Genomic DNA, 98,673 nt, shown 5'->3' with positions numbered 1-98,673 from the left:
CGAGAGCCCCGTACCGGGATTGATTCCTGGTGCGGGGCTCTCACGCATTTCCGGACCTTTTTCACCCGGACTTCATGGACTTCCCGGGAGGCCGGGAATTAGCGTTGACCGGGACCCTCGGGAGCGCACAGGATCGGGAGGATGAGGTACATCATCCGCCCCGTGCGCGCCGGTGAATGGCGTAAGGCTCGTGAGCTGAGGCTCGACGCGCTTCAGGACCCGGCCGCGTCCATCGCCTTTCTGGACACGTACGAAGCCGCCGTGCAGCGGTCGGCGGCCCACTGGAAGGACTGGGTCGGCCGGGTGGCGGACGAGCACGGGCCCGACGGCCGGCAGTTCGTCGCGGAGGCATCGGACGGGACCTGGGCCGGTTCGGTCACCGTACTGGTGGAGCCGGCGGACGGCACCGAGCGGTTCGGCGGCGTCAACGAGCTGGACCAGACCCACCTCGTCGGGGTGTATGCCCGGCCGGAGGCGCGGGGCAACGGGGTGATGGACGCCCTCTTCCGAGTCGGGGTCGGCTGGTCCTGGGAGCTGGCCGAGCCGAAGGTCCAGCGGGTGCGGCTCTGGGTCCATGAGCGCAACGACCGGGCCGTGGGGTTCTACCGGCGGGCCGGCTTCGAGCCGTCCGGGGCCACCGTGGCCGCGCAGGGGGAGCCGGACGCCCAGGAGCTGGAGTACGAGCTCCGGCGGCCGGCCGCCACCGGCTGAGGGGCCGGCGGCGTCAGGGGGCGAGGGGTGACAGCGGCCGGTCCGGCCAGCGGGCCCGGCCCTGCTCCTGGGAGCGCAGCAACGCGAGGGTGGGCAGGCCCTGGTGGTGACCGGCGGTCAGCAGCTCGGGGAGCAGGGGGAGCGGGGCCACGGCGGCGATGTCGTCGAGCACCAGGCTCATGGGTGGGTCGAGCCGACCGTCGGGCGACCCCGCGGCCGTGCGGCGGCCGTGCTCGACCACGTCGGAGACCAGCGCGGTGAGCAGCGGCATCGCGCCGGGGCGGGTCCGGGGGTCCTCGATCGGTTCACCCACCACGTAGAGGGTGCCCGTCTCCCGGGCGAAGGATGCCAGGGCGAGGGCGTCGGACCGGTTGGCGGCGCAGGCCTCGCGGATGTGCACCGAGGAGAGGGCGGAGAGGGCACGTACCGTCAGCTCGGCGGCCTGCTCCCGGCGTTCGGGATGGGCGGTGAGCGCGGACTCCAGCAGCCCGCCGAGGCTGTTGGTGGCGCGGGGGTGGGTGCGGAGGATCCGTACCGGTTCATGGGCGCCATGGTGCTGGGCCCAGCGGTGGACCTGCTTGACCGGCCGGCCGTCCACCGCGGCGGCGTGCAGCCAGCAGCGCAGCAGGGTCTCGGCGGTGTCGGCCACGGCCGCGTCGGCGCGGGCCCGGGGGCGTACCGGGGTGAGCAACGCGGCCGCTCGGTCGGCGGCCACCCGGGCGTCCTCGCAGCCGCTGGTGGGCGACCAGTGGAGGCGGTCCGGGGTGTCGCAGAGGTGCCCGGGGTCATAGACGAGAACGGGGCCCAGTTTGGCGCGGGGGCCTCTGGTCTCCGCCCAGACGGTGGGGTCGGAGGTGACCACCAGGACGGGGCCCTCGGCGTCGAGCACGGCCCGTACGGCGGTGGGGCGGCGGACCGGGCCTGTGCCGTACAGAAGGCGGGTGGTGATGGCCTCGCGGGGACCGGGGAGAGCCGGTCCCGGCGCCGGGAGGGGCGGTGGCGCGGTGGCCGGCGCGGCGGGCGCGTGGACGTCGGCCGGAGGTGGGGCGGCCGCCTGGACCGGGAGGGGGGCGGTCTCGGCGACCGCTGCCGGAGCCGGGGCCGAGCCGGCGGCCAGGGGCGGGGCCTGCCCGACGGGGGCGGTGCCGGTGACCGGCTCCCCGCTCTTCGGTGCCGGGGCGGCCGGGCGGTGGCGGCCGGTGCGTACGGCCCGCCAGCGGGCGAGCGTACCGAGGACGAAGACAGCCAGCACCACCAGGACCATCAGCTGTCCGATGAGCAGGCCCCAGAAGAGGCCGTAGCCGGAGAGCTGGGCGGGCGGGGTGGCCGGCCAGGCGGCGGCCAGGTCGTGCGGGCGGGCGACGAGGTGCCGTATGGCGACGGGGGTGTGGGTGAAGGCCACCCCGTCCGGCCAGGCGCCGTGGGTGAGGAGGCCGGCCAGTCCGGTGGCCGTCCACACCAGCAGCGTCAGGCCCAGCAGGAATCCCAGCAGCCCCACCAGGAGGCCGTCGGGGATGCCGCCCCGTTGCTCGGTCGTACGCTCCATGGGCTCCTCTGGCGTTCGTACTTCTGGTGATCCCGGTGGCTCAGGCGGATGGTCAGGCCACGGTCGACTGGGAGGACTCGTTGAGCTGCTGGATGAGGGCGGCGCGCTGTTCCGCCTCCCACTCGGCGGCCTTGAGTTCGTCCGGCAGGTCGTCGCGGGCGGAGGGGCCGGAGCCGGCCGGGGCGGCCGCGGGGGCCGAGGCCTCGGTCATGGCGCGGTCGGTGTAGACCAGGGGGCGTTCGGCCTCGGTGATCAGGTGTTTGACGACCTGGACATTGCCGTTGACGTCCCAGACGGCGATGCCGGGGGTCAGGGTCGGGATGATCTCCACCGCCCAGCGGGGCAGGCCCAGGACCCGGCCGGTGGCGCGGGCCTCGTCGGCCTTCTGGGCGTAGATGGTGCGGGTGGAGGCCATCTTGAGGATGGCGGCGGCCTCCCGGGCCGCGGCGCCGTCGACCACGTCGCTGAGGTGGTGGACGACGGCGACGAAGGAGAGGCCGAGCCGGCGGCCGAACTTCAGCAGCCGCTGGAACAGCTGGGCGACGAAGGGGCTGTTGATGATGTGCCAGGCCTCCTCGACCAGGAAGATGCGCTTCTTCCGGTCGGGGCGGATCCAGGTGTGCTCCAGCCAGACGCCGACGATCGCCATCAGGATGGGCATGGCGATGCTGTTGCGGTCGATGTGGGAGAGGTCGAAGACGATCAGCGGGGCGTCGAGGTCGATGCCGACGGTGGTCGGGCCGTCGAACATGCCGCGCAGGTCGCCGTCGACCAGCCGGTCCAGGACGAGGGCGACGTCCAGGCCCCAGGCCCGTACATCGTCTATGTCCACGTTCATCGCCTCGGCGGACTCGGCCTCGGGGTGGCGGAGCTGCTCCACGATGTCGGTGAGGACGGGCTGTCGGTCGGTGATGGTCTCATTGACGTAGGCGTGGGCGACCTTGAGGGCGAAGCCGGAGCGCTCGTCCAGGCCGCGGCCCATGGCCACCTCGATGATGGTGCGCAGCAGGGCGAGCTGGCCGGTGGTGGTGATGGCCGGGTCGAGCGGGTTGAGCCGGATGCCGTCGTCCAGGGCGGCCGCCGGGTCGAGCCGGATGGGCGTTATTCCCAGCTCCTCGGCGATGAGGTTCCACTCGCCGACGCCGTCCTCGCCCTGGGCGTCGAGGACGACGACCTGGCGGTCGCGGAAGCGGAGCTGGCGGAGGACGTACGTCTTCTCCAGCGCCGACTTGCCGTTGCCGGACTCCCCGAGCACCAGCCAGTGCGGGGCGGGGAGCTGCTGGCCGTACAGCTGGAAGGGGTCGTAGATGTAGCCCTTGCCGCTGTAGACCTCGCGGCCGATGATCACACCGGAGTCCCCGAGGCCGGGGGCGGCGGTGGGGAGGTAGACGGCCTGGGCCTGGCCGGTGGAGGTGCGGACCGGGAGCCGGGTGGTCTCCACCTTCCCGAAGAGGAAGGAGGTGAAGGCATCGGTGAGGAGGGAGAGCGGGTCTCGCATCGGTCGGGCCCCTTAGCGGCGGATGCCGGTCGCGAACGGCAGGGTGTTCACAAAGGCCCGGTGGTGCTCGCGGTCGCACCACTCCAGCTTCAGGTACGACTTGCCGGCCGAGGCCCTGATCGTCCGCTTGTCCCTGGCCAGGGCCTCGGGCGAGCGGGATGACACAGTGATGTACCCGACGAGGTTGACCCCTGCCGCGCCGCTGGCGAGATCTTCACCCCGCTGGTCGAGCCGGCCGTGGGCGGCGATGTCACGGGGGTCGACGGTGCGGTTCATCTTGGCGGCGCGGCTGGCCTCGGCCTCGTCGTTGGTCTTCTCGGTCAGCATGCGTTCGATGGCGATCTCGGTGGGTTCGAGGTCCATGCAGACGGCGACGGTCCGGATGACGTCGGGGGTGTGGACGAGGAGCGGGGCGAGGAAGTTGACGCCGACCGGGGTCATCGGCCACTCCTTGACCCAGGCGGTGGCGTGGCACCAGGGGGCGCGGGTGGCGGACTCGCGGGTCTTGGCCTGGAGGAAGGTCGGTTCGACGGCGTCGAGTTCGGCGGGCCAGGCGTTGCGCTTGGTCATGGCCTGGATGTGGTCGATGGGGTGGTCCGGGTCGTACATGGAATGGACCAGGGAGGCGAGCCGGGCCTGGCCGAGCGGCTGGCGGACCCGGATGTCGGCCTCGGCGAGCCGGGCGCAGATGTCGGTGAGCTCGCGGGCCATGACGACGGCGAGTCCGGCGTCCCGGTCGAGCTTGCGGGTGCCGGCGGTGTGCCGGGCGGCGCGGGCCATGGCGTTGGCCTCGGCGGCGAGGTCGCGGGTGTAGTGCATGCAGGCGACCAGGTAGGCGCGGTGCTGCTCGCTGGAGGTGGACACCATGGACTGGAGCTGGTCGTAGGAGTCCCGCAGCCAGCCGGGGCTGGCGGAGTCGCCGCGCTGGGCGACGTCCTTGGCGTGGGCGTCGGGGTCGGCGGGGAGGGTGCGGGCGAGCATCTGGAGGCGGGTGACGAAGCCGTCGCCGTTGGCCACGTGCTTGAGCAGGGTGCCGAACCGGTCGACCAGGGCCTCCTGGTCCTCGCTGTCGCGCAGGCCGACGCCGGGGCCCTCGATCTCGATGGCGGCGGTGACGGTGCGGCGGTCGGCGTGCAGCAGGACGGCGATCTCGTCGGGGCCGAAGGGGGCGGCGAGCCAGCTGATCCGGCCGATGCCGGGCGGCGGGCCGACCTCGATCTCCCGGCCGTCGAGCCGGGTGCCGGCCTCGGCGGCGCCGGAGCGGTAGGTGGTGCCCTGGCGGAGGGCGCGCTTGTAGCTGCGGCTGATCTCGAACCAGCGGTAGAAGGTGCGGCCCTTGTAGGGGACGTACACGGCGGCGAGGGCGAGCATCGGGAAGCCGGTGAGGGACACGATGCGCAGGGACAGCACGGGGACGAGCAGTCCGCTCATCATGCCGAGGAACGCACCGGCGATGATCAGGGCGATCTCGCCGGTTTCGCGGTTCTTGCCGATGATCGCGTTCGGCCGGGCGCGGCCGATGAGATACGTGCGGCGGGGCGTGATGGGTGGGGACTGGGTCGTCAACGCCCTGCACCTCCTGTGGTTCCTGGGGATCCGGTGGTTCCGCCGGACCTGCGGTGGCTGTGCGGGGACTGGGTGGTGCCGGGGCTGCGGGGCGCGGGCGTGGCGGACGGTACGCCTCCGCCGGTGCCGCCGCCCGTTCCGGTGCCGCCGCCGGGTGCGGTGCGGGAGCTGTGCGCGGCGACGCCGCCGGCGGCCGGGTTGGCGGGCCGCGGGTCGCTGCCGCCGCCCGCGCCGCGCTGGTGGTTGCGGCTGCTGTGGGTCTTGATGCCCTGGGAGACGAGGGCGGCGGGGGACGAGATGACGGCGGCGGCCTGGGAGCCGTCGGTGGCCTGCTTGCGGTTGGTGCGGGCGGTGGCGATCTCGTCGCCGAAGCCGGGGACGAAGCGGTAGATCATCGCGGAGGCGAAGATGGCCAGCAGGATGATGGCGAGGCCGGAGACGACGGCGGAGAAGGCGTTGGGGCCGTCGTCGGAGGAGAGCGCTCCGGCGAGGCCGAGGACGATGACGATGACCGGCTTGACCAGGATGACCGCGATCATGATGCCGGCCCAGCGGCGGACGTGGCCCCACATGTTCTTGTCGACCAGCCCGGCGTAGACGGCGGTGCCGAGGAGGGCGCCGACGTAGAGCAGGGCGGCGCGGATGACGAGCTCCAGCCAGAGGACGCCGGCGGCGAGGATCGAGACCAGGGAGACGACGATCAGCATGATCGGGCCGCCTCCTATGTCGTCGCCCTTCTTGAGCGCCTGGGAGAAGGAGCCGAAGAAGACGTCGGTCTGGCCGCCGGTGCCGCCCGCGATGACCTCGGTGACGCTGTCGGTGGCGGTGACGACGGTGTAGAGGATGAGCGGGGTGAAGGCCGACGCCAGGACGGTGAGCCAGAGGAAGCCGACGGCCTCGGAGAGCGCGGTGGCCAGCGGTACGCCCCGGATGGCCCGCTTGGCGACGGCGAGCAGCCAGAGGACCAGGGTGAGGACGGTGGAGGCGGCGAAGACGACGGCGTACTGCTGGAGGAAGCGGGGGTTGGTGAAGTCGACCTCGGCGGTGTTCTTGACGGCGGCGCTGAGCTTGTCGACGATCCAGGCGGCCGCGTCGGCGCAGCCCTTGGAGAGGGAGGCGAGGGGGTCCAGGGCGGTGGTGGGGTCGGTGAGATCGGTGCGGGTGGTGGGGTTGCCGTCGTCGCAGAGGTCGCGGGACGGGCCTCGGATGAACTCGCAGCTGGGATTCCCGCTGGGGGACGGTGACGGCGCCGGCGCCGTTGGGGTGGGGGACGGGCTGGGGGCCGGCGCGGCGGTCGCGCGGGCGGCGAGAAGGACGATCGTCGTCTGGGCGGCGAGCAGCAGCCCTCCGACTGATGTGGTGCGGGACAGCCCCTTACCGGGCATAGGTGAACCCTCCGAACCCATCGACGGCGGCGGCGATCTCGTCGGCCCCGGCCACGCGGGTGTCGTTGCCCACGGGGGAGGGCCCGTCCTTCTGTGTGTAGTCGGTGACCTTCCAGTCGTTTCCTGCCCACTGCAGCTGCATGGTGATGGTGAACCAGCTGCTGGTGACCGGTTTGGTCGAACCTTCTCCGGCCAGGCCGACGATTCCGACGCACCAGGCTTCGACGGTCGCCTTGTCACCCGCGTGCGATGTGGTCTTCGTACCGATGGGCGTGGTACGCGAGACGAAGGACAGGCCCGCGGGCGCGGTCCCGTCGTCGTTCAGACCGGCCTTCCGGAAGAACTCCGCCGTGTAGGCCCGGTCCAGCCCGGCCCGGAACTGGCCGGTCTTCGCGGGCGCGATGACGGTGTCGACGACGGCGTCCCGCTTGTCCTTGTCGAACATCTCCGCCGACCCCAGCGCCACCGCGTAGTTGGCCGCCGCGCTCTGGGCGCCCTGGGGGGTGTGGGCGTAGCCGGTCGGGAGGGTGCCGGTGCGGCCGGTGACGGGGCGGGTGCCGGTGGCGGCGGTCGGGGCGGCGCCGGCGTCCTTGGCGGAGCCGGACGGGGCGTCGCGGTCGCCGTCTCCCCGGTTGGCGAAGGCGATCGCGGCGACGAGCAGCACCACGACGCCCACCACCATGATCAGCGACCGGGAGCCGCGGGCCGGGCGGCGGGGGGTGCCGTGGGCGTCGCCGGGGGTGCTGTCGGGCATCCGGGTACGGGTGCGTCCGCCGCCGTGCTCGTCTCCGGGGCTCATGACGGGTACGCCCTCTCACGCGTGCGCGGTTCGGTGGGGTGACTGGACATCAGGTGTCGCGACCTCGGGGAGAGCGGGGCCGGAAGGCGCCGTCGGGGCTATACGGCCATTCCGTAGACGATGGTGAACAGGGTGCCGAGGGAGCCGATGATGAAGACGCCGGTGAGGCCGGCGACGATCAGGCCCTTGCCCTGTTCCGCGCTGAAGGTGTCGCGGAGCGCCGTGGCGCCGATGCGCTGTTTGGCCGCGCCCCAGATCGCGATGCCGAGGCAGAGCAGGATGGCCACGGCCATCACGACCTCGATCATCACGCGGGCCTCGTTGCCCAGGCTCCCGAAGGGCCCCCAGTTGGGGGCGATTCCGCCGATGATGGTGGTGATGTCGCCCTTTTCGGCCGCCAGGTACATGTAAGTCACCGCCCCTGTTGGGTAGTTCGACGCCCCTGCCGTGCGGCATGGGTCACCGGACTATCTTCGCTGATGGATCCGCCCTTGCGAGCCGACTTGACTGGTCTCTTTACCCGATCCCCGCACATTTGACCGATCCGGTCGCGCTGACCTGCGCGGAGGCCGGGGCGGTGGTATGCGGGAACGCGTATGATCACTCTGTGTATCACGGAGGGTGACTCCGGGCAATGACTGTCGTTGAAGCACTCTTGGGCAGAGTGAGGCAGGGTGAGCACGGCTGACGCACGCCGGACGGGAGTGACCCCGGGGTGGCGTCGGGGCGGCCCGGGGCGGCCCGCAGTGCTCCGGTGCGACCCGCGGCGACTCCACCGTGCCCCGGGAGTCTTCGGCGGTGCCCGGGCGTTCGAAGGGCGCGGGGCCGCGCACGCGGGGGAGCACGGGTGCGCGAAGCGGCGTACGGGGGAGAAGCGGGATGGCTACGGTGTCGGGATGACCGACACGGAGCGGCACCTGACGGGTACTCACCGGCACGGCATCGACAGCAGCAGGCCCCACACGGCCCGGATCTGGAACTACTGGACCGGCGGCAAGGACCACTACCCCGTCGACCGCGAGGCCGGCGACCGGATACGCGAGCTGCACCCCGGGATCGGTGAGTACGCCTTGGCGGACCGGCGGTTCCTGGGCCGGGCGGTCCGGTACCTGGCCGAGGAGGCGGGCGTCCGGCAGTTCCTGGACATCGGCACCGGGCTGCCGAGCGCCGACAACACCCACCAGGTCGCCCAGCGGGTCGCGCCCGGCGCCCGGGTGGTCTACGTCGACAACGACCCGCTGGTGCTCGCCCACGCCCGGGCCCTGCTGGTGGGGACGCCCGAGGGCCGGACCGACTACCTGGACGCCAACCTCCGGGACGTGGACGCCATTCTGTCGGCGGCCTCCGGCATCCTGGACCTGGACCGGCCGGTGGCGCTGATGCTGCTGGGCGTCGTCATCTTCGTGCCGGACGACGAGGAGTCGTACGAGATCGTCCGCCGGCTGCTGGACGCCCTGGCGCCCGGCAGCCATCTGGTGCTCTCGCACACCGTGCGCCGCCCGGACCTGCCGGACGTGGACGCCGCCGTGGCGTTCTGGAACCGGAACGGCACCCCCTGGCTCACCCAGCGCACCCCGGAGGCGATCACCCGCTACTTCGACGGGCTCACGCTGCTGGAGCCCGGGGTGGTGCCCTGCTCCCGCTGGCGGCCGGAGGGGCCGGCGGCGGACGTGGCGATGTACGCGGGGGTGGGGCGCAAGGAGTGAGGCACGGACCGGACACCCGTGCGCCCTTGGAATGACGCTCCGGGCACCTACACTGACGCTCGGTGGACTGCCGTGTCAGGAGGGGTGGTTGACGGTGCGTAGGGTCTGGCTGGCCATCGGCGTGTCCGCCGGCCTGTGCCTGAGCTTCGTCGCCCTGCTGGTCATCGGTACGTACACGGCCGCCGCCGGCCTGCTCGGCGGGGCGGCCGGAGCCGCCGGCGGGGCGGTGGCGCTGGCCAAGGGCGCGGTGCCGGCGGCGTACCAGCCGCTGGTCCAGAAGTGGGGCAACCTCTGCCCGGCCATCAACCCCGCGCTGCTCGCCGCCCAGCTCTACCAGGAGAGCGGCTGGAACCCCAGGGCGACCAGTCCCGCCAACGCCCTGGGCATCGCGCAGTTCATCCCCGGCACCTGGGCGAGCCACGGCGTCGACGGCGACCGGGACGGCGACCGGGACATCTGGGACCCGGCCGACGCCATCCCCTCGGCCGCCTCGTACGACTGCGAACTGGCCACGTACGTCAGGAAGGTGCCCGGCGACCCCACCGACAACATGCTCGCCGCGTACAACGCGGGCGCCTACCGGGTGATCAAGTCCTCCGGGGTGCCGGGGATCAGCGAGACCAAGAACTACGTACGGATCATCAGGTCGCTGGAGAAGAGTTTCGCCCGGCCGGTCGGCCGGGTGGAGCCGTCCCGGCAGGCCGCCACCGCGATCCACTTCGCGCAGAGCAAGCTCGGCACCCCCTACCTCTGGGGCGGCAACGGCACGCCGGACCAGGGCGGGCGGTTCGACTGCTCGGGCCTCACCCAGGCGGCGTACCGCACCGTCGGCATCGAGCTGCCCCGGGTGGCCAACGACCAGTACAACGCGGGACCGCACCCGGGGCGGGACGAACTGCTCCCCGGGGACCTGGTGTTCTTCTCCGACGACCTGACCGATTCGCGGGCGATCCACCATGTGGGGATCTACGTCGGCGGCGGGTACATGATCAACGCTCCGTACACGGGCGCCGTGATCCGGTTCGACAAAATCGACACTCCGGACTACTTCGGCGCGACCCGGGTAACCGAGGACGGCGCCAAGGCGCTTCCGACCGCTCCGGCAGCGGAGTCGAACGCCGGGTGACCGGTGTTCGGCCATGGCCGGAAATCTTCTTCAAGGGCCTCGAAGGACCGGTCCTGAGCTGCGACGACGCATCACTCTTCGGTAACGTCATGGTGATCGTTCGGTGGAGAGTGGAACGGACCTTCCGCGAAGGGCGTTCCCTGGACTGGGACAGCGGCATTCGACCAATGCGAGTGACCAGCACGGGCCACGGGGGGTTGGTAACGAGGGCGCACCGCCAGGTGTGCCGGGCAGGCGACAAGGCAAGGGGCCGCAGCAGATGGCTGGACTCGCATCGGACGGTTCGAACCCCGACGTCGGCCTGCTCTACGACATCAACGGACTCGCCAAGGACACCCCGTCGTGGTTCGACCGGGTGATGGAGTTCACCGGCGAGTACGGGATCCTGCTGGCGATGGTGCTGGTGGTCCTCTGGTGCTGGTGGAGCGTCCGCCGCCGGGGCACCGCCGAGGACTCGGCGGCCGCCGTCGCCGCGCTGGTCTGGGCTCCGCTCGCCGCCGGTGTCGCCCTGCTGGTCAACATCCCGATCCGCGGCTTCGTGGAACGCCCCCGTCCCTTCCTGGACCACCAGGGCCTGGAGGTCCTGGTCGCCGGCAAGACCGACTACTCCTTCGTCAGCGACCACGCCACCCTGACGATGGCGCTCGGCGCGGGACTCTTCATCGCCCATCGGAAGTCCGGTTTCGTCGCCATCGGACTGGCCGCCGCCGAGGCCTTCTGCCGGGTGTATCTGGGGGTGCACTACCCGACCGACGTGGTGGGCGGCCTCGCCCTCGGTACGGCGGTGGCGCTGCTGCTCGCCCCGCCCGCGCTGGCGCTGCTCACCCCGCTGGTCACCGCCGTGGCCCGGTCCAAGCGGCTGGGCCGGCTGGTCCGCTCGCGGCGGGTCACCGGGCACGAGCGCCACGAGACGCTGGGCATCCCGGAGCCCCGCCTCGGCGCGGGCCCGGCCGGTCCGGGCGACCCGGACGAGAACGACCTGGCGGCATAAACGACCTGGCGGCATAGGCGCGGCGCGCGGGCGCCCGCGGCTCAGCCCCGGCCGGGGGCGCCGGACCCGGCCGGCCGGGACGGCTCGGGCCCGGCCGGATGGGCCTCGGCGTCGGCGCGCGCCCGGTCGCGGGAGCGGCGGGCCGGTCCGGTCCAGCCGCAGGCGCAGCGGGCGAGGCAGAAGGAGCCGCGCTCGGTGGTGGTGACGCGGTGTCCGCCGGCGGAGCCGGCGGCCGGGAGAGAGCCGGTGCCCGGGGCGGAGCGGGTGTCGTGGCTCGCGGGGGCGGGGGCGGGGGCGGGGGCGGTGTCGGGGTCCGGGACGGGGCGGGCGTGCGGGACGGCCGGGGCCGGATCATGCGAAGGCACGGCGCCACGGTACCGGGCCGCGCGTGACGGGGAGGGCGGGTCGTCGTTATCCGGGGCGGGTACGGCCTCGGTCAGTCGGCGGCTACGCGTTGGGGGTTGGCAGGCGATGGTGGTGCAGCGGCACGGGCGCGGCAGTGGGGCGGTCGTGGCCGCCGTGGTGGTCGGCGCGGTGCTCACCGGATGTTCCGGACCGGCCGGCGCCGCCCCGGGCACCGACCCCGGCGAGGTGGTCCGCCGGGCGCCCGAGGCACTGAAGCGGGCCGGCTCGGCGAAGGCCCGTACGTCCCTGGAGACGGCGACCGGCGGCACCCGGGTGACCATCCGGGGCGAGGGCGGGTACGACTTCCGCCGCTGGCTCGGCCGGCTCAAGGTGGTGCTGCCCAAGGGTGCCACCGGTACCGACGAGCACCGGCCGATCACCGAGCTGCTCACCCCCGGCGCGCTCTACATGAAGAACCGGGGCGCCGGAGTGCCGGCCGACAAATGGGTGCGGGTGGACACCACCGCGCTGACCGACGGCAACCTGGTCACCGGCGGCGCCACCGATCCGGCCGCCGCCGCCGAACTGCTGCGCGGCGCCCGGGAGGTCACCTACGTGGGCGCGGAGGAGCTGGCGGGCGTGCCGGTCTGGCACTACCGGGGCGTCACCGACCTGGGCCGGGCGGCCGGCGCCGCGTCGCCGCAGCTGCGCGGGGCGTTCGCGGCGGCGGCGAAAGGGTTCGCCAGGGACACGGTGCCCTTCGACGCCTATCTGGACGGCGACGGCCGGCTGCGGAAGGTCCGGCACCGCTTCGACTTCGTCAACGAGGGGCGCGCGGTGGCGGTCGCCTCGACGACCCTGCTGTACGAGTTCGGCGCGCCGGTCGAGGTGACGCTGCCGCCCGGCCGGGACATCTTCGCCGGCAAGATCCAGGGCTGAGCCGCTACGGGGCAAGGGGGCGGCGCCGCTACGGGGTACGGGGGCGATGAGTGGCCGGATCCGGGTCCGGGGTGGCGCGGTGAGTGGCCGGAATCCGCCCCTGCCGACGGCGGCCACCGGGCCGGGGCGGGGCCGGACATGGCGCCCGAGGGCCATGTCCCGGTCCGGAAGAATGGTCCGGACGTGCCATGCGCCCGGCCGGGCGCACTGCCTACGCTGGAGGGCGCGAATGGCCCGGCACTGGCAGAAAAGCGGCAGGAAGAGGTGAACGCGCGTGGCTCCCCCCACTTCGGCCCTGGTCCAGGACACCGTGCAGCTCGCCGAGATAGAACTGTGCGGCGAGCTGATGATCGCGGCCTCCGCCGCGGACGGTGAGCGGCTGAGCGCCGACCGCATCGACGAGGTGCTGAAGGTGATCCGGGAGCGACCGCCCCGCCGCTCCTGACCAGCCCGTACTCCGGTGCCCCGACCCCGGTGACCATGGGTCCGCGGGTCCCGGGCGGCTCACGGGCCGGGCCCCGTCCGATGTCCGGACGGGGCGGGAACGGAGACCCGGACGGATGCCGGGGCGACTGTCGGGACGGATGCCGGAACAGGGCCGGAACGTACGGTTCTCCGGCCCCGATCCCTTGCTCCTCCGGCCTCTGGCTCCTCCGGACTCCGCCGGGCTCCGGCGGCTCAGGTGCGGAGCATCCGGGCGATGGCCCTGGTGGCCTCGTCGACCTTGGCGTCGATCTCGTCGCCGCCCCGCAGCGCCGCGTCCGCCACACAGTGCCGGAGGTGCTCCTCCAGCAATTGCAGGGCGAAGGACTGCAGCGCCTTGGTGGAGGCGGAGACCTGGGTGAGTATGTCGATGCAGTAGACGTCCTCCTCCACCATCCGCTGCAGCCCGCGGATCTGTCCCTCGATCCGGCGCAGCCGCTTCAGGTGCTCACCCTTCTGCTGGTGATAGCCGTGCACCGGGTGCCCCAGGTGCCCGGACTCCGTGCCGGGGGTGCCGTGCGCGCCGGCGGTGCCGGGGGCGGTGGGCTCGCCGGCCGTGCCGTCCTGCCGGCCGTCGGTGGGTTCCGTGACCGGAAGGCCGGCCGCCTCGGTGGTCGTCATCGCGTCCTCCCGCTGTCCGGATGGGGTGGATATACCCCTCATGGGTATAGGTTACCGGCCGCTCGGGCCGAGTCCTGGGGGCCGGTTCTGCTCACCGTGCCCGATGGGCGACACTGAAGACCGCCGGTTAGCCGTGGCCGGATGATGCGCCTAGCATCACCCTGACCGAAACCCATGCACCCCGAGGACCCCACGTGCGCTTTCGTCTGACCCCCAGGGAGACGAGCTTCTACGACATGTTCTCCGCGTCCGCGGACAACATCGTCACGGGCTCCAAGCTCCTGATGGAACTGCTCGGCGCGGAGTCCTCCGCCCGGGCCGAGATCGCGGAGCGGATGCGGGCGGCGGAGCACGCGGGCGACGACGCGACCCACGCCATCTTCCACCAGCTGAACTCCTCCTTCATCACGCCCTTCGACCGCGAGGACATCTACGCCCTCGCCTCGTCGCTGGACGACATCATGGACTTCATGGAGGAGGCGGTCGACCTGGTCGTCCTCTACAACGTCGAGGAACTGCCGAAGGGCGTCGAGCAGCAGATCGAGGTGCTGGCGCGGGCGGCGGAGCTGACCGCCGAGGCGATGCCGCATCTGCGCACGATGGAGAACCTCACCGAGTACTGGATCGAGGTCAACCGGCTGGAGAACCAGGCCGACCAGATCCACCGCAAGTTGCTGGCCCACCTCTTCAATGGCAAGTACGACGCCATCGAGGTGCTGAAGCTCAAGCAGATCGTGGATGTGCTGGAGGAGGCGGCCGACGCCTTCGAGCACGTGGCCAACACGGTGGAGACCATCGCGGTCAAGGAGTCCTGAGGCTTCGTGGACACCTTCGCCCTGATCGTGACCATCGGAGTCGCGCTCGGCTTCACCTATACCAACGGCTTCCACGACTCGGCCAACGCCATCGCCACCTCGGTCTCGACCCGTGCGCTCACCCCGCGCGCGGCGCTCGCGATGGCCGCCGTGATGAACCTCGCCGGTGCCTTCCTGGGCAGCGGGGTCGCCAAGACCGTCAGCGAGGGCCTGATCCAGACGCCCGAGGGCTCCCGGGGCATGGGCATCCTCTTCGCGGCGCTGGTCGGCGCGATCTTCTGGAACCTGATCACCTGGTACTTCGGTCTTCCGTCGTCCTCCTCGCACGCGCTCTTCGGCGGCATGGTCGGCGCCGCGCTGGCGGGCGGCACGACCGTCTACTGGTCGGGTGTGATCGACAAGATCGTCATTCCGATGTTCCTGTCGCCGGTGATCGGCCTGGTCGTCGGTTATCTGGTGATGTGCGTGATCCTGTGGATGTTCCGCAAGGCCAACCCGCACAAGGCGAAGCGCGGCTTCCGGATCGCCCAGACCGTCTCGGCGGCCGGCATGGCGCTCGGCCATGGCCTCCAGGACGCCCAGAAGACCATGGGCATCGTGGTGATGGCCCTGGTCATCGCCGATGTCAGCGACGCCGGTGACCCGATCCCGGTGTGGGTGAAGATCGCCTGTGCCGTGATGCTGTCGCTGGGTACGTACGCGGGCGGCTGGCGGATCATGCGTACGCTCGGCCGCAAGATCATCGAGCTGGACCCGCCGCAGGGGTTCGCGGCGGAGACGACCGGCGCGTCGATCATGTTCGGCTCGGCGTTCCTGTTCCACGCCCCGATCTCGACCACCCATGTCATCACCTCGGCGATCATGGGCGTCGGCGCGACCAAGCGGGTCAACGCGGTCCGCTGGGGTGTCGCCAAGAACATCATTCTCGGCTGGTTCATCACCATGCCCGCCGCCGCGGTGGTGGCCGCCCTGAGCTTCTTCGTGGTGCGGCTGCTCTTCGGCTGAGCCCGCCGGCACCCGGGCGTATCGGCTGTGTGAAGGGGCCCGCCTCCTGTGATCAGGGAGGCGGGCCCCTTCGGCGTGCGGTGGCACCGCCATGCAGCACCGCAGGCCACCCGACCGGGAGCGCCCGGCCGGGAACTCAAGGCCCCCCGGAGACCTGCTGGCCCCGCCCGGGACGCGACCCCCGTACGCCCCCGAGCCCACGCGGCCCGTACGCCACCGAGTCCTGGCCCGTCCCCCCACCCGGCCCGCCGGAAGGCTCCGCACGCCCCCGAGCTCCCGGCCCGTACGGATTTCCGGCCCCGGCCCCGTCCGCCCTGCCCCTGCCCCGCCGGGAGGCCCCCCGGCACCTGGCGCAGGTCGCGGCCCTCGGACTCGGTGGTCCCCGACCACCCACCCCGGCCCAGCGTGACCCGACCGGGCGGCACCCGGCCCCGGCCGCCCACGACGGGCGGTGCCTGGTCCCGGATGCCCACGATCCCACCCCCCACCGACAGCAACCCCCACGCCCTCTGGCCCAGGGTGCCCACGACGGGGGGTGCCTTACGCCCCCGGCCCGGGTGATGACGACGGGCGGTGCCCGCTCCCGGCCGCCCACGATCCCACCCCCCACCGGGCAGCAACCCCCACGCCCCCGGCCCGGGGTGACCACGACGGGGGGTGCCTACCCGAAGCGGCCCGAGATGTAGTCCTCCGTGGCCTGCACCGACGGGTTGGCGAAGATCCGCTCCGTCTCGTCGATCTCGATCAGCTTGCCCGGCTGACCCACCGCCGCCAGGTTGAAGAAGGCGGTGCGGTCCGAGACGCGGGCCGCCTGCTGCATGTTGTGGGTCACGATGACGATGGTGAACCGCTCCTTCAGCTCGCTGATCAGGTCCTCGATCGCCAGCGTGGAGATCGGGTCCAGCGCCGAGCAGGGCTCGTCCATCAGCAGCACGTCCGGCTCGACCGCGATGGCGCGGGCGATGCAGAGGCGCTGCTGCTGGCCGCCGGAGAGGCCGGAGCCCGGCTTGTTGAGGCGGTCCTTCACCTCGTTCCAGAGGTTGGCGCCGCGCAGCGACCGCTCCACGATCTCGGCCAGCTGGTTCTTGCGGTAGGAGCCGTTCAGCCGCAGGCCGGCCGCCACATTGTCGAAGATCGACATGGTGGGGAACGGGTTGGGCCGCTGGAAGACCATGCCGACCGTGCGGCGGACGGCGACCGGGTCGACGGAGGAGCCGTACAGGTTCTCGTCGTCCAGCATCACCTTCCCCTCCACCCGGCCGCCCGGGGTGACCTCGTGCATCCGGTTGAGGGTGCGCAGGAAGGTGGACTTGCCGCAGCCGGACGGCCCGATGAAGGCGGTCACGGAGCGGGGCTCGACGGTCATGGAGATGTCGTCGATCGCCTTGTGGGAGCCGTAGTAGGCGGAGAGCCCGCTGACATCGATGCGCTTGGCCATATCAATCACTGCTTCCAGGGCCTCAGCGGCCGGTCTTCGGGGCCTTCCAGCGGGCGATGCCGCGGGCCACCAGGTTGAGGATCATGACGAAGGCGATCAGTACGAGGGCGGCGGCCCAGGCGCGGTCGTAGGACGCCTCGCTGCCGACCCGGTACTGCTCCCAGATGTAGAAGGGGAGCGAGGACTGGGCGCCGTCGAAGGGGTTGCTGTTGATCAGCTGGCTGCCGAAGACCAGCAGCAGGATGGGCGCGGTCTCGCCGGCGATCCGGGCGACGGCCAGCATCACACCGGTGGTGATGCCGCCGATCGCGGTCGGGATGACCACCTTGAGGATCACCCGCCACTTCGGCACGCCGAGGGCGAGGGCCGCCTCGCGGAGCTCGTTGGGAACCAGCTTCAGCATTTCCTCGGTGGAGCGGACCACGACCGGGACCATCAGGATCGCCAGTGCCAGGGCGCCCATCAGACCGGACGGCTGGAGGCCCGCGATCAGCATGATCGACAGGATGAAGAGGCCGGCGACGATCGACGGGATGCCGGTCATCACGTCCACGAAGAAGGTGACCGCGCGGGCCAGCGCGCCCCTGCCGTACTCGACCAGGTAGACGGCGGTGAGCAGGCCGATGGGCGCGGAGACCAGGGTGGCGAGGCCGACCTGCTCCAGGGTGCCGATCAGCGCGTGGTAGACGCCGCCACCCGTCTCGAAGCCGGGGACACCGGCCATGGAGTGGGTGAGGAAGTAGCCGTCCAGCACCTTCACACCCCGACTGAGCGTCACCCAGATCAGTGAAAGCAGCGGGACCACGGCGAGCAGGAAGCAGACCCAGACCACGCTGGTGGCCAGCCGGTCCTTGGCCTGGCGCCGGTTCTCGACGGCCGAGGTCACGCCGTACGAGATGGCCAGGAAGAGCAGCGCGGCGATCAGGCCCCACTGGACCCGGCTCTCCAGCCCGGCGGCGAGGCCGATGCCGATGCCGAGCGCCACCGAGACGGCGGCGGTGGCGGCCGGGGCCCAGCGGGGGAGCCGGCGCTGGTTGAGGCCGGGGCGGCCGCCCGGGGCGGGCGGGGCCGGGCGGGTGGCCCGCAGGGTGTGGCTCGTCATGCGTTGGCCCCCGAGTACTCCTTGCGGCGCGCGATGATGAGCCGGGCGGCGCCGTTGACCAGCAGGGTGAGGACGAAGAGCACCAGGCCCGAGGCGATCAGGGCGTCCCGGCCCAGTTCATTGGCCTCGTCGAACTTGGCGGCGATGTTCTGGGCGAAGGTGCCGCCGCCCGGGTTCAGCAGATGCAGCGAGATGACGAAGCTGGGGGAGAGCACGGTGGCGACCGCCATCGTCTCGCCGAGCGCGCGGCCGAGGCCCAGCATCGAGGCGGAGATGACGCCGGAGCGGCCGAACGGCAGCACCGAGAGCCGGATGACCTCCCAGCGGGTGGCGCCGAGCGCCAGGGCCGCCTCCTCGTTCATCCGGGGCACCTGGCGGAACACCTCACGGCTGACGCTGGTCACGACCGGCAGGATCATGATCGCCAGCAGCACGCCCACCGTGAAGAGCGAGCGGGCCACCCCGACCTGGGTCTTCTCGAAGACGTAGGTCCAGCCGAGGAAGTCGTCCAGCCAGAGGTTGAGCCCCTCCAGATACGGGACGAGGAACAGCGCTCCCCAGATGCCGTAGATGATCGACGGCACGGCGGCGAGCAGGTCCACCACATAGGCGAGCGGCGCGGCCAGCCTGCGGGGCGCGTAGTGCGAGATGAAGAGCGCGATGCCGACGGCGACCGGGACGGCGATCACCATGGCGATGATCGAGCTGACCACCGTGCCGAAGAGCAGGACCGCGATGCCGAAGACGGGCGGGTCCCCGGCCGGGTTCCAGTCGAAGGTGGTGAGGAAGTTGCCCTCGTTGCGGGAGAGCGCCAGCGACGCCCGGTAGGTGAGGAAGACGGCGATCGACGCCATGATCACCAGGAGCAGGATGCCGGAGCCCCGGGACAGGCCGAGGAAGACCTTGTCGCCGGCGCGGCCGGTGGATCCGGGCCGCTTCCCGGTGACCGGCGGAGCCGGTGCGTTGTCAGTGGTGGTTGCCATGCTCTTTCCGGTCTGTGTGCGGGGAGTCTGTGGCGGGACTCCCCTGGCGGCGGTGCACCGGATGGAAGGGGTGGGCGGGGGAGGTACGAGTGGGCCGGGCGGGGCCGGAGGCGGCCGGACGGCCCGGGCCGGGCGGTGGCGCCGGCCCGGAGGGGTGCGCCGGGCCGGCGGGGAGGCCGTCGGTGGCCCGGCGCACCGCCGCGGGACGGCGGGCGGGCCGCCGGGCGGGCGGTCGGATCACCGGGCCGCCCGCCCGGTCCGGCCGGTCCACCCGGCCCGGGTCGGTCCGGCCGGACGGGCCGGACCGACCGTTTCGGCCGTCGGTCAGGAGAGGCCCTTGACCGTCTCGCGGACCTTGGCGTTGATCTCGGCCGGGATCGGCGCGTAACCGGCCTCGGAGAGCACCTTCTGGCCCTCCTCCGAGGAGGTGTAGGTGAGGAAGGACTTGACCGTCGGCAGGGTCTCGGCCTTGTTGCCGGAGTCGCAGACGACCTCGTACGTCACCAGGACGATCGGGTAGGCGCCCGCGGCCTTGGTGGCGTAGTCCAGGTCGAGCGCCAGGTCCTTGCCGGTGCCCTTGATCTTGGCGGCGGCGATGGCCTTGGAGGCGCTCTCCGGGCTGGCCGCCACCGGGGCGGCGGCGCCGGTGTTGATCGCCACGGTCGGGATCGACTGCGAGGAGGCGTAGGAGAGCTCGAAGTAGCCGATGGCGCCCTCGTTCTGCTTCACCTGGGCGGCGACACCGGAGGAGCCGGAGGCCGCCTGGCCGCCGGGGGCGGGCCACTTCTTCTCGGCCTCGTACGCCCAGTCGGCCTTGGCGGCCTTGCCGAGGTACTTGCCGAGGTTCTGGGTGGTGCCGGAGTCCTCGGAGCGGTGGAACGCCTGGATCGGCTTGTCGGGCAGCGTGGCCTTCGGGTTGAGCTTGGCGATCGCCGGGTCGTTCCAGTTCTTGATCTTGTCGTTGAAGATCTTGGCGATGGTGGGCGCGTCCAGGACGAGGTCCTTCACGCCGGGGAGGTTGTAGCCGATCGCGATCGGGCCGCCGACCATCGGCAGGTTGATGCCGCTGCCGGACTTGCAGACCTTCTTCGACTCGGCCACCTCGTCGGGCTTGAGCGCCGAGTCGGAGCCGGCGAAGCCGACCGTGCCCTGGTTGAAGGCGACGATGCCCTCACCGGAGGAGGACGCCTTGTAGTTGATCTCCACACCGGTGCAGGCGGCCATGTAGTTCTTGACCCAGAGGTCCATGGCGTTCTTCTGCGCGCTCGACCCCGAGGCCAGCAGCTGGCCCTTGGCGCCCTCGCAGCTGACGTTCGAGGCCGCGCCGGTCTTCTTGCCGTTGGCGGCGTCGGTGCCCGTGTTGTTGTCCGAACCACACGCCGTGAGGACCAGGGCTCCGGAGACGGCGAGGGCACCGAGCGCGGTGGCGCGAAGCCCGTTCTTGCGCTGAAGCTTCACTTTCGGGTGTTCCTTCCAGGAGCCGCCGGGCCCGTTCTGTTCTGCGGCGGCGTGCGTCGGGATGGTGGTGGTGCGGCGGCGTGCCGCTCCCCCTGATGAGGCCGAAATTAGGCAGAACAGGTGAAGCGGCCGACGGAGGAGGGTGAACGGCGAGTGAACCGTGCCGGAAGCCGCGGTGTGCACCTTTTTCGATTGTGTGTTCTCAGGATGAAGGCTGCGCGTCCTGACCCGGGGACGGCCCGTCAGCGCCCCGCCAGGGCGGCGAGCAGGGCGCTGACGAGCGGCGCGTCGTGCGGATACGTCAGCCGGCGGCGAGCCTCGGCGGGCGGCAGCCACTCCACCCGGTCCACTTCCGCGTTCGGCGCGAAGGCGCCGCCGGTCGCCTCGGCCGCCCAGTAGGCGACCTCCTTGGGTCTGCCCTTGGCCGGGTACGACACGGTGGGCAGCCGGGCGCCCGGCGCGCAGTGGTGGCCGGTCTCCTCCAGCACCTCCCGCACGGCGGCGGTCAGCCGGTCCTCGCCGTCCTTGAGCTTTCCCTTGGGCCAGGACCAGTCGTCGTACTTCGGCCGGTGGACCAGGCACACCTCGATCCCGCCGCCGGGCGCCCGGCGCCAGAGGGCACAGCCGGCGGCCCGCACCACGGCCGGGCCCGGGGCCGGGCGCGGGTTCGGGTTCGGGTTCGGGTTCGGGCCATGGTTCGGCCGGGTCGTCCCGCTCGGCCGGGTCATCCGGTCGTCACCACCGTGCGTTCCCAGGCGTGGCGGAAGGCGGTGCGGGCGGCGGCGACCTCGTGCCGCTGGTCCGCGTGGAGCACCCCCAGGGCGTACGCGGTCGCCGGCGCGATGCGCGGGGTACGCGCGGCCCCCGCCGCGGTGGCCGCCGCCTCGGCCGCGTCCCGGTGCCGGTCCAGGGCGCCGCCTGCCTCGTATCGCACCGGCCCGGCGCCGAGCAGTTCCTCGGCGTACCGGTGCAGCCGCAGCAGCAGCCGTACCTGGTGCCAGGGCGCGTCCTGCTGCTCGCCACCCACCGCCGGGGCCGTCGGCAGCGCGGCCACCGCGTCCAGCAGGCGTCGTTCGGCGAGCCGCGCCGGGTCGCCGAGCGCGGTGGCGGCGGAGGCGCTCGCGGCGGGGGAGAGCGGCGCCTCGGAGGCGAGCAGCGCCACCGTGTCGGCCAGCGCGTGGAACCGGGCGGAGCCCAGGGCCTGGAGCGCGGCCGAGTGCGCCCGGCTCCGGGCCTGGGTGAGCTTCCGGTCCAGCAGCGCCCCGGCCCGGGCGGCGCCCATCGCCAGCGCCTCGCCGCCGGACCGGGGCGGGGGCAGGGCCGGAGGCCGGCCGCCGGAGAGCCGGGCCAGTGCCTCGGCCAGCCGGACCAGCTGCGCGGTGCAGGCGTACTCCTGGCCCAGGGTGCCGGAGAGCCAGGTCAGCTCGGCCCGGAGCCGGTCGGCCCAGGCGGTGTCCAGCAGCGCCCGGAAGGTGGCGAGGGCGGCGCCGATCCGGCGGGCGGCGGCCCGCAGCGCCCGGGCGGCCTCCTCGGCTCCGGCGCCGTCCGGGCCGCTCACCGCGTGCAGCCGCAACCCGCGCAGGAAGTCCGCGGCGTGCGCGTGCAGATGGGGGGCGAGGACGTCCCCGCCGGTCAGCCGGTCGAGATCGGCGGCACCGCGTCTCTCGGCCCCGGCTGCGGAGCCCGGGGGCCGGATCCCGGCAGCCGGGTCCGGGGTCCGGGTGGTGCGGGCGGCGAGACCCGGAGGTCCGGCCCCGGGCCCGGCATCGGCACCGGCACGGAAGTCCGGGGCCCCGGTGCCGAGCGCCGGAGCGTCGGCCCCGGCACCGGGTCGGAAATCCGGGACCCCGGCGCCGAGACCCGGAGCGTCGGCCCCGAGGCCCTGAGCGTCGGCCCCGGCGCCGGCACGGGCACCCGGGGCCCCGGCACCGAAGTCAGAGGTCCCGGAGCCGAAGTCAGAGGTCCGGGCAGCGGCGGCGCCGGAGCCCGGGGCCCCGGCGGTGAGGTCGGCGGACCCGGCGCCGGCGCCCGTGCGGGCCGGGACGGCGGGGCGGCGGTCAGGGCTTGCCACGCTTGCGCCTCCGCGCCTCGATGAGCATCTCCTGGACGTGCCGCAGCGGCTGGCCGTCCGCGTCGGTGGCGTGCCGGGTCCAGTCGCCGTCCGGGCCCAGGTGCCAGGAGGAGGTGGTGTCGGCCATGCCGGTCTCCAGGAACTGGGTGAGGGAGGCCCGGTGCCCGGGGTCGGAGACCCGTACCAGCGCCTCGATCCGCCGGTCCAGATTGCGGTGCATCATGTCGGCGCTGCCGATCCACACCTCCGGCTCTCCGGCGTTCCCGAACGCGAAGATACGCGAATGCTCCAGGAACCGGCCGAGCACCGAGCGCACCCGGATGTTCTCCGAGAGCCCGGGCACCCCGGGCCGCAGGGCGCAGATGCCGCGCACCCAGATGTCCACCGGCACACCCGCCCGGGAAGCCCGGTAGCAGGCGTCCACGACGCCCTCGTCCACCATCGAGTTGACCTTGATCCGGACGAAGGCCGGGCGCCCGGCCCGGTGGTGGGTGATCTCCTTCTCGATCCGCTGGACCAGTCCGTCCCGCAGCGACTTCGGCGCGACCAGCAGCCGCCGGTAGGTCTCCCGGCGGGAGTAGCCGGAGAGCCGGTTGAACAGGTCGGAGAGGTCCGCGCCGACCTGCGGGTCGGTGGTGAGCAGGCCCAGATCCTCGTAGAGCCGGGCGGTCTTGGGATGGTAGTTGCCGGTACCGACATGGCTGTACCGGCGCAGGATCTCGCCCTCCTGGCGGACCACCAGCGACAGCTTGCAGTGGGTCTTCAGGCCGACCAGGCCGTAGACCACATGGCAGCCGGCCTCCTCCAGTTTGCGGGCCCATTTGATGTTGGCCTGCTCGTCGAACCGGGCCTTGATCTCGACCAGGACCAGCACCTGCTTGCCGGACTCGGCCGCGTCGATCAGGGCGTCGACTATGGGGGAGTCGCCCGAGGTGCGGTAGAGCGTCTGCTTGATCGCCAGCACGTCCGGGTCGGCCGCCGCCTGCTCCAGGAAGAGCTGGACGGAGGTGGAGAAGGAGTCGTACGGGTGGTGCAGCAGCACGTCCCGCTCGCGCAGCGCGGCGAAGACGTCGGGCGCCGACGCGGACTCCACCTCGGCGAGGTCCCGGTGGGTGCCGGCCACGAACTTGGGGTACTTCAGCTCCGGCCGGTCCTGCCCGGCGATCCCGAACAGCCCGGTGAGGTCGAGCGGGCCGGGCAGCGGATAGACCTCGGCGTCGGAGACCTTCAGCTCCCGGACCAGCAGGTCGAGCACGTACGGGTCGATCGACTCCTCGACCTCCAGCCGGACCGGCGGCCCGAAGCGGCGCCGCATCAGCTCCTTCTCCAGCGCCTTCAGCAGGTTCTCGGCGTCGTCCTCCTCGACCTCCAGGTCCTCGTTCCTGGTCACCCGGAACATGTGGTGGGCGAGCACCTCCATGCCGGGGAAGAGCTCCTCCAGATGCGCGGCGATCACGTCCTCGATCGGCACGAACCGGTGTGGGGACGCCTCCAGGAACCGGGAGAGCAGCGGCGGAACCTTCACACGCGCGAAGTGGCGGTGGCCGCTGACCGGGTTGCGGACGACCACGGCGAGGTTGAGGGAGAGGCCGGAGATGTACGGGAAGGGGTGTGCCGGGTCCACGGCGAGCGGGGTGAGCACCGGGAAGATCCGCTGCCGGAAGAGCGTGAAGAGCCGGGCCTGCTCCTTCTCGGTCAGCTCCGGCCAGCGGATGAGGTGGATGCCCTCGTCGGCCAGGGCGGGCGCCACGTCCTGCTGGCAGCAGGCGGCGTGCCGGGCCATGAGCTCGCGGGAGCGGGTCCAGATGAGGTCCAGCACCTCCCGGGGCTGGAGGCCCGAGGCGGACCGGGTGGCCACCCCGGTGGCGATCCGGCGCTTCAGCCCGGCCACCCGGACCATGAAGAACTCGTCCAGGTTGGAGGCGAAGATCGCCAGGAAGTTGGCGCGCTCCAGCAGCGGGGTCGCCGGATCCTCGGCCAGTTCCAGCACCCGCTCGTTGAACGCCAGCCAGCTGCGCTCCCGGTCCAGGAACCGCCCCTCCGGCAGCTCGGCGCCGGTGCCGTCGTCCTCGTACGTGTCGGGGCCGGCGTCCATGTCGGGCATGCCGGGCGCGAGCCCCGGGGCCCGGTCGGCCGCCACGGTGCGCGGCCGGTGCGCGGCGAGGGCCCCCCTGGAGGGAGCGGAGGGCGCCGACGGCGCGGACGGCTGGCTGTGCTGGACCGGAACCTCGGCGGGCTGCTGGCTCATAGGGCCATTGTTCCGCGCGAGCGGCTGGTCAAGCGCGGCGGAGCCGACGGCCGGGGGCGTGGGGCTCCGCTCCGGGGACGGCCCCGGGGGGTCCTCAGGGGCGGCTGCGGGCACGGCGGGCGTCATTCACCGAGCGTCGCAAGCGTGTCTGAACGTCCGGTGACGACCGTATGACGCCCCGGGTGCGGTCCCGTGCCCCGCGACGTCCGCGCCCGTCGTACGTTCGTACGATCAGCGCGCCGCTCCCGTACGGCTTCCGTACGCCTCCCGCGCCGCCCCCCCCGTGCCAGTCCGCCGCGTCCCAGGCGGCCTCCGCGCCGGTCCCGTACGGCTGCCGGGACGGTTCTGTGCCTGGTCGCGCCGCGTCCCGTGCCGCTCCGGTGCCGCCCCGCCCGGCCGCCCGGTTCCGGACGCTCCCGTGCCGCCCCGCCCGAGGCCGGGAGCGTCCGCGCGGCCCCGGGCGCCCCGGTCAGCTCTCCGAGCGGTACATCAGGTCCACCTCGTGGGTGGTGAAGCCCAGCCGCTCGTAGACCGTGACCGCCGCCGTGTTGTCGGCGTCCACATAGAGCATCGCGGTCGGCAGTCCCTGTCCGGCCAGGTGGCGGAGGCCGATGGCGGTGAGCGCCTTGCCGAGTCCGCCGCCCTGGGCGTCCGGGAGGACCCCGACGACATAGACCTCGCCCAGCTGCTCAGCGGTGTGGGTCTTGGTCCAGTGGAAGCCCATGATCCGCCCGTCCGCCTCCCGGACCGCGAGGAAGAACCCGGCCGGGTCGAACCAGGGCTCGGTCTTCCGCTCGTCCAGGTCCCGCTGGGTGAGGGCGCCCTGCTCGGGGTGGTGGGCGAAGGCGGCGGCGTTGGCGGCGAGCCATGCCTCGTCGTCCCGGCCGGGGACGAAGGTCCGCACGGTGATCCCGGGCGGCAGCGCCGGTTCCGGGGTGGCGGGGGCCGAGGGGCCGGTCAACGGGCGGCGCAGCTGGCGCAGTTCGCGGAAGAGGGTCAGCCCGAGGACCTGGGCCAGGTGCCGGGCGGCCGGCTTGCCGCCGTGCGCCCAGACCCGCAACCGCTTCCCGGAGGCGGCCAGCAGCGCGGAGCCGAGCGCCCGGCCGTGCCCCCGGCCCCGGTGCGAGGGGTGCACCACCAGCTCGGCGGCGGGCGGCTCCACCGGGTCGGTGTCCTCCAGCTGGGCGTAGCCGATGAGTTCGTCCCGGACCGTGAGCAGCAGATGGGACACGCCCGGTCGCCCGCCGTGCCGCAGTCGCAGCCGGCCCTGTTCGGAGACGGCCTGCATCCCGTCGGAGCGGGCCGCCTCGTCGAGCAGGGCGAGGACGTCACGGGCCTGCTCGGGGACGAGTTCTGCGAGGGTGTCGATGCGCCGGCCGGGCTCGACGCGGGAAACGGGGGCGTCAGTCGTCATACGTACGAGCCTACGGCGGCGCCCCGGCCGTTCCGGGGACCCGCCCCGCGCCGGCCGCCGGGCCTCCCGCGCCCGGCCGCCGGGCCGGGGTCCGGCCGGTGCGGCGGCCGCCCGGGAGGTCACGGGCCACCCCGAGTCCGGCCGCCCGGGAGATCGGAATCTGCCACGCCCGGCCGCCCGGGAGGTCACGAGACTCCCGCGCTCGGCCGCCCGGGGGAGGGACGGGCCGGTGCCGTCCGGCCACGCGGCCGGTGGCAGTCGCCCGGCCGCCGGGCCGGGGACCGGTCGGTGACGCCCGGACGCCCAGGGAGGCACGGGCCTGCGCCGCGCGGCCGCCGGGACGGGGGTCGATCGGTGACGGCCGGCCACCCGGGGAGGGTCGGGCCCGCGCCATCCCGTGGCCGCCCGAGGAGGAACGCCCGCGACGACCGGCCGACCCGGCGGGAACGGGCCGGGTGCCACCCTGTGGCCGCGGCTCGGGGGCCGCCGGCCGGCCGGGGACGGACTCGCGGTGCCCGATGGCAACCAGCTCGTAACCCGCTCACCCCTGTCGCGCTACGCGCGTTGACCTTAGGCTGCCCGGGACACCATCGCGCCGTGCCCGGACTCGCCTGACCGGGACGGCCGTTGGCCGTCGGACCGCAGGGGCGACACCGGGGCGGCACCGGGCGACGGCCGGACGAGGGCCGGGACGGTGCCGGGCGACGGGGACATGAGGGGACAGATGTCAGCGACAGCGAAGAAGAAGCAGGGGCGCGCGGCCAGGCGGGTGCTGGCGGCGGCCGCCGGACTGGCCACGGCCGGGGCCCTGGTGGCCGCCATGCCGCCGGGCGCCCAGAGCGCCGGCCACGGCCGCGGTGATCAGCACGGGCACGGCCGGCAGAGCCGTACCGTCGATGTGCAGCTGCTCTCCTTCAATGATCTGCACGGCAATCTGGAGCCGCCGGCCGGCTCCTCCGGGCAGGTCACCCGCACCCGGCCGGACGGCACCACCGAGAAGATCGACGCGGGCGGGGTCGAGTACCTGGCCACCCATCTGCGCACGGCCCGCAAGGGCCACCGCTACTCGGTGACCGCCGCCGCCGGTGACATGATCGGCGCCTCCCCGCTGATGTCCGGCCTCTTCCACGACGAGCCGACCGTCGAGGCGCTCAACAAGCTGAAGCTGGACGTCACCTCGGTGGGCAACCACGAGTTCGACGAGGGCGCCAGGGAACTGGCCCGGATGCAGAACGGCGGGTGTCACCCGACCGGCGGTTGTTACGAGAAGGGCAAGCGCTTCAAGGGCGCCGACTTCCCGTATCTGGCCGCCAATGTGACGAACGAGAAGACCGGCCGGCCGATCCTCGACCCGTACTACATCTGGGAGCGGGACGGCGTCCGGATCGGCTTCATCGGCGTGACCCTGGAGGGCACCCCGAACGTCGTCACGGCGGAGGGCGTCAAGGGCCTGAAGTTCGGCGACGAGGTCGAGACCATCGACAAGTACACCAAGATCCTGGAGCGCAAGGGCGTCAAGTCCATCGTCGCGCTGATCCACGAGGGCGGGTCGCCGGCCTCCCAGTCGTACGACTACGACTGCGACTCGCCGGGCGCCGGCGACGGGATCTCGGGCCCGATCACCGAGATCGCCAAGCGGCTGAACCCGCAGGTCGACGCGGTGGTCACCGGCCACACCCACCAGGCGTACGTCTGCACCGTCCCGGACCCGTCCGGCAAGCCGCGCATGGTCACCTCGGCCGCCTCCTACGGAAAGCTCTACACCGACACCACCCTCACCTACGACCGCCGGACCCGGGACATCGTCCGCACCTCGGTCGACTCCGCCAACCACGCGGTCACCCGGGACGTGCCCAGGGCCGCGGACATGACCTCCCTGATCAACCGGTGGAACGCGCTCGCCGCGCCGATCGCCGACCGGCCGCAGGGATACATCTCCGCCGACATCGGCGGGCGCGGCTCCGCCGCGTACGAGAAGCCGCTCGGCGATCTGATCGCGGACGCCCAGCTGGCCGGTCTCGCCCCGGCCGACAAGGGCGGCGCCCAGCTGGCCCTGATGAACCCCGGCGGCATCCGGGCCGACCTGGTCCACAAGGCGTCCGGCAGCGAGGGCGACGGCGTGGTCACCTACGGCGAGGCGTTCACCGTCCAGCCGTTCACCAATATGCTCAATGTCGTCGACCTCACCGGCGCGCAGCTCATCGAGGGCCTGAAGCAGCAGGTCAGCGGCGCCAACGAGAGCTCCCCCAAGATCCTTCAGGTCTCCCGGGGCCTCACCTACACCCTGGACATGACCAGGACCGGCGCCGCCCGGGTGGTGGACGGCTCGGTCAAGCTGAACGGCACCCCGCTCGACCCGGCCACGACCTACCGGGTCGCCATGAACGAGTTCCTGGCGGGCGGCGGCGACGGCTTCCCGGCGCTGGGCCAGGGCAAGAACAAGCTGGTCGGCCCCTCCGACCTGGACCTCCTCAACGCCTACCTGGCCGCCAACTCCTCCCCCACCGCCCCCCTCGCCCCGCCGGCCGCCGACCGCATCACGGTCGTCCAGTAGCGGTCGTCGGGCGACCCGCGACACCGGCCCGGCTCCCCATACCCTCCGTACGAGGGCCCGGGCCTCCCCGCTCACCCCGACGGGCGGCGCTCCCCTCCGGCGCGCCGCCCGTCGGGCGTTTCCGCCTCCGCCGCCCGTTCCCCGGCCCCGGCCGCCCGGCCGGAAGGAGGCTTGCGTTTCTTTCGAATTGCGTCAGTCTTGGAGGACACCACAGGGAGAGACAGCATGCACAGCACGGCCGAAGACACCACGTTGCTGCCCGAGCACCTCGCGGAGATCGCCGCCTTGCGCGCATTCATGGACCGTGCGCCGGCCGCGAGCGAACCCGCCGCACTGCGAGGCCCCGACGGCACCGTTCAGACCGTGCCCGCCGAGGTCTACGAAGCGCTGACGGCCGTCGTCCGGGCGCTGTCCGAAGGCAAGGCGGTCACCGTGGCGCCCACGCACACGACCCTGACCACCCAGGAGGCTGCCGACGTGCTGGGCGTCAGCCGGCCCACGTTCGTCAAGATCCTCGATCGGGGTGAGATCCCCTACTCCCGGCCCGGACGCCACCGCCGGGTGCTCCTCACCGACGTGCTGGCGTACCGGAGGCTACGTCGCAGCAGACGACGTAGCGGTCTGGACGAATTGGTGCAACTCACCGAAGAGTCCGGACTGTACGACAACTGATCACCCGGGAGCACTGTGCAGCGCGTCGTGCTGGACACCTGTGTCCTCTACCCCAACTATCTCGGGGACGCCCTGCTGCGGCTGGCCGAGGCGGAGACCTATGAGCCGCTCTGGTCGGCCGACATTCTGGAGGAACTGCGGCGCAACGTCGCCCTGAGGCCGGGTGAACAGAGGGCCGGGCGCCTCGTCGCGACCATGGCGGACGCCTTTCCCGACAGCTGTGTGACGGGGTACGACGATCTTGTGCCCGCCATGGGCAACGACGTGAAGGACCGGCATGTCCTGGCCGCGGCCGTACGCGGGGAGGCGCATGTCGTGGTGACGAGCAACCTCAAGGACTTCCCGGTGACCGCGACCGAGCCGTACGAGATCGAGGTGCTGTCTCCCGACGACTTCCTGCTGGATCTGCTGGACCTGACTCCCGCCCGGGTGCCGGCCGTGCTGCGGGAGCAGGTGGCGCGCTATCAGCGGGAGCCGCGCGATCTGCATGGTCTGCTCGGTCGGCTGGAGGCCGGCGGAGCACCGCTCTTCGCCGCGGAGATCCGCCGGCGGATCTGAGCCCTCCGCCGCCGCGTCGCGGTGGCCGGGGCCTCCGGGCCGGCCCCCCGCCGACTCCCTGACGGACGGCGCGCCGTACGGGTGCGCCGCCCTTCGGCGTTTCCGGGCCGGGGTCCCTTCGGCGTTCGGGGCCGGGGTTCAGGGGGCGGGGTGGGGCGGGGGCGGGGTGGGGGCGCCGGGGAGGTGGAGGGTGGCGAGGGTGCCGCCGTCGGGCGGGGCGGTCAGGGCGACGGTGCCGCCGGACCGCTGGACGGTGCGGGCGACGATGGAGAGGCCCAGGCCCGAGCCGGGGAGGCCGCGGGCCGAGGGGGAGCGCCAGAAGCGTTCGAAGACATGGGGCAGTTCCTCGGGCGGGATGCCCGGGCCGTGGTCCCGGACGGTCAGTTCGCCGCCGGTCAGGGCGACCTCGACGGACCCGGCCGGCGGGGAGAACTTGACCGCGTTGTCCAGGACGTTCACCAGCGCCCGTTCCAGCGCCGCCGGCTCCGCCCGTACGTACCAGGGCGTCCGGTCGGTGACGGTGAAGGTCAGCTCGGGGCCGCGCAGCCGGGCGCGCTCCAGGGCGGCGCCCAGAATGTCGTGGAGCGCCACCACCTCCAGCTTCCCCGAGGTGACCGCGTCCGGCCGGGAGAGCTCCTGGAGGTCGCCGATCAGCGAGGCCAGCTCGGTCATCTGGGCCTTCACGGAGGCCATCAGGGCCCGCCGGTCCTCGACCGGGATCGCCCGGCCGGTCTCCTCGCTGCGGGCCAGCAGCTCGATGTTGGTCCGCAGCGAGGTCAGCGGGGTGCGCAGCTCGTGCCCGGCGTCCGCGATCAGCTGGGACTGCCGGTCGCGCGAGGAGGCCAGGGCGGTGGCCATGGCGTTGAAGGACCGCGAGAGCCGGGCGATCTCGTCCTCGCCCTCCACCGGGATCCGGACCGTCAGGTCCTCGGTGCGGGCCACGTGCTCCACCGCGCCGGTCAGCCGGTCCACCGGCCGCAGCCCGGTCCTGGCCACCCACAGCCCGGCCGCGCCCGCGCCCACCACGCCGACGCCCGCCAGGACGGTCAGCAGCAGCGCCAGCCGGTTGAGGGCGGTGTCAATCTCGTCCAGCGGGCGGGAGAGCGAGACGGCCACCTCCACCGGTGGGCTGCCCGGCGGCGACACCGCCGTCCGGGTGGTGTGCACCCGGACCGACTGGCCGTTGTCGGTGACCGTGGTGTGCAGTGCCGCATCGCTGTGGCCACGTGCCACGGCGATGTCGTCCGTCCCGACCCGCACCGGCCGCGAGTCCGGCGCCACACAGCGGCTGCCGTCCGGGAGCACCACCTGGGTGTACGCGAACCCGGTCTCACCGCTGTCGGAGGACCGGCAGTCGCCCAGCGTCTGGCGCACCAGGTTGTCCGGCGGCGAGGAGTTCTGGAGCGAGGTGTCCAGCTCGCCCAGCAGCTGCGCCCGGGTCATCAGCCAGCAGGTCACCGAGACCGCGGCCACCGCCACGGCCACCGCCAGCGCGGTGAGCAGGGCCAGCCGGGAGCGCAGCGGCAGGGCACGCAGCCGGCGCAGCGGGGAGGGCCGGGGCGCGGGCGGCTGTTCCGGGGCCGGTCCGGAAGCCGGGGCCGGTCCGGACGCGGGGGCCGGTCCGGGCTGCTGGGCGGGGCGGGGTGGCGGGGAGGTCACTCGGCGCCTCCGCGCAGCACATAGCCGACGCCCCGCACGGTGTGCACCAGACGCGGCTCACCCGCCGCCTCGGTCTTGCGCCGCAGATACATCACGTACACGTCCAGGGAGTTGGAGCTGGGCTCGAAGTCGAAGCCCCAGACCGCCTTCAGGATCTGCTCCCGGGTGAGCACCTGGCGCGGATGGGTCAGGAACATCTCCAGCAGGGTGAATTCGGTGCGGGTGAGCTCCACCCGCCGCTCGCCCCGGGTGACCTCCCGGGTCACCGGGTCCATGCGCAGGTCCGCGAAGGCGAGCACCTCCGTCTCCGCCGGCTGCTCGCCGCCGCCCGGGGCGTACGCGCTGCGCCGGAGCAGCGCCCGGATCCGGGCGAACAACTCGTCCAGCTCGAACGGCTTGACCAGGTAGTCGTCCGCGCCCGCGTCCAGGCCGGTCACCCGGTCCCCGACGGTGTCCCGGGCGGTGAGCATCAGGATCGGCACGGTGGAGCCGGCCGCCCGGATGCGGCGGGCCGCGGTCAGGCCGTCCATCCGGGGCATCTGCACATCGAGGATGATCAGCTCGGGGGCGTACTCCTCGACCTTGGCCAGGGCGTCGAGACCGTCCACGGCGACCTCGGTCCCGTACCCCTCGAACACCAGGCTGCGCCGGAGCGCCTCGCGAACGGCGGGTTCGTCGTCCACGATCAGGATGCGTCCGCCGTCACCGGAAGTGGTCGTCATGGGCCTAGCCTCGCACGCGGGCCACCCGGCCCCGGGACCGGAGACGGGCCCGGGACCGGGGGCGGGCGGCGGGATCGGAGTCGGGGTCGCCCGGCGCGATCCGGGGACGATGTGGTCGGAGACCGGAGACCGGAGACCGGAGACCGGAGACCGGAGTCGGCCGGAGAGACCGGAGTCGGCCGGGGAGGGCCGGGGTCGGAGTCGAAGTCGGCCGGGCGGGCGTGGGCCGGGGCCGTCGGCCTCGGCCCCGGTGTCCGGCCCGCCCGGGCTCCCCGCGCCGTCCGGCGCCGGGCCGGTCCGGTGCGGCCGGGCCTCGCCCCTCGCCACCCTGCGGCCGGCGAGGGTGTCGGCCGGGGCGGGGTCAGACGCCGGAGTCGGAGCCCGAGCCGGAGCCGGATTCCGAGCCGGAGCCGGAGCGGAGGGCGTCGAGGTCCGCCTTGACCGTGTTGATCGGGATGGCGAAGCCGAGCCCCACACTGCCCGCGCTCGAACCGCCGCCGCCACCGGCCGCGCCGCCCGCCGAACTGGGGGAGTACATGGCGGAGTTGATGCCGATGATCTCACCGTTCATATTGATCAGCGCACCGCCGGAGTTGCCCGGATTGAGGGAGGCGTCGGTCTGGAGCGCCTTGTACGTCGTCTTCGACGAGCCGGTGTCGCCGTTGAACTCCTGGCCGCCGAACTCGAACGGCCACCCCTGGCGCGGGTCCCACTGCGGTCCGCCGCCGTCCTGGCCACCCCGGCCGTCCTGACCCTGGCCGTCCTGCCCGCCCTGGCCCTCCTCCTTGGCGACGGTGACGTCCCGGTCGAGCGCCGAGATGATGCCGCTGGTCACGGTGCCGGTCAGGCCCTCGGGGGAGCCGATGGCGACGACCTCCTCACCGACCTGGACCTTGCTGGAGTCGCCGAGCGCGGCCGGCTTCAGCCCGCTCGCGTTCACCGCCTTGACCAGGGCCAGGTCCTTGTCCGGGTCGGTGCCGACGACCTCGGCGGAGTACTTCTTGCCGTCGCTGAGCCGGACGGTGATCTCCGAGGCCCCGGCGATCACATGGTTGTTGGTGACGATCTCGCCGTCCTTGGTGACGACGACCCCGGAGCCGGTGGAGGCGCCCGCGGTGGACTTGGCGTTGATCTCCACGATGCTGGGCGAGACCGCCTGGGCGACACCGGCGACGGAGCCCTTGCTGGACTGCGCGACGCTGGTGCCGTTCACCGCGCTGCCGGTGGGCGCCGCGGCGTCCGACCGGTTGCCGAGGCCCTGGACCAGCGCGGCCGAGCCGCCGCCGACCAGCGCCGCCACCAGTGCGGCCGTGGCGACCAGCGCGGCCGGCCGCCCGGCCCGGCGCCGCCCGGCGGTGGGCCGGTACGCCGGGGGCGGCGGGTAGGCCGCCTCCCCGAAGGCGGCGTAGGAACGTGCCGGGTCGGTGTACGCGTGGGGCTGGTGGCCCGGGGAGGTGGCGGCCGGGTACCCCGAGTGCGGGGTTCCCTCGTACGCGCTTCCCTCGTTCTGCGTGGTTCCCTCGTCGCCGCCGCGGCGGTAGTCGTCCGTCATGGGTATGACTCTCGGGGCCGCAGATGAGAGGCGGCTGAGGACGGGCTGAGAAGTCCGGCAGAGTGCTGTATGCCCCATATAAGGGCGGGTGTTGGGGGTGTCGGTGTCGACACCGGCGCTGGTTCCCCGGTGCCGGTCGGCCCCGGCCCGGCTCGGTCTCGGCCCCAGTCGGCGGCAGCCCGCCGCAGTCCGGCTCCGCCCAGCCGGTCCGTACCACCCCGGCCGCAGTCCGGCCCCGCCCCGCCACGGTCGGAAACCCGCCCGGCCGCGGTCAGCCGTGATCAGCGGCAGCCTGCCGTGGTCTGCCGTGGTCTGCCGTGGTCAACGGCGGTCGGCCGGGCTCAGCGGCGGTCGGCCGTGGTCAGCCGCCGTGGCAGCCGCAGGAGCGGCGGACCACCAGGGCGGAGGGGAACTGCCGCACCCGCTCCCGGCGGGAGCCCGCCACCCGCAACCCGTCGTCCAGCACCAGATCGACGGCCGCCCGGGCCATCGCCGGGCGGTCCGAGGAGATCGTGGTCAGCGGCGGATCGGTCAGCGCCGCCTCCTTGACGTCGTCGAAGCCGGCCACCGCCAGCTCGCCCGGCACATCGATCCGCAGCTCCCGGGCGGCCCTCAGCACCCCGATGGCCTGGTCGTCGGTGGAGCAGAAGATGGCGGGCGGCCGGTCCGGGCCCGAGAGGACCTTCAGCGCCAGCTCATAGGCGTCGTACCGGTTGTACGGGGCCTGGTGGAGGCGGCCCTCCACCGAGAGGCCGGCCTCCAGCATGGCCCGGCGCCAGCCCTCCTCGTGGTCGGCCACCGGGTCGCCCACCGACGGGGTCGACTCGATGCCGCCGAAGCAGGCGACGTACGGATGGCCGTGCTCCAGCAGATGGCGGGTGGCGAGCTGGGCGCCGCCGATGTCGTCGGTGACCACCGCCACGTCGTCGATGGCCTCCGGCCGCTCGTGGAGCAGCACCACCCGGGCGTCCCACGCCTCGATCTCCTGGGCGGCGCGCTCGCTGGGACCCTGGCTCACCAGGATCAGCCCGGCCACCCGCATGCCCAGAAAGGCCCGCAGATAGTGGACCTCGCGCTCGTCGCGGTAGTCGGAGTTCCCGACCAGGACCATTTTTCCCCGGTCGGCGGCGGCCCGTTCCACCGCGTGGGCCATCTCCGCGAAGAACGGCTGCCGGGCGTCCGGGACGATCATGCCTATGAGGTCGGTGCGCCGCGAGGCCATCGCCTGGGCGACCCGGTCGGGCCGGTAGCCCAGCTGCTTGATCGCGGCGAGCACCCGCTCGCGCGTGGCCGGGGCGACCGGCCGGGGTCCATTGTTGATGACGTAGCTCACGACCGCGGTCGAGGTACCCGCCAGTCGTGCTACATCGTCCCGCGTCACCTTGGCCACGCGCGGCAGTCTACGCGGGGTGACCTACCTCTGGGCAGGTCGTGCGGCGGCTGCCTCCGGCCGCCCGGCCCGGTCCGCCGGCCCGGTCCGCTCGGTCGGCTCGGTGCGCTCCGGATTTTCCGCCCGTCCCGTCGGTCCTGTCCGTCCCGTCCGCCCCGACTGGCCTTCCTGGCCCGTCTGCCCGGGCCTCTCCGCCTGCCCCGGCTGTCCCGGTCGTCCCGTCTTCTCTGCCTGCCCCGCCTGCCCCGGCTGTCCGGCCTTTTCCGGCCGTTCCGGGGAGACGAACCGGTAGCCGACGTTCCGCACGGTGCCGATCAGCGACTCGTGCTCCGGCCCCAGTTTGGCGCGCAGCCGCCGTACATGGACGTCGACCGTCCGGGTACCGCCGAAGTAGTCGTATCCCCAGACCTCCTGGAGGAGCTGGGCCCGGGTGAAGACCCGGCCCGGGTGCTGGGCGAGGTACTTCAGCAGCTCGAACTCCTTGAAGGTCAGGTCCAGCACCCGGCCCTTCAGCTTGGCGCTGTACGTCGCCTCGTCCACCGACAGGTCGCCGTTGCGGATCTCCATCGGGGAGTCGTCGGCGGAGAGCTGTCGGCGGCCCAGGGCCAGCCGCAGCCGCGCCTCCACCTCGGCGGGGCCGGCCGTGTCCAGCAGGACGTCGTCGATGCCCCAGTCGGCGGTGACGGCGGCGAGTCCGCCCTCGGTGACCACCAGCAGCAGCGGACAGCCGGGTCCGGTGGAGCGGAGCAGCTGGCAGAGCGACCGCACCTGCGGCAGATCGCGGCGCCCGTCGACCAGGATCACATCGGCGCCCGGGGTGTCCACCAGGGCCGGCCCCTCGGCGGGGGCGACCCGCACGTTGTGCAGCAGGAGGCCGAGCGCGGGCAGCACCTCGGTGGAGGGCTGGAGGGCGTTGGTCAGCAGCAGCAGGGAGCTCATCACCGCTCACCCGCCCCGGCCGGGCCGGCATCGCTCGGACCGGTGTCGGTCGGGTCGATGCCGGGCGGACTGGTGTCGGTCGGACTGGTGTCGGTCGGACTTTCGTGGTGCACGGTTCGCTGGCCCATAACGTTGGTTCCTCCTCGGTCCCTGCGAGGACGTCGCGGCACTGCTTCGTACGTGGTGCCCCCGCGCCCGGGGCCCCGGTTCACCTGTCGGTAACGCTGTGAGTCATCGATTCATCTCTTCGTAACGCCTGGGTTCACCTGCCTGTAACAACGGCCGGAAAACGCAAAAGGACCCGGGGGCTGCGGTGCCCGGATCCTCCGCCCAGCACAATAGCTCACATGAGCTCCGAGCCGGAGGGGGCGTCCCAGACTGTGGAAAACGCCGGGTGTACGCCGAGTTTCGCCGGTGTCACGGGCCACCCGGACCTCCCGGGCGGTCCGTGTGTCCCGTGCGGTCCGGGCGTCCCGCTCTCCCGCACCGGTCCCCGCTCCACCACCGATCCCGACTCCCTCCGTGCCCCGCTCCGTACTTTTCTGCGCACCTCGGACGGGGTGCCGCTGGACGCGCTCCACCAGCCGTACGCCGCTCCCGCGCCGCCGTACGAGGGCACGGGCGGCCCGTACGCCCATGGTGGCGGGGGCGGGACCGTTCCGCCCGGTGACCATGCCCCCGGGGACGGCTCCGACGATCGCTCCAGGTTCCGGTCCGGGGACGGCTCCGGGCGCGGGTCCGGCCGGCCGGACACCGCCGTGGTGCTGGCGCACGGCTTCACCGGCTCCGTGGACCGCCCGGCCGTGCGGCGGGCCGCCGGGGTCTTCGGCCGGTACGCGGCGGTGGTGACCTTCTCCTTCCGGGGACACGGCCGTTCGGGTGGCCGCTCCACGGTCGGGGACCGGGAGGTGCTGGACCTGGCGGCGGCGGTCGGCTGGGCGCGCGAGCTGGGCCACGCCCGGGTGGTCACCGTCGGCTTCTCGATGGGCGGCTCGGTGGCGCTGCGCCATGCCGCCCTGCACCGGGACGACCCCGCCACCCGCACCGACGCGGTCGTCGCCGTGAGCGCGCCGGCCCGCTGGTACTACCGGGGTACGGCTCCGATGCGGCGGCTGCACTGGGTGGTGACCCGGCCCGCCGGGCGGCTGGTCGGCCGCTGGGGGCTGCGCACCCGGATCCAGCCGTACGACTGGGACCCGGTGCCGCTCCCGCCGGTCCGGGCGGTGCCGCTGATCGCCCCGGTCCCGCTGCTGGTGGTGCACGGCGACCGGGACCCCTACTTCCCGCTCGACCACCCGCGCTCGCTGGCCGCCGCCGGCCCGGCCGAGCTGTGGGTGGAGCCGGGCATGGGGCACGCCGAGAACGCGGCGGACGAGGGCCTGCTCACCCGCATCGCGGAGTGGGCCTGCCGGACGGAGCGGGGCTGTCAGGGGGATGGCCCATGATGGATGCCGACGAAAGGAGCGTCACCATGGCAGCGGGCATCATCCGCTACTGGGCCGCGGCCAGGGCCGCCGCCGGGACCGCCGAGGAGCCGTACGCGGCGGAGAACCTGGCCGAGGCGCTCCGGGCCGCGCGCGAGCGTCACCCGGGCGAGCTCGTCCAGGTGCTGCGCCGGTGCTCGTTCCTGGTCGACGGGGACCCGGTGGGCACCCGCGGACATGAGACCGTACGGCTTGCCGAGGGCGGCACGGTCGAGGTGCTCCCCCCGTTCGCAGGAGGGTGACGCACACACCATGAGCAGCAGCGATCAGCAGTACGACCAGCCGTATCCGTACCGGCCGCGCCCCGGGTCGGAGCCGTACGGGTACGAGCCCGGGTACGAGCCCGAGCCCGGCGGCCGGCAGGCCCCCGGCGGGCAGGACGGCCACGGGGGGTACGGGGCCCCGGGCGAGCCGCGGGCTCCCCGTGGGTCCGAGGCCCCCGACGGCCAGGTGCACCAGACCTGGCAGGGCGAGACCTGGGACACCGCCTACCAGCCCGTCGTCCCGGCGCCCGGCGCCCCGGCCGACCCGTACGCTCCCGGCTCTCAGGACCCCTACGCCTCCTACGGCTCCTCCGCCCCGGCCGACCCGTACGGCTCCTACGCCCCGCAGGGCTCCCACGGCTCCCGGAGCCCTCAGGAGGTCCCCGGCACCCAGGGCTCCTACGGCTCGGGGGACTCCTACGGCTCCGAGAACTCGCACGACTCCTTCGACTCCCACGACTCCCACGACTCCCATGGCTCCTACGGCCCGGCGGGCGGTCCCGCGCCCGGGCAGCCGCATGCCGGGCAGCCCGGGCAGTCGCATGCCGGACCGGCCTATGCGCCCTATGAGTCCTATGAGTCCTATGCCGGGCAGTCGTACGACATCCCCGGGGCGTACCAGGACGCGCCGCGGGGACACGAGCAGGGGCCGGGCCAGGGGCCGGGGCCGCTGCCGCCCGAGGCGCCCGGCACCGGGCAGGACGCCCCCACCGCGCTGCTGCGCCCGGTCAGCGACGGGCCAGGACCGGCCGGAGCGCCCGGGTCCTTGGCCGGCGGCCCCGGTGACCCGGCCACCGCGCTGCTGCGGCCGGTCGGGGACGGGCCGGGCGGTCCCGGGCGGCCGGCGGGCACCCCGGTGACCGCTTCCGCTCCGCCGACCGCCGCCGAGAAGGCCCGGGCCGAGGGCCGGCCGATCATCGTCGAGCCCGGGCTCCAGCCCGCCGCGCTCACCGCGGTGCTGGGCGCCCTGCTGGCCGGGGGCGCCGCCCTCGGCCCGTACGGGCTGCTCCTCCCGCTGGTGCTGCTCCAGGCGGTGACCGCGGCCGGCTGGTTCCGGCTCAACGGCATGTGGCCGGCCCGCCAGGGCATCGCCCTCGCCTTCCTGGGCGGCCTGGTGGCGGACGCCGCCCTGCTGGTCGCCGGCGAGGAGCACGCGCCCGCCGCGCTGCTCGGCACCCTCGGGGTGTGGGTGCTGCTGGTGCTGGTGCTCCAGCTGCGCAGCCGGGCCGGGGCCGACGAGCGTCTCTACGGGCTGATGGTCACCCTGGTCTCCTCGGCGCTCGCCATCGTGGCCGCCGGCTATCTGGCCTCCGTGCTGGCCGCGCCGGGCGGGACCGGGACGGCGACCGGGGCCGCGGTGCTGACCGGCGGCCTGGCGGTGGCGGCCGCGATCCTGTTCCGCGCCCTCCCGCTGCCGGGTGCCCTCTCCGTGGCGGTGGCCCTGGCGGCCGCGGCCGGTGCGGGCTTCGCGCTGGGCGGGGCGACCGGCCTGGGCTCCGGGGGCGCACTGCTGGGCCTCGGGACCGGGGTCTGCGCCCTGGTGGGCCACCGGGCGGCGAGCTACGACTATCCTTCGCGCTTCGTCCACCTGACGGCCGGAGTGGCGCTGCCGCTGGCCGTCGCCGCGCCCGCCGTCTGTCTGCTGGGCCGCGCCCTCGGCTGAACCGGCCGGGGTGCGTCCGCCCCGGGCGGGCACGGGACAGGGAGGAACCAACGCCGCTCCCGGCACGTCGATCACGGTGAACCGCGTCGAGCACGTCGAGCACGTCGACCACGTCGAGCACGCGGATCGCTTCGATCACGGTGATCACCCCGATCACGGTGATCGCCGTGATCGGGGACGGGACGGAAGCCGGCACGACACAAGGGTGGGGACACCGAGCCATGAGAGCACTTCGCATACTTCTCATCACCGCCGTCATACTCGGCGGCCTGTTCGTGGCGGCCGACCGGCTGGCGCTGAACTACGCCGAGGACGAGGTGGCGAAGAAGATACGCGCCAGTCAGGGGCTCACCGCCACTCCCGATGTCTCGATCAAGGGCTTCCCGTTCCTGACCCAGGTGGCGGGCAAGGAACTCGACCAGGTGGACATCGGCCTGGACGGTGTGGAGGCGACCGTCGGCGAGCGCAAGGTCCGGATCACCGAGATGAACGCCACGCTCCACCAGGTGCGGCTGGAGAACAACTTCTCCTCGGCCAAGGCCGCCAACGCCTCCGGCGCCGCCCGGATCTCCTACGACGACCTGCGCAGCGTCTCCGAGGAGAACGTCGACCTCGGCTACGGCGGGACCGGCAAGATCAAGGTCACCGGCACCGTGAACGTCCTGGGCCGCACCCTCACCCGGAGCGTGCTGTCCGGCGTCACCGTCACCGACAACGGCAGCGCCCTGCGGGTCCGGGCCGACGAGGTGCCCGGCGAGGGCATCCCGGGCCTGGAGGACCTGGTCCGCGAGCGCACCGACTTCGACCGCAAGATCAGCGGACTGCCGGCCGGCCTGAAGCTCGTGTCGGCCGAGCCCCGGGCGGACGGCCTCTGGATCACGGTCGCCGGCACCGGCGTCGACCTGGCGGGCTGATCCCGGGGACGGGGACGGGGACGGGGACGGGGACGGGGACGGGGCCCACGCCCCGATCCGGGTCCGGGTCCTGTTTCAGCTCCTCATTCCGGGCCGGTGGAACCTCACCCTCCGGGTCCGCCCCGGCCGCGCGGTCCTCCACATGGTGAGACGGCGGTGTCCGCTCCGCAGTCGGTGCCGGGTCCGACCGGTCTCCCGGCCCCGGCGCCGAGTGGCGTCCGCCCGCCCCTGTCCCGTATCGCGGATGTTTTCGTCTCGCCATCTGACACATCGGTGACACGACCCCCGGTCCGTCCCTACGATCGGAGCCATGCAGCGCTATCCGAGCCGTCCCCGTCACCGGGGGCAGGCGGACCTCACGAAGCGGCGGGCAGTCGACCTGTGCCGCGTCGCCGCCATGCTCTGTCGCTCCAGCTGAGCGGGAGCCCTTCCCGCGCCCCGGGCCGTCCGGCCCCGACCGCCCGTCGGGCTCCGCGTCCCGTGCCCGTGTCCCGCCCGTGCCGGCGCGGATGCCCGCCCGGTCACCTGTACGCCGGTCGGTCCGGCCCGGCAGGTGTCCGAACCCGGGCCCCGCGCCCGGCCCGGGCGCACCGCGCGGCCGGTCCGGAGCCGTACCGCTCCCTCGCACGGCCGGCGCACCCGCGACACCGGGGACCCTCCCGGCACCGGGAACCGTCCCGCCGGCACCGCCCAACGCAACGCGCAGCACATCTCGCAGCAGATCCGCCGTCCACTGCCCCGGAGGAGAACAGCATGAGCCGCAGCGACGTCCTTGTCGACGCCGACTGGGTCGAGGCCCACATCGAGGACCCCCAGGTGGTCATCGTCGAGGTGGACGAGGACACCTCGGCGTACGACAAGAACCACATCAAGAACGCCGTACGCATCGACTGGAAGAAGGACCTCCAGGACCCGGTCCGCCGGGACTTCGTGGACCAGGAGGGCTTCGAGAAGCTGCTGTCCGCCAAGGGCATCGGCAACGACGACACCGTCGTCCTCTACGGCGGCAACAACAACTGGTTCGCCGCGTACGCCTACTGGTACTTCAAGCTCTACGGCCACCGGAACGTCAAGCTGCTCGACGGCGGCCGCAAGAAGTGGGAGCTGGACTCGCGCGACCTGGTCGCCGAGGTCCCGCAGCGGCCGGCCACCGAGTACCGGGCCAAGGCCCAGGACACCTCGATCCGCGCCTACCGGGACGACGTGGTGGCCGCGATCGGTGCCCTCAACCTGGTCGACGTGCGCTCGCCCGACGAGTTCAGCGGCAAGCTGCTCGCCCCGGCGCACCTCCCGCAGGAGCAGTCGCAGCGCCCCGGCCACGTGCCGAGCGCCCGGAACATCCCCTGGTCCAAGAACGCCAACGACGACGGCACCTTCAAGTCGGACGACCAGCTCAAGGCGCTCTACGAGCAGGAGCAGGTCGATCTGTCCAAGGACACCATCGCCTACTGCCGCATCGGTGAGCGTTCCGCGCTGACCTGGTTCGTCCTGCACGAGCTGCTCGACCAGCCGAACGTCAAGAACTACGACGGTTCCTGGACCGAGTACGGCTCCCTGGTCGGCGTCCCGATCGAACTCGGCGCCGCCAAGTAGCCACCCGCGACCACCGCGACCCCCCAGCCACCCCGCCACCCCGTAGGAGAGCGAGTACCCATGTGTGGAGCACAGGCCGGCGGCCCGGACGCTTCGACGATCAAACCCGGTGAGACCACCATCCAGGGCCAGGTGACCAGGAACGGCGAGCCCGTGACCGGGTACGTCCGGCTGCTGGACTCGACCGGCGAGTTCACCGCCGAGGTCCCGACCTCCGCGACCGGCCAGTTCCGCTTCTACGCGGCCGAGGGCACCTGGACCGTGCGCGCGCTGGTGCCGGGCGGCACCGCCGACCGTACGGTCGTGGCGCGGACGGGCGGCCTGGCCGAGGTGGCCATCGCCGTCTGACGCGGGTCACCGAATCTCTGACGCGGGGCACCGCATCGCGATTCGCCGAAACGGCCGAGGGGCCGCACCTCCTGGGAGTTGGACGCTCACCGGAACGCGGGGTGCGGCCCCTCCGGCATGCCCGGGGCCGGAGACCGTGCGCGGCCCGGCACCGGCCGTCCGGTACCGGCCGCCGGGTCCGGTCGTACGCTGGAAGGCATGTACCGGCGGCGCAGGCACGTCTATTTCACGATGATGGCGGTCTGTCTGGGGCTCTTCGTGGGCGCCTGGGCCGTGGTCCGGCTCTGGTCGGTGCCCGCCGCCGTCGCCATGTGCGTGGTCGCCATGGTCATCCCGCCGTTCGCCGCCGTGGTCGCCAACCGCCGGGGCCCGGAGGACCGCTGGTGGGACGACCCCTCCGGGGACCCGAAGTCCGACGAGTGGTGGGACGAGCTCGACGGCAGGCGCAAGCCCCGGTAGCCGCCCGCACGTGCCCTACGGGGGCTCGTCCGCCGGGTTCAGTAGACGAGCGCCTGTACGCCGTCCGCCATGATCTCGCTGACGAAGACCTGCGCGCCCGCGATCCGGACGCCCCGGAGCACATCCGCCTCGGTGATCTCCCGGCGCGCCGCGCACTGGGTGCAGAGGGTGATCCGCCCGCCCGCCAGCAGCGAGTCCAGCAGGTCCGGAAGCGGGGCGGCGTGCGGCAGCTCGAACTCGGCCGCCCGGCCCGGCAGCGCGAACCACGAGGACTCGCCGGTCAGCCAGAGCGAGACGTCCACCCCGCTCGCCACGGCCACCGCCGCCACCGTGAACGCCTGCGAGCAGCGCTCCGGGGCCTCGGCCCCCGCCGTCACCTTGATCACCAGCTTCTTCGCCATGGCCGCACTCTAGGGCAGCTCCCGGAGCGGGACGGGCCGGGGCGGGGCCGGCCGGCACCGGGGGCATGCCTCGCGGAGAGCGGTTCGGGGGTACCCAGTAGGCTGGTCGGTGGCCCATGTGTACAGCCCACACCGCTCACCGAGGAGCACACCGTGCTTGAGGCATTCTTCTCCGCCCTGCTGGTCCTGGTCTGCGTCGGCGTCCTCGCCTTCGTCGGCCTGACCGTGAAGAAGCTGTACCAGGGCCAGCGCTGACCCGTCCGTCCGGCGCCCCGCGCACTCCGTCGCGTGCGCCGGGACGCTCCGTGCGCCGGTACGTCCGGTGCGCACGGCACGTCCCGTACTCCTCACCCCTCCGGCACTTCCCGTACTCCAGAGATCGTCTGAGCTGACATGATCGAGATTCCGTCCGACCTGAACCCGGGCCTCGTCCCCCTGGCCTTCCTCCTCGGCACCTGGGAGGGCGCGGGTGTCTCCGACTTCCCCGGCGCCGAGAAGTGCAACTTCGGCCAGTCCGTCACCTTCAGCCACGACGGCCGGGACTTCATCGAGTACGTCTCGCACTCCTGGGTCCTGGACGCCGAGGGCAAGAAGGTTCGCCCGCTGGAGAGCGAGAGCGGCTACTGGCGCATCGACAAGGACCGCAAGCTGGAGGTCGTGATGGTGCGCGACCAGGGCGTCGTCGAGGTCTGGTACGGCGAGCTGGCGGACCAGAAGCCGCAGATCGACCTGGCCACCGACGCCATCGCCCGCACCGCGGCCTCGGGCCCGTACAACGGCGGCAAGCGGCTCTACGGCTATGTGAAGGGCGACCTGATGTGGGTCGGCGAGAAGTCCACCCCGGACGTCCCGCTCCGGCCGTACATGTCGGCGCACCTGAAGAAGGTCGTCACTCCGGAGCAGGTCGAGGAGTGGGCCAAGGACCTGGGTGACCTGCCGGACGACGGGATCGCCTTCTTCAAGTAGGCGGGCCGCCCCCGGGGTTCTCCTGGGTTTCCCGGGGCGTGCGGGCCGGTCGCCGTGCGCGTCGGCGCGTCGGTGTCGCTCAGGTTAGGGCACCCTTTCCTCCGTTCTCCTACACTGGGAGCCGTGGTGAGCACCGACTGGAAGAGCGATCTGCGCGCGCGTGGTTACCGGCTGACTCCCCAGCGCCAGCTGGTCCTGGAAGCGGTGGACGTGCTGGGGCACGCCACGCCCGACGACATCCTCTGCGAGGTGCGCAAGACGGCCTCCGGGATCAACATCTCCACCGTCTACCGGACGCTGGAGCTGCTGGAGGAGCTGGCCCTGGTCAGCCACGCCCACCTCGGGCACGGCGCCCCGACCTACCATCTGGCGGACCGGCACCACCATCTGCATCTGGTCTGCCGGGACTGCACGGACGTGATCGAGGCGGACACCGAGGTGGCCGACGAGTTCACCGGCAGGCTCCGGGAGACGTTCGGCTTCGACACCGACCTCAAGCACTTCGCGATCTTCGGCCGGTGCGCGCGGTGCACGGACAAGGCCGCGGAGGCCGCCCGGGCGGCCGGGACCGGAGCTGAGGCCGGCCCCGGGACCGGTCCGGGGAGCGGAGCTGGGACCGGACCCGTCGGGGGCGGACCTGTCGGGGGCGGGGCCGCCGGGGTCGCTGAGCCGTCCTGACCGGCGCCGGGGCCGCCCTGAGGCTCGCTCACGGGTCGTAGTCTTACTGGTATGAAGAGCCCTCTCCTCTCTCTGCCCGGAGCGGTGCCCGCCGAGGGGCGCGACGAAGGGATCGCCGCGCACTACGGTGACCTGTTCCGCGAACAGCGCGCCCTCGCCGGCGGCACCGGGCTGGTCGACCTGAGCCACCGCGGAGTCGTCACCGTCACCGGCGAGGACCGGCTGGCCTGGCTGCATCTGCTGCTCACCCAGCATGTCAGCGAGCTTCCCGCGGGCCGGGCCACCGAGGCGCTGATCCTCACCGCCAACGGCCACATCGAGCACGCCCTCTCCCTGGTGGACGACGGCACCACGGTCTGGGCGCATGTGGAGCCGGGGGCGCAGGAACCGCTCATCGCGTACCTGGAGTCGATGAAGTTCTTCTACCGGGTCGACGTGGCCGACCGGACCGCCGACTTCGCCGTCGTCCACCTCCCGGCCGGCTCCATCGCCGAGGTGCCCGAGGGCGTGGTCGTCCGGGAGACCCCGTACGGCCGCGATCTCTTCCTGCCGCGCGCCGGGCTGGCGGCGTACGCGGCGGAGAACGGCCCGCTCGCCGGGATCCTGGCGTACGAGGCGCTGCGGGTGGAGGCGCACCGGCCCCGCCTCGGCTTCGAGACCGACCACCGCACCATCCCGCACGAGCTGGGCCTGATCGGCTCCGCCGTGCACCTCCAGAAGGGCTGCTACCGGGGCCAGGAGACGGTGGCGCGGGTGCAGAACCTCGGCAAGCCGCCGCGCCGGCTGGTCTTCCTCCACCTGGACGGCAGCGAGGTGCACCTCCCGGTCCACGGCACCCCCGTACGGCTGGCGGCGGACGGCGCGGAGGGGCGGCAGCTCGGCTTCGTCACCACGGCGGTGCGCCACCACGAGCTGGGCCCGATCGCGCTCGCCCTGGTGAAGCGGAACGTCGCGGTGGACGCCCCGCTCCTCGCAGGCGACACGGCCGCCGCCCAGGAGACGGTGGTCGAGCCGTAGGGGCCGGGCGTTCCCCCGCCCGGAAGCCCGGGACGGCCCGGGCCCGTTCCTGCGCCGGGCGGGTTCGGGGCGGGGGCGGGGCGGACCGTGCCGGTCCGGGGCGGCCCGGGCCCGCCGGGCCGTTCAGACCTCGATCAGTACGGTGAACGGGCCGTGGTTGGTGAGCGACACCCGCATGTCCGCGCCGAACCGGCCCGTCTCCACCGTGGCGCCCAGCTCCCGCAGCCGTGCCACCACCTCGTCGACCAGCGGCTCCGCCACCTCGCCGGGGGCCGCCGCGTTCCAGGTGGGGCGGCGGCCCTTGCGGGCGTCCCCGTAGAGGGTGAACTGCGAGATCACCAGCAGTGGCGCGTTCACGTCCGAGCAGGACTTCTCGCCCTCCAGGATCCGTACCGACCAGAGCTTCCTGGCCAGCTGGGCCGCCTTCTCGGGGGTGTCCTCGTGGGTCACGCCCACCAGCACGCACAGCCCCTCGCCGACGATCTCCCCGACCGTCTCCCCGGCCACGACGACACTCGCGCCGTCCACTCTCTGCACCACTGCTCGCATACGGCCCAACCTACGCTCCCCCGGACGGCCCATGGGCAGTGCCGGGGTACGCGGACGTGCCGGGTGCGGGGGATGGGGAGCACACGGATGTCCCGGGTGCGGGGAGGATCCGGAGTACGCGGAACGGACGCAGGTCCATACGGGTGCAGAGTCCCTGCACGGGCAGGCGCGGCAATGGCACCATGCCTGTCAGGCGGTGCGCTTGCTGCGCGCACCGGTCGAGGGGACGGAACTTCATGAGCACACCTGGCGCCGCCGGGCAGTCGTCGCGCACGCGGACCGTACCGGCAGTGACCACCCGGGCCGGTGCGACCGGTCCGGGCCCCGGTCCCGAGCCGCTCGCCGGTCCCGGCCCCTTCGCCGGCTCCGAGCCGGTCGCGGGTTCGGGAGCCGTGGTCGGTCCCGAGCCGTTCGCCGGTTCCGAGCCGGTCGTCGGTCCGGGGCCGTTCGCCGGTCCCGAGCCGGTCGCGGGTTCGGGAGCCGTGGTCGGTCCCGAGCCGTTCGCCGGTTCCGAGCCGGTCGTCGGTCCGGAGCCGGTCGCCGGTCCCGGCGCCGGCGCGGCGGTGACCGGGACGGGGACGGTGGCTGGCACCGGGACCCTGACGATGCTGCCGCCGGAGCCCGCCGAGCACGATGTCGCCGCCCTGCGGCTGCCGGAGCTGCGGGCGCTGCGCCGCGACTCAGGCGCCGACGAGGCCGACCTCAGCTATGTACGGCGGCTGCTCCAGGGCCGGATCGACATCCTCCGCGCCGAGCTGGCCCGCCGGGGCGGCGCCGAGATGCCGGTGGTGGACCGGCTCTCCGAGATCCTGGCCGACGCCCCCTCCCGGCACCGCACCTCGACCCGGCATGTGACGGTCTCCACCCCGCGCGGCGAGGAGTACCGGCGGCTGGCCACCGCGATGCTCGGTGAGGTCGAGCTGTCCGACCTGACCGCCCGGACGGACGAGGAGCTGCGCGTGGCGATGGGCCGGCTCGCCGGCTATGAACAGCAGGTCTCGCTGCGGCGCCAGCAGTTCCAGCGGACGGCGGACGATTGCAGTGCCGAGATCGCCCGCAGGTACCGTGAAGGCGAAGCACAAGTAGACGACCTGCTCGGCTGAGGCGGCCGGGACGTCCCGCCGGGCCCGCGCCCGCCCGGGACGCTCCGTCGGCCTCGGGTTCGTATGCCCGTACGCCCGCATGTTCGTACGGCTGTACATCTGTACATCTGCATGTCTGTACGTTCATGTGCTCATGTGGCTGTACGGGCGTTCGCCGGCACGGGACCGGACGTCGGCCGATCACGGCCGCCGCCGAGCCGTACCGGGGCTCCCGGGCAGGTCCCCACCGTCCTGGAAGGTGTACCGACCCATGGCCACGTCCGCCCCGCCCCCGGCCTCTCCCGTACTCGCGGAGGTCGTCCGTTCCGGCTTCACCGAGGGGCTCCACCGGGGCTCCCTGGTGGTGCTGGACGCGGACGGCCGGGTCGAGCTGGCGCTCGGTGATCCGGCGGCGCCGGTCTACCCGCGCTCCTCCAACAAGCCGATGCAGGCCGCCGCGCTGCTCCGGGCCGGGCTGGAGCTCGCCGGGGAGCGGCTGGCCCTGGCGGCCGCCAGCCACTCGGGCGAAACGTTTCACCTCGACCTGGTCCGGGTCATGCTGGCCCAGTACGGCCTGACCGAGGCCGACCTCCAGACCCCGCCCGATCTGCCGCTGGACCCGGTGGAGGCGGAGGCGTACCTGGCGGCCGGGCGGGTGCGGGAGCGGATCACCATGAACTGCTCCGGCAAGCACACCGCGATGCTGGCCGCCTGCGCCCTCAACGGCTGGGACCCGGCCACCTATCTGCACCCGGCCCACCCGCTCCAGCGGCTGGTCCACGACGAGGTCGAGGCGGCGACGGGAGAGACGGTGGCGTCGGTCGGCACGGACGGCTGCGGGGCACCGCTCATGGCGGTCGGCCTGGTGGGCCTGGCCCGCGCCTTCCGGAGCTATGTGCTGGCCGAGCCGGGCACGCCCGGGCGGCGGGTCGCGGACGCCATGCGCGCCCACCCCGAGTACGTGGCCGGCACCCGGCGGCCCGACACCTGGCTGATGCGGGAAGTGCCGGGGGTGCTCTCCAAGATGGGCGCCGAGGCGGTCCAGGCGGTGGCGCTGCCGGACGGCCGGGCGCTGGCCTTCAAGATCGAGGACGGTGCCACCCGCGCGCTCGGCCCGGTCCTGGCGCGGGGCCTCGAACTGCTGGGCGTGACCTCCCCGGTCGTCGCCCGCATCGCCGACGCCCCGCTGCTGGGCGGCGCCGCACGGGTGGGCGAGGTCCGCGCGGCGTTCTGAGCCGCCTCTCGCGGGGTGGGGGGAACGCGGGGGCCGTGCGCGGCTGGGGCGGTGCGCGGGGTGGGGCGGTCGGCCGGGGCCGGTGAGCCGCCCGCGCCGGGCCGGGTCCTGTGTGGGGTGGAGCTTATGCCGGGCGGGTCCTGTGTTGGGCGGGACCTGCGCCGGGCCGGGCCCTGTGCTGGGCGGGGCTTGTGCCGGTGGGGCCCTGGGCCGGTCGGGGCCTGTGTTGGGCGGAGCTTGCGTCGGGCAGGGCCTGTGCCGGTGGGTGGGACTTGTGCCGGTGGGCCCGCGCGCCGGTGGTCCCGTGCCGATGGGCCCGTTCCGGTGGGACCCGCGTGCCGGTGGCCCTGGCCGGTGTGCCCGTTCCGGTGGGCCCGGCGTCGGGGGCGGGCACCCCCGGTGGCCGGTGCGGTGAGCCGTCGCCGGGTGAGCCCGCGCAAGGGTGGCGGGCCCTTGCCCGGGCCGGTTCTGCCCGGTCCTGCCGGGTCCCCCGATCCCGGTTTCGGAACCGAGCCCGGGATCGGGGCAGGTTCCCAGCGCGGGCCGACCGTGCGTGGCTCCGACCGTGCGTGGCTCCGACCGCGCGACGCGGGTGCTGAGGGGCCAACGATGGGCGTGGCCCCGGCCGTGCGTGGCCCGCGCCTGTAGGGCCGCTCCCCTCGGGAGATCACCCGCCGGAGGTTCCTGGCGGGAGCCGTTCACCGGGGCCGGGGCCCCGCGCCCCCGGCTCCAGGTGGCCCGGTTCCAGGCGGCCTGGCCCCAGGTAGTCCGGCCCGAGGCGGCCCGGCCCCGGGCGGCCCGGCTCGGGGCGCGGGTCCGAGGACCGGCCCGGTCTCCCGGCCGGCCCGGTCTCCCGGAGCCCTCGTCCGAGGCGGCCCGGCCTCCCCGGTCTCCCGGAAAATCGGTTCGTATCCCGGGGCCGCGCGCCTAGCGTGCCCCCATGACCGCCGTGCCGCCCGTCCCCCGCGCGACCGCCATCGACTCCCCGGCGCCCGTGGCCGCCGTGAACTCCGCGGCGCCCGTGTCCGGTGCGAGAGCCCTCGACCTCCGTACCGTTACCGACGCCGAGTTCCCGGACTGGCTGCGGGCCGCGCGTACCGGCTTCCTCCGGCCGCCCTCGGTCACGGGCGAGGAGGTGGCGCTGCGCCGGGCGACCACGGATCTGGGCCGGACGCTGGGGGTCTTCGACGGGGCCCGCTGCGTGGCGACCCTGCGGTCCTTTCCGCAGCGCCTCACCGCCGCCGGCGGGGTGGCCATGGCGGCAAGTGCCGTCACCCAGGTGACCGTCTCGCCCACCCACCGGCGGCGCGGGCTGCTGAACCGGCTGATCGCGGCCGAGCTGGCGGCCGCCCGGGAGCGCGGCGAACCGCTCGCCACCCTGGTCGCCGCCGAGTACCCGATCTACGGGCGGTACGGCTTCGGCCCCGCCACCCGGGCCGCCGAGTGGACCGTCGACCTGACCCGGGCCGGGCTCGACCCGCGACGCCCGGGGCCGGGCCGGGAGGACGGCGGCCGGGTCGAGCTGGTGGACCCGGCGGAGGCCAGGCGGCTGGCCCCCGGGGTGCACGACCGGCTCCGTGCCGTACGGGCCGGGGTGATCGACCGGTCGGCGCGGCGCTGGGACCTGCTCACCGGCGCCGTCGAATTCCCGGGTGACCCCTGGCGGGAGCCGTTCTTCGCCTTCCACCGCGCGGCCTCCGGTGAGATCGACGGCTATGCGGCGTACACGGCCGACGAACGCTGGGCCGACGCCAAGCAGCCGATGGTCACCGCGACCGTCCGGGATCTGATCGCGGCGGACCCGGCGGCCGAGCGGGCGCTCTGGGAGTATCTCTTCGCCATCGACTGGGTCACCACCGTCAGGACCGGCCTTCGGGCCCCCGACGACCTGGTCCCGGACCTGCTGCCCGACCCGCGGGCGGCCGGGCTCACCACCGAGGTCGATCTGCTCTGGGTGCGGGTGCTCGATGTCGTACGGGCGCTGGAAGCGCGGACGTACGCGACCGACGGGGCCCTGGTGCTGGACGTCCGGGACCCGTCGGGGCCGGCGGACGGCCGCTATCTGCTGACGGCCGGACCCGGGGGCGCCGAGTGCGTCCGGACCGACCGGGACGCCGACCTGGTGCTGCCGGTGCGGGAGTTGGGCGCCCTGCTGCTGGGCGAGGGGTCGGCGGTACGGCTGGCCGCTCTGGGCCGGGTCACCGAGGAGCGGCCGGGCGCGGCGGCCCTGGCGGAGCTGCTCTTCCGTACCGCCCGACGCCCCTGGTGCCCGGACATCTTCTGAGCGCCGGGCACGGTTCCGGGAGCCCGGCCGCCCGCGCCGTACGCTGCCCAGGCGCCGGCGCTCCCGGGGGCCGGCACTGGCGCGCCGGGCGCCATCTGTGCGCACACTCCGCCCATGACCTCCGCACCCATGACCCCCGCCGCGACCTCGGCCTCCAGCCCACCCTCCCCGCTCACTCCCGGCACCTGGCGGCTCGGTGAACTCACCGTCAGGCGGATCGGGTTCGGCGCGATGCGACTGCCGGCCGTCGATCCGGACCGGGCGGTCGCCGTGCTGCGCCGGGCGGTGGAACGGGGGGTGAACCACATCGACACCGCCGCCTTCTACTTCTCACCGCGCGGCTCCGCCAATGAGCTGATCCACCGGGCCCTGGCGCCCTACCCCGAGGACCTGGTGATCGCCACCAAGGTCTGGCCGGGCCGGGACGCCCGGGGTGAGTGGGTCTGGGCCACCCCGGACCAACTGCGCGGCCAGGTCGAGGAGAACCTGCGCCAACTGGGCCGGGACCACCTGGACCTGGTGAACCTGCGTGTCCCCCGGAGCCGGGCGAACGCCTCGATCGCCGAGCACTTCGGAGCGCTGGCCGAACTGCGGGCGGCCGGGCTCGTCCGGCACCTGGGCGTCTCCCACGTCGCGCCCGAGCAGCTGGCCGAGGCACGGGCGATCGCCCCGGTGGTGTGCGTGCAGAACCAGTACGGTGCCGGTGCCCCGGAGGCCCGGCACGCGTTCGCGGACGCCTGCGGGGAGCAAGGCATCGCGTTCGTCCCGTACTTCGCGATCGCCGGTACGGGCGCCGAGGCCGGCGCGACCGACGAACCCGACGAACGGGTGCGGGCCGTGGCCCGCGCCCACGGGGTCTCGCCCGCCCGGGTGCGGCTGGCCTGGACCCTGCACCGGGGCGCCCATGTGCTGGCCATCCCGGGCACGGGCAACCCCGACCACCTCGACGACAATCTGGCCGCAGGCGCACTCCGCCTCACTCCGGAGGAGGTGGCGCTGCTGCGGTGACGGCCACCGCTCAGGGCAACTCGCACCGGACCAGGGCCCGGTGGGCCGGCTCCCCGGTACGACGGGCGTACATCAGACGCTCCCGTACCTCGCGCGGGGTGCGGGGGCGGTAACCCGGCCCGCCGCAGCATGACTTGTGGAACCCGACACCGGCGTGGAGCAGCACCGCCAGTGCCCGCCAGGCCGCGGTGTCCCGGCGCCGGGGCGGGGCGAAGGCCGAGCCGACATGGACCAGCGCCCCGGCGCAGCGCGGACACAGCCGCTCCGGGCGCCAACTGTCGTACGGCTGCTTGTACGAGGCGCGGCAGGGCAGGCAGACGTACGAGGTCTTGGCGGGCGGCATTCCGCCGGCGTAACCACCCCGCCCGGCACCGGCATCGGCATTCCGCGACCGTGCACCTCACACCCGCAGTTCGGGCGGGAACCCGGTCCACCGCAGCTCCGGGGGAAGGTGGCTCAGGTCGTTGAAGAGCAGCACGGACGAGGACCGGCCCGGGGCATAACGCAGCACGGTCAGGGCCGCGTTGGCCTGGTTGACGCCCAGCCAGCGCCAGGCGGGGGCGTCCAGGGCGGCCCGGAGCAGCCAGCCGATGAGGAACGCGTGGGTGACGACCAGCTCATGGCGCGGCTCGTCGCCCGGGACCGGTCCGGTGAACGCGGCCAGCGCCTCCCGGGCCAGCTCCGCCCCCCTCCGGCGCTCCTCCACCGTGACCGGGGCCAGGAACTCCATGAGCCGGCCGGCCGCGTCGGACGGCAGCTCGGCCGGCTCGGGGACGTACGGCACATAGTCGCCCGCCAGTTCCGAGACGCGCAGCGGCACCCCCGGCAACCGGGCGCCCACCAGCCGCGCGGTCTCGGCCGCCCGGGCGAGCGGTCCGTGGTGGACGACGGCCAGCGGCACGTCCCGCAACCGCTCCCCGAGCAGCGCCGCCTGCCGGCGGCCGTTCGCGGTCAGCGCGGATTCGTCCGCCGTCGCCTCTCCGTGCCGGGCGAGGTAGAGGTACCGAGGGGCGAGTTCTGTCATGCCAATGGGTGACGCGCTGCCCCAGCCCCTGGTTCCGAATTCCCTCCTTCTGGCAGCGTGCGCCGTCGTCTCCCCGGGACTCGTCAACTTCGCTACTCACCAATTTGGCTCAGGAATCGGCCCCCCGCGACGCTGCCGCCTGAAAGGAGGTTCTTCGGATGATCTCCCCTGGGCGACACCAGAAGAAGGACGTCGCGGCAGCACTCGACCGCGCCAGGAAGGCCGGTCTCCACGTGGTCCCCGACAAGAGCGGGCACCGGTGGGGGTGGGTGGTGTGCTGTCCTTGCAGCGACACCATCATCGTGTCCGGTACACCCAAGAATTCCGGTGCCGAGGCCAAGCGCGTCAGCAACTTCGTCAGCAAGCACCGGCACTGAAAGGACCGCCCGCGTGCCCACATGGAGCTTTCACATCGTCATCAACGAGTCGCTCACCCGTGAGCAGGCCGCTGCCTTCGATCACTGGGACATGTTCGGCATCGGCGCGGTCGGGTGCATCTTCTGGTCGGGGGACCCCGAGTTGCGTCCGATCCGCTCCGACCCCGAGCTTCTGCAACTGCCGTGCGACATCGAGGCTCCGACGCTGCTGGACGCCGTCGCCCAGGTGGCTCGGGAGCTGCCGGCCATCCCCGGCCTGCGTGCCGTCGGTGTCGTCCACCAGGACATGGTGGTGCTGAAGGAGGCCGCCCAGCGCTGTGACCGGAGCGAGGAGTCCCTGGAGCGGCTGGCCCGAGAGCGGCGCGGGGCCGGCGGGTTTCCGGAGCCGGTCTCCGACCCGGGGCCGGAGTTCCCGCCGTTCTATTCCTGGCGGGAGATCGCCGGGTTTTTGCGGAGCATTGGGGACACGGTGCCGGAGCAGGTGCCGGAGCTGGTGGTCGCGGATCTGGCGCTGCGGCTGGCGGAGGCCGTGCGGGAGACGGACGTACCGCCGGGGTCCCTCCGGGCGCTCGGCCTGCGCGACGACGACTGAGCGGCGCCGGGTTCGCCGTCGGATCCTGCCTTGTAGCGGCGAAATCCGCCGCGTACCCGCGAAAGAGGATCTGCCCGGAGCCCGACGGCCTGTGACGCACGCCACTGTGCCCGGTGTCACACTTCGCCGGGGCGCGGTGTCCACAGGGTGAGCCGTGTCCGCCGCGCCGGGCCCGGCCGGACCGGGGCCACAGGGAGGTACGGGCATGGAGCACGGGGCGTGAGCGGGGAACGGGTCTTCGCCGAGTGCCGGCCGTTGCTGTTCACGATCGCCTACGAGATCCTCGGCAGCGCGGCCGACGCCGAGGACGTGGTCCAGGACAGCTACCTGCGGTGGCACGGCGTACCCGGGGAGGCCGTCGGGCACCCGCGCGCCTATCTGGTGCGGACGGTCACCCGGCAGGCGCTGAACCAGCTGCGGGCGGCGCGCCGGCGGCGGGAGGAGTACGTCGGGCCCTGGTTGCCCGAGCCGGTCCGCACCGAGCCGGATGTGAGCGAGGACCTGGTGCTCGCGGAGTCGGTCTCCATGGCGATGCTGCTGGTCCTGGAGACGCTGAGCCCGGACGAGCGGGCGGTGTTCGTGCTGCGTGAGGTGTTCGCGTACTCGCACCGGGAGATCGCGGGCCTGGTCGGCAGGCCGGAGCCCGCCGTCCGGCAGATCGCGCACCGCGCGCGGGAGCGCGTACGGGCGCGGCGCAGGCGTTTCGAACCCGACCCGGGCACGGCGCGGGAGGTCGTCGGCCGGTTTCTGCGCGCCGCCGGCACCGGGGACATCGCGGGCCTGATGAGCCTGCTGGCACCGGGCGTGGTCCATGTCTCCGACGGCGGGGGCCAGGTCGCTGCCGCCCGCCGCCCGGTCCGGGGCCGGGAGCGCGTCGCCCGCTTCATCGCCGGGGTCGCCCGGCGGAACCTGCCGGGCACCCGGTCCGAGTTCACCACCCACAACGCCCTGCCGGCCGTGCTGACCCACCGGGGCGACCGGCTCGACCACGTACTGCTCTTCGAGATCGCGGACGGCCTGATCCACGGTATGTACGCGGTGCGCAACCCCCACAAGCTGGGCACGGCGACCGTGCCGCGCCGGCTGGTCCGAACGAGGAACGAGGCGGACGAGACATGGAAACCCTGACCGTACGACGGGTCATCGCGGCACCGATCACCGAGGTGTTCGACTGGTGCGCGACGACCACCCACTACACCCGCTCGCCCTTCGTCCTCCGGGCCCGGCTGGCCCGGCCGGGCGAGGGCGCGCCGTACGGGGTGGGCGCCGTCCGGCTGCACACCTGGCTGATCGGCTGGTTCCGCGAGCGGATCACCGCGTACCACCCCCCGTACGACTTCGACTACACCGTCGAACGCTCCTTCCCGCCGGCCCGGCACGACCTCGGTCGCATGACCTTCACCGAGGTCCCCGGCGGCACCCGGGTCGACTGGACGACCACCTTCGGGGTCGGCGTCCCCCTGATCGGCGCCACCCTCACCCGGACGGTCGCCAAGCCCGTCATCGCCCATGTCTTCGGCTCCGTCCTGGCCGCCGCCGATGCCGCCCTCACCACCCCCGGCACCCCCACCGGCGCCCCCCACGACCGCACCCCCTGACCCGCCCCCGCCCCACCGGCCTTCCCGCTCCGGCCGGTCGCGGGAATCCGCCGGGAGGCTCAGCGCGCGGCGTCGGTGAGGATCGCCTGAAGCCGTGCCCGGCACTCCGCGACAAAGGCGGGGAAGGTGTGCCAGTAGTACGAGATCCCGCTGACGCCCACCGCGATCGCCCAGGCCCGGGCGCGGGCCCAGGTCGGCTCGTCGAGATTCAGGGCGTCCCGGTAAGCCCTGCGCGCTCGCGGCGGCAGGTCCCAGACGGTGGCGTGCTCGGCGTCGGGCAGGCCGACCGAGAGGCCCCCGAAGTCGATGAGCGCGTGGAGCCTGCCCTCCCGGACCAGGAGATTGGTCGGCTTCAGGTCGCCGTGCAGCCACACCTGCGGCCCGGCCGGCTCGGGCAACGCGAGCGCGGTCCGCCACAACTCTTCCAGCGTGTCGATGTCGAGCTCGGCACCCACGGTCGTCCGGCAGTCGTCGAAGGCCCGGCCGACCCACTGGCCGCAGGGGATCAGGCTTCCTCCCCGGTACCAGCTGAGGTCGCCCGCCCGGGTCGCTCCCATGAGGTCGGTGCGGTGGAGTTCCCGTACGGCCGCCGCCAGGTCTGCTCCGAAGGCGGCCCAGTCCCGAACGGTCTCCGGACCGGCTTCGGCACCGTCGATCCAGCGCTGGACCGACCAGACGACCGGGAAGGCGCCGGTCGGCGTCCCCGCGTGGAGGGGCTCGGGGATCGCGCACGCCAGGAAGGGGGCCAGCCGGGGAAGCCATTTCTGCTCCTTGCGTACGGACTGTCCCTTGCCGGCGGCTCGCGGCAGCCGTACCAGCAGGTCGTCGCCCAGCCGGTACATGGTGTTGTCCGTGCCCGATCCGGCCGGCGACAGCGGCAGGCCGGCCCACTCCGGCCGCTGTGCCCTCAACAGCGACCGGACCAGCGGCTCGTCGACCGGAATCTCGTTCTCGTGCAGTGTCACGTCCCGAAGTCTCATCGCCGGCGGGCAGGGGGCGCCAATGACTTCCTGCCGAGCACAGTCCGAGGCGCGCCGGCGTCGACCGGGCACGACGGGCTTCACGCAGACGCGGCGCCCTCGTTGTCGCCGGCGCTGTCGACTGGGCCCGGACCTGGAGCCCCTGTCCGGCCCTGCCGGCGTGGTGGTGACGCCTCCGGCGCCCGGCCGGTGGTGATGAGGTGGCCATCCGGGCCCTGACAGCGGTCCCGGCCACGATCGCCGCCCTGCTCCGGGAGCGCGATCGGCCTCGCGCCTGATCGCCGGCGCCCGGCCTGACGCCGAGCGCGGCTGGGCCGGCCGAACCGTTCACGGGCCGACTGAACCGATCACGGGCCGCCTGAGGCGCTCGGGTGCCGTGCTCCGGCCCGGGGCGACTCGGGGCTCGCTTGCAAAAGTTAGCGAGTGGAGGCACCCTTGCAAGCATGGCGTCTCTCAACGTCGGCAATCTCGGGGACTATCTCCGTGAGCAGCGCCGCAACGCGCAGTTGTCGTTGCGGCAGCTCGCGGAGGCGGCCGGGGTGTCGAACCCGTATCTGAGCCAGATCGAGCGCGGGCTGCGGAAGCCGAGCGCGGAGGTGTTGCAGCAGGTCGCCAAGGCGCTGCGGATCTCCGCGGAGACGCTGTACGTCCGCGCCGGGATCCTGGACGAGCGGGAGCGCGAGGAACTGGAGACGCGGGCCGTCATCCTCGCCGACCCGTCGATCAACGAGCGGCAGAAGCAGGTGCTGCTCCAGATCTACGACTCGTTCCGCAAGGAGAACGGCTACGACGCGGCGGCGGCCAAGGCATCCGCGCCGGGGGCGGCTCCGAAGACGGAGGGCCCTGCGGCGGACGGGTCCGCGGCGGCCGGTGACGGCCTCCGGCAATGACGCCGGACCATCCGACCAGAGCCAGAGCCAGAGCCAGAGCCAGAGCCAGAGCCAGAGCTAGAGCCAGAGCCAGAAGCAGTACCAGCACCAGCACCTGACCCCGAACTCCGCACACCGCACCACGCGATCCAGGAGGACCAGCAGGCATGGCCATCATCGACGAACTCCGCACCCCCCTCTACTTCGCCGCCGGTACGGCCGACCTAGCCGTGCAGCAGGCCAGGAAGGTACCCGGGCTGATCGAGCGGGTCGCGGCCGAGGCGCCGGCCCGGTTCGACGCGGTGCGCAAGACCGACCCCAAGGCCGTGCAGGAGCGGGTGACCGACCAGGCCAAGGAGGCCCAGGCGCGGGTCACGGCGGCGCTCGGCACGCTCGACACCGACCTCAAGAAGCTGGGCGAGACGGCCCAGGGCCTGGCCCTGCGGGGCGTGGGCGTGGCCGCCGAGTACGCCGTCCGGGCCCGGGAGGCGTACGAGCGGGTCGCGGAGCACGGTGAGCAGACCGTGAGGACCTGGCGCGGCGAGGCGGCCGAGGAGATCAACGAGATCGCCGTCGCCGTCGAGCCCGACCCGGAGCCGGACGCCGGCCGGGTGGTCCACGCCGAGCGGACCGCCGGGGCGGAGCAGGCCGCCGGGGCCGGGGAGCCGGTGGTCACCGGGGAACCGGGCGTGGCGGAGCCCAAGGCGCGCAAGACCCCCGCCGCCCGCAAGCCGGCCGCCAAGAAGCCGGTCACCCCCACGGAGAGCTGAGCGAGCACGGACACGGGCACGGACGCGAATGCGGACGCGGTCGGTGTCCGTGCCCCGTCCGTGTGCGTATGCGCGGTACGGAACGCCCCGGGCACCCTGGCGGGGTCCGGGGCGTTCCGGTGGTGCCCGAGCGGCCCGGCTGTACCGTGGCGGCGAGGCGCTTCACCCACTGACTAGGCGGTGCTCCCGATGTTGATGCAAGGTTTCGGCACGTTTCTCTGGCTGCTCAACCTGGCCATCCTGTTCATCGCGGTGATCGCCTTCGTCATCGCGCTGATGTCCCGTGAGGACGCGTTCCGGGCGGCCGACAAGCAGACCAAGCCGTTCTGGCTGGTGCTGCTGGGCGTGACCGTGGCGGTGAATGTGTTCGTGCCGATGCTCTTCCTTCAGATCATCGGACTGGTGGCGTCCATCGTCTTCATGGTCGACGTACGGCCCGCGCTCCAGCGGGTCTCCGGGGGCGGCGGCAAGGGCCGCTGGGGCCGCCGCCGGGGCGGGTCCAGCAGCGACGGCCCGTACGGTCCCTACAACGGCGGGCGCTGAGCCGTACCGCTCCGGCCCCGCCCGCTCACGCCACTACGCGCGCGGGCGGGTACGGCCGCCGCGCCGGCGCCCGCCCTCGGCGCGGTCCAGCAGCAGTACGGCCACGTCGTCGGTCAGCTCGCCGCCGTTGAACTCCCGGGCCCGGGCCATGGCGGCCTCCAGCAGGTCCTCGCCGTTCAGGCCCCGGGCCAGCAGGTCGTTGATCAGGTCGACCATGCCGTCCTGGCCCAGCCGGGGCGAGCCGGGCCCGGCCGAGCGGCCCTCGATCAGCCCGTCGGTGTACATCATCAGGCTCCAGGTGCCGCCCAGCTCCACCTGACGGCGCGGCCAGCGGGCGCGCGGCAGCAGCCCCAGGGCCGGGCCCCCGTCCTCGTACGGCAGCAGCCGCGCGGGCTTGCCGCGCCGGGTGATCAGCGGCGCCGGGTGGCCGGCCAGGCAGAGCCCGGCGCGCCGCCCGTCGGGTGCGATGTCCACGGTGCAGAGGGTCGCGAAGATCTCCTCGCTCTCCCGCTCGTGCTCCAGCACCCGCTGGAGCGTGGAGAGCAGCTCGTCCCCGCAGAGCCCCGCGAAGGTCAGCGCCCGCCACGCTATCCGCAGCTCCACCCCGAGCGCCGCCTCGTCCGGGCCGTGCCCGCAGACGTCACCGATCATGGCGTGCACGGTGCCGTCCGGCGTCCGGACCGTGTCGTAGAAGTCGCCGCCCAGCAGCGCCCGGGACCGCCCCGGCCGGTAGCGGGCCGCGAACCGCAGATCGGAGCCCTCCAGCAGCGGGGTGGGCAGCAGCCCCCGCTCCAGCCGGGCGTTCTCCTGGGCGCGCAGCCGGGACTCGGCCAGCTTCACCTGGACCGAGTCGGCCCGCTTGCGCTCCACCGCGTACCGGATGGCCCGGCTCAGCAGCGGCCCGTCCAGCTCCTCGCGGAACAGATGGTCCTGGGCCCCGGCCCGTACCGCCTCGGCGGCCAGCGCGGCCTGGCCCGTGGCGGCCAGCGCCAGTACGGCGTGCCGGGAGGTGAGCGCCAGCACCTGGCGCAGCGCCGCCAGCGGGTCGTCGCCGCCGGGCAGCGCCAGGTCGACCAGGACGCACTGCACGTCGTCGGTGAGCAGCCGGGCGGCCTCGGTGAGGTTCCGGGCCCTGCGGATGCGCACCCGGGTGCCGGACGCGTCGATCAGCTCGGGTGCGGTGAAGGTGCCCGCGGGGTCGTCCCCGACGACCAGCAGCGTCAGCTCGCCGGTGCCGCCGGACTCCGCGACAGCGGCCGGCCCGAGCGTGTCGTCGGTCCTCTGGCGCGGTACGGGTACGGACATCGGTGGTGGTTTCCTTCCCTCCCCCCGAGGGCGCGGCGGGGCGCCGGTCGGCACACCGCCAGACGAGGGACGATAGCGGTCGGTGGGGTCCCGGCGGAATGGCGTTCCGGGAAACGCCTACGGCATATGCCGCACAGTGGGACGGAGTTGGGCAGCCGCCCATGATGAACATCACGCGTTCGGGGAGACCTGGCTCACGTATCCGGGCCCCGGCGCGTGCGCCGTACGGACCCGGCTCGCGCGCCGTGCGAGCCCGGCTCGCGGGGGCTGCCGGGAGGTGGCCCGCGAGGTCGTGCGCCGCGCTTCGTACGCGTACGGGCGGTGGCTCCGGTGCGTGCTCCGGCTCAGGCTCGGGTGCGGTGCGCGCCACCCCGCCGGGCGTCGGCCCGCCGGGAGTGACCCCGCGGGGCGTCGGCCCGCCGGGCACCGGCCCGACCCGTCCCGCCCGGGCGGCTCACCGGCCGGGGCGCCGGTGGCTCACGGGCCGGAGGCTTCGGCGGCCCGCCGGGCAGGGGCTTCGGCGGCGCACCGGCCGGGGGCCCCGGTGGCTCACTGGCCCGGGGCTGCGGCGGCTCACCGCTCGGAGTCCGGGCCCCGGCCGGTGGACGGGTCGCCCCCGTCGTCGGGGCGTACGACTCCGAGGATGGTCATCGAGCCGGCGCCGGTCACCGTCACATTCCGGCCCGGGCGCGGGGCGTGGATGATCGAGCCGTTGCCGATGTAGAGGCCGACATGGCTGGCGTCCTCGTGGTAGATGATCAGATCGCCCGGCCGCATGTCCCTGATCTCCACATGGGGCAGCAGCCGCCACTGCTCCTGCGAGGTGCGCGGGATGGCCCGGCCGGCCGCCAGCCACGCCTGCGAGGTCAGCCCCGAGCAGTCGTACGACTCCGGACCCTCGGCGCCCCACACGTACGGCTTGCCGAGCTGTTCCTCGGCGAACCGGATCGCCTTCCGGCCGGCCTCGGTGGCGGCGGTCCCGGCCCCGGCGTCCTTGAGCGCCCCGGAGCCGAGCCAGGCGGTCTGGGCGCGCCGCTCCTCCTCCTGCTCCAGCCGCAGCAGCCGGGCGCGCTCGGCGGCGGCCAGCCGGGACTCCAGCTGCTTGGCGGCGGTGATCCGGCTCTCGATGCGCTTCTTGGCGTCCGCCTGCTTGACCCGGTTGGCCTCCAGCCGGTCCCACTGGACGCCGGCCTCGCGGGTGTACGACTCCAGGTCGGCCTGGGCCCGCTCCAGCTCGGCCAGCAGGTCCCGGGTGGCCTTCTGGCCCTGGAGCAGCCGCCCGGCGCCGTCCAGGAAGAGTTCCGGGTCGCTGGTCAGTACCAGCCGGGCGGACTCGGGGATACCGCCGCCCCGGTACTGTTCCCGGGCCGCCGCGCCCGCCCGCTTGCGCAGGTCCTCGATCCGCAGCTGGCCGTCGATGATGGAGCGGCTCAGCCGGGCGATCCGGGCGGACTGCTTCTCGGTCTGCTCCTTGGCCAGGTTGTAGGCGTCGGTCGCGGAGGCCGCCTGGCGGTAGAGCGCGTCGATCTCCTTCCGCACCTCCTCCAGCGGCCTCGGCACGGCGGACGCGCTCGCGGAGCCGCCGGTGGAGGGGGACGCGCCGGGGGAGGGCGGTGGCAGCGGGGCCGCGTACGCCGTGTGGGCGGGCACCGCGAGCGCGCTCAGTGCGCAGACCACCATGACGGCGGCCGTCGTCCAACGGCGTCGGTTCACTGGCGTCCCCCTCCGGACACGATGTCTCCCCGGCCCCGCGCCGGAGTGCCGGAAGCCCGGCTTCCGGGCCGTCCGGGACACGCGAGACCTGCTCACAGCTTATTAACCGTCAGTAACTTGGTGGGTCTCCGTGATGGTGCCATGCCCTGCGGCAAAGCAACAGGTTCGCGGCACACCCCGGCTTCCCGTTCCCGAGACGGAGGACCGGGGTCGTACGTTCCCCCGGACCGCTGCGGTACGCGTCACTCGGACGGGGGTTGACAGAGCCTCAGGTCTCGTTCGGGGCGAGGGCGGACCAGCGGACCGTCAGCTCGCCCTGGCGCAGCCGTCCCCGGTGGTCCACCAGCGGCCAGTCGGCGGCGAGTTCCCGCGCGGTACGGATCCAGCGCTGCCGGGCGCCCAGCGAGGCGTACGGGGCGGCCGCCGCCCAGGCCCGGTCGAAGTCCCGGAGGAAGGCGTGCACCGGTTCGCCGGGCACATTGCGGTGGATCAGCGCCTTCGGCAGCCGTTCCGCCAGGTCGGAGGGCCGGTCCAGGGAGCCGAGCCGGGTTGCGAAGGTCACCGTGCGCGGCCCCTCGGGCCCGAGCGCCACCCAGACGTGCCGGCGCCCGATCTCGTCGCAGGTGCCCTCCACCAGGAGCCCGTCCGGCGCCAGCCGCCCGCAGAGCCGCGCCCACACCTCCCGCACCTCGTCCTCGTCGTACTGGCGCAGCACATTGGCCGCCCGGATCAGCGCGGGCGCGCCCGGCACCGGCACCTCGAAGCCGCCGTGCCGGAAGGTGAGCCCGTCCCGTTCGTACGGCCGCGCGGCGGCGACCCGGGCCGGGTCGATCTCCACACCGACCACCCGGGTGCGCGGGTCGGCGTCCCGGCGGAGCCGCTGGAGCAGCTCGACGGCGGTCCAGGGCGCGGCCCCGTACCCGAGGTCCACCGCGACCGGCGCCCCGGCGGACCGGCGCAGGGCGGGAGCGTGCACGGCGGCGATCCAGCGGTCCATGCGCCGGAGCCGGTTGGGGTGGGTGGTCCCGCGGGTCGGAGTGCCGACGGGGCGGGTGGAGCGCGGGGCCATGGGACGAGCGTATGCCGTGGCGGTACGGGGCCGGGGACGCGGTCGGCCGCCGGGGGCCGGTGCCCGGCGCGGAGCCCGTACGACTGGGGCCGAGCGGGGCCGGATACCGGTCCGGTACGGCCGGCCCCGGTGTCGGTCCGGTGCCGGCCCGGTGCAACGAATTGGCAAAGCAGCCGTCCGCCGGAAATGAAAGAGCACGTTCCGGTGTTGCGCAGACCCGGAGGAGCGCCCCCGCCCCTCCGGTCGTCATGCCCGGGATGCGAGCCGCGCCGGATCCCGGAAGCGTGATGAAGAGCAGAAGAGCAGAAGCCGAAGAGGCGCAAAAAGACAGCAAGAAGCCAAGAGGGCAGCGAGTAGGCAGCAGGACAGCAAGAAGTCAGCAGGAAGACAGACAGACGGCGGAGCCGTCCGGGAGCCCGCCCGGCGGCCCCCCGGCCCCGAGCGGAAGAGCGGAAGGAGCGCCGACGTGAGCCAGTACGTCTCCCGGTTCGCCGGCACCCTGGCGGCGTCGCCCCGCCTCCGGTTCCCCGGCCGGTCCCGGCTGCCCCGCCGGGTCGCCATGCTGAGCGTCCACACCTCGCCGCTGCACCAGCCCGGTACGGGCGACGCCGGCGGTATGAACGTCTACATCGTGGAGCTGGCCCGCCGGCTGGCCGAGCTGGGCATCGAGGTCGAGATCTTCACCCGGGCCACCACCGGAGGGCTGGAGCCCGCCGTGGAGCTGGCCCCCGGGGTCCTCGTCCGGCACGTCGACGCGGGTCCCTACGAGGGGCTCGACAAGGGGGAGCTGCCCGCCCAGCTCTGCGCCTTCACCCATGGCGTGATGCGGGCCTGGGCGGGGCACCGGCCCGGCCACTACGACCTGGTCCACTCCCACTACTGGCTCTCCGGCCATGTCGGCTGGCTCGCCGCCGAGCGGTGGGGCGTCCCGCTGGTCCACGCGATGCACACCATGGCCAAGGTCAAGAACGCCGCGCTCGCCGAGGGCGACAGCCCCGAGCCGGCCGCCCGGGTCATCGGGGAGACCCAGATCGTGCGGGCCGCCGACCGGCTGATCGCCAACACCGCCGAGGAGGCGGAGGAACTGGTCCGCTTCTACGACGCCGAGCGGGACAAGGTCGCCGTGGTCCACCCGGGGGTCAACCTGGACCGGTTCCGCCCCGCCGACGGCCGGGCGGCGGCCCGGGCCCGGCTGGGGCTGCCGGCCGACGCGTTCATCCCGGTCTTCGCCGGGCGCATACAGCCCCTGAAGGCCCCGGACATCCTGCTGCGCGCCGCCGCCCTGCTGCTGGAGCGGGACCCGTCGCTGCGCACCCGGATGGTCGTACCGGTGGTCGGTGGCCCCAGCGGCAGCGGCCTCGCCAAGCCGGAGGAGCTCCAGAAGCTGGCCGCCCGGCTGGGCATCGCGGACCTGGTGCGCTTCCACCCGCCGGTCGGCCAGGACCGGCTGGCCGACTGGTTCCGGGCGGCATCGGCGCTGGTCATGCCCTCGTACAGCGAGTCCTTCGGGCTGGTCGCCATCGAGGCGCAGGCGGCCGGCACCCCGGTCGTGGCAGCCGCGGTGGGCGGTCTGCCGGTGGCGGTGCGGGACGGCGAGACCGGCATTCTGGTCCCCGGCCACGACCCGGCCGACTACGCCCGCGCCCTCGGCCGGTTCACCGCCGACCCGGGGCTTTCGGAGCGGCTGGGCGAGGCGGCGGCCCGCCATGCCCAGGGCTTCGGCTGGGATGCCTCGGCCGCCACCACCGCCGAGGTGTACGCGGCCGCGCTGCAGAGCCACCGGCGCCGCCGCCGGGGCGAACCGCGCCGTCCCGTACGCTCCCACCATGGCTGAGACCGCAGGACCCACCGGTCGCCCGGAACCCACCGGCCCCACGGGCCCGACCGGCCCCATGGGAACCACCGATCCCGCGGGATCGGCGGAGTCGCCGGCCGCCGCCCGGGACGCCGACGCCCGCCGGGTCATCGAGGGCACCCTGGACGACGCCGGGCTGAGCTGGGAGTCCCCGGCCCCGGGGTCGTACGTCGTCACCCTGCCCGGCACCCACAAGCTCTCCACCACGCTCTCCCTCCGGCTGGGCAACCACTCCCTCTCGCTCAACGCCTTCGTCGTCCGGCACCCCGACGAGAACGCGTCCGGCGTCCACCGCTGGCTGCTGGAGCGCAACCTCAAGCTGTACGGCGTCGGGTACGCCGTCGACGGCCTCGGTGACATCTATCTGACCGGCAAGCTGCCCCGCGCGGCGGTGACCCCGGAGGAGCTGGACCGGCTGCTCGGCTCGGTCCTGGAGGCTGCGGACGGCGCCTTCAACACCCTGCTGGAGCTGGGCTTCGCCTCCGCCATCCGCAAGGAGTACGCCTGGCGGGTCGCGCGCGGCGAGTCCACCCGCAACCTCGCCGCCTTCGCCCATCTGACCCGGCCGTCGTCGGCCCAGGGGTCGCCGGAGTCGCCGGAGTCCCGGGACCGCGTACCGGAGTCCCCGGAGGCGTGACCCGGAGTCCCGGGACCGCGTACCGGAGTCCCCGGAGGCGTGACCCGGAGTCGCCGGAGTCCCCGGAGGTGTGACCCGCAGTCCCGGGCCCCGTACCGGAGCCGCCGGAGGCGTGCCCCGGCGGCTCGGCGTGGCCGCCGTCCGCCCACCGCCGCGCGGGTCGCCACCCGTTGCAGCGGGGCGGCCGGATCCGCCGGTGGCGACGGTGATGCGGGACGTGATGGGCGCGATCCGGACGGACTTCGCCGAGGCCAACCAGGGCGTCTTCTACGGCATGGCGGTCTTCGGCACGATCCTGACCCATGCTGAGCCGGGACGGGCCGTGGGCCGAGCCAGGACGGGACGGGGCCGAGCCCGAACCGGGGAGCCGAGCCGGGGGAGGGGCGGGGCCGCCGGCGGCCAGTCCCGCCCTCAGCCCCACTCCCACTCGATCCCGTACACCCCCGGCGGGCACTTGGCGGGGAGCAGATGGGCGGTGCCGGAGACGTCCAGCACCACCCGGTGCCGGTGCCGGGGCTCGGCGCCGATCCGTTCCCGGTAGTAGTGGTGGCAGCTGACCGGCGGGGCCAGCGGGTGGAACCGTACATGCAGTAAATAAGCCCGGAGCGGCACCCGGGTGCGGCGTTCGTGGTGCTGGGAGGCGACGGGGGAGCGCCCGGTGCGGATGGTGTACTCGACCACCGCCGTCTCGTTCCGGGCCAGCGGCCGCCCGAACGAGATGTCGGCCACCACACTCCGCAGCTCCGGCAGGAATCGGATGCCGGCCAGCTCTCCGTACCGTACGACGATGTCCACGGCGTCGGCCGGGAGCGCGTCCAGGAAGTGAACGACCGTCAGGTGGCGGGCGCCGTCCCGGACCGCGCGCAGCACATTGGTCACCGTGGTCTCGCGGATGGAGCGGTGCTCGTCCAGATTCACCGTCTCATGGATGACGATCGACTGGACATCGGCGTTGAAGTGCAGGAACGCCTCACCGAGGGCCTGTTCGACATCGGAGTTCTCGCCGAGTACGCACCGGGCGGCGGCCGGGTCGTGGGGCACCGCCCGGCCGCGCGGACGGTGCGGACCGAGCAGCGAGCGCAGGGTGCCCGGCGCCAGTCCGAGCATGGGCTCCAGCGCGTCGACCGCCCGCAGCGACTGGGCCCGCTCCGGCTGGCTGCGGCCGCGCTGCCAGTAGCTGAGCGTGGCGAGGCTGACGCTGATCCCCTGGGCCTGGAGGTGGTCGCGTATCCGCTCCAGGGACAGCCCGCGCTGCCGCAGGGCGTCCCGGAAGACCACGGCGAAGCTCGCCTCGGGGTGGTCCCTGGGGCCGCGGGGTCCGGCGCCCCGGGGAGCGCCGGGAGGCCCCGGCTCCCGCTCCCGCACGCGCTCCCCGGCCCCGGACCGGCCGCGCCCGGCGGGCGTCCCGGGGGCATCGGGCACGCCGGACTCGCCGGGCCCACCGGGGTCATGGGGCTCTGTGGACTTCCGGGGCTCTCCGGAGTCGTCGAAATCTTCGGGGTCGCTGGGGTGATCTTCGGGGTCTCTGGGGTGGGGGACGTTCGGCATGGCGTCTTTCGGTGGGCACGGGGGGCGCCCGTCGACGGCCGGGCCGGTGGTTCCGCGCCGGGGGAGCGCGGAAGGCCGGTTGCGGTCCCCGGGCCGTACGCCGAGCGGGGGCCGCTCACCGTATCCGGCGAACGGCCCCTTGTCGTCCGGGGAACGGGACTCAGTTGGTGTTCAGCGTCAGCCCGTAGTAGCTGAGCGCGTCGTCCAGCGGCTGGAAGTACGAGGAGCCGCGGGAGTTCACGCCACCGGTGCACTTCTGGCTGCTGGGCCCGCCCGAGGTCATGCCCTGGGCCTGGTTGCCGGAGATGTAGGCGCCGCCGCTGTCTCCGCCCTGGGTGCAGACGGTGGAGCTGCCGAGGCCGGTGACCACGGTGTCGGGGCCGCCGTTCTGGTCGGTGTACGTCACGCTGACGTTGTACGAGCTGACCTTGCCGCAGGTCCAGCCGGTGGTCTGGCCGGACTTGCAGAGTGCGGCGCCCGAGGCGGCCCGGCGGCTGCCCTGGACGGCGACCGAGCTGCCGTTGCCCCAGGTGCCGACGCTGGTGGCGATGGAGTTGCCGGAGTCGACGGCGGCGATGCCCATGTCCACGCTGCGGCTGCCGAGCGCGAAGCGGGAGTGCGTCCCCTTGGCGAAGCGAACGTTGTCATACGACAGCACGGGCAGGTCCTCGACGCAGTGCCCGGCGGTGACCAGGTACTGCTTGCCGTTCCTGTCGCGAGCGCCGTAGCCGACCGAGCAGAGGTAGCCGTTGAAGGTCATCCGGCTGCCCGGGTAGATCACGGCCTGCGGGGAGAGCTTCTCCTGGCCGCGCACGATCTTCACCGCGGAGCCGTACGCGGCGGCCTCGGCGAGGAACGCCTTGGCGGCGGCGCCCCGGTCGCTGTTGACCTCGACGGTGACCGTGTCCGAGGCCAGGTCGACGCCCCAGGAGGCCACGCCCGCCGGCACCCGCTTGGCGGCGAGGGTGTCCAGCTTCGCCTTGATCCGGTCGAGATCGGCCTGTCCCCGGGCCGGGACCCTGGCGTCCAGACCGGCCTTCTCGATCTTCGCCGCCTCGGTGGCGTCGTCGGCGTTGACGGTCAGCCTGCCCGTGGCGTCGAAGAAGGCGCCGTCGGCCGCTATGCCGTTCTTGGCCAGGCCCGCGAGTCTCGCCTGCTGCGCGTCCTGCCGCTCCAGCCGCTGGACGGCGGTGTCCTCGCTGACCCCGAGCGACGCGGCGAGCGCCCGTACCATCTCCGGCTGATAGCGCGGGGCGGCCTCGCTGGCCTGGGCCTGGGTTCCGGTCACGGCGGAAACCGAAAGCAGGGCGCCGGCGGCGGCTACGACGGCGTACTTACGCGAAATGCGCACACTAATTCCTTCCGGTAGCAGGCAAGCGCCCATGCGGGGGATCGACGGGAAACGGGTGGGGATTTGAGTGCGTTTCTCCGAAAGGTGGGCGCTTGCCTGGCGGCGAAGGTGGGGGGCTTCGCCGCGCCCTGACTCTGGCCCAGCGCGCCACTACGGTTCAAGGTCTCCGGCCGGAGAGATTTTCAACAGAGTTTCGTAATAACTGTTAAGGCGTACGCCGTGGTGAGCGCCCCGGAATGCCCCATTCCGGACATGCTCCGGGTGTCTTCCGGGCGGAAGCACCCCGGGTGTCCGAAACGGAAAATCCGCCCATTCTGTGCGGCCTTCTCTCTGCCTTCGGGAAGGAATCCCCCAGGCCGTCGGCGGCACATACATTTGCCCGCCCCGGCCCCTGCTTCCGTAAACTCCCCGCCCGTCCATGAAGGCAGCCGCCCCGCCGCCCCCTCGCCCACCGCCGCCCCCTCCTCGCGCTACTGAACCGCCAATCAGTAATTCCCCGGGCCGCTCGGACCGCGGACGGCGAAGGTCGGGGGGCGGGGACCTCGTCGTACCGCGCTGCGCGCGGCCGGGGTCACGTCGCGGTGACGGCGTCCTTCCGGTCCGGCAGTTCGGCGCCGGGCGCCGCCGCCGGGACGGGCCCGGGGTCCTCCGGGTCCCGGGCGGGCAGCCCGCGCATCAGCAGCCAGTAGCCGAGGCCCGCCACCGTGCCGAGCGCCGCGCAGCCGCCCCACAGCCAGGCGGCGCCGTACCGGTCGATCACCCAGCCGGACACCAGCGGGGCGACCAGCGCGGCGACCGACCAGGACATGGTGTGGACGCCCTGGTACCGGCCGCGCGCCCGGCGGGGCGACAGCCGGACCACCAGACTGCTCTGGGTCGGGGCGTTCACGATCTCGGCGAGGGTCCAGACGCAGATGGTCAGCGCGTAGACGCCCACCGAACCGGCGAAGGCGGTGAGCCCGAAGCCGTACCCGGTGAGCAGCGCGGAGAAGACCAGCAGCGACCGGGGGTCGCGGTGCTCGATGAACCGGGTCACCGGGATCTGGAGGGCGACGATCAGCACCCCGTTGACGGCGATGACGGCGCCGTAGTCGCCGCTGCTGAAGCCGTCGGCGCCCATGGCGACCGGGAGCGCCACATACGCCTGCAGGAAGATGACCGAGGTCAGGAACGAGAGCCCGACCACGCCCATGAACCGTCCGTCGCGGAGCACCGCGCCCATCCCCGCGGCGGGCTCCGGCGCCGCGCCGGCCGCCGCCGGGGAGGCGTTCGGGCCGTGCCCCGGACGGGATCCCGCCAGGGACTCCGGACGGGACTCCGGGATGGTGACGAAGACCAGGACGGCGCAGGTCAGGGTCAGCACCGCCTCGCCCAGGAAACCGACGAGGTAGCTGTACTCGGCGACGAACCCGGCGACCGCCGCCGAGACGGCGAAGCCCAGGTTGATGGCCCAGTAGTTCAGCGAGAACGCCCGCACCCGGTCCGCCGGGCGCACGATGTCCGCCATGATCGCCTGCACGGCCGGCCGGGAGGCGCTGGAGGCGGCGCCCACGAAGAACGCCACGGCCGCGATCGCCACCGGGTCCCGCATGAAGCCGAGGACGGCGACCGAGACCGCCGTCGACAGCTGCGCGATCAGCAGGGTGGGCCGGCGCCCCAGCCGGTCGGCCAGCACCCCGGCGGCCGGGGACGACACCACGCCGCCGAGCCCGTGCAGGGAGGCCACCAGTCCGGCGTACGCGGCCGAGTACCCCCGGTCGAGCGTGAGGTAGAGCGCCATGAAGGTGGCGACGAAGCCGCCCAGCCGGTTGACCAGGGTGCTGAGCCACAGCCACCAGAACTCCCTGGGCAGCCCCGAGACGCTGTCCCTCGCCGCTCGTCTGAGCGTGGCGACCGACATGTTCCCCCCTGTATGCATCGGTAAGTGCCGGCATCGACACGCGCACGTTACTGAGCGCCCCGTCCGGAGGGCCATCGGATTGACGGGAGCGGTCAAGCGTCGAGCGTCGATTAACCTCGTACGCATGGCCGACGCACCGTACAAGCTGATCCTCCTCCGCCACGGCGAGAGCGAGTGGAACGCGAAGAACCTGTTCACCGGCTGGGTGGACGTCAACCTCACCGAGAAGGGCGAGAAGGAGGCGATCCGCGGCGGTGAGCTGCTGAAGGACGCCGGCCTGCTTCCCGACGTACTCCACACCTCGCTCCAGCGGCGCGCCATCCGCACCGCGCAGCTCGCGCTGGACACCGCCGAGCGCCACTGGATCCCGGTCCACCGCTCCTGGCGGCTGAACGAGCGCCACTACGGCGCCCTCCAGGGCAAGGACAAGGCGCAGACGCTCGCCGAGTTCGGCGAGGAGCAGTTCATGCTCTGGCGCCGCTCGTACGACACCCCGCCGCCGGCCCTCTCGGACGACAGCGAGTTCTCGCAGGCCACCGACGCCCGCTACGCCACGATCCCGCCGGAGCTGCGGCCGCGCACCGAGTGCCTGAAGGACGTCGTGGTCCGGATGCTGCCGTACTGGTACGACGGCATCGTCCCCGACCTGCTGGCCGGCCGCACCGTCCTGGTCGCCGCGCACGGCAACAGCCTCCGCGCCCTGGTCAAGCACCTCGACGGCATCTCGGACGAGGACATCGCGGGCCTCAACATCCCGACCGGCATCCCGCTCGCCTACGAGCTGGACGCCGACTTCAAGCCGGTCGTCGCCGGCGGCACGTACCTCGACCCCGACGCCGCCAAGGCCGCGATCGAGGCCGTCAAGAACCAGGGCAAGAAGAAGTAGCCCACCCGAACGAGCCCCCTGCCCGCGGTGCCCCCGCGAACAGGGGGCTCTGCCGTACGGCGGGCAGGGCGTCCCGCACGCGTCGGTGGCTCAAGGGGCGGCCCGGGCCGAAGAGGGCGCCGGTGGCAGGCCCGGCGCCCGGGCGAGGGCGGCCGGGTACGCCGCGCCCGGCACCGGAGCCGTACGACGGAGAAGTACGACGGAGAAGGCCGTACGGGAGTCGTACGGCTCCGGAGCGGCAGCGGTACGGAGGAGGCGGCCGGCCGGGGTCAGCCGCCGCACTGACAGGGGGCGCCCGACTGGCAGCCGCAGCCGCAGCCCGAGCCGCAGCCGCAGGCGCCGAGCAACGGCAGCCGCACCACCTCGGCGGGTGCCTCCGGCTCGGGCTCGGTCATGGGCGTCTCGTCCATGGGTCCTCCTTCAGGGAGCGGGCGGGGCGGCGGACGGCGGACGAGCGGGCGGGCACGGACGGACCACCGCACCGCGCGGCGCCCTCCCGTACGGCCCTCCACCGGGTCCATTGGACGCCCGCCCGGCAGGGCGCATCAACGGCGCACGGAAGCCCCGGCGCCTGTTCCCCGTCGCCCGGCGCCTCCCCTCCGGTCCGGGCCCGCAGTGCACGCCCCCTGGACCGGGGCCCCGGCACCTGCTCCGGGCCGGCCTCCGGTGCCTGCCCCTTCCGGACCCGGGCCCGCCCGGAACCTGCCCCTCCCGGCCCGGGGCCCCGGCACCTGCCTCCGGCCGGCCTCCGGTGCCTGCCTCCGGGGCGCCCGGCGCCGGCCCGGGTCCCGTCAGGAGCCCCCGAGCTCAGATACCGCCCGCGCCGCAGGGCTCAGGCGCCGTCCACCGGCGGGGTCGGGTCGGTGGTGGGCTGGAGTTCGTCGGCGTGCTCGCCCGTCACCAGGTAGACGACCCGCTTGGCCACCGACACCGCGTGGTCGGCGAACCGCTCGTAGTAGCGGCCCAGCAGCGTCACGTCCACGGCCGTCTCGATGCCGTGCTTCCAGCGGTCGTCCATCAGGTGCTGGAAGAGCGTCCGGTGCAGCCGGTCCATCTCGTCGTCGTCCTGCTCCAGCTGGAGCGCCAGATCGACGTCCTTGGTGATGATCACCTCGCCCGCCTTGGCCATCAGCCGCTGGGCGAGCTGGCCCATCTCCAGGATGGTGGCGTGCAGGTCCCGGGGCACCGCCGCGTCCGGGAAGCGCAGCCGGGCCAGCTTGGCGACATGCTGGGCCAGGTCGCCGGAGCGCTCCAGGTCGGCGCTCATCCGCAGCGAGGTCACCACGATCCGCAGGTCCGTCGCCACCGGCTGCTGCCGGGCCAGCAGGGCGATCGCCCGGGCCTCCAGGTCGTGCTGGAGGTCGTCGACCTTCTGGTCGGCCGCGATCACCGCCTCGGCCAGCTTCAGATCGGCGTCCAGCATCGCCGTCGTGGCGCGCCCGACCGCCGAACCGACCAGCCGGGCCATCTCGACCAGGTCCTCGCCGATCGAGTCCAGTTCCTCGTGGTACGCGTCCCGCATGGTTCCCTCTCTCACCTACAGGGGTCTTCGCTCCGGGGGTGCCGACCCCCGCGGGGCCCGGGCCGTGCGGCCGGTCTCCCCGACGGGCCCCGGACGGTACGCCGGCGGCCCCACCGGGCCCCGGGCGGCACGACCGGTCCGGCGCCGTTCCGGAATCGCACACTCCGGTCGGGGCCGGGCCGGAAACCGCCCGTCCTGGGCCCGTGGCCTCCACATTCCGGGGCCCGGGAGACCGGGGCCACCCTCCCAAGTGAACCCGCACTTTCCCCTCGGTGAACTCTGGGCGACGAGTGTTCGAGTAGGCCCCTGGACGGCTGGGAGGCTGTCGGCGGGCCCGCATAACCTGAAGACATGGACGTGAACGCGGCGGTCGCCGCAGCGGCAGCGATCGCCGGGCTCTGTACCGGTGTCATCGCCATGCTGGCGTTCCGCTGGAGTGAGCGCGACCAGGCCCGCCCCACCCGGAGCTCCCTGCACACTGACGCGGTGCTGCCGCCCGGGGTGGACACGGTGCTCTCGGTCCTCCGCTCATCGGCGGTGGTGCTGGACGAGGGCGACGCGGTCGTGAAGGCCAGCTCGGCGGCGTATGCGCTGGGGCTCGTACGCGGCGGCAAGCTCGCCGTCGAACCGATGCTGCACATGGCGCGGGACACCCGGCGGGACGGCGAGATAAGGCAGGTGGAGCTGGATCTCCCCCGGCGCGGCACCGGACGCGGCGAGGCGCTCGCCGTCTCCGCCCGGGTCGCCCCGCTGGGCTCCCGGCTGGTGCTGCTGCTGGTCGAGGATCTCACCGAGGCCCGCCGGATCGAGGCGGTGCGCCGGGACTTCGTCGCCAATGTCAGCCATGAGCTCAAGACTCCGGTGGGCGCCCTCTCCCTGCTCTCCGAGGCGGTGATGGACGCCTCCGACGACCCCGAGGCGGTGACGCGCTTCGCCGGGCGGATGCAGATCGAGGCGACCCGGCTCACCAATCTCGTACAGGAGCTGATCGACCTCTCCCGGGTGCAGAACGACGACCCGCTGGAGGACGCCGAGCCGGTACGGGTGGACGAGCTGGTCGCCGAGGCGGTCGACCGGTCCCGGCACACCGCCTCCACCAAGCACATCACCCTGGCCCCCGGCGGCCCCGCCGGACTGCATGTGTGGGGCAACCGGGGCCAGCTCGCCGCCGCCCTGGGCAACCTGGTGGAGAACGCCGTCAACTACTCCCCGGCCCACACCCGGGTCGGCATCGCCGCGCGCCGGGTCGCCGCCCCCGGCGGGCCGCTGATCGAGCTGTCCGTCACCGACCAGGGCATCGGCATCCCCGACAAGGACAAGGAGCGCATCTTCGAGCGCTTCTACCGCGTCGACCCCGCCCGCTCCCGCGCCACCGGCGGTACGGGCCTGGGTCTGGCCATCGTCAAGCACGTGGCCGCCTCGCACGGCGGGGAGGTCACGGTCTGGAGCACCGAGGGCCAGGGCTCCACCTTCACCCTGCGGCTGCCCGAGGCCGGCGTCGCGCGCGAGCGTGCCGTCCGTGACCGCGAGCCGCCGTCGTCCTCCGCGCCCCCGGCGTCGTCCGCCTCGGCCCTCTCCTCGCCGTCGTCCCCGACCTCCTCCTTGTCATCACCGTCATCACCGTCATCACCGTCGTCCCTGCCCCCGTCCCCATCGCCGTTCCACGTCGAACCGCTTCCCGCCCCGGAGGTCCTTCCGTGACCCGAGTGCTTGTCGTCGAGGATGAGGAATCCTTCAGCGACGCCCTGTCCTACATGCTCCGCAAGGAAGGGTTCGAGGTCGCCGTCGCGGCCACCGGCCCCGACGGGCTGGACGAGTTCGAGCGCAACGGCGCCGACCTCGTCCTGCTGGACCTGATGCTGCCGGGGCTGCCCGGCACGGAGGTCTGCCGGCAGCTGCGCGGCCGGTCGAACGTGCCGGTCATCATGGTCACCGCCAAGGACAGCGAGATCGACAAGGTCGTGGGTCTGGAGATAGGGGCGGACGACTACGTCACCAAGCCGTTCTCCTCCCGGGAGCTGGTCGCCCGGATCCGCGCGGTGCTGCGCCGCCGGGGTGAGCCCGAGGAGGTCGCCCCCGCCGCCCTGGAGGCCGGCCCGGTCCGCATGGACGTGGACCGGCACGTGGTCACCGTCTCGGGCGGCAAGGTCGATCTGCCGCTCAAGGAGTTCGACCTGTTGGAGATGCTGCTGCGGAACGCCGGCCGGGTGCTCACCCGGATGCAGCTCATCGACCGGGTCTGGGGGGCCGACTACGTGGGTGACACCAAGACCCTGGATGTCCATGTGAAGCGGCTGCGCGCCAAGATCGAGCCGGACCCGGGTGCCCCGCGCTACCTGGTCACCGTGCGGGGCCTCGGCTACAAGTTCGAGCCGTAAAGAGTCTTCGTACGGCGCGTCCGTACGCACGTTCGTGCGGCATGTCCGGGCGACGGCTGAAGGGCCGCCGTACGACAAACGTACGACAAAGGGGTGCCCCGCCGGGAGGACCGGCGGGGCACCCCTTTCGGGTGGTCCGGAACCGCTCGGACATCTGCGCGTCCACGCGTCCCGTACGGCGTGCAGAGGACGCGCACGGGACGCCTGCGGCAGGGGCGAGCGGGTACGGCGTGGGCCCGGGCCCACGCCCGGTGTCAGTGCCCGGCGGAGTGCGAGGCCGAGGCGGCGGCCGACGGCTTGCCGGTCGTGCCTCCGGTGGTTCCGGCGGTTCCGGTGCCCTCGGTGCCCGCCGAGGCCGGGGCGGACGGCTTGCCCGAGGCCGCGCCGGACGCCGGGGCGGACGGGGCACCGGTGGGGCCGAAGTCCTGGTAGTAGCCGCTCGCCGGGACGACGAACGCCTGAAGCTTGACGTCGCCGGTCTCGCTGAGCTTGAAGACGACCTCGCGGACATCGCCGTTGACGGCGGCCTCGTTCGGGTTCTCGATGACGGCGGAGGGGTTGTTCTCGCCGCCGAGCATCAGCGAGCCGTGCGCCGGCACCGTCACCGGGCCCGAGCCCTGGGCGGGGGAGAGCTTCACCGGGGCGTCGGCGCCGGGGAGCTCGACGCCCTCCAGGGTCTGGTCCTTGGCACCGTCGTTGAAGAGGCGCGCGGAGACGACCGCGGGCCCCTCGGTGCCGGGCTGCCCCTGGGTGATCACGGTCGCGTTCTGGATCTTGATGTGCCCCACGGTGGTGGCCGCGTTGTCCGGCCGGATCTGCAGCGTCTGGGCGTCGTTGCCGGCGCCGCAGGCGGAGAGCGAGGCGATCGAGATCACGATGGCGGTGGCGGCGATGGTGCCGCGTCGAAGGCTGCGGCTCACGGCGGCGGCAACTCCTAGGACGTAGGACGTTCGGAACGGGCGGACTGCGAGCGCTCTCCGCTCCCCGCCGCCGGCACCGGGTCGGCCGACGGGCTTCCCGACGGCGACCGGGCCCGCGATCAAGGGGCGGTCAGCGGGCTCAGGTTACCGACCCGCCCCGCGCGGCCCGCACCCGACCCGCCCCGCGGTCCGGAGCCGGGCCCGGGGGGAGCGTCCGGATAAGCGTTCCTTGATCAATTCCGGGTCCCCGGCATTCTCGGCCGAAAAAGCCGCCACGCGCCCGAGGTGATCAATTCCGGAAACGGTGGTGGTTGCGTCCGAGCGGGTGAGCGGCCTCCGAACGGAGTATGTGAGATTCACCGCTTCGAACCCGGCGAATCCGGACGTTTCCCCCTCGACAGACCCCTCCCGGATGGGTGTACGGTACGCGTTTCCCGATGCCCGCACAGCGGCTCCGACCTGCGAATACCTCCTTCCGGAAGCCGTCCGCAGCACGTCCGCGGCGCTGTTGTCAAGCCCCGAGATATGCCCTGACCTGCGAAAACGCCATTCAGAAGATGCCGTATCCGTGTTACTCTGGATAGCCACGGAAGGGGTACCTGTCACATGACGTTCAAGGTTGGCGACACCGTGGTCTATCCCCATCACGGGGCCGCGCTGATCGAGGCCATCGAAACTCGTCAGATCAAAGGCGTGGACAAGACCTACTTGGTGCTCAAGGTCGCCCAGGGCGACCTGACGGTCCGCGTTCCCGCGGACAACGCGGAGTTCGTCGGGGTGCGCGACGTGGTCGGGCAGGACGGGCTGGACCGGGTGTTCGAGGTGCTGCGCGCGCCGTACGCCGAGGAGCCGACGAACTGGTCCCGTCGCTACAAGGCGAACCTGGAGAAGCTCGCCTCCGGCGATGTCATCAAGGTCGCCGAGGTCGTCCGGGATCTCTGGCGCCGTGAGCGCGAGCGTGGTCTCTCCGCCGGTGAGAAGCGCATGCTCGCCAAGGCCCGGCAGATCCTGGTCAGTGAACTCGCCCTCGCGGAGAACACCAACGAGGACAAGGCCGAGGCCCTGCTCGACGAGGTGCTCGCCTCCTGAGACCGGCCCCCCTTCTGCTCTGAACTCTCCCGCGCCGCCCAGCGGCCGGGGGAGTGCTCCCGACCCCACCCCCGGCGCCGTCCCGCGCCGGGACTCCGGCTCGGGAGCAGGGCAGCGGCCCGGATACCGGTGCCACGCGTCCACCGGGACCCGTGCGCATCGTCCGTCTCACGCGCGCGCCGTCCCGTACCGGCGTGTCCGACTCCTGGAGAGCTCCAGGAGTCGTCGACGCGTCAGCGGGTACGGCGGCGCCCGTGGTATCAGCGGTACAACCCGCCGGCGGTCGCCCGTCGGCAGACCGTGATCCGTACGCCGCCACCGACCGTCGTGGCCCGTAGTGACCCCGTCGCTCCGTCCGCATCGCGGCCTCATGTCTCGCTCGACACACGAGACAGGCCCGCGGGACCACGACGAGGGCACGGCCCCTCGGTGGTGCGGCGCGGTTCATGAAGCTGCCGCCGGGCGCTGCGGCATGTTCGGCCCATTGTCGACCCATGGTCACGGAAGGGGCCGGTCAAGGGGCTCCGGTCAGGGGGCAGGTACGCGGCCCCCGGCCGGAAGAGCCGGGATGTCATGTCCGGCTCGCTTCTGGCCATACCCATGCCGGCCGAGGACACAAACCTGCCGGAGAGCAACCAGTGCAACCGATGTCAGACTCAGCGCGTCGCTCCCGCACCGCCGTGGTGATCCCCGCGGCGGGCCGTGGCGTACGGCTCGGACCGGGAACCCCCAAGGCGCTCCGCGCGCTGAACGGCACCCCGATCCTCATCCACGCCGTCCGGGCGATGGCCGCCTCCCGCGCCGTCTCGCTCGTCGTCGTGGTCGCCCCGCCGGACGGCGCCGCCGAGGTCAAGAACCTGCTCGACGCGCACGCCCTGCCCGAGCGCACCGACTATCTGGTCGTGCCCGGCGGCGAGACCCGCCAGGAGTCCGTACGGCTCGGTCTGGAGGCGCTGCCCGAGGGCGTGACGACCGTTCTCGTCCATGACGCCGCCCGCCCCCTGGTCCCGGTGGAGACCGTGGACGCGGTCATCGAGGCCGTCCAGGAGGGCGCGGTGGCCGTGGTGCCGGCCGTGCCGCTCGCCGACACGGTCAAGGAGGTCGAACCCGCCGCCGAGGGAGCCGGGGGCGCCCCCGAGCCGGTGGTGGCCACCCCGGACCGGGCCCGGCTCCGTGCCGTACAGACCCCGCAGGGCTTCGCGCACGAGACCCTGCTGCGCGCCCACCGCACGGTCACCGAGGCCGTCACCGACGACGCCGGCATGGTCGAGCGGCTCGGTGAGCCCGTGGTGGTGGTGCCGGGCCACGAGGAGGCGTTCAAGGTCACCCGGCCGCTCGATCTGGTGCTGGCCGAGGCGGTACTCGCCCGGAGGAGGGCCAACGATGGCTTCTGACACGCCCCTTGAGCCGCCCCTTGAGGCACCGGCGGTCCCCGCCGGTCTGCCCGCGCTGCCGCTGATCGGCGTCGGCACCGATGTGCACGCCTTCGAGCGGGGCCGGCCGCTGTGGTGCGCCGGTCTGCTCTGGGAGGGCGAGGAGTACGGCCTGGCCGGCCACTCCGACGGCGATGTGGCCGCCCACGCCGCCTGCGACGCGCTCTTCTCGGCCGCCGGGATCGGTGACCTCGGCGCCCACTTCGGCACCGACCGCCCCGAGTGGTCCGGCGCCTCCGGTGTCGCCCTGCTCACCGAGGCGGCCCGGATCGTCCGGGCCGAGGGCTTCACCATCGGCAACATCGCGGTCCAGGTGATCGGCGTACGGCCGAAGATCGGCAAGCGCCGGGACGAAGCCCGGCGGGCCCTCTCGACGGCGGCCGGCGCGCCCGTCTCGGTCTCCGGCACCACCACCGACGGCCTCGGGCTGACCGGCCGCGCGGAGGGCCTCGCCGCGATCGCCACCGCCCTCCTGGTCCGCACCGACGGGCCCGGCCCCTCGGCGGTCTGAGGCCCCGGGACGGGCTGCCGCCCCCGGGGACGGGCTGCCGGTTGTTTCCCGTACTTTCGTACGACACCGGCGCCGACGCCGGGCGCGCGGCTGCGCGGTCCCCGGTGCGGGCGCCGGCGCGGCGTCCGCCGCGGTCCGCCGGCCGGTGACGGTCCGCGCCGGTGCGGTCCGCCGGCTGTTCCTCGCCCGGCGCCGAGCGCCGAGTGCCGGGTGCCGATCGACGCCCGCCGGCCGGCGCTCGCGCGGTGACCGGGCGGGCCACCCGCCGGTGCCGACCCGCGCCCGTGGGGGCCGCCCGTCGTTCCCGCGCGATGCCGACGCCCGTGCGGGACGTCGGCCGGCGCCCGCTTGCGCCGACCGTGCGCCGGGCCCGCCGGCGCCGGCCGCCCCGGAGGCCGCCGGTCATGCCCGGCCGCCGTCCGTGGGCGCTCGTGGGCGTTCGTGGGCCAGGCCCGCCGCTGCCGGGCGGGGCCGTCCGCCGGTGTCCGCCCGTATCCGCCGGGCGCCGCGCCCGCTCCGCCCGGAGGCCGTGGATGTCCGGCCGGTGCTGCTGCTGGACGAGCCGACGGCGGCGCTGGACGGCGAGACCGAGGCGGCGGTGGTGGCGGCGGTGCGCCGGCCGGCCGGACCGTGCTGCTGGTCGTCCACCGCCCGGCCCTGCTCCCGCTCGCGAACCGGGTGGTCGAGCTCCGGCCGTCCGGCGCTGCGGAGTCGGAAGCGGCCGAGGGTACGGCGCTGCCCGGATCTCCCGGAGCCGGTACGTCTTCCGCCCCGGCGGCCCCGTGGGCGAGCCCTGCCCGGCCGGCGCCCCTCCCGGCTCGCCGGTGCTCCATCCGTGCGGCTTCCGGGCCGAGGGGAAGCAGCGGACGGAGCTTCCGCGTTTGGCGCGGGTGGCAGTGAGTACCGATAGGTAGCCGGAGGTACCCGCTCCCAGGGCCGGGCGCCCGGCTCCGGACGTCCCCGGGAGCCGGGCCGCCCCGGCGGGAAGCGGCGGCCCGGACGGCCGGGGCGGGACGGAGTGACGGACCCGCCGGTCCGCCGATCGGCCGTACGCGAGCGCACCACCCCGCACGAGACCGTGAGCACGAGACCGTGAGAGAGAGGCCAGCATGACCGCCCAGCTCAACGACCACATCAAGGCGCTGCTCGACAGCGCCGTCTTCGTCAACATCGCCACCATTCAGCCGGACGGACGCCCCCAGGTGTCCCCGGTCTGGGTGAAGCGGGACGGCGATCAGGTGCTGATCTCCACCACCGTCGGGCGCCAGAAGGAGAAGAACCTCCGCCGCGATCCACGGGTCACCGTTCTGCTCCAGCCGTTCGACGCCCCGTACACCTATGCCGAGATCCGGGGCACCGCGGAGGTCACCACCGAGGGCGGCCAGCAGCTGATCGACGAGCTGTCGCAGAAGTACACCGGAAAGAAGTACGCGGAGTTCAACCCGGACGCGGGCCAGGACGCGGAACGGGTGGTCGTCCGGATCACTCCGGAGAAGGTCGTCGGCCGCCTCTGAGACCCGCCGGGAGCCACCGGACGCGGGCTCGGGGAGCGCCCCCTGCCCCCGGCCCCGCAAGGCCACCCGCCCGGGCTCCCGGAAGGCCACCCGCCCCCGGTCCCGGCCCGCCACCCGCCCGGGCCCCCGGAGGGCGACCCGGCCCCACACCCCCGGGAGCCACCGGGTCCGGGCCGCCCCGGCGGCGACCGGCCGCCCGGGCCGTCGGGCCACCGGCGGAGGCGGCCGGACACCGGGTCCGCCGCCGGGCCGTGCCGCCCGGCCACATCCGGCCACCGCCCCGGAACGGCCCGGCGGGGCCCTGCACCGCCTCCCCGGCTGGCTTTCCGGCGGGCTTCCCGGGCCGGATTTTCCGTACGGGGACTGGGCACGGCCGGTCGCCCACTACCCTGGAGGGGTGACTATTCGTCTGTACGACACCAGCGCCCGGCAGATCCGCGACTTCATCCCGCTGACCCCGGGCTGTGTCTCGATCTACCTGTGTGGTGCCACCGTGCAGGCCGCCCCGCACATCGGCCACATCCGGTCGGGGCTCAATTTCGACATTCTGCGCCGCTGGTTCGCCTACCGGGGCTACGACGTCACGTTCGTCCGCAATGTCACGGACATCGACGACAAGATCATCACCAAGTCGGCCGAGCAGGGCCGCCCCTGGTGGGCGATCGGGTACGCGAACGAGCGCGCCTTCAACAGCGGTTACGACGTCCTCGGCTGCCTGCCCGCCACCTACGAGCCCCGCGCCACCGGCCATGTCACCGAGATGGTCGAGATGATGCGCGGGCTGATCGAGCGCGGCCACGCCTACGAGGCCGACGGGAACGTCTACTTCGACGTCCGCTCCTTCCCCGGCTATCTGGAGCTGTCCAACCAGGACCTGGACGACCTCCGCCAGCCGTCCGGCGAGGGGGAGACCGGCAAGCGGGACCCGCGCGACTTCGCCATGTGGAAGGCGGCCAAGCCGGGCGAGCCGTCCTGGGAGACGCCCTGGGGCCGGGGCAGGCCCGGCTGGCACCTGGAGTGCTCGGCGATGGCCCACAAGTACCTGGGCACCGCCTTCGACATCCACGGCGGCGGCCTCGACCTGGTCTTCCCGCACCATGAGAACGAGATCGCGCAGGCCAAGGCGTACGGCGACGAGTTCGCCCGCTACTGGCTGCACAACGCCTGGGTCACCATGAGCGGCGAGAAGATGTCGAAGTCGCTCGGCAACTCGGTGCTGGTCAGCGAGATGACCAAGCGCTGGCGGCCGATCGTGCTCCGTTACTACCTCGGCACCCCGCACTACCGCTCGATGATCGAGTACAGCGAGGAGGCGCTGCGGGAGGCCGAGTCCGCGTTCGCGCGCGTCGAGGGCTTCGTGCAGCGGGTGGTGGAGAAGGCCGGCGGGGTCGTCGAGCCCGCCGCCGAGGTGCCGCCCGCCTTCGCCGAGGCGATGGACGACGACCTGGGCGTCCCGCAGGCACTGGCCGTGCTGCACACCACCGTGCGGCAGGGCAACAGCGCGCTGGCCGCCGACGACAAGGAGGGCGCCGTCGAGCGGCTGGCGGAGGTCCGGGCCATGCTCGGTGTCCTCGGTCTGGACCCGCTCGACCCGCACTGGGCGGGCGAGGCCGACCGGGGCGAGGACCTGCACGGCGTCGTGGACACGCTCGTACGGCTGGTGCTCCAGCAGCGGGAGTCGGCGCGGGCGCGCAAGGACTGGGCGACCGCCGACGCCATCCGCGACCAGCTCGGCCAGTCCGGGCTGGCCATCGAGGACGGCCCGGACGGGCCCCGCTGGTCCCTCGGCGCCCGCTGAGGCCCGCGGGACACGCGACCGGGCCCGTCCCGGGAGCCCCCAGGTGTGCCGTTCGGGCGAACGGGCGGCACACTGCTAGGTGGGTGTGCGTACGAGGCGGGCTCCGGCCCCTCCCGTACGTCCGCCGCGAGCCGGCCGGACCGGTTCTGTCGGTCGACCGTTCGTCCGTTCGTCCGTCGGTCTGTCCGTCCGCCGGCCGATTCAACCGTCCGTCTGTCCGTCCGTTCATCCGTTCGTCCGTCTGTACGTTCGTCCGTCTGTCCGTACGGCGGGTGCGCGGACCGCACCAGCAGCACACCACGAGTGCCGGTTCCGGCACCCGCACGATTTCACGAAGTAGGTAGGTCATGGCCGGGAACAGCCAGCGCAGGAACCGCCGCACGTCCAACAAGAAGGGCGCGCAGGTCGGCAGCGGTGGCCAGCGGCGCCGTGGCCTGGAGGGCAAGGGCCCCACGCCGCCCGCCTCCGCCCGCAAGGGGCATGTGAAGAACCGCATCGCCAACGCCAAGTCCAAGGCTCAGCAGGGCCAGCGCCGCGCCATCGCCCGGCGCGGCGGCAAGGGCACCTCCGAGATGGTCGTCGGCCGTAACCCGGTCTTCGAGGCGCTGCGCGACGGCGTGCCCGCCAGCACCCTCTACGTCCAGCAGTTCATCGACAACGACGAGCGGGTGCGCGAGGCGCTTCAGCTCGCCCAGCAGCGCGGCGGCATCCATCTGATGGAGGCCCCCCGCCCCGAGCTGGACCGGATGACCAACGGCCTCAACCACCAGGGCCTGGTCCTCCAGGTGCCGCCGTACGAGTACGCGCACCCGGACGATCTGGCGGCGGCCGCCTTCGACGAGGGCGAGGACCCGCTGATCGTCGCCCTGGACGGGGTCACCGACCCGCGGAACCTGGGCGCCGTGGTCCGCTCGGTCTCGGCCTTCGGCGGCCATGGCGTGGTGGTGCCCGAGCGGCGTGCCGCCGGGATGACCGCCGGTGCCTGGAAGACCTCCGCCGGTACCGCGGCCCGCACCCCGGTGGCCCGCGCCACCAACCTCACCCGGGCCCTGGAGGCGTACCAGAAGGCCGGCCTCACCGTGGTCGGCCTCTCCGCCGACGGCGACACCGAGGTCGGGGAGCTGGAGGCGCTCGGCGGTCCGGTGGTCGTGGTGGTCGGCAGCGAGGGCAAGGGCCTGTCCCGGCTGGTCGGCGAGACCTGCGACTTCCTGGTCCGCATCCCGATGCCGGGCGGCGCCGAGTCGCTGAACGCCGGGGTCGCGGCCGGTGTGGTGCTCTACGAGGCGGCCCGCCGCCGCGCCTGAGCGGCTGCCCGGAGGCCGCCTTCCGGGACCCGTCATGATCTTGACGGGTCTCGGACAGATCCGGGCCGTCAAGGCAGTGTCCTAACCCGGCGTCACTCGGTTAGATGAGTGTGGACACCAGAACGCCCAAGCCCGGATTCGACGACCAGCCTGCGCTGAGCATGGTCAAGGTGGACTGCGACCCCGCGCAGGTCATCGTGAACCACGCCAGTTTCCGGGTGCAGCTGGCCCCGGTCCGGAAACCCCGGTTCGCCGATCCCGCGCGGCGGCCCGTGATGAGCACGGCGACCACGGCGGCCCGGCGGCGCGCGCCCGTCGTCTGGAGCGGCAAGTCCGCGCCCGGCGACCCGGTGGCGTCCGGTCTGCTCCAGGCGGTGCGCCGGTCGGCCGCGCCGGGCGGCGGCGTCGGCACCCCGCGCGAGGTGGTCGGCGCCACCCGGGTCATCCCGCGCCTCGGCTCGGCCGGGCGGTCCGGCGGGAGCGCCACCGAGGACACCATGCCGAACCCGGTCGTCGGCGCCCAGCGCACCTCCAGCTCCCCGCTGCTGCCCCCGATGCGCCGGGCGGTCGGCGCCTATGACGAGCAGGCCGAGGAGCAGACGTACGACGGTTCGTACGGCTCCGGCCAGGGTTACGGCTCCGGCGGTCACGACGCCCACCACGGCCCGTCCGGCCCGGCGTACGACGGCGCCTACGACGCGTCCGCCTACGGGGAGCCCTACGACGGGTCCTACGACGAGTCCGGCTACGGCGAGTCCTCCTACGACGCCGACGGGCCGTACGCCGACGAGGACGGCGAGCGGGACCGGGCCGGGGCGAGTCACCGGCACGCCTATTACCCCGGCCGCCGGATGAACCTCGGGGTGGTGCTGCTGCCGCTCCGGGTCTTCCTCGGCTTCATCTCGATCTACGCCGGCATGGGCAAGCTCAGCGACCCCGTCTACTTCGACGGCGGCGAGCGCGGCTCCATGGTCAACTGGCTCAACTCGCTCCATCCCTGGCCGCTGGCCGAGCCGCTGCGCGACTTCGCCCTGGACCACCCGGTGGGCGCCGGACTCACCATCGCCTTCGCCCAGGTGGTGGTCGGCGTGCTGACCGTGCTCGGGCTCTGGCAGCGGGTCGCCGCGGCCTTCGGTGCGCTGCTCTCGGCCGCGCTGATCCTCACCGTCAGCTGGAAGAGCGTCCCGGTCTACGAGGCGCCCGACTTCATCTATCTGGCCGCCTGGTCGCCGCTGGTCATCGCCGGTGCCCCGGTCTACTCGCTGGACGGCCGGCTGGCCGGTGAGGCGTGGCGGACCCTGGGCCCGCGGTCCGCCCTCTGGGAGCTGCGCCGCCGGGTGCTGCGGCGCGGGCTGGTGGTCGGCTCCGTGGTGATCGGGCTGACCCTGCTGGTCGGTTCGATCCTGGGCGGCGCGGTGCGCTCCACCGAGATGGTCACCGTGCCGGGTCCGGACGACGCGCCCACCAACCACCTGCCGGGCCAGTCGCTGCCCCAGGAGCCGGACGCGAGCTCCCCGTCGGCGGAGGCGTCCGAGGAGACGAGCCCCGAGCCGAGCGTCTCGGCCTCCGAGGGGCCGACCGACGAGACCCGGCCGCCGGCCGCCGAGGAGGAGGCCCCGGCCGAGCCCGAGCGGGCGGAGGTCGAGCAGCCGACCGCCACCCAGGGCACGGGCCAGGAGGAGCCGGAGGAGCAGAAGCAGTACCAGCCGGAGCCGCCGCCCAGCAGCAGCGCCGGCCCCTCCTCCAGCGGTGGTTCGGGCGGTGGCTCGGGCTCCGGCGGCGGGGGCGACGAGACCGGTTCGGACGGCTCCGACGAGAGCGGCTCCACCTCCGGAGGCGGCGGCAACCGGAACCCGCTGGGCGGCCTGCTGGGCTGACCCCAGGGATTGCCTGGGGCGAAGGGGCGGTCACCGTGGACGGTGGCCGCCCCTCCGGCGTGCGTCCGGCGGGGGCGGGGGCCTCTTCCCGGCCGGCGGGGTGGCGGGCCGGCGGGTCGGCCGGCCGGTCCGTCCATGGCCGGTGTGGGGGCTTCGGGGCGGGGAGGGGAGGGCGGGGAGGCTTCGACGGGGGTGCGCCTCGGAGCCGTATCCCTCGGTGTGAGGGGGCGACCGGCGACGGGGGTGGACGGGACGGCCGGGGGCCGGGGCGGGGGTCAGGCGCGGCCGGCGGTCAGTTCCTTCGCGGCCTCGGTGAGGTCCTTGGCGGTGTCGATGGCCCGCCAGTACGCGCCCTGCGGCAGCGGGTAGCCGGCCAGCCGGCGTTCGCGGGCGAGGCGGGGGAAGGTGGTGCGCTCGTGATCGCCCACATCGGGCAGCAGCGCGGTGAACTCCGGCGAGAAGACATACACCCCGGCGTTGATCAGAAACGGCGACGGGGGCGCCTCGATGAAGTCGGTGATGTGGCCGAAGGCGTCGGTCTCCACGGCACCCCACGGGATCCGGGGACGGGCCAGGGCCAGCGTGGCGGTGGCGTCCCGCTCGGTGTGGAAGGCGGCCATCTCGCGCAGCGAGAAACGGGTCCAGATGTCGCCGTTGGTGGCGTACCACGGCTCGTCGGGGTGCGGCAGCCGCGCGGCGGCGTGCTTGAGTCCGCCGCCCCGGCCGAGGGGCTCGGACTCCACCACGGTGGAGACGCGCAGCGGGAGTTCGGCCTCCGCCAGCCACTGCTGGAGGACGCCGGCGAGGTGGCCGCAGGAGACGACGGCGTCCGTCACTCCCTCGGCGGCCAGCCAGGAAAGCTGATGGCCGATGATCGGGACCCCGGTTCCGGGGATCTCGACCATCGGCTTGGGGCGGTCGTCGGTGTACGGGCGCAGTCGCGAGCCCTGGCCGCCCGCCAGGACCACGGCCTGCGTGGGAGAGGTGTGCATACCGCGCACGATAGGCGCACCCCGGGCACGGGCGGGATGGTGGTCAGCTCGCGTGCAGGACGCCGGAGGCGAAGGAGGTGTCGCAGACCGGCCGCGCGTAGGACTGGGCGCGGGTCGGGCCGTAGTGCTGGACGGCCGCGCGGCCCAGGGAGCGGGCGATCGACATGCAGTGCCTGGCGAGCGACGGACGGTCCTCCACGGCCCGCTGGAGGCCCGTCAGCGCGGCGCCCGGGTCCTCCTCCTGGAGCTGGACGAGGAGCCGGTCGCGCAGCACGTCCTGCGGGGCCCGCTGCTTGGCGGGCACCGAGACGTCGTCCGCCTCGGCGGCGGCGGTCAGGATCTGCGACTCGGAGGGGGAGCCCGCCCACGGGACGCTGGTGACGGCGAGAGTTCCGGAGAGCACCAGGACGAGAGGGAGGACGAGGGCGAGGGAACGGCCGATACGGCGAGCTGAGTGGGTCACGGAGCGAGCGTAGCGGGCGGTGATGTTTTGCAGACGCTTAGTCACCCCGACGAGGGATGGTTCGAGGGCTCTTTTCGAAACGCAGGTTGACGGGGTGGGGTGAATTGCCGGGTGTGCCAGGGTATTTGTCGACAAGTGGATCATGGTGGGCGGCGCCCTCTGGCGCTCTCCTGGTGCCCGCCCGATGTGCTCACCGACGCCCTCCCGGTGTGCTCGCCGGCGCCCTCGCCGATGCGGTCCCCGGTGCCGGTACGGCCCTCCCGGGCGGCGGTCCGGTACGCGCGTTCGGGGACGGCGGCGGTGCGCCCCTCCTGGTACGCCTCCGGCCCCGCGTGCGGGACAACCGCGGGACCGGAGGGGGGACTTGCCGGGACGCGATCCCGGGCGTCAGCCGGTCAGCCGCTCGCCGGTCGAGGTGGCGAAGACATGGATCTCGTCCGGGCGCGGTACGACATGCAGCTCGGAGCCCTTCTCCGGGATGGCACGGCCGCCGACCCGGACCACCAGGTCCTTGTCGTCGCCGCCGACGCGGGCGGAGCCGTAGACATAGCCGTCGGCGCCCAGTTCCTCGACGACGTTGACGGAGACGGCCAGCCCGGCCGGGTCGCCGGCCGTGTCCTTGGAGAGCGACGCGGCGGCGGCGCCCCCGTGCTCGACCACGTCGAAGTGCTCGGGGCGGACGCCCACGGTCACCGTGGTGTCGCCCCGGTCGGCGGCGGCCGCGAGGGCCTCGCGGGAGACCGGTACCACGCTGTTGCCGAACTTCACACCGCCGTCGGTGATCGGGACCTCGACCAGGTTCATGGCGGGGGAGCCGATGAACCCGGCGACGAAGAGGTTGGCGGGGCGGTCGTACATGTTGCGCGGGGTGTCCACCTGCTGGAGCAGCCCGTCCTTGAGCACCGCCACCCGGTCGCCCATCGTCAGCGCCTCGACCTGGTCGTGGGTGACGTAGACGGTGGTGATGCCCAGCCGCCGCTGGAGCGAGGCGATCTGGGTGCGGGTGGAGACCCGGAGCTTGGCGTCCAGGTTGGAGAGCGGCTCGTCCATCAGGAAGACCTGCGGCTCCCGCACGATCGCCCGGCCCATCGCCACCCGCTGCCGCTGCCCGCCGGAGAGCGCCTTCGGCTTCCGGTCCAGGTACTCCGTGAGGTCCAGGATCTTGGCGGCCTCTTCGACCTTGGCGCGGATCTCCGTCTTGTTGACGCCCGCGATCTTGAGCGCGAAGCCCATGTTGTCGGCGACGGTCATGTGCGGGTAGAGCGCGTAGTTCTGGAACACCATGGCGATGTCCCGGTCCTTCGGCGGCAGGTGCGTGACGTCCCGCTCCCCGATGCGGATGGCGCCGTCGTTGACGTCCTCCAGGCCCGCCAGCATGCGCAGCGAGGTGGACTTGCCGCAGCCGGAGGGACCGACGAGGACGAGGAACTCGCCGTCCGCGATCTCGATCTCCAGCTGGTCGACGGCGGGCTTGGTCGAACCGGGGTAGAGCCGGGTCGCCTTGTCGAAGGTGACAGAAGCCATGGTGAGAATTCCCTTCACCGGCAGGAACGTGCCGGACGATCCGAGTAAAGGAAGGAATGGACCGGGCCCACCTGCGTGAACCCGAGGTGACGCTACCCTCCCCCCCCCCGCCTGTCAGCACCTCGCGCCCCCGGTCCACGACTCCTCCCGCCCGCCCCCGGCCCTGCCCCGGCCCGATTCCGGGCCGCCACGACCCCGTTCCGGTTACACTCGTCGGCAACGCCTCCTTAGCTCAGCTGGCCAGAGCACCGCTCTTGTAAAGCGGGGGTCGTCGGTTCGAACCCGACAGGGGGCTCACGACGAAGGGCCAGCACAGGGGGTGGTTTCCCCGATGCTGGCCCTTCCGCATGATCACGGCCGTGCCACCTACGTGCCAGAAGGCGGCGGATCGCCGGTCTCCCGGCTACGGCGGATCATCTCCCCGAGCCTGCCCGCGATGTGCTGGTCACGGTCGCTGGTCATGTGCTGGTAGATCAGCGCGGCCCGTGTCGTGCTGTGCCCCATTCTGGTCATCAGCTCGCGCGTGCTGGCCCCGGCGCTGGACGCGAGGGTGTTGCCGGTATGCCGCAGATCGTGGAAGTGCACACCGGCGTGGACGCCGGCCTTGTCCCGGGCGGCGCTCCAGTCGTCGCGGAAGTTGCCGCGCCGCAGCAGTCCGCCGCGCGGGCCGCGGAACACATGGCCGTCCTGCCCGGCCCCGGCGAAGTGCTCCAGGTGGTGGTCCACCTCCGGGACGAGTTCGGCGGGGAAGGCCACCGGGCGGATGCCGGCGGCGGACTTCGGCGCCTTGTCGCTCAGCTGCCCGTTCTGCAACTCCGACTGGGCGCGGCGGACCAGGACGACGCAGCGGACCGGATCGAGGTCCCGGCGCCGGAGCGCGGCCAGCTCACCGAACCGGAGCGTGGTGAACGCGGCGAGCAGCACCAGCAGCCGGTAGCACGGCTGGATGGCGTCGGCCACCGCGTACACCTCCGGCACGGTCAACACGGGCCGTTCCGGCACGTCGTAGCGGTCGGCGCCCTTGATCCGGCAAGGGTTACGGCGGATCAGCTCGTCGTCCACGGCGGTGTTCAGGATCGCCCGCAGCAGTTGGTACGCCTTGACCACGGTCGGCTCACCCACGCCGGCCTCCAGCAGACCGGTACGCCAGGCCCTGACCCGAGGCGTGGAGATGGCGGCCACCGTCCCGGCCCCGAACGTCGGCTTGATGTGCAGCCGGATCACGCTCTCGTTCCGTTCCCGGCTGCGGTCCTCCAGCTTCCGGTGCTTCAGCCAGTCGTCCGCGTACGGCCCGAAGGCGACCCTTCCGGCGTCCGGGGCCTGGTAGGTCCCCCGCACGATCTCCGCCTCGATCGTGGTCAGCCACACGTCGGCGTCGGTCTTGGTGTCGAAGGTGCGTGGCGCCGACTTCATCTCGGCGGTCAGCGGATCGCGGTACCGCGCCTGCCAGCGGCCGGAGGCGAGCTGTCGCACGCTGCCGAAGCGGCGGCGCCGTCCCTTGCGGTTCGCCATCAGCCCACCGCCCTGAACCGGCGCTCGACGGGCGGGACGGTGTGGGTCTCGATGTATGCCTCGATCACCGGCTCCGGGATGCGGACATGCCGGCCGACCCTGACGAAGGCGATGCGCCGTTCCTCGATCAGCCTCCGGGGGAAGCGCACGGAAGTGCCGAGCAGGCTGGCGACCTGTTCCACGGTGAGCAGACGTACGGCCATGATCACCACTCCTCCTCGGCTGAGGCTGCGAACTGGGCGTGATATTCCCGGGCGTGTTCGCGGTTGTCCTGGAGGTCCCGGCGGACGTTGGCGGCGAGCCAGGACTCGCCGGGGGTGTGGCCGTGTCCGGCGTAGGACCAGTGGGCGACGACGAGGACGGTTGTCTCGGTATGGTCGTCGGGGTCGGGCAGGCCGAGGGCGGCGCGTTGCTGGGCGGCGCGGTAGTCGGCGCGGGTCTGGCGGAGGGCGCCGAGGGTGGTCGAGTAGGCGCGGGACTTGGTGGAGAAGTGGCCCCGGAAGCCGAGCATGTGGGCCCAGGCCCGCAGCCGTCGGTTCGGGTAGGCAGGGTCGAGGTCCATGCAGGCTTCCATCAGCCGCCGGGGATGCTCCGGCACGTCCAGGAGCACCAGTGCTTCCTTGTTGCCGACCGGGTGGTCCACGGCCCCAGTGGTCTCGGCGGCCTTGGTGGCGTACTTGGCGACGTAGGAGGCCACGGCCTGTTCCGTCAGGTCCTCTCCAGAGCCGAAGGCGGCGATGGGCTGGACGTCGATCTGGTCGCCCCACTGGAGGCCCCAGCCGCTGGCGAGTTCGTGGCGTGGGTCGGCCGGCACGGTGACGCGGACGCGGGCGGCGGCGGCCCGGATGGCGTCGGTGAGCAGCTGGAGGGTGGCCCAGGAGGGCGGCGGAGTGTCGGGTCCTTCGGGGCCGTCGAAGCGGATGACCGCATGGAAGTGCACGGCGCCCCGGCGCTGGTACTCCGCGACTTTACCGAAGGAGACGCGAGATTGTTCGCGGGCGGCTTTCTGGGTGAGCCCGGCGCGGGCGGCGATCTCGCGGCGCAGGTAGATGGTGAAGTAGCGCCACAGGTCGGAGGCGTGGTTGTTCCACAGCACCGCGCCCGCGTAGTCGTAGGTGCCGGAGTCGATGGGGGTACCGAGTTCGGGTGCGTCCTCGGGGTGGCGAGTGCCGCAGCGGCAGGGGCGGGTGCCGGGCCGGTTGTGGACGGGGCCGAAGCTGGGGGCGGTGAGGGTGGCGAAGACGCGGGGGTGGTCGCGCACGGTGTGCGGGGTGCCCTTGGCCGGGTCGCCGGTGAGTCCGGCGCGGATGAGGTGGTAGGTGTCGCCCGCGTAGGTCCAGGCGCAGGCCGGGCAGCGGGAGGCCCGTCGGTTGCCGCACGCGACCCGCAGGACCCCGCCGGGTTCGGCGTCGGTGGTGTAGGCGTGCAGCAGGGTCCGGGTGGCCGGGTCGAGGGTCTTGGTGCCGCCGGAGAGCCGGATGGGGGCGGCGCATCCCCCGGTGCGGCGGATCTGTTCGTGAAGGCGGTCGAAGCCGGGAGCCCCGGCCACCCGCAGCAGGTCGCTGAGGGTGGCCGGGTCCAGGCCCGCCATGGTGGCGGAGTCGGTCACCGGCGGCGCCTTCCGCGAGGAGTGTTCGCGTCGGCGCACGCCGCCTGCGGGGAGCCCGAAGGCTTCTCGGACTTCTCCCGTCCGGGGCCGGGGCAGTTGTTTTCGTAGTGCGCGTAGTCCTGCCAGCGCTTCTCCAACGCCTCCCGCTTGGCCCGGTCGACGGCGGCCTGAACGTCGTCGTCACGGCGACGGAAGATCCCCATCAGAGAGTCCCCCCGTCGGTGCTCTTGGTGTGAGCGGAACTGTGGGCGGTGTCCCATCCGGCCATCAGGGCGCTCACCTGTGCGTCACCCGTGGCGGTCGCGGAGGCGCCGCAGTGGCAGACGGCGGACGCGGTGGCCGTGGCGGTCGGGGACGGCTTGCTGATGTGCAGGCCCGGGCGGTCGGGGGTGGGGGTGAGGTCAGTCACGGCCGGTCACCTCCGAGCCGTCCCGGATGGTGAGGGCGTCCAGGGTGCCGGCGGCTTCGGTCGCGGCGGTGGCCAGGGCGCGCAGGGCGTCGGCGGAACCAGCCGGGGCGATCAGGGCGAGGGCCAAGAGCCCGTCACCGACGCGGAGGCTGACGAAGGAGTTGGGGCCCGGGAACGGGGTGACCTCGTAGTGGGTGTCCGGCTCGATGTGGGCCGAGACCGCCATGTGCTTCACTTCGCCACCGCCTTGACCGTGGTCCGGGTGGTGGTGTGGCCGGTGCCGTGGCAGGCCGGGCAGGCGGCGGGCAGGGTGAGGTGGTGGCCGTCCGGCGTGGTGCCGGTGGTGATCCGGACGATTGCGAAGCCGTTGCAGTGGGAGCAGACACAGGTGGTCGGCGTCTGGGGCATGATGGGGGTTCCCTTTCGGGTCCTTCGGATCTGATGGGGGTCCAGGCGCCCGGGGCGGCGGAAGTTTGGCGACCGAGGCCGCCCCGGGGGCCGTCAGCGGCGGCGCTGGTTGCGGCGCGGGGGGTTGATGGGCGGGAGGGCGTCGTAGGCGTCCTGGCCCTGCTGGAACGAGGCGGCGTCGGCCTCGGTGGAGGCGCCGTTCATGTACTCGCGGCCGATGCGGCGCATGGTCTTGCGGTCGCCGTGGCGGCGGGCGATGGCGAACTCACGGCCCAGCTCGGCCATGGCGGGGTTGGCCGGGGTGGTGTCCTTCTTGCGGTTGAACAGGCCCATCAGCGGTTCCTTTCAGCGGGGTGGTGGTTGCGGCGGCCGTGGCCCTTGGCCCGGTACATCGCAGTGTCGGCGGCGGACAGGGCGTCGGTCAGGGATGGCAGCGGCAGGCGGGCGCGGTGGCAGAAGCCGACCGAGGCGCCGACCGGAACGAGCGTCCCGGCGACGGGCACAGGCTGCTGGAGCATGGTGGTGAGGGCACTGACGTCCAGGGCCCGGGTGGTGACGACAGCGAACTCGTCGCCGCCGAGGCGGGCGGGGATGCCGGCACGGCCGCACCAGGCGGACAGGCGGGCGGCGGTCGCCGCGAGTACGGCGTCACCGGTCGCGTGGCCCCAGGTGTCGTTGATGGTCTTGAACTTGTCCAGGTCCACCAGCACCACCAGCGCGGTCGGGCAGGTGGCCAGGATGCGTTCGGCGCGGGTGGTCCATCCGGCGCGGGTGTGCAGGCCGGTGAGCGGATCGCGCCGGGCCCGGGCCAGACGGCGGCCGAGCACACTGCTGTGGACGGCCCAGCCGAGGGCGGGTAAGGCGGCGGTGATCGCGGGCAGGTCCACGCCGCTCACCTGCCCTTGCCGGGCTGGGCGAGCAGGGAGCGCAGGACCACGGCACACAGGGCGACCGAGGCGGCCGTGACCGCGACGGCGAGGAGCATCGAGACCAGCACCGCGCCGACGACGAGGACGACGGCGGTGCCACCGGCCACCGCCCCGGCCAGCGCGGCGGGGGTGAGCCGGATGACCGGCCGCGACGACGCCGCGGCCGTGGCCGGCACGAGCGCCGGGCCCGGGGCGGGGACGACCGGGGCGGTCGGGATGGTGGTGGTGTCGGGTGGACGGACCGCCGGGGCGGTGTCCGGGGCCGGGTACTTCGGGGTGAGCACGATGGGGTTCCTTTCAGGGGGTGCAGCGGTGGGTCCGGGCGGCGAGTTCCGCGCCGGAGCGGTCGGGGTAGTCGGCGGAGAAGCCGCAGCCGGGCGCGGTGCACGCGGCGGTGTGCCGGTCGCGGCCCCGGCCGTCGTGGTGGGTGCCGATCTGCACCGGGCCGATGCGGATCACGTCGCGGAAGCGGTTCGGGCGGGACACATCAACCACCTTCCTAATCAGGCAAGTTGCGCGGCGATGGAGTGGGCGAGCGGGGCGGGGATGCCGAGGTGGGCGCGGAGTGTGTCCGGCTCGATCGGTGTGCCGGTCCGGGCCTGGTGAGCGGCGGCGATCTTGCGGGCGTGGTCCAGCAGGGCCGGAGGCACCGGCACCGAAGCCGGAGCTGCCACCGGGGCGGGCGCCCGTTCAGCAGCCGCGGGCGGACCGGCCGGCAGGAGTTCCGGAGCCGGGTCGAGAACCCGGTCCACCACCATGTCCGGCGCAGGTGCCGGGTCCGGTTCGGGCGTCGGCTCGGGATCCGGTTCGGCGGGTGTGGGTGTGTGGGCGAGGAGGGTGCCGCCGAGGAAGGCCAGGGCGGGCCATCCGGCGACGAGGATGCGCAGCCAGGCTGGGACGGCTTTGAGGTCGAGGAGTCCGGCGGTGGCGATGTTGGCACCGAGCGAGGCGGCCAGGGCGATGGCGAACCACAGCCAGGCGTCGCGGTTGTCGGCGTCCTTGCGCATCCGCCGCCAGGCCGCGACCAGCAGCAGATCCACACTGACTGGGTAGGCCCACGCCTTCCACCCGTCCTGCCCGGCGGCTTCAGCCAGGTCATGCAGGTGCGCGAACGACAGGGCACCGGCGATGGCGGCTTGAACCAGCACGGGATCGATGCGGAATGCGCGAAACACGATGGTCACCTCCCTTTCCGGGAAGGCCGGTGCCGGGAGCTAGCCAGCGCCAGCAGAAGCAGGGATCAGGAGGTGACGGGAGGGACGACAAGGAGAACCAACGCAGTGGCGTCGTCGCGGTACCCATCCTCGTCCGTACGAGCAGCGGCGACGAGGGCGTCTGCGAGGGCCTGGGGGGCGGCAGCATGTTCGCGGACGAGAGCTTCCAGCACAGCGGCCGGAACCTGATCGTGAACGCCATCGGAGGTCAGGACGATGAGGTGGTCGCAGATCCCAGCGGTGTAGACCGTGCCGACCGTCGCCCGAGCCAGAGTCGTGCGCAACCAGTTGTCGTGCTCCCGCGCGATTTCCAAGGCAACGCCATTGGCTCGGAGTTGGGCCCCGACCGTGTGGTCGTCGGTGTACAGCTCCAGTCGATCGCCGTTCCATCCGTAGGCGCGGGTGTCACCGGTCCAGTTGACGACCGCCACAGCGTCACTGGGGCGAATGCGGACGGTAACCGCAACAGCGTCGGCCTCCTCGCCGTCCGGGCCCGGGTCTGCGATCAGCTCGGAGGCGGTGAGAAGCCCGGAGAGGGGGCTACGCCGGGCAGAGATCCTGGCGGCAGTCTCAGCCAGGAGAGGGGCGGTGGCGGACGTGCGGGGGCCGTGGCCCATCCCATCGATGAGGGCCGCGCCGACGGTGCCATTCGCCAGAGTGTGGACGCGAGCGGCGTCAGCGTTGTCGAGGGCGGTGCCCTCACGGGTGGCGATTCCGGTATAGATCACAGTTGTTCCTTCGCGGTGAAGTGGAGAGAACTGTTCGTTGCGGGCAGGCGAGCCCGATCAGACATTGGGAACAGCGCCGGTGCCGGGCAGACGGGACGCGATGCGGTTGCTTCCGCCGGAGCCGCGCGGGGACTAGTCGGTGGACGGGAAAGCCGTGACCAGCGGGGAGGGATCGGCCGGCAGGGTGTCGGCGGGCACGGCGGGCCGGAACGGGGCCAGGGCCGGGAGACGCGGGGTGAGGTGGGCGTACTGGCGGCAGATGGCGACGGCTTCGGCCGGGGTCATCTCCGGGGTACGGATGCGCGACCAGCCGCCGGAGGAGTCACCGGCCACCGCGACGCCGGGCCGGTCGGGCGGGATCGCGGTGACGGCCATCACGGCGTCGGGGGCGATGTCGCCCAGGCCCATGTCGGCGGTCTGCTTGTCGTTGACCCGGTGCACCACCCGGCCGGTGAGCTGGGCGCGGAGCATGGTGGCGCCCCTGCCCAGGTCGGAGCCGAAGCGCTGGCCGCACACCTCCAGATAGATGCCGACCGCGCGGGCCATCTGCGCCAGCCGGATCATCTGCAACACCATCCGGTCCCGGCGCTCCTCGTCCTTCTTCGCGGCGGTCAGGAACAGCTCGGCCACCTCGTCCACCAGCACCACCACCGGCACGGGACGGACCTTCACCGGCAGCGCCCACAGATCGGCGGCACCGTGCTCACTGAGCAGATCGAAGCGCTCTTCCATCATGGCCACGAGGGCATCCAGCAGCCCGGACGCCTCATCCGGCGTGACCGCCAGCGCCGACAACCGCGGGGTGTAGCCGCGCTGTTCGACACCGCGCTTGCAGTCGATACCCACCACAGCCACCGGGAGCCGGGCCAGCCCGGCGATGAGGTTGCGCTGATACATCGACTTGCCCGACTGGTTCGCCCCCAGCGTCAGCGCGTGGGGGACCTTGCGGTAGTCGCGGACGAAGGCCGTGCCGTCCTCCCGCAGCGCCACCGCGACCGTCACCGGACCCGAGGGGCGGCGGCGGGGCATCTTCACCCGGCGCAGCACGTCGTAGCCGGTCATCCGCAGTTCCACGAAGCCCGGCCGGGTCTCGAAGACGTGGACGGAGTGGACGCCGAAGGCGTGGCGCAGCCGTTCGGAGGCGGCGGCGATGTCGGCGGGTTCCAGACCGGCCGGCAGACGCAGGGTGACCCGCATCCCGGTCGCAGAACCCCGCACCCGGCGCACCTTCGGCGGCACGGGCTGCACATCGCGGCGGCGGGCGACATTGCGGACCATGAACGCCCGCAGCCGCGAAGGCTGCACCGTCAGCCCGCACACGTCCATCGTGGACCGGTAGGAGAGGCCGAAGCGGGTCCAGGCCGCCGGGAGCCCGACCAGGGGCCAGTACACACGCGGCGCCCGCACCTTCGCGTATCCGAGACCTCCCGCACCGGCCAGCGGGGCGGCGATCTCCAGTAACGTCGTCAGGTCCGTCATGGCTCAGGCCCCGACCGGTGTCACGGCGACCGCGCGGAATGAAATCCCGTGCCGGGCCTGGCCGTTGAACGTGTTCTCCCAGTCCCGCGCCTTCAGCCCGATCACCGACACCGGCGTCCCCGGCGCCAGACCCTCGGGCAGCCCGGTCTCCGGCACGGTCACCTGGTACAGGTTCCCCTCACCCTCGTCCGAGATCAGCAGACCCACCGTGGACAGGCCCGCACCGGTCTCCCGGTCCATCGCCCGCTCACCCGTCTGCTTACTCACCAGCTTCGGCACCGGCGCCGTGGCCACGAACACCACAGCTGTCGAGGTGTCCACCTTGAAGGAAGGCATGGGTCCTCCTGTAGAAGTGACGGTCTCCGTCACTCATGTACATGAGTGACGCGATTAAGAGTTACCCACTCCTATACATGAGTCAACCCGCCGCGAAAAAGAATCTTGCGACGGGTTGCGGAAGGCGAAGCGGCGTCAGTCCCCGGCGGCGAACCGGTAGTCCAAGACGAACTGGTCAGCAGCCATGATCGTGTCGCAGACCTCGACCACCCTGCCGGCCGCGTCGGCGGCATTCCGGACGAGGTGGAAGACGGGGGCGCCGGGGCTGAGGGCCAGTGCCGACCCCTCGGCCTTGCTGGCGAGCCGGGCCCGCACCGTCTCGGTGAACTCAGCCAGCACGTGCCCGTGCTCCTCCAGGCGGGCGTAGATGCCGCCCCCGCCCGGGTTCTCCGCGAACATCTCCGGGATGTCCTTCACCACGTCCCAGGGCAGATACGAGGTGGCTTCCTCGGTCGGCACGCCGCCCCGGAAGTAGCGACGCTTCCGCGCGAGCACCTTGGCACCCTCCGGGAGCTCCAGCCGCTCAGCGATCTCCGCCGGGGCGTCCACCGGTCCGACGAACAGCACGTTGACCGAGGGCACACCTCCCGACTGCTCGGCCTCTGCCAGGTACGCGGCCTTGCCGGCCTTCCGGTGAGCGCGGCGGAAACGGTCGGAAGACTTGCGCTGCACCGGGGGACGAGACCGCACGAACGATCCGCGGCCGTGGTGGGTCTCGATCAACTGAGTCGTACGAAGTTCAGCGACCGCTTTGCGGACCGTGCCCGACGCCACCTTGTACCGGTCCATAAGCTCAGCCTCGCTGGGAACCGAGTCCCCAGGGGCCAGCACTCCGGAGCGGATCTGCGCCGCTAGATCGTCCGCGATCTGAAGATACTTCGCCTTGGCCGAAGAGGCCGTGCCATCGCTCGCCATAGTCCTTCTGGTGCTCCTATTCTCCTGTACATGAGTAACAGCCGGTCGCAGAGCACGTCAACGCCTCTTCACTCGGTGTCGGTCGCCGGTGTCGTCGTACGCGAGGACGGCAGGGTCCTGGCGATCCGCAGGGCGGACAACGGCACCTGGGAACCGCCCGGTGGCGTGCTGGAGCGGGACGAGACGGTGGAGGACGGCGTACGCCGGGAGGTCTACGAAGAGACCGGCGTGAAGGTACGAGTCGATCGGCTCACCGGGGTCTACAAGAACATGGCCCTGGGCGTCGTCGCTCTGGTCTTCCGCTGCACTCCTGAGAGCGGGCACGAGCACCCCACCGACGAAGCCACCGCCGTCGAGTGGCTTGCCCCGGATCAGGTCACCGCGACCATGGGCGAGGTCTACGCGGTCCGCATCACCGACGCCCTGACCGGCGGCGCCCCGCAGGTACGCGCCCACGACGGCCACCGGCTCACCGGCTGACTGGCGTAGGGGTTGTTACAGGTTTCCCTACCTCATCAAGCCCCGTCCCTCCGGGCCGGGGAAGGGGGATGGG

General features: G+C 73.3%; 101 protein-coding genes and 1 tRNA gene. 47 read left to right on the top strand and 55 right to left on the bottom strand.

From position 1 onward, the window contains the following. The first annotated feature begins 141 nt into the window (after positions 1 to 141). Complete coding sequence (locus tag NX801_RS24890) at positions 142 to 711, top strand: GNAT family N-acetyltransferase (RefSeq protein ID WP_258790136.1); 570 nt, start codon at positions 142 to 144, stop codon at positions 709 to 711. Between the two features lie 13 nt (positions 712 to 724). Here NX801_RS24890 and NX801_RS24885 read toward each other — a convergent pair whose 3' ends face one another. From NX801_RS24885 to NX801_RS24860, 6 genes are all read right to left on the bottom strand, one after another. Further along, entirely contained in the window at positions 725 to 2,257 is a 1,533-nt protein-coding gene (locus NX801_RS24885; RefSeq protein WP_258790135.1) for a type VI secretion protein, read from the bottom strand. Between the two features lie 52 nt (positions 2,258 to 2,309). Beyond that, on the bottom strand, positions 2,310 to 3,755 hold the full coding sequence (locus tag NX801_RS24880) for an ATP-binding protein (protein ID WP_258790134.1): 1,446 nt from the start codon (positions 3,753 to 3,755) through the stop codon (positions 2,310 to 2,312). 12 nt (positions 3,756 to 3,767) lie between these two features. Beyond that, the gene (locus NX801_RS24875; protein WP_258790133.1) at positions 3,768 to 5,321 is read right to left on the bottom strand and encodes an SCO6880 family protein; all 1,554 of its coding nucleotides are present in this window, start codon (positions 5,319 to 5,321) and stop codon (positions 3,768 to 3,770) included. Further along, on the bottom strand, positions 5,318 to 6,706 hold the full coding sequence (locus NX801_RS24870; protein ID WP_258790132.1) for a hypothetical protein: 1,389 nt from the start codon (positions 6,704 to 6,706) through the stop codon (positions 5,318 to 5,320). The genes NX801_RS24875 and NX801_RS24870 overlap by 4 nt, the downstream gene beginning before the upstream one ends. Next, the gene (locus NX801_RS24865) at positions 6,696 to 7,505 is read right to left on the bottom strand and encodes a DUF8175 domain-containg protein (protein ID WP_258790131.1); all 810 of its coding nucleotides are present in this window, start codon (positions 7,503 to 7,505) and stop codon (positions 6,696 to 6,698) included. Before NX801_RS24865 ends, NX801_RS24870 begins: the two co-directional genes overlap by 11 nt. Before the next feature lie 98 nt (positions 7,506 to 7,603). Continuing rightward, positions 7,604 to 7,912, bottom strand: coding sequence for a hypothetical protein (locus tag NX801_RS24860; RefSeq protein WP_017945892.1), 309 nt, complete (start codon positions 7,910 to 7,912; stop codon positions 7,604 to 7,606). A 489-nt stretch (positions 7,913 to 8,401) separates the two neighbouring features. On the opposite strand from NX801_RS24860, the gene NX801_RS24855 reads away from it, so the two are divergent. The 3 genes from NX801_RS24855 (at position 8,402) to NX801_RS24845 (ending at position 11,328) form a co-directional block, all read left to right on the top strand. Beyond that, positions 8,402 to 9,211 carry an SAM-dependent methyltransferase gene (locus NX801_RS24855; protein ID WP_258790130.1) on the top strand — a complete coding sequence of 270 codons (810 nt, stop codon included), beginning with the start codon at positions 8,402 to 8,404 and terminating at the stop codon, positions 9,209 to 9,211. 94 nt (positions 9,212 to 9,305) lie between these two features. Then, positions 9,306 to 10,337: a C40 family peptidase gene (locus tag NX801_RS24850; protein ID WP_309505888.1), complete on the top strand. Its 1,032-nt coding sequence runs from the start codon at positions 9,306 to 9,308 to the stop codon at positions 10,335 to 10,337. A 259-nt stretch (positions 10,338 to 10,596) separates the two neighbouring features. Further along, complete coding sequence (locus NX801_RS24845) at positions 10,597 to 11,328, top strand: phosphatase PAP2 family protein (protein WP_258790128.1); 732 nt, start codon at positions 10,597 to 10,599, stop codon at positions 11,326 to 11,328. A 41-nt stretch (positions 11,329 to 11,369) separates the two neighbouring features. On the opposite strand, the gene NX801_RS24840 is transcribed toward NX801_RS24845, so the two are convergent. After that, entirely contained in the window at positions 11,370 to 11,693 is a 324-nt protein-coding gene (locus NX801_RS24840) for a hypothetical protein (RefSeq protein ID WP_258790147.1), read from the bottom strand. A 106-nt stretch (positions 11,694 to 11,799) separates the two neighbouring features. Here NX801_RS24840 and NX801_RS24835 point away from each other — a divergent pair, with 106 nt between their 5' ends. Beyond that, complete coding sequence (locus tag NX801_RS24835; RefSeq protein ID WP_258790127.1) at positions 11,800 to 12,612, top strand: SCO4651 family lipoprotein; 813 nt, start codon at positions 11,800 to 11,802, stop codon at positions 12,610 to 12,612. Between the two features lie 274 nt (positions 12,613 to 12,886). Beyond that, the gene (locus tag NX801_RS24830) at positions 12,887 to 13,057 is read left to right on the top strand and encodes a hypothetical protein (protein WP_258790126.1); all 171 of its coding nucleotides are present in this window, start codon (positions 12,887 to 12,889) and stop codon (positions 13,055 to 13,057) included. Positions 13,058 to 13,290: 233 nt separating this feature from the next. Here the strand turns inward: NX801_RS24830 and NX801_RS24825 are convergent, their stop codons facing one another. After that, the gene (locus NX801_RS24825) at positions 13,291 to 13,716 is read right to left on the bottom strand and encodes a metal-sensitive transcriptional regulator (protein WP_258790146.1); all 426 of its coding nucleotides are present in this window, start codon (positions 13,714 to 13,716) and stop codon (positions 13,291 to 13,293) included. Positions 13,717 to 13,910: 194 nt separating this feature from the next. On the opposite strand from NX801_RS24825, the gene NX801_RS24820 reads away from it, so the two are divergent. Together NX801_RS24820 and NX801_RS24815 are read left to right on the top strand one after the other, a co-directional pair. After that, a complete protein-coding gene (locus NX801_RS24820) occupies positions 13,911 to 14,531 on the top strand; it encodes a DUF47 domain-containing protein (protein WP_258790125.1) in 621 nt (206 codons plus the stop codon). 6 nt (positions 14,532 to 14,537) lie between these two features. Continuing rightward, positions 14,538 to 15,536, top strand: coding sequence for an inorganic phosphate transporter (locus NX801_RS24815; protein ID WP_258790124.1), 999 nt, complete (start codon positions 14,538 to 14,540; stop codon positions 15,534 to 15,536). Between the two features lie 661 nt (positions 15,537 to 16,197). Here the strand turns inward: NX801_RS24815 and pstB are convergent. The 8 genes from pstB to mshD form a co-directional block, all read right to left on the bottom strand. Continuing rightward, complete coding sequence (pstB, locus tag NX801_RS24810) at positions 16,198 to 16,974, bottom strand: phosphate ABC transporter ATP-binding protein PstB (RefSeq protein ID WP_258790123.1); 777 nt, start codon at positions 16,972 to 16,974, stop codon at positions 16,198 to 16,200. Positions 16,975 to 16,996: 22 nt separating this feature from the next. Then, positions 16,997 to 18,076 (bottom strand): phosphate ABC transporter permease PstA, encoded by a 1,080-nt coding sequence (gene pstA, locus NX801_RS24805; protein ID WP_258790122.1) that lies wholly within the window; start codon positions 18,074 to 18,076, stop codon positions 16,997 to 16,999. Next, positions 18,073 to 19,059: a phosphate ABC transporter permease subunit PstC gene (pstC, locus tag NX801_RS24800; protein WP_258790121.1), complete on the bottom strand. Its 987-nt coding sequence runs from the start codon at positions 19,057 to 19,059 to the stop codon at positions 18,073 to 18,075. Before pstC ends, pstA begins: the two co-directional genes overlap by 4 nt. 324 nt (positions 19,060 to 19,383) lie before the next feature. Next, positions 19,384 to 20,517, bottom strand: a complete 1,134-nt coding sequence (gene pstS, locus NX801_RS24795; protein WP_258790120.1) for a phosphate ABC transporter substrate-binding protein PstS — start codon at positions 20,515 to 20,517, stop codon at positions 19,384 to 19,386. Positions 20,518 to 20,759: 242 nt separating this feature from the next. Next, on the bottom strand, positions 20,760 to 21,245 hold the full coding sequence (locus NX801_RS24790; RefSeq protein ID WP_258790119.1) for an NUDIX hydrolase: 486 nt from the start codon (positions 21,243 to 21,245) through the stop codon (positions 20,760 to 20,762). Beyond that, positions 21,242 to 22,153, bottom strand: coding sequence for a CHAD domain-containing protein (locus NX801_RS24785; protein WP_258790145.1), 912 nt, complete (start codon positions 22,151 to 22,153; stop codon positions 21,242 to 21,244). The genes NX801_RS24790 and NX801_RS24785 overlap by 4 nt, the downstream gene beginning before the upstream one ends. Positions 22,154 to 22,574: 421 nt before the next feature. After that, on the bottom strand, positions 22,575 to 24,836 hold the full coding sequence (locus NX801_RS24780; RefSeq protein ID WP_258790118.1) for an RNA degradosome polyphosphate kinase: 2,262 nt from the start codon (positions 24,834 to 24,836) through the stop codon (positions 22,575 to 22,577). A 469-nt stretch (positions 24,837 to 25,305) separates the two neighbouring features. Next, positions 25,306 to 26,250 carry a mycothiol synthase gene (gene mshD / locus NX801_RS24775; protein WP_258790117.1) on the bottom strand — a complete coding sequence of 315 codons (945 nt, stop codon included), beginning with the start codon at positions 26,248 to 26,250 and terminating at the stop codon, positions 25,306 to 25,308. A 724-nt stretch (positions 26,251 to 26,974) separates the two neighbouring features. On the opposite strand from mshD, the gene NX801_RS24770 reads away from it, so the two are divergent. The 3 genes from NX801_RS24770 (at position 26,975) to NX801_RS24760 (ending at position 30,034) form a co-directional block, all read left to right on the top strand. Beyond that, a complete protein-coding gene (locus NX801_RS24770) occupies positions 26,975 to 28,804 on the top strand; it encodes a bifunctional metallophosphatase/5'-nucleotidase (RefSeq protein WP_258790116.1) in 1,830 nt (609 codons plus the stop codon). A 225-nt stretch (positions 28,805 to 29,029) separates the two neighbouring features. Then, the gene (locus tag NX801_RS24765; RefSeq protein WP_258790115.1) at positions 29,030 to 29,476 is read left to right on the top strand and encodes a helix-turn-helix domain-containing protein; all 447 of its coding nucleotides are present in this window, start codon (positions 29,030 to 29,032) and stop codon (positions 29,474 to 29,476) included. A 15-nt stretch (positions 29,477 to 29,491) separates the two neighbouring features. Beyond that, complete coding sequence (locus tag NX801_RS24760; RefSeq protein ID WP_258790114.1) at positions 29,492 to 30,034, top strand: PIN domain-containing protein; 543 nt, start codon at positions 29,492 to 29,494, stop codon at positions 30,032 to 30,034. A 138-nt stretch (positions 30,035 to 30,172) separates the two neighbouring features. Here NX801_RS24760 and NX801_RS24755 read toward each other — a convergent pair whose 3' ends face one another. From NX801_RS24755 to NX801_RS24730, 6 genes are all read right to left on the bottom strand, one after another. Further along, positions 30,173 to 31,579 carry a sensor histidine kinase gene (locus NX801_RS24755; protein WP_258790144.1) on the bottom strand — a complete coding sequence of 469 codons (1,407 nt, stop codon included), beginning with the start codon at positions 31,577 to 31,579 and terminating at the stop codon, positions 30,173 to 30,175. A gap of 110 nt (positions 31,580 to 31,689) precedes the next feature. Then, positions 31,690 to 32,415 (bottom strand): response regulator transcription factor, encoded by a 726-nt coding sequence (locus NX801_RS24750; RefSeq protein WP_258790113.1) that lies wholly within the window; start codon positions 32,413 to 32,415, stop codon positions 31,690 to 31,692. Between the two features lie 361 nt (positions 32,416 to 32,776). After that, a complete protein-coding gene (locus tag NX801_RS24745) occupies positions 32,777 to 33,967 on the bottom strand; it encodes a S1C family serine protease (protein WP_258790112.1) in 1,191 nt (396 codons plus the stop codon). 361 nt (positions 33,968 to 34,328) lie between these two features. Then, positions 34,329 to 35,357, bottom strand: coding sequence for a LacI family DNA-binding transcriptional regulator (locus tag NX801_RS24740; protein ID WP_258790111.1), 1,029 nt, complete (start codon positions 35,355 to 35,357; stop codon positions 34,329 to 34,331). A 24-nt stretch (positions 35,358 to 35,381) separates the two neighbouring features. After that, on the bottom strand, positions 35,382 to 36,296 hold the full coding sequence (locus tag NX801_RS24735) for a winged helix-turn-helix domain-containing protein (RefSeq protein ID WP_258790110.1): 915 nt from the start codon (positions 36,294 to 36,296) through the stop codon (positions 35,382 to 35,384). Continuing rightward, on the bottom strand, positions 36,296 to 36,424 hold the full coding sequence (locus NX801_RS24730) for a hypothetical protein (RefSeq protein ID WP_258790109.1): 129 nt from the start codon (positions 36,422 to 36,424) through the stop codon (positions 36,296 to 36,298). Before NX801_RS24730 ends, NX801_RS24735 begins: the two co-directional genes overlap by 1 nt. A 219-nt stretch (positions 36,425 to 36,643) precedes the next feature. Here NX801_RS24730 and NX801_RS24725 point away from each other — a divergent pair, with 219 nt between their 5' ends. The 8 genes from NX801_RS24725 (at position 36,644) to NX801_RS24695 (ending at position 43,020) form a co-directional block, all read left to right on the top strand. Continuing rightward, positions 36,644 to 37,741, top strand: coding sequence for an alpha/beta hydrolase (locus NX801_RS24725; protein WP_428986221.1), 1,098 nt, complete (start codon positions 36,644 to 36,646; stop codon positions 37,739 to 37,741). Positions 37,742 to 37,767: 26 nt separating this feature from the next. Next, a complete protein-coding gene (locus NX801_RS24720) occupies positions 37,768 to 38,022 on the top strand; it encodes a MoaD/ThiS family protein (RefSeq protein WP_258790108.1) in 255 nt (84 codons plus the stop codon). A gap of 10 nt (positions 38,023 to 38,032) precedes the next feature. Continuing rightward, positions 38,033 to 39,706 carry a chromosomal replication initiator protein DnaA gene (locus NX801_RS24715; RefSeq protein ID WP_258790107.1) on the top strand — a complete coding sequence of 558 codons (1,674 nt, stop codon included), beginning with the start codon at positions 38,033 to 38,035 and terminating at the stop codon, positions 39,704 to 39,706. 221 nt (positions 39,707 to 39,927) lie between these two features. Next, a complete protein-coding gene (locus NX801_RS24710; RefSeq protein WP_258790106.1) occupies positions 39,928 to 40,620 on the top strand; it encodes an LmeA family phospholipid-binding protein in 693 nt (230 codons plus the stop codon). A gap of 310 nt (positions 40,621 to 40,930) precedes the next feature. Beyond that, on the top strand, positions 40,931 to 41,038 hold the full coding sequence (locus tag NX801_RS31045) for a putative leader peptide (protein WP_428986220.1): 108 nt from the start codon (positions 40,931 to 40,933) through the stop codon (positions 41,036 to 41,038). Positions 41,039 to 41,373: 335 nt separating this feature from the next. Beyond that, entirely contained in the window at positions 41,374 to 42,213 is an 840-nt protein-coding gene (locus NX801_RS24705) for a sulfurtransferase (RefSeq protein ID WP_258790104.1), read from the top strand. A gap of 60 nt (positions 42,214 to 42,273) precedes the next feature. Next, positions 42,274 to 42,561, top strand: coding sequence for a DUF1416 domain-containing protein (locus NX801_RS24700; protein ID WP_258790103.1), 288 nt, complete (start codon positions 42,274 to 42,276; stop codon positions 42,559 to 42,561). Positions 42,562 to 42,759: 198 nt separating this feature from the next. Further along, on the top strand, positions 42,760 to 43,020 hold the full coding sequence (locus NX801_RS24695) for a DUF3099 domain-containing protein (RefSeq protein ID WP_258790102.1): 261 nt from the start codon (positions 42,760 to 42,762) through the stop codon (positions 43,018 to 43,020). A 38-nt stretch (positions 43,021 to 43,058) separates the two neighbouring features. Here NX801_RS24695 and NX801_RS24690 read toward each other — a convergent pair whose 3' ends face one another. Further along, positions 43,059 to 43,421, bottom strand: coding sequence for a DsrE family protein (locus NX801_RS24690; RefSeq protein ID WP_258790101.1), 363 nt, complete (start codon positions 43,419 to 43,421; stop codon positions 43,059 to 43,061). Positions 43,422 to 43,814: 393 nt separating this feature from the next. On the opposite strand from NX801_RS24690, the gene NX801_RS24685 reads away from it, so the two are divergent. The 3 genes from NX801_RS24685 to ygfZ all read left to right on the top strand — a co-directional run bounded on the left by NX801_RS24685 (position 43,815) and on the right by ygfZ (position 46,082). Next, positions 43,815 to 44,387 (top strand): heme-binding beta-barrel domain-containing protein, encoded by a 573-nt coding sequence (locus NX801_RS24685; protein WP_258790100.1) that lies wholly within the window; start codon positions 43,815 to 43,817, stop codon positions 44,385 to 44,387. 123 nt (positions 44,388 to 44,510) lie between these two features. Beyond that, positions 44,511 to 45,065 carry a Fur family transcriptional regulator gene (locus tag NX801_RS24680; RefSeq protein WP_258790099.1) on the top strand — a complete coding sequence of 185 codons (555 nt, stop codon included), beginning with the start codon at positions 44,511 to 44,513 and terminating at the stop codon, positions 45,063 to 45,065. A gap of 51 nt (positions 45,066 to 45,116) precedes the next feature. Next, a complete protein-coding gene (gene ygfZ, locus NX801_RS24675) occupies positions 45,117 to 46,082 on the top strand; it encodes a CAF17-like 4Fe-4S cluster assembly/insertion protein YgfZ (RefSeq protein ID WP_258790098.1) in 966 nt (321 codons plus the stop codon). Between the two features lie 123 nt (positions 46,083 to 46,205). Here ygfZ and dtd read toward each other — a convergent pair whose 3' ends face one another. Next, positions 46,206 to 46,631: a D-aminoacyl-tRNA deacylase gene (gene dtd, locus NX801_RS24670; protein WP_258790097.1), complete on the bottom strand. Its 426-nt coding sequence runs from the start codon at positions 46,629 to 46,631 to the stop codon at positions 46,206 to 46,208. A 581-nt stretch (positions 46,632 to 47,212) separates the two neighbouring features. On the opposite strand from dtd, the gene NX801_RS24665 reads away from it, so the two are divergent. The 4 genes from NX801_RS24665 to NX801_RS24650 all read left to right on the top strand — a co-directional run bounded on the left by NX801_RS24665 (position 47,213) and on the right by NX801_RS24650 (position 52,239). Continuing rightward, entirely contained in the window at positions 47,213 to 47,734 is a 522-nt protein-coding gene (locus NX801_RS24665; protein ID WP_428986222.1) for an RsiG family protein, read from the top strand. A 250-nt stretch (positions 47,735 to 47,984) separates the two neighbouring features. Beyond that, positions 47,985 to 48,947, top strand: coding sequence for an asparaginase (locus NX801_RS24660; RefSeq protein WP_258790096.1), 963 nt, complete (start codon positions 47,985 to 47,987; stop codon positions 48,945 to 48,947). A 940-nt stretch (positions 48,948 to 49,887) separates the two neighbouring features. Next, on the top strand, positions 49,888 to 51,231 hold the full coding sequence (locus NX801_RS24655) for a GNAT family N-acetyltransferase (protein ID WP_258790095.1): 1,344 nt from the start codon (positions 49,888 to 49,890) through the stop codon (positions 51,229 to 51,231). 129 nt (positions 51,232 to 51,360) lie between these two features. After that, on the top strand, positions 51,361 to 52,239 hold the full coding sequence (locus tag NX801_RS24650; RefSeq protein ID WP_258790141.1) for an aldo/keto reductase: 879 nt from the start codon (positions 51,361 to 51,363) through the stop codon (positions 52,237 to 52,239). Positions 52,240 to 52,249: 10 nt separating this feature from the next. On the opposite strand, the gene NX801_RS24645 is transcribed toward NX801_RS24650, so the two are convergent. After that, positions 52,250 to 52,582 (bottom strand): deoxyxylulose-5-phosphate synthase, encoded by a 333-nt coding sequence (locus NX801_RS24645; protein ID WP_258790094.1) that lies wholly within the window; start codon positions 52,580 to 52,582, stop codon positions 52,250 to 52,252. 57 nt (positions 52,583 to 52,639) lie between these two features. Then, positions 52,640 to 53,263 (bottom strand): histidine phosphatase family protein, encoded by a 624-nt coding sequence (locus tag NX801_RS24640; RefSeq protein WP_258790093.1) that lies wholly within the window; start codon positions 53,261 to 53,263, stop codon positions 52,640 to 52,642. A 158-nt stretch (positions 53,264 to 53,421) separates the two neighbouring features. Between NX801_RS24640 and NX801_RS24635 the strand changes: the two genes are divergently transcribed. From NX801_RS24635 to NX801_RS24620, 4 genes are all read left to right on the top strand, one after another. After that, positions 53,422 to 53,640: a hypothetical protein gene (locus NX801_RS24635; RefSeq protein WP_258790092.1), complete on the top strand. Its 219-nt coding sequence runs from the start codon at positions 53,422 to 53,424 to the stop codon at positions 53,638 to 53,640. A gap of 13 nt (positions 53,641 to 53,653) precedes the next feature. Continuing rightward, a complete protein-coding gene (locus NX801_RS24630; protein ID WP_258790091.1) occupies positions 53,654 to 54,232 on the top strand; it encodes a hypothetical protein in 579 nt (192 codons plus the stop codon). Positions 54,233 to 54,451: 219 nt separating this feature from the next. After that, the gene (locus NX801_RS24625) at positions 54,452 to 55,360 is read left to right on the top strand and encodes an RNA polymerase sigma-70 factor (protein WP_258790090.1); all 909 of its coding nucleotides are present in this window, start codon (positions 54,452 to 54,454) and stop codon (positions 55,358 to 55,360) included. After that, entirely contained in the window at positions 55,348 to 55,830 is a 483-nt protein-coding gene (locus NX801_RS24620) for an SRPBCC family protein (RefSeq protein WP_258790089.1), read from the top strand. The genes NX801_RS24625 and NX801_RS24620 overlap by 13 nt, the downstream gene beginning before the upstream one ends. Before the next feature lie 59 nt (positions 55,831 to 55,889). On the opposite strand, the gene NX801_RS24615 is transcribed toward NX801_RS24620, so the two are convergent. Continuing rightward, positions 55,890 to 56,795, bottom strand: a complete 906-nt coding sequence (locus tag NX801_RS24615; RefSeq protein ID WP_258790088.1) for an aminoglycoside phosphotransferase family protein — start codon at positions 56,793 to 56,795, stop codon at positions 55,890 to 55,892. A gap of 458 nt (positions 56,796 to 57,253) precedes the next feature. Here NX801_RS24615 and NX801_RS24610 point away from each other — a divergent pair, with 458 nt between their 5' ends. From NX801_RS24610 to NX801_RS24600, 3 genes are all read left to right on the top strand, one after another. After that, entirely contained in the window at positions 57,254 to 57,700 is a 447-nt protein-coding gene (locus NX801_RS24610) for a helix-turn-helix domain-containing protein (protein ID WP_258790087.1), read from the top strand. A gap of 146 nt (positions 57,701 to 57,846) precedes the next feature. After that, the gene (locus NX801_RS24605) at positions 57,847 to 58,449 is read left to right on the top strand and encodes a hypothetical protein (RefSeq protein WP_258790086.1); all 603 of its coding nucleotides are present in this window, start codon (positions 57,847 to 57,849) and stop codon (positions 58,447 to 58,449) included. Positions 58,450 to 58,638: 189 nt separating this feature from the next. Beyond that, entirely contained in the window at positions 58,639 to 58,992 is a 354-nt protein-coding gene (locus tag NX801_RS24600) for a DUF2516 family protein (protein ID WP_258790085.1), read from the top strand. Between the two features lie 33 nt (positions 58,993 to 59,025). On the opposite strand, the gene NX801_RS24595 is transcribed toward NX801_RS24600, so the two are convergent. From NX801_RS24595 to NX801_RS24585, 3 genes are all read right to left on the bottom strand, one after another. Then, positions 59,026 to 60,297: a PP2C family protein-serine/threonine phosphatase gene (locus tag NX801_RS24595; protein WP_258790084.1), complete on the bottom strand. Its 1,272-nt coding sequence runs from the start codon at positions 60,295 to 60,297 to the stop codon at positions 59,026 to 59,028. 573 nt (positions 60,298 to 60,870) lie between these two features. After that, complete coding sequence (locus NX801_RS24590) at positions 60,871 to 62,010, bottom strand: C40 family peptidase (RefSeq protein ID WP_258790083.1); 1,140 nt, start codon at positions 62,008 to 62,010, stop codon at positions 60,871 to 60,873. Between the two features lie 268 nt (positions 62,011 to 62,278). Then, positions 62,279 to 63,079: a class I SAM-dependent methyltransferase gene (locus NX801_RS24585; protein WP_258790082.1), complete on the bottom strand. Its 801-nt coding sequence runs from the start codon at positions 63,077 to 63,079 to the stop codon at positions 62,279 to 62,281. A gap of 466 nt (positions 63,080 to 63,545) precedes the next feature. Between NX801_RS24585 and mshA the strand changes: the two genes are divergently transcribed. Together mshA and NX801_RS24575 are read left to right on the top strand one after the other, a co-directional pair. Then, positions 63,546 to 64,913, top strand: coding sequence for a D-inositol-3-phosphate glycosyltransferase (gene mshA / locus NX801_RS24580; protein WP_258790081.1), 1,368 nt, complete (start codon positions 63,546 to 63,548; stop codon positions 64,911 to 64,913). A 58-nt stretch (positions 64,914 to 64,971) separates the two neighbouring features. Then, positions 64,972 to 65,571, top strand: coding sequence for a type III secretion system chaperone family protein (locus NX801_RS24575; RefSeq protein WP_258790140.1), 600 nt, complete (start codon positions 64,972 to 64,974; stop codon positions 65,569 to 65,571). Between the two features lie 411 nt (positions 65,572 to 65,982). On the opposite strand, the gene NX801_RS24570 is transcribed toward NX801_RS24575, so the two are convergent. From NX801_RS24570 to NX801_RS24560, 3 genes are all read right to left on the bottom strand, one after another. Beyond that, complete coding sequence (locus NX801_RS24570) at positions 65,983 to 66,993, bottom strand: hypothetical protein (protein WP_258790080.1); 1,011 nt, start codon at positions 66,991 to 66,993, stop codon at positions 65,983 to 65,985. 286 nt (positions 66,994 to 67,279) lie between these two features. Next, a complete protein-coding gene (locus tag NX801_RS24565; protein WP_258790079.1) occupies positions 67,280 to 68,503 on the bottom strand; it encodes a S1 family peptidase in 1,224 nt (407 codons plus the stop codon). Between the two features lie 538 nt (positions 68,504 to 69,041). After that, complete coding sequence (locus NX801_RS24560; protein ID WP_258790077.1) at positions 69,042 to 70,370, bottom strand: MDR family MFS transporter; 1,329 nt, start codon at positions 70,368 to 70,370, stop codon at positions 69,042 to 69,044. Between the two features lie 124 nt (positions 70,371 to 70,494). Here NX801_RS24560 and NX801_RS24555 point away from each other — a divergent pair, with 124 nt between their 5' ends. Further along, positions 70,495 to 71,256 carry a phosphoglyceromutase gene (locus NX801_RS24555; protein ID WP_258790076.1) on the top strand — a complete coding sequence of 254 codons (762 nt, stop codon included), beginning with the start codon at positions 70,495 to 70,497 and terminating at the stop codon, positions 71,254 to 71,256. 269 nt (positions 71,257 to 71,525) lie between these two features. Here NX801_RS24555 and NX801_RS24550 read toward each other — a convergent pair whose 3' ends face one another. After that, positions 71,526 to 71,666 (bottom strand): hypothetical protein, encoded by a 141-nt coding sequence (locus NX801_RS24550; RefSeq protein WP_258790074.1) that lies wholly within the window; start codon positions 71,664 to 71,666, stop codon positions 71,526 to 71,528. A gap of 422 nt (positions 71,667 to 72,088) precedes the next feature. Beyond that, the gene (phoU, locus tag NX801_RS24545; RefSeq protein ID WP_258790139.1) at positions 72,089 to 72,778 is read right to left on the bottom strand and encodes a phosphate signaling complex protein PhoU; all 690 of its coding nucleotides are present in this window, start codon (positions 72,776 to 72,778) and stop codon (positions 72,089 to 72,091) included. A 351-nt stretch (positions 72,779 to 73,129) separates the two neighbouring features. Here phoU and phoR point away from each other — a divergent pair, with 351 nt between their 5' ends. Beyond that, complete coding sequence (gene phoR, locus NX801_RS24540; protein WP_258790073.1) at positions 73,130 to 74,479, top strand: two-component system sensor histidine kinase PhoR; 1,350 nt, start codon at positions 73,130 to 73,132, stop codon at positions 74,477 to 74,479. 5 nt (positions 74,480 to 74,484) lie between these two features. Further along, positions 74,485 to 75,156 (top strand): two-component system response regulator PhoP, encoded by a 672-nt coding sequence (gene phoP / locus NX801_RS24535; RefSeq protein WP_466917248.1) that lies wholly within the window; start codon positions 74,485 to 74,487, stop codon positions 75,154 to 75,156. 254 nt (positions 75,157 to 75,410) lie between these two features. Here phoP and NX801_RS24530 read toward each other — a convergent pair whose 3' ends face one another. Continuing rightward, a complete protein-coding gene (locus NX801_RS24530; protein WP_258790072.1) occupies positions 75,411 to 76,076 on the bottom strand; it encodes a DUF461 domain-containing protein in 666 nt (221 codons plus the stop codon). 606 nt (positions 76,077 to 76,682) lie between these two features. Between NX801_RS24530 and NX801_RS24525 the strand changes: the two genes are divergently transcribed. The 7 genes from NX801_RS24525 (at position 76,683) to NX801_RS24495 (ending at position 85,602) form a co-directional block, all read left to right on the top strand. Then, positions 76,683 to 77,165: a CarD family transcriptional regulator gene (locus NX801_RS24525; protein WP_003953493.1), complete on the top strand. Its 483-nt coding sequence runs from the start codon at positions 76,683 to 76,685 to the stop codon at positions 77,163 to 77,165. 647 nt (positions 77,166 to 77,812) lie between these two features. Then, positions 77,813 to 78,559, top strand: a complete 747-nt coding sequence (gene ispD, locus NX801_RS24520; RefSeq protein WP_258790071.1) for a 2-C-methyl-D-erythritol 4-phosphate cytidylyltransferase — start codon at positions 77,813 to 77,815, stop codon at positions 78,557 to 78,559. Further along, positions 78,549 to 79,109 carry a 2-C-methyl-D-erythritol 2,4-cyclodiphosphate synthase gene (ispF, locus tag NX801_RS24515; protein WP_258790070.1) on the top strand — a complete coding sequence of 187 codons (561 nt, stop codon included), beginning with the start codon at positions 78,549 to 78,551 and terminating at the stop codon, positions 79,107 to 79,109. Before ispD ends, ispF begins: the two co-directional genes overlap by 11 nt. A 1,109-nt stretch (positions 79,110 to 80,218) precedes the next feature. After that, a complete protein-coding gene (locus NX801_RS24510) occupies positions 80,219 to 80,623 on the top strand; it encodes a PPOX class F420-dependent oxidoreductase (RefSeq protein ID WP_258790069.1) in 405 nt (134 codons plus the stop codon). Between the two features lie 397 nt (positions 80,624 to 81,020). Beyond that, a complete protein-coding gene (gene cysS, locus NX801_RS24505; RefSeq protein ID WP_258790067.1) occupies positions 81,021 to 82,421 on the top strand; it encodes a cysteine--tRNA ligase in 1,401 nt (466 codons plus the stop codon). Between the two features lie 347 nt (positions 82,422 to 82,768). Beyond that, entirely contained in the window at positions 82,769 to 83,725 is a 957-nt protein-coding gene (gene rlmB, locus NX801_RS24500) for a 23S rRNA (guanosine(2251)-2'-O)-methyltransferase RlmB (protein WP_258790066.1), read from the top strand. A 104-nt stretch (positions 83,726 to 83,829) separates the two neighbouring features. Continuing rightward, positions 83,830 to 85,602 carry a DoxX family protein gene (locus NX801_RS24495; RefSeq protein ID WP_258790064.1) on the top strand — a complete coding sequence of 591 codons (1,773 nt, stop codon included), beginning with the start codon at positions 83,830 to 83,832 and terminating at the stop codon, positions 85,600 to 85,602. 275 nt (positions 85,603 to 85,877) lie between these two features. Here NX801_RS24495 and NX801_RS24490 read toward each other — a convergent pair whose 3' ends face one another. The 3 genes from NX801_RS24490 to NX801_RS24480 all read right to left on the bottom strand — a co-directional run bounded on the left by NX801_RS24490 (position 85,878) and on the right by NX801_RS24480 (position 88,581). Continuing rightward, on the bottom strand, positions 85,878 to 86,594 hold the full coding sequence (locus NX801_RS24490; protein WP_258790062.1) for a nucleotidyltransferase family protein: 717 nt from the start codon (positions 86,592 to 86,594) through the stop codon (positions 85,878 to 85,880). A 43-nt stretch (positions 86,595 to 86,637) separates the two neighbouring features. Continuing rightward, the gene (locus NX801_RS24485; protein WP_258790061.1) at positions 86,638 to 87,057 is read right to left on the bottom strand and encodes a hypothetical protein; all 420 of its coding nucleotides are present in this window, start codon (positions 87,055 to 87,057) and stop codon (positions 86,638 to 86,640) included. A 387-nt stretch (positions 87,058 to 87,444) separates the two neighbouring features. After that, on the bottom strand, positions 87,445 to 88,581 hold the full coding sequence (locus NX801_RS24480; RefSeq protein ID WP_258790060.1) for an ABC transporter ATP-binding protein: 1,137 nt from the start codon (positions 88,579 to 88,581) through the stop codon (positions 87,445 to 87,447). A 221-nt stretch (positions 88,582 to 88,802) separates the two neighbouring features. On the opposite strand from NX801_RS24480, the gene NX801_RS24475 reads away from it, so the two are divergent. Beyond that, positions 88,803 to 88,876: transfer RNA gene (locus NX801_RS24475), tRNA-Thr, on the top strand. 71 nt (positions 88,877 to 88,947) lie between these two features. Here the strand turns inward: NX801_RS24475 and NX801_RS24470 are convergent. The 16 genes from NX801_RS24470 to NX801_RS24395 form a co-directional block, all read right to left on the bottom strand. Next, on the bottom strand, positions 88,948 to 90,093 hold the full coding sequence (locus NX801_RS24470; protein WP_258790059.1) for a tyrosine-type recombinase/integrase: 1,146 nt from the start codon (positions 90,091 to 90,093) through the stop codon (positions 88,948 to 88,950). Further along, the gene (locus tag NX801_RS24465) at positions 90,093 to 90,296 is read right to left on the bottom strand and encodes an excisionase family DNA-binding protein (protein ID WP_258790057.1); all 204 of its coding nucleotides are present in this window, start codon (positions 90,294 to 90,296) and stop codon (positions 90,093 to 90,095) included. The genes NX801_RS24470 and NX801_RS24465 overlap by 1 nt, the downstream gene beginning before the upstream one ends. Positions 90,297 to 90,298: 2 nt before the next feature. After that, complete coding sequence (repSA, locus tag NX801_RS24460; protein ID WP_309505886.1) at positions 90,299 to 91,702, bottom strand: replication initiator protein RepSA; 1,404 nt, start codon at positions 91,700 to 91,702, stop codon at positions 90,299 to 90,301. After that, the gene (locus NX801_RS24455; protein WP_258790056.1) at positions 91,699 to 91,905 is read right to left on the bottom strand and encodes a hypothetical protein; all 207 of its coding nucleotides are present in this window, start codon (positions 91,903 to 91,905) and stop codon (positions 91,699 to 91,701) included. The genes repSA and NX801_RS24455 overlap by 4 nt, the downstream gene beginning before the upstream one ends. Continuing rightward, the gene (locus NX801_RS24450; RefSeq protein WP_258790055.1) at positions 91,905 to 92,111 is read right to left on the bottom strand and encodes a hypothetical protein; all 207 of its coding nucleotides are present in this window, start codon (positions 92,109 to 92,111) and stop codon (positions 91,905 to 91,907) included. The genes NX801_RS24455 and NX801_RS24450 overlap by 1 nt, the downstream gene beginning before the upstream one ends. Continuing rightward, positions 92,104 to 92,346 carry a hypothetical protein gene (locus tag NX801_RS24445; protein ID WP_258790054.1) on the bottom strand — a complete coding sequence of 81 codons (243 nt, stop codon included), beginning with the start codon at positions 92,344 to 92,346 and terminating at the stop codon, positions 92,104 to 92,106. Before NX801_RS24445 ends, NX801_RS24450 begins: the two co-directional genes overlap by 8 nt. After that, on the bottom strand, positions 92,343 to 92,519 hold the full coding sequence (locus tag NX801_RS24440; RefSeq protein ID WP_258790053.1) for a hypothetical protein: 177 nt from the start codon (positions 92,517 to 92,519) through the stop codon (positions 92,343 to 92,345). The genes NX801_RS24445 and NX801_RS24440 overlap by 4 nt, the downstream gene beginning before the upstream one ends. Before the next feature lie 93 nt (positions 92,520 to 92,612). Then, positions 92,613 to 92,852, bottom strand: coding sequence for a hypothetical protein (locus tag NX801_RS24435; protein WP_258790052.1), 240 nt, complete (start codon positions 92,850 to 92,852; stop codon positions 92,613 to 92,615). Continuing rightward, entirely contained in the window at positions 92,852 to 93,406 is a 555-nt protein-coding gene (locus NX801_RS24430) for a GGDEF domain-containing protein (protein WP_258790051.1), read from the bottom strand. The genes NX801_RS24435 and NX801_RS24430 overlap by 1 nt, the downstream gene beginning before the upstream one ends. A 5-nt stretch (positions 93,407 to 93,411) precedes the next feature. Next, entirely contained in the window at positions 93,412 to 93,732 is a 321-nt protein-coding gene (locus tag NX801_RS24425; RefSeq protein ID WP_258790050.1) for a SpdD protein, read from the bottom strand. Positions 93,733 to 93,745: 13 nt separating this feature from the next. Further along, positions 93,746 to 93,934 (bottom strand): mobile element transfer protein, encoded by a 189-nt coding sequence (locus NX801_RS24420; RefSeq protein WP_258790049.1) that lies wholly within the window; start codon positions 93,932 to 93,934, stop codon positions 93,746 to 93,748. Between the two features lie 17 nt (positions 93,935 to 93,951). Continuing rightward, positions 93,952 to 94,623, bottom strand: a complete 672-nt coding sequence (locus NX801_RS24415) for a DUF2637 domain-containing protein (protein WP_258790048.1) — start codon at positions 94,621 to 94,623, stop codon at positions 93,952 to 93,954. Positions 94,624 to 94,688: 65 nt separating this feature from the next. Next, positions 94,689 to 95,390, bottom strand: coding sequence for a SpoIIE family protein phosphatase (locus tag NX801_RS24410; protein ID WP_258790047.1), 702 nt, complete (start codon positions 95,388 to 95,390; stop codon positions 94,689 to 94,691). A gap of 132 nt (positions 95,391 to 95,522) precedes the next feature. After that, on the bottom strand, positions 95,523 to 96,869 hold the full coding sequence (locus NX801_RS24405; RefSeq protein WP_258790046.1) for an FtsK/SpoIIIE domain-containing protein: 1,347 nt from the start codon (positions 96,867 to 96,869) through the stop codon (positions 95,523 to 95,525). Between the two features lie 3 nt (positions 96,870 to 96,872). Continuing rightward, on the bottom strand, positions 96,873 to 97,205 hold the full coding sequence (locus tag NX801_RS24400; RefSeq protein WP_258790045.1) for an SCO3933 family regulatory protein: 333 nt from the start codon (positions 97,203 to 97,205) through the stop codon (positions 96,873 to 96,875). 135 nt (positions 97,206 to 97,340) lie between these two features. Continuing rightward, positions 97,341 to 98,120: a GntR family transcriptional regulator gene (locus NX801_RS24395; protein ID WP_258790044.1), complete on the bottom strand. Its 780-nt coding sequence runs from the start codon at positions 98,118 to 98,120 to the stop codon at positions 97,341 to 97,343. Positions 98,121 to 98,138: 18 nt separating this feature from the next. On the opposite strand from NX801_RS24395, the gene NX801_RS24390 reads away from it, so the two are divergent. Continuing rightward, entirely contained in the window at positions 98,139 to 98,600 is a 462-nt protein-coding gene (locus NX801_RS24390; protein WP_258790137.1) for an NUDIX hydrolase, read from the top strand. Positions 98,601 to 98,673: the final 73 nt, after the last annotated feature.

Source organism: Streptomyces pyxinae (genome assembly GCF_024756275.1).
Taxonomy (GTDB): Bacteria; Actinomycetota; Actinomycetes; order Streptomycetales; family Streptomycetaceae; genus Streptomyces; species Streptomyces pyxinae.
Note: the sequence above shows the minus strand (reverse complement) of the source record. Positions and strands in the feature narration are given on the sequence as shown.

Coding starts and splice junctions, on each gene's coding strand:
- NX801_RS24870 (WP_258790132.1), bottom strand. CDS start 6,706: ATGCCCGGTAAGGGGCTGTCCCGCACCACATCAGTCGGAGGGCTGCTG.
- NX801_RS24730 (WP_258790109.1), bottom strand. CDS start 36,424: ATGGGCCAGCGAACCGTGCACCACGAAAGTCCGACCGACACCAGTCCG.
- NX801_RS24725 (WP_428986221.1), top strand. CDS start 36,644: ATGAGCTCCGAGCCGGAGGGGGCGTCCCAGACTGTGGAAAACGCCGGG.
- NX801_RS24480 (WP_258790060.1), bottom strand. CDS start 88,581: ATGGCTTCTGTCACCTTCGACAAGGCGACCCGGCTCTACCCCGGTTCG.
- NX801_RS24745 (WP_258790112.1), bottom strand. CDS start 33,967: ATGACGGACGACTACCGCCGCGGCGGCGACGAGGGAACCACGCAGAAC.
- NX801_RS24620 (WP_258790089.1), top strand. CDS start 55,348: ATGGAAACCCTGACCGTACGACGGGTCATCGCGGCACCGATCACCGAG.
- NX801_RS24690 (WP_258790101.1), bottom strand. CDS start 43,421: ATGGCGAAGAAGCTGGTGATCAAGGTGACGGCGGGGGCCGAGGCCCCG.
- NX801_RS24860 (WP_017945892.1), bottom strand. CDS start 7,912: ATGTACCTGGCGGCCGAAAAGGGCGACATCACCACCATCATCGGCGGA.
- NX801_RS24750 (WP_258790113.1), bottom strand. CDS start 32,415: ATGACGACCACTTCCGGTGACGGCGGACGCATCCTGATCGTGGACGAC.
- ygfZ (WP_258790098.1), top strand. CDS start 45,117: ATGAAGAGCCCTCTCCTCTCTCTGCCCGGAGCGGTGCCCGCCGAGGGG.
- NX801_RS24655 (WP_258790095.1), top strand. CDS start 49,888: ATGACCGCCGTGCCGCCCGTCCCCCGCGCGACCGCCATCGACTCCCCG.
- NX801_RS24490 (WP_258790062.1), bottom strand. CDS start 86,594: ATGCACACCTCTCCCACGCAGGCCGTGGTCCTGGCGGGCGGCCAGGGC.
- NX801_RS24635 (WP_258790092.1), top strand. CDS start 53,422: ATGATCTCCCCTGGGCGACACCAGAAGAAGGACGTCGCGGCAGCACTC.
- NX801_RS24790 (WP_258790119.1), bottom strand. CDS start 21,245: ATGACCCGGCCGAGCGGGACGACCCGGCCGAACCATGGCCCGAACCCG.
- NX801_RS24720 (WP_258790108.1), top strand. CDS start 37,768: ATGGCAGCGGGCATCATCCGCTACTGGGCCGCGGCCAGGGCCGCCGCC.
- phoU (WP_258790139.1), bottom strand. CDS start 72,778: ATGCGGGACGCGTACCACGAGGAACTGGACTCGATCGGCGAGGACCTG.
- NX801_RS24885 (WP_258790135.1), bottom strand. CDS start 2,257: ATGGAGCGTACGACCGAGCAACGGGGCGGCATCCCCGACGGCCTCCTG.
- NX801_RS24560 (WP_258790077.1), bottom strand. CDS start 70,370: ATGTCGGTCGCCACGCTCAGACGAGCGGCGAGGGACAGCGTCTCGGGG.
- NX801_RS24855 (WP_258790130.1), top strand. CDS start 8,402: ATGACCGACACGGAGCGGCACCTGACGGGTACTCACCGGCACGGCATC.
- NX801_RS24610 (WP_258790087.1), top strand. CDS start 57,254: ATGGCGTCTCTCAACGTCGGCAATCTCGGGGACTATCTCCGTGAGCAG.
- NX801_RS24405 (WP_258790046.1), bottom strand. CDS start 96,869: ATGACGGACCTGACGACGTTACTGGAGATCGCCGCCCCGCTGGCCGGT.
- ispF (WP_258790070.1), top strand. CDS start 78,549: ATGGCTTCTGACACGCCCCTTGAGCCGCCCCTTGAGGCACCGGCGGTC.
- NX801_RS24550 (WP_258790074.1), bottom strand. CDS start 71,666: ATGGACGAGACGCCCATGACCGAGCCCGAGCCGGAGGCACCCGCCGAG.
- dtd (WP_258790097.1), bottom strand. CDS start 46,631: ATGCGAGCAGTGGTGCAGAGAGTGGACGGCGCGAGTGTCGTCGTGGCC.
- pstB (WP_258790123.1), bottom strand. CDS start 16,974: ATGGCCAAGCGCATCGATGTCAGCGGGCTCTCCGCCTACTACGGCTCC.
- pstA (WP_258790122.1), bottom strand. CDS start 18,076: ATGACGAGCCACACCCTGCGGGCCACCCGCCCGGCCCCGCCCGCCCCG.
- NX801_RS24395 (WP_258790044.1), bottom strand. CDS start 98,120: ATGGCGAGCGATGGCACGGCCTCTTCGGCCAAGGCGAAGTATCTTCAG.
- NX801_RS24685 (WP_258790100.1), top strand. CDS start 43,815: ATGATCGAGATTCCGTCCGACCTGAACCCGGGCCTCGTCCCCCTGGCC.
- NX801_RS24465 (WP_258790057.1), bottom strand. CDS start 90,296: ATGGCCGTACGTCTGCTCACCGTGGAACAGGTCGCCAGCCTGCTCGGC.
- NX801_RS24435 (WP_258790052.1), bottom strand. CDS start 92,852: ATGGGCCTGTTCAACCGCAAGAAGGACACCACCCCGGCCAACCCCGCC.
- pstC (WP_258790121.1), bottom strand. CDS start 19,059: ATGGCAACCACCACTGACAACGCACCGGCTCCGCCGGTCACCGGGAAG.
- NX801_RS24700 (WP_258790103.1), top strand. CDS start 42,274: ATGTGTGGAGCACAGGCCGGCGGCCCGGACGCTTCGACGATCAAACCC.
- NX801_RS24605 (WP_258790086.1), top strand. CDS start 57,847: ATGGCCATCATCGACGAACTCCGCACCCCCCTCTACTTCGCCGCCGGT.
- NX801_RS24575 (WP_258790140.1), top strand. CDS start 64,972: ATGGGAACCACCGATCCCGCGGGATCGGCGGAGTCGCCGGCCGCCGCC.
- NX801_RS24890 (WP_258790136.1), top strand. CDS start 142: ATGAGGTACATCATCCGCCCCGTGCGCGCCGGTGAATGGCGTAAGGCT.
- NX801_RS24495 (WP_258790064.1), top strand. CDS start 83,830: ATGAGTGTGGACACCAGAACGCCCAAGCCCGGATTCGACGACCAGCCT.
- NX801_RS24600 (WP_258790085.1), top strand. CDS start 58,639: ATGTTGATGCAAGGTTTCGGCACGTTTCTCTGGCTGCTCAACCTGGCC.
- NX801_RS24695 (WP_258790102.1), top strand. CDS start 42,760: ATGTACCGGCGGCGCAGGCACGTCTATTTCACGATGATGGCGGTCTGT.
- NX801_RS24510 (WP_258790069.1), top strand. CDS start 80,219: ATGACCGCCCAGCTCAACGACCACATCAAGGCGCTGCTCGACAGCGCC.
- NX801_RS24715 (WP_258790107.1), top strand. CDS start 38,033: ATGAGCAGCAGCGATCAGCAGTACGACCAGCCGTATCCGTACCGGCCG.
- NX801_RS24770 (WP_258790116.1), top strand. CDS start 26,975: ATGTCAGCGACAGCGAAGAAGAAGCAGGGGCGCGCGGCCAGGCGGGTG.
- mshD (WP_258790117.1), bottom strand. CDS start 26,250: ATGACGACTGACGCCCCCGTTTCCCGCGTCGAGCCCGGCCGGCGCATC.
- NX801_RS24845 (WP_258790128.1), top strand. CDS start 10,597: ATGGCTGGACTCGCATCGGACGGTTCGAACCCCGACGTCGGCCTGCTC.
- NX801_RS24710 (WP_258790106.1), top strand. CDS start 39,928: ATGAGAGCACTTCGCATACTTCTCATCACCGCCGTCATACTCGGCGGC.
- rlmB (WP_258790066.1), top strand. CDS start 82,769: ATGGCCGGGAACAGCCAGCGCAGGAACCGCCGCACGTCCAACAAGAAG.
- NX801_RS24555 (WP_258790076.1), top strand. CDS start 70,495: ATGGCCGACGCACCGTACAAGCTGATCCTCCTCCGCCACGGCGAGAGC.
- NX801_RS24470 (WP_258790059.1), bottom strand. CDS start 90,093: ATGGCGAACCGCAAGGGACGGCGCCGCCGCTTCGGCAGCGTGCGACAG.
- phoR (WP_258790073.1), top strand. CDS start 73,130: ATGGACGTGAACGCGGCGGTCGCCGCAGCGGCAGCGATCGCCGGGCTC.
- NX801_RS24400 (WP_258790045.1), bottom strand. CDS start 97,205: ATGCCTTCCTTCAAGGTGGACACCTCGACAGCTGTGGTGTTCGTGGCC.
- NX801_RS24650 (WP_258790141.1), top strand. CDS start 51,361: ATGACCCCCGCCGCGACCTCGGCCTCCAGCCCACCCTCCCCGCTCACT.
- NX801_RS24585 (WP_258790082.1), bottom strand. CDS start 63,079: ATGGCCCCGCGCTCCACCCGCCCCGTCGGCACTCCGACCCGCGGGACC.
- NX801_RS24705 (WP_258790104.1), top strand. CDS start 41,374: ATGAGCCGCAGCGACGTCCTTGTCGACGCCGACTGGGTCGAGGCCCAC.
- NX801_RS24640 (WP_258790093.1), bottom strand. CDS start 53,263: ATGACAGAACTCGCCCCTCGGTACCTCTACCTCGCCCGGCACGGAGAG.
- NX801_RS24525 (WP_003953493.1), top strand. CDS start 76,683: ATGACGTTCAAGGTTGGCGACACCGTGGTCTATCCCCATCACGGGGCC.
- NX801_RS24880 (WP_258790134.1), bottom strand. CDS start 3,755: ATGCGAGACCCGCTCTCCCTCCTCACCGATGCCTTCACCTCCTTCCTC.
- NX801_RS24645 (WP_258790094.1), bottom strand. CDS start 52,582: ATGCCGCCCGCCAAGACCTCGTACGTCTGCCTGCCCTGCCGCGCCTCG.
- NX801_RS24440 (WP_258790053.1), bottom strand. CDS start 92,519: ATGCCCCAGACGCCGACCACCTGTGTCTGCTCCCACTGCAACGGCTTC.
- NX801_RS31045 (WP_428986220.1), top strand. CDS start 40,931: ATGCAGCGCTATCCGAGCCGTCCCCGTCACCGGGGGCAGGCGGACCTC.
- NX801_RS24780 (WP_258790118.1), bottom strand. CDS start 24,836: ATGAGCCAGCAGCCCGCCGAGGTTCCGGTCCAGCACAGCCAGCCGTCC.
- NX801_RS24825 (WP_258790146.1), bottom strand. CDS start 13,716: ATGACGACCACCGAGGCGGCCGGCCTTCCGGTCACGGAACCCACCGAC.
- NX801_RS24835 (WP_258790127.1), top strand. CDS start 11,800: ATGGTGGTGCAGCGGCACGGGCGCGGCAGTGGGGCGGTCGTGGCCGCC.
- NX801_RS24765 (WP_258790115.1), top strand. CDS start 29,030: ATGCACAGCACGGCCGAAGACACCACGTTGCTGCCCGAGCACCTCGCG.
- NX801_RS24595 (WP_258790084.1), bottom strand. CDS start 60,297: ATGTCCGTACCCGTACCGCGCCAGAGGACCGACGACACGCTCGGGCCG.
- NX801_RS24865 (WP_258790131.1), bottom strand. CDS start 7,505: ATGAGCCCCGGAGACGAGCACGGCGGCGGACGCACCCGTACCCGGATG.
- NX801_RS24455 (WP_258790056.1), bottom strand. CDS start 91,905: ATGGGGATCTTCCGTCGCCGTGACGACGACGTTCAGGCCGCCGTCGAC.
- NX801_RS24660 (WP_258790096.1), top strand. CDS start 47,985: ATGGCCACGTCCGCCCCGCCCCCGGCCTCTCCCGTACTCGCGGAGGTC.
- ispD (WP_258790071.1), top strand. CDS start 77,813: ATGTCAGACTCAGCGCGTCGCTCCCGCACCGCCGTGGTGATCCCCGCG.
- NX801_RS24735 (WP_258790110.1), bottom strand. CDS start 36,296: ATGAGCTCCCTGCTGCTGCTGACCAACGCCCTCCAGCCCTCCACCGAG.
- NX801_RS24565 (WP_258790079.1), bottom strand. CDS start 68,503: ATGGGCGCTTGCCTGCTACCGGAAGGAATTAGTGTGCGCATTTCGCGT.